The sequence below is a fragment of the Micromonospora sp. NPDC002717 genome (assembly GCF_040295705.1).
GTDB lineage: Bacteria > Actinomycetota > Actinomycetes > Mycobacteriales > Micromonosporaceae > Micromonospora.
In genome coordinates, this window is record NZ_JBEOVW010000009.1 from 1 (window position 1) to 110,814 (window position 110,814).

The window sequence follows — 110,814 nt, forward strand, 5'->3', positions numbered from 1 at the left end:
ACCGACGTGCGCAAGGCCGTCGACGACGGCCGCGCCGTGGTCGCCAACATCGCCGGCACCGCCACCGACACCGACGGCGGCGTCCACTCCTTCGAGGGCGGCCACTACATCAGCGTCGTCGGCTACCGCGACAACGGCCAGACGGTGAAGATCGCCGACTCCGCCAACCCCGCCCAGGCCTCCTACTGGATCACCACCGAGGCCCTCGCCGACTGGATCGCCACCCGCGGCTACGCCGCCTGATCCACACACCACCAACGACAAGGGCCGGCCCCGAACGGGGCCGGCCCTTTCGTCATGCCGGGAGGCGCACGACGGGGACCGGTGGGCCGTCGCCGACGAGGCGGAACGACGACTCGCCCACCGGCTCCACGAGGCCGTCCCGCACCAGCCCGGTGAGCGCGCGGGCCCGCTGCACGTCGTCGGCCCACACCTGGTCGAGACGCTGGTGCGGCACCGGGCCGGTCGCCTCCCGGAGCACGCCGAGCAGCAGCCCGCGCACCTGGCGGTCCGTGCCGGCGTACCGCTGGGGGCGTCGGCTCGGGCCGGCGGGGGCCTCCTGGCCGGACGCCCGCCAGGCGCAGACCGCCTCGACGGGGCAGCTTCCGCAGCGGGGCGAGCGGGCGGTGCAGATCACCGCGCCCAGCTCCATGAAGGCCGCGCTGGCCAGCGCGGCGGCGGCGGGCTCGACGGGAAGCAGTTCCTCGGTGGCTACCAGATCGGCCGGGCGGGTGGCCGGGCCGGCGTCCGGCTCGCCGGCGATCGCCCGGCAGACCACCCGCCGTACGTTGGTGTCGACCACCGGGTGCCGCTGACCGTACGCGAACGCGGCCACCGCCCGGGCCGTGTACGTCCCGACGCCCGGCAGGGCCAGCAACTGGTCCAGCCGGTCCGGGACCTGACCGCCGTGCCGCTCGACGATCGCGACGGCACACTCCCGCAGCCGTACCGCCCGGCGGGGGTAGCCGAGCCGTCCCCACATCCGGATCGCCTCCGCCGGGCTGTCCGCCGCGAGCGCGGCCGGGTCGGGCCAGCGGTCCAGCCACGCCGCCCAGGCGGGCAGCACCCGTACGACGGGCGTCTGCTGGAGCATGACCTCGCTGACCAGGATCGCCCACGGGGTGACGTCGGGCTTCCGCCACGGCAGGTCGCGGGCGTTCTCCTCGTACCACCGGCTGACCAGGGTGGCGAAAGTGGGCTCAGACATCGCGCCGCCGATGATGTCACGCGGCGCGCCCCCGACGTGGCGCGGGCGGCGGGCTCGCGGCTCGGCCGTGCCGTCCCGCTGGCTGGGCGACCTGGGCGGGGCGCTGCGGCGGTGCCCGGCGGATCGGGCAGAATGCCCGGATGAACGAGCTCGCGATCACCGTCATCGGCCGGGACCGGCCGGGCATCGTGGCCGACGTCGCCGAGGTGCTCGCCCGGCTCGGCGCGAACCTCACCGACAGCACGATGACCCGGCTGCGGGGGCACTTCGCGATGACCCTGGTCTGCGTGGGCCCGGCCGCCGCCGACGTCGAGGCCGCGCTCGCGCCGCTCTCCGCCGACGGCCAGCTGCTGGCGACCGTACGCGAGGTCACCCCCGACGGCGAGACGGCTCCGGCCGGCGAGCCGTACGTGATGGCGGTGCACGGCGCGGACCGGATGGGCATCGTCGCGGCGATGACCCGCGTGCTCGCCGACGCCGGCGGCAACGTCACCGACCTGAGCACCCGGCTGACCGGGTCGCTCTACGTGGTGGTCGCCGAGGTGGACCTGCCGCCCGGCACGGCCGACGAGGTGGCCGGCCGGCTCGCGTCGACCGCCGCCGACCTGGGTGTCGGGGTGACCCTCCGCCCGGCCGACCCGGATCTGCTGTGACCGGCGACGAGCGCGCCCCGGAGAGCGAGGCGTACGCCGGCCTCGGCGACTGGACCCCGGAGTCCCTGGACGCGCCGGGGGAGGTGCGGCCGGTGGTGTCCGCCCCCGACCAGGTGCTCAGCCGGCATGGCGGCGAGGTCGACCCGACGGCCGAGGAGACCGTACGCCTGGCGGCCGACCTGGTGGCCACGATGCGGGTGTCGCCGGGCTGCGTCGGGCTGGCCGCCCCGCAGATCGGCGTGGGCGCGCAGGTCTTCGCGGTCGACGTGACCGGCCATCCGAAGGCGGTCACCGTGCACGGCACCTTCGTGCTGTGCAACGCCCGGGTCGTCGAGGCGAGCCGGTGGAAGGTGGCCCGGGAGGGGTGCATGTCGGTGCCCGACCTCACCGGCGACGTCAAGCGGGCCAGCCGGCTGGTGGTGGAGGGCGTGCTGCCCGGCAGCGGCAGGTCCGTACGGCTGGTGACCGACGGGTTCGAGGCGCGGGCCCTGCAGCACGAGATCGACCACTGCGCGGGGCTGCTCTTCCTGGACCGGGTCGCCGGCGCCCACGCCATCTACCAGCGCAAGGTGTATCTCTGACCCGCGACCCTGTGTCGCCGGCGGAACACCGTCGGCAGGCATGATCGTCGCATGTGGAGGGCGGGAACGGTGAGCTGCGGACACCTCGGCGCGTCGCGCCGGACTGCCGAGCCCCGCGCCGCTACGGTGGGGGCATCATGCGTCTGACGGTCGGCCCCCTGCCACCCGCCGTTTACTGGCGGCGTCGCGCCGTCGTGCTCGGAGCGGGGCTTCTCTTCCTGATTGTCCTGCTCTATTCGTGCACCGGTTCGGACCGGAAGGCCGACGACAGCGGCGACGCGCGCCCCGCGTCGGGCACGACGTCGCCCGGTTCGACACCGGGACCCACCGGCCCGGTGCTGAGCCCGCAGACCGGCGGGCCCTCGCCGGGCGCGTCGGGCGACCCGGGCGCCGCCGACCCGTCGGGCGGCCCGACCACCACCGACACGCCGCCGGCGGCGCCGGTCGTGCCGGCCGCCGACGACGGTGTCTGCACGGACGCCGAGATCACCGTGACGCCGGTGGCCCTGCCCGCGTCGGTGGTCCGCGGGGCCGTGGTGGACCTCCAGCTGAAGGTGAAGAACCGGTCCGAGCGGACGTGCAGCCGCGACGTCGGCGCCGACGAGCAGGAGTTGTTCATCAAGTCGGGGGCCGAGAAGATCTGGTCGTCCGACACCTGCGGCACCGGCAAGGGCTCCGACCCGCAGTCCTTCACGCCGGGCTTCGAGCGCTCCTACCAGGTGGGCTGGAACGGCCGCGACAGCAGCAAGTGCGCCAACGGGGTGGCGGCGGGCCCGCACCCGCCGGCCGGGACGTACCAGGTCTTCGCCCGGGTGGGCACCAAGCTCAGCGAGCCGGTGAAGCTCACCGTCACCGACGGCTGAGCGGACCCGAGCCGCCCGAGCCGGCCGGGATCAGACGTAGCGCTCCAGGATGGACGCCTCGGCGAGCCGGGACAGCCCCTCCCGGACGCCGCGGGCGCGGGCGTCGCCGACCCCCTCCACGGCCTGGAGATCCTCCACCGTGGCGCCGAGCAGGCGCTGGAGGCTGCCGAAGTGCACGACGAGGCGGTCGACCACGGCCACCGGCAGCCGGGGCACCTTGGCGAGCAGCCGGAAGCCGCGCGGGCTGACCGCCGCGTCCAGCGCGTCGGAGGCGGCCGGGTAGCCGATCGCCTTGGCGACGGAGACCAGGTCGATCAGCTCGGTCGCGCCGAGCAGGTCCAGCTCGACCAGCGCCTCGTCGAGGGTGCGGGACTTCCGGCCGGCCGGGAGGTAGTCCCGGATGACCAGGGTGCGGTCGGCGTCGACGCCGGCCATCAGCTCGTCGAGTTGGAGGGCCAGCAGGCGGCCGTCGGTGCCCAGCTCCACCACGTAGCCCGCGATCTCGTCGGCGATCCGGCGGACCATCTCCAGCCGCTGCACCACCGCGACCGCGTCCCGTACGGTGACCAGGTCCTCGATCTCCAGCGCGGAGAGGGTGCCGGAGACCTCGTCCAGCCGGAGCTTGTAGCGCTCCAGCGTGGCGAGCGCCTGGTTGGCGCGGGACAGGATCGCCGCCGAGTCGTCCAGCACGTGCCGCTGGCCGTTCACGTAGAGGCTGATGATCCGCATGGACTGGCTCACCGAGATCACCGGGTAGCCGGTCTGCCGGGCGACCCGCTCGGCGGTGCGGTGCCGGGTGCCGGACTCCTCGGTGGGGATGCTCGGGTCGGGCATCAGGTGCACGGCCGCCCGGACGATGCGGGTGCCGTCGCTGGAGAGCACGACCGCGCCGTCCATCTTGCACAGCTCGCGGACGCGGGTGGCGGAGAACTCGACGTCGAGCGGGAACCCGCCGGTGCAGAGCCCCTCGACGACCTTGTCGTAGCCGAGGACGATCAGCGCGCCCGTGCGGCCGCGCAGGATCCGCTCGAGGCCGTCGCGCAGCGCGGTGCCCGGGGCCATCAGTGCCAGGTTGGCCCGCAGCGGGTCGCCGGCACCCCCGGCGCCGCCGGTCACGCTCACGCTGATCGGGCGGGCGGGCGAGCCCACGGCGCCGGTGCGGGCGTGGGGCGTCGCGCCGGCAGGCTTGGTGGTATCGCGGTCGATCGGCACGGGCACAGTCTACGGACTGCCCTGCGGTGGGTGCTGTCGTGGTTACTGTGATGTGTCGCGATGCCCCACGTCGCGCGGGCCGGGAGCCGCCGGCCCGGCTGTCCGGTATCGCCCCGGCGGTCCCGTCGCCCGGCCATCGCCGCTCACTCCGCCGACGCGCGGGCGACGGCCTGGAGCGCCGAGCGCACGTCGGTGACCTCGATCACGCGCATGCCCCCGGGGGTCACGCCGGTGCTCTCGGGCCCGCACCCGGTCGGCACCAGCGCGAGCCGGAACCCGAGCCGCGCCGCCTCGGCCAGCCGGCGCGGCACCGCGCCGACCCGGCGCACCTCGCCGGTCAGCCCGACCTCGCCGATCGCCACCAGGTGGGGCGCGATGGCGAGGTTGAGCCCGCCCGAGGCGACGGCCAGGGCGACCGCCAGGTCGGCCGCCGGCTCCACCACCCGGATGCCGCCGACGGTGGCCGCGAAGACCTCCCGGTCGTGCAGGGTCAGCCGCTCGGTGCGGCGCTGGAGCACGGCCAGCACCATCGCGAGCCGGGCCGAGTCGAGCCCGGAGACGGTGCGCCGGGGCGACCCGGCCACCGTCGCGCCGATCAGGGCCTGCACCTCGGTGACCAGCGCCCGGCGGCCCTCCATCGCCACCGTGACGCAGGTGCCCGGGACCGGCTCCGCGTAGCGGGTCAGGAACAGCCCGGACGGGTCGGCCAGGCTGCTGATGCCGCCCTCGTGCATCTCGAAGCAGCCCACCTCGTCGGCGGCGCCGAAGCGGTTCTTCACGCCGCGCACCATGCGCAGGGAGGAGTGCTTGTCGCCCTCGAAGTGCAGCACCACGTCGACCAGGTGCTCCAGCACCCGGGGGCCGGCGACCTGGCCGTCCTTGGTGACGTGGCCGACCAGCACGGTGGCGATGCCGCGCTCCTTGGCGACCGCGACCAGCGCGGCGGTGACCGCCCGCACCTGGGTCACCCCGCCCGACACCCCCTCGGCGCCGGTGGTGGAGATGGTCTGCACCGAGTCGAGCACCAGCAGGCCCGGCTTGACCGCGTCGAGGTGGCCGAGCACCGCGGCGAGGTCGCTCTCGGCGGCGAGGTAGAGCTGGTCGTGCAGGGTGCCCATCCGCTCGGCGCGCAGCCGGACCTGGCTGACCGACTCCTCGCCGCTGACCACCAGCGACGGGCTGCCGGCCCCGGCGGCCCACTGCTGGGCCACGTCGAGCAGCAGGGTGGACTTGCCGACGCCCGGCTCGCCGGCGAGCAGCACCACCGCGCCGGGGACCAGTCCGCCGCCGAGCACCCGGTCGAGCTCGCTGACCCCGGTGGGCCGGGCCCGCGCCGGGGCGGCGCTGATGGTGGCGATCGGCCGGGCCGGCTCGGCCGGCATCCGCGAGCTGACCACCTTGCCGGAGACGGTCGGGCCGGTGACGGTGCACTCGACCACCGAGCCCCACTCGCCGCACTCGGGGCAGCGCCCGACCCACTTGGGCGGCTGGTGCCCGCAGGCGTCGCACTCGTAGGCCGGTCGGGGCTCGCGGCTGGACGCCCGGCCGCGCCCGCCGGCGGCGCGCGGGGACGTCGATCGGGAGGTGGTCACATGGGGACGTTAGTCCCCAGGTACGACGAAGACACCGCCGGCGTGGCGGTCACCACGCCGACGGTGTCGTCGGAAACAGCGGGCGGAGGGTCAGTGGCCGCCGCCCTCGTTCTCGTCGTAGCCGCCCAGGCGCTCGACGATCTGCGACGGGGGCGCGGCCGGGGTGAGCGGCACGGCGACCGGCGCCGGGCCGGTGACCGTGTCGCCGTTGCCGAAGTCGAAGGTCAGGATGACGTTCTGCCCGGAGCGCAGCGCCTCGTTCAGGCCGATGAGCTGGAGGACGCGGTCGGCCTCGGTGTTGAGCTGCACGTAGCTCAGCGGCGGGATCTCGATCCGGGCCGGCTCGCCGGCGGGCGCGGCCGGACTCGCCGGGGCCGACGGGCTCTCCGGGGCGCCGGGGCTGACCGACTCCGACGGGCTCTCCGAGGCGCCCGGGCTGGCCGACTCCGACTGCGACGGGGCGGGCGACGGGGACTCGGACGGCGACGCCGACGGGCTGGCTGCGGCCCCCTTGCCGGTGATCACGACCTCGCGGGCGCTGTCGGTGGTCACGGTCACGGTGACCGGTTTCTTCGTGTCGTTGTAGATCACGGCGTTGAGGACGGCGTTGGCGCCCGCCTTGTAGCCCTCGACGCCCGGGAACTCGACCAGCAGGCCACGGACCGCGTAGGAACCTTCGCCGGCCGGCAGGGTGACATTCAGGTTGACGCCCTGGACCGACGGCTCCTTGTTGGCGGTCTCGGCGATCTGGCCGGCGCCGCAGCCGGACAGCAGCAGCCCGGTCGCCGCGGCCAGCCCGGACAGCAGCAGGGCCGCCCGCCGGGAACCCCTGATCGAGCGCGTCACGTCGGTCCTCCTCGTCACGATCCCACCCGGTGCTCACGCCGGGCACGGTGGCCATGCCCGCGCAGACCGCGCTCCAGGGTAGTTGGGCCTGATCCGCCCCCGCACGCCGACCCGGGAATGCCACTGCCCGGGGCGGACCTCAGACCAGCCGGCCGCTCGTGACCAGCAGGACGACGTCGATGAGGGCGATCAGCATGACGGCCCGGAACGCGGCCACGGGCCGGCCTCCGGCCCGGGCGGCGCCGCGCCCGCCGTACCAGCTCAGGGGCGGCACCACGACGGCGGCGGCGACCGCGGCGACGCCGACGCCCGACGGCCGTCCGGGCGGCCCGACGACCAGGGTGGCGGTCGCCGCGAGCAGCAGGCCGGCGGCGGCGGCGCGGCTGCCCGCCGGGCCGAGCCGGTGCGGCAGCCCGCGGACCCCCGTCCGGGCGTCGTCGGCCAGGTCGGGCAGGACGTTGGCGAAGTGCGCCCCGGCGCCCAGGCAGGCCGCGGCGGCGACCAGCCAGGCCGGCGGGGCCGGCGCCCCGGGCAGCGCCAGCACGACGAAGGCGGGCAGCGACCCGAACGACACCGCGTAGGGCAGCACCGACACCGGGGTCGACTTCAGCGGCCAGTCGTAGAGCAGCGCGGAGACCAGCCCGACGGTGGCACAGAGCGCGGCGGCCGGGCCCGTGGCCAGCGCCAGCGCCGGGGTGGCGAGCGCGGCCACCGCCGCGGCCACGGCCGTGGCGCGCCGGCCCACCGCGCCGGTGGCGACCGGTTTGTCGGTACGCCCCACCGTGGCGTCCCGGTCCGCGTCGAGCGCGTCGTTGGCCCAGCCGACGGCGAGCTGGCTGGCCGCCACGGTGAGCGCCACGGCCAGTACGCCGGCGGGCCGGTGCCCGGCGCCCCAGGCGAGCAGCCCGGCCACCGTGGTGACCGCGGCGGCCGGCTCCGGGTGGCTCGCCCTGACCAGCCCTAGCACCGTTGACGACATGAGGAAAGTCTGGTCGTTACCGGGCAGTCGTGCCACGCTCGGTCCATGCGAGACGCGGGCCGCACCCTGCCGCGCAACGATCCGCGCCAGTACGACGACCTGGCCGGGGAGTGGTGGCGTCCGGACGGCGCGTTCGCGATGCTGCACTGGTTGGCCGAGGCGCGCGCCGCGCTCGTGCCGCCGGCGTCCCGCCCCGGCGCCCTCCTGGTCGACCTCGGCTGCGGCGCCGGGCTGCTCGCCCCGCACCTGGCCGGCAAGGGCTACCGGCACATCGGCGTCGACCTCACCCGGTCGGCCCTGGCGCAGGCCGCCGCGCACGGGGTGACCGCCGTCAACGGCGACGTCACCGCCGTCCCGCTGGTCGACGGCTGCGCCGACGTGGTCGCCGCGGGCGAGATCCTGGAGCACGTGCCGGACTGGCGGCGCGCGGTGGCCGAGGCGTGCCGGCTGCTCCGCCCCGGTGGCCTGCTCGTGCTGGACACGCTGAACGACACGGCGCTGAGTCGGCTGCTGGCCGTCCGGATCGCCGAGCGGCTGCCGACCGTGCCGAGGGGCATCCACGACCCACGGTTGTTCGTGGACGCCCGGGCGCTCGTCGCCGAGTGCGCCCGGCACGGCGTCCGGCTACGGCTGCGGGGGATCCGGCCGGGCGTGCCCGGGCTGCTCGGCTGGCTGGCCCGCCGGGTCCGGGCCACCGGTCGTGCCCACCGCGCCGACGCCGACCGTCCGGGCACGACCGTCGCCGACCGGCCTGCCGCCCCCGCCGCCGTCCACCCGGGCGGGACTGTGGTCGGTCGTCCGGGCGCGCCGGTTCCCGGCCGTCCGCGGCCGACGGTGGCCGGTGCGGCGCCCCGGATCGTGCCGACCTGGTCGACCGCCGTGCTCTACCAGGGGCGGGGCACGCGGAGCGGATAGCGGAACGGGTCCCTGGGTAGGACAGGGCCGAGGAGGGGGCTGTATGACGCTGCACGCGCTGGAGGCGGCTCGCCGCCTGGCACCGAGGCTGGCCGCCCGGGCGGCCGAGCACGACCGCGACGGCTCGTTCCCGGTCGAGGACTTCCGGGATCTGCGCGAGGCCGGGCTGTTCGGCCTGATGGTCCCCACCGAGCTGGGCGGGGCGGGCGCCACCTTCGCCGAGTACGCGGCGGTCGCCACCGAGCTGGCCCGGGGCAACGGGGCGACCGCCCTGGTGTTCAACATGCACGCCTCGGTCACCGGCGCCCTCGGCGCGGTGACCGAGGAACTGGCCGAGGCGCTCGGCGTGCCGGCCGAGGCGCTGGCCGCCCGGGACCGGCTCCTCACCGCCGCCGCCCAGGGCTCCTGGTACGCGGTGGCGATGAGCGAGCGCGGCGCCGGCGCGCGGCTGTCCCAGCTCAGCACCGGCTACGAGCCGGTCGACGGCGGATACCACCTCAAGGGCAGCAAGACGTTCTGCTCGGGGGCGGGGCACGCCGACGGCTACCTGGTGGCCGCCCGTAGCGCCGCCGACCAGTCGGTGGTCTCCCAGTTCCTGGTGCCGGCCGGCGACGGGCTGACCATCGAGCCCACCTGGGACTCGCTCGGCATGCGGGCGACCTCCTCGCACGACCTGCACCTGGACGTGACCGTGCCCGCCGACCGGCTGCTCGGCGGCGTGGAGGGGCTGGCCCTGGTGGTCGCCCAGCTCATGCCCCACTGGCTGGTGGCCAGCTACGCCGCCGTCTACGTCGGGGTGGCCCGGGCGGCGGTCGACGCGGCGGCCGAGCACCTGAACGCCCGCAACCTCGCCGGCCTGCCGGCCGTCCGGTCCCGCCTCGGCCGGGCCGATGCCGCCGTGGCGGCCGCCCACCTGGTGGTCGCGGAGGCCGCCCGGCGGGTGGCCGAGGCGCCGGGGGACGCGGAGACCAACCGCTGGGTGTGGCGGGCCAAGCTGCTCGCCGGCACGACCGCCGCCGACGTGGCGGCGTCGATGCTGGAGGCGGCCGGCACCTCCGCCACCCGGCGGGGGCATCCGCTGGAGCGGCTCTACCGGGATGCCCGCTGCGGCTCGTTGCACCCGGCCACCTCGGACGTCTGCGCCGACTGGCTGGGCATCGCCGCACTCGGCGGCGACCCGGACCGCGACGTATCGGTCCCTCGTTGGTGAGCGTGGGAGGTCCGTCGGGGCGGCGGACGGCACGGGGGACGGCGGCGGGGCGGGCCGCCCGGCGCGTAGGGCCGGACGAGAGGTGGGCATCGTGGCCGTACCGGTGATCGCGGGGCTGGGGACGGCACACCCGCCGTCGGCGGCGCAGGACGAGTTGTGGGATGGCTTCTTCTCGAAGCACTTCTCCGGCAGCACGCGCGCGCTGGCGCAGCGGATCTTCGCCCACTCGGGGGTCACCCGCCGCCAGGCCGCGGTCAACCCGCTGCTGGAGGACGTCTCCGACTGGCCGACGGAACGGCGGATGCGCCGCTACCAGGTCGAGGCGCTGCCGTTGGGCAAGGAGGCGGTGGGTCGGGCGCTGACGGCCGCCGGCCTCGCCGCGGGGGACGTCGGGCTCTTCGTGGTCTGCTCGTGCACCGGGTACGCCACCCCGGGGCTGGACATCCTGCTCGCCCGGGACCTGGGCATGGCCCCGGACACGCAGCGCATGTTCGTCGGCCACATGGGCTGCTACGCGGCCCTGCCCGGGCTGGGCGCGGCGAGCGACTTCGTGACCGCCCGCGGCCGGCCGGCCCTGCTGCTCTGCGCGGAGCTGACCAGCCTGCACATCCAGCCGTCCAGCGCCCGGGTGGACACCCAGCAGATCGTCTCCCACGCGCTCTTCTCGGACGCCGCGGTCGCCACCGTGGTCGTCCCCGGCGGCCGGGGGTACGCCCTGCGCGAGGTCACCTCCGTCACGGACACCTCCACCGCCGACCACATGACCTGGGACGTCACCGACACCGGCTTCCGGATGGGGCTGTCGCCGAAGGTGCCGCAGGTGCTCTCCCGGCACGTCCGGGGCCTGGTCGACGGCCTGCTGGCCCGGCACGGCGCGACGCTGTCCGGGGTGGACGGATGGGCCGTGCACCCGGGCGGCCCGCGCATCCTCAACGTCGTCGAGCGGGAGCTGGCCCTGCCGCCGGAGGGGCTGGCGGCATCCCGGGCGACGCTGGCCGAGCACGGCAACTGCTCGTCGCCGACGGTGCTGCTGATCCTCGACCGGCTGCGCCGGGCCGCGTCGCCGCCGCGGCGGGTGGTGATGCTGGCGTTCGGGCCGGGCCTGACCCTCTACGCCGCGCTTCTCGAACGGCAGGACTGACAGCGGTGCCGCGGGCGCGCCGAGGTTACCCTCTGGTAATGGACGCGGAGGTGGCAGACCGGCCGTGGACGGAGGCGGACGGCCCGCACGCCGGGGCGGTCCGGGGACCCGTGGCGGCCGGCGGCCGGCTGCGCGCGGCGGTGCTGGCCGGGTCGGCCCTGACGGCCCTGGTCGGCGGCGGCTGGTGGTGGCAGACCAGCGCGCCGGCCACCGGCCCGGCGGCCGGCGCGCCGGCCCCGTCCGCGCAGAGCCGGTCCGGGTACGCGCCCGGCAACGGTGACGCCGTCGTCTCCTCGAGGGTGACCGTCGGCGGTGAGGGGGTCGGCTCCGTCTGGGCCCTGCCCGGCGACCGCGACGGCGGAGTCACCTTCCAGGTCGACCCGCGCACCGGTGCCGCGTTCCAGGTCGACCCGCGCACCGGTGCCGCGTTCCAGGTCGACCCGCGCACCGGTGCCGCGTTCCAGGTCGACCCGCGCACCGGTGCCGCGTTCCGGCTCGACTCCGGGAGGCGGGCCGGCGTCCGGGTCGATCCCGAGGCGCGTCGGCTCGGCCGTCTTCCGAACACGATCTGGCGGGAGCGGGCGACGCTCGGCCGGGAGAACGGCCGGATGGTCAAACAGGCGAGCGGTGAGGTCACCACCCGCTTCCTGCTCCAGTACCGCTGCACGGGGCCGGGTGAGCTGCTGGTCGTGCTCGAGCGGATCAGGGCCACCGTGCCCGTCCCGACGGTCGGGTGCGACGGGTCGGTGGTGTCGATCGAGCTGACCGCCGTGGGCGGGCCGTTCCGGGTCTCGCTGTCGACCGCCGACGCCGAACCGCTCCGCGTGGACGCGCAGCTGGTCGGCCTGCCCTGACGCGCCGGTGCCCCGCGCGGGGCCGCCGGATCGCCGGGCTGCCGGGCGACGCCCGGCGCCGGGTCAGGCGGCGAGGCCGGCCAGGTCGGCGCGGTAGTCCTCGCCGGAGCGCACCTCGGGCACCACCTTGACCAGCATCCCGGCCCGGTCGACCAGCAGCGCGGCGGCGACCCCGGGGCGGGGCGGCAGGTGCAGGAACGCGCGCAGCCCGCCCGCCGGGTCGGCCAGCGGTCGTACGGTCGCCCCGGCGGGCGGCGGCGAGACGCGTACGGGCCGGTCCTCGGCGACGGTGACGACCGTGACCCCGGCGGGTGCCAGGGCGGCGGCGGTGGCCACGTCGTCCGGGCAGGCGCACCCGTCGACCAGGATGATCATCGCGGGCAGCAGCCCGCGCAACGGCACCGGTGACTGCCCCGCGTCGACCAGGTCCAGCGCCGGCAGTGGCCGTCCGGTCATCCCGGTCGGCGGGGCGTACGGCGCGGGGGTGGGCCCCGGGGCGGTCCGGCCGGAGCGGGGCCAGGTGACCGTCATCAGGCCGGCGACCGTGGCCAGCACCGCCACCAGCAGGACCAGCAGGGGCAGGGCGAGCGGGGACCGGGCGACCCGGCGGGGGCCGCCCTGACCGGCCCGCGCGCGCAGCTCGCGGCGGACCTGTTCGGCCTCGGCCGCCAGGGCGGAGGCGTCGTCCGGCACGACCACCCGGCCCCACTCCGGCGGCAGGTCGGGCAGTTCGGGGCCGTCTGCGTCGGGCTTGCCCATCGGACCCCCAGGACGTCTCGGTGAGCGGACAGCGGCTCGACCTCCAGCGTCCCGCACGGGCCCTCGTACCGCTACACCTGGGCGCATACGCGGCCGGCGGGATACCATAGGAGGAGCGCATAGCCCTTGATCTCGACGTTCGCGTCACTCGTACCGGCCCGTCATCCACAGGTTACGGAGAGTGTTTGAATCATCGGTTTGATGGTCTGTCAAGCCGAAGAAATACCTCTCACAGGGCCCCTGAGCTGCGCCAACGGTCAGGACAGCGGTGAGACATCGGTGCCTGAGCGTGTTACCCTAGACACAGCGAAAGGGGTTTCGAACCTATGGTTTTCAGTGTCGGCGAGACCGTTGTTTACCCCCACCACGGGGCCGCACTCATCGAGGCAATCGAGACTCGGGTCATCAAGGGCGAGCCTAAGCAATACCTCGTCCTGAGGGTCGCGCAGGGTGACCTGACGGTCCGGGTGCCCGCCGAGAACGCCGAGATCGTGGGTGTGCGCGAGGTGGTCGGCGAAGAGGGCCTCGGCAAGGTCTTCGACGTGCTCCGTGCACCGCACACCGAGGAGCCGACCAACTGGTCGCGGCGTTACAAGGCGAATCTGGAGAAGCTGGCCTCGGGCAACCCGCTGAAGGTCGCCGAGGTCGTCCGCGACCTGTGGCGCCGGGAGCGGGAGCGGGGCCTTTCCGCGGGTGAGAAGCGCATGCTCGCCAAGGCCCGCGACATTCTCGTCGGCGAGGTCGCGCTGGCCGAGAAGAGCACCAAGGACGAGGCGGAGACGCTGCTCGACAAGGTGCTCACCGAGGCCTAGTCCCCACAGCATCGTCGTACCCGATTCGTAGCGAAGAAACCACCGAGGACCGCGACGTGACCGCGCAGCTCAATCCGTGCGGTGACGTCGCGGTCCTCGTGCCTGCGGCCGGTGCCGGCGTACGCCTCGGGCCCGGCCGGCCCAAAGCCCTGCGCCTGCTGGCGGGGGAGCCGCTGCTGGTGCACGCCGTCCGCCGGCTCGCCGCCGCGCCCTCGGTGCACACCATCGTCGTGGCCGCTCCGGCCGCCGAGGTGACGGCCGTCCGCGACCTGCTCGGCCCGGTCGCCCCGGTGACCGTGGTGCCCGGCGGCGCCGAGCGGCAGGCCTCCGTGGCCGCCGCCCTCGCGGCCGTGCCGGCCGGCCCGGAGATCGTCCTCGTGCACGACGCCGCCCGGGCGCTGACCCCGCCCGACCTGGTGGAGTCCGTCGCGGCGGCCGTCCGCGCCGGGCACGACGCGGTGATCCCCGTGCTCCCCGTGGTCGACACGATCAAGGAGGTCGGAGCCGGCGAGGTCGTCCTCGGCACCGTCGACCGTTCCGCCCTGCGGGCCGTGCAGACCCCGCAGGGCTTCCGCCGGGCGGTGCTGGCCGCCGCGCACGCCGCCGCCGGCGACCCGCTCACCGACGACGCCGGCCTGGTCGAGAAGCAGGGCGTCCCGGTGCTCTGCGTCCCCGGCTCGGAGTACGCGCTGAAAGTCACCCGCCCGTTCGACCTGGTGCTGACCGAGCACCTGCTGGCCGCCGGCGCCTGACGCGTACCCTCGTCGCATGATCGTTCCCCGGGTGGCCATCGGCACCGACGTGCACGCCTTCGAGGCGGGGCGACCGTGCTGGGTGGCCGGTCTGCTCTGGCCCGACCAGGACGGCCTGGCCGGGCACTCGGACGCGGACGTGGCCGCGCACGCCGCCTGCAACGCGCTGCTCTCCGCGGCCGGCCTCGGCGACCTGGGCGCCAACTTCGGGGTGGGCCAGCCCGAGTGGGCCGGCGCGTCGGGCGTCGCGCTGCTGGCCGAGAGCGCCCGCCGGGTGCGGGCCGCCGGCTTCGCGATCGGCAACGTGTCGGTGCAGGTGATCGGCAACCGGCCCAAGATCGGTCCGCGCCGCGAGGAGGCCCAGCGGGTGCTCTCCGAGGCGGTGGGAGCGCCGGTCACCGTCTCCGCGGCCACCACCGACGGCCTCGGCTTCCCCGGGCGCGGCGAGGGCCTCACCGGCATCGCGGTGGCCCTGGTGTACGACGCCCCGGCCGCCTAGGCTCGCCGCGATGTCCAGCGACGCCACCTCCGACCGGTCCGCCGCCGACGGCTACCTCCAGCGCGCCCAACTCCTCGCCGAGCTGGGCCGCTACGACGAGGCCGCCGCCGAGGTCTCCTACGCGGTCGCCCTGGACCCGGCGAACGCCGAGGCCCTGACCATGCTGTCCCGGGTCCACCTCGCGGCCGACCGGCCCAAGGAGGCGCTGACCGCCGCCGACGCCGCGGTCGCCGCCGCCCCGGACAGCGTCCCGGCGCTGGTCGCCCGGGGACTGGCCCTCGGCGACCTGGAGGAGTACGCGGAGTCGGCCCGTACCGCCGACCGGATCCTGGCGCTGGGTCCCGACGACGCGTACGCCCAGCGCAGCGCCGCGGCGATCCTGGCCGGCTCGCGCAACGGGCAGCCGGCGCTGAACGCGGCCTGGCGCGGGGTGGAGCTGGCCCCCGAGGACCCGCAGGCGCATCTGGTGCTCGGGCTGGTGGCGGCCAACATGCAGCTGTTCGACCTGGCCGAGCGGGCCTACCGCGAGGCGCTGCGGCTGGACCCGCAGCTCGCGGAGGCCCGGCACGACATCGGGGTGCTCCGGCTGGAGCAGCGGCGCTGGAGCGAGGCGCTCGAACACCTCGCCGAGGCCGCCGCGATGAGCCCCGGCCGGGTCGACTCCGGCCGCACCATCTCGGCCGGCCTGCGTCAGCTCGTGGTCTACGGCGCGGGCTGGACGATGATCACCGCCGTGCTGATCGCGTGCATGGCACCGGGCAGCGCCGGGCTGTCCCGGTTCGCGGCGGCGTTCGCGGCGCTCGGCGGGGCCCTCGTGGTCTGGCGCTTCGCCGCCAGGCTGCCCGGCCTGACCCGGACCATCCTGCCCGGCCTGCTGCGCTCCGACCGCACGCTGGCCCTGGCCGTCTACGCGGCGGCCGCCGCGCCCACGCTGATCCTGCTCTACGCCCTGGTCGGCACCCCGTGGCCGCTGGTCCTCGCCATCGCCACGGCCACCGCCGCCGAGCTCGCCGTCCTGTCGCGTACGACGGTCTAGGGGCGGCGCGCCCAGGTCCAGGCGTAGCCGTCGTCCTCGCAGGACCCGGCGGCGTCGCACAGGTCGAGCGGGCGGAAGGTGTCGACCATGACGGCCAGCTCGTCGAAGAAGTCTGCGCCGATCGAGCGCTCGGCGGCGCCCGGCTGGGGGCCGTGGGTGAAGCCGGACGGGTGCAGCGAGATCGAGCCCTGCTCGATGCCGGAGCCGCGCCGGGCCTCGTAGTTGCCGCCGGTGTAGAAGAGCATCTCGTCGGAGTCGACGTTGTGGTGGTTGTACGGCACCGGGATGGCGTCCGGGTGGTAGTCCACCTTGCGCGGCACGAACGAGCAGATCACGAAGTTCGGGCCCTGGAACGTCTGGTGTACGGGCGGCGGCTGGTGGATCCGGCCGGTGATCGGCTCGAAGTCGTGGATGGAGAAGGCCCACGGGTACATGTGGCCGTCCCAGCCGACCACGTCGAACGGGTGGTGGGCGTAGACGTAGCGGGTCCAGCCGCGGCGGTGCCGGACCAGCACCTCCACGTCGGTCTCGTCCACCAGCAGCGGCGCGTCCGGCCCGCGTACGTCCCGCTCGCAGTACGGCGAGTGCTCCAGGAACTGGCCCCGGACGGAGAGGTAGCGCTTGGGCGGGCCGATGTGGCCGGCCGCCTCGACGGCGAGCAGCCGGACCGGCTCGTCGCCGGTGGGCACCAGCCGGTGGATGGTCGAGGTGGGGATGACCACGTAGTCGCCGGCCACCGCGTCGAGCACGCCGAACGTCGACTCGACCCGTAGGGTGCCCGACTCGACGTACAGGCAGTGGTCGCCGGTCGCGTCCCGGAACAGTGGCGACGGCCGGTCCGCCAGCACGTACGCGATCCGCACGTCGTCGTTGGCGAGCAGGTACTGCCGGCCGAGCACCGGGTCCGCGCCGGCCCCGTCGAGCTTGTGGGTGCGCAGGTGGCGGGGCTTGAGCGGCAGGTTGGGCACCCGGGTGAACGCCGGCGGGGCGAACTCCTCGGCCGCCACGATCGCGGTCGGCGCGTGCCGGTGGTAGAGCAGGGACGAGTCGGAGGAGAAGCCCTCCTGGCCCATCAGCTCCTCGGCGTAGAGGCTGCCGTCGGGCTGACGGAACTGGGTGTGGCGCTTGCGTGGCACCTCGCCGACGCTGCGGTAGTACGGCATCTCGCCTCCCGGTTCGTCCCGTTCACCGATCCAACGGCGTCCGATAATCGGACGCTGTTGTCCGTTCCTTGTAGCGTCCCGTACATTCTTGTCTCGTGTCAACGCAGGTGCCCGCGCTTATCGACGGCCTCGTCGACGACGCCGCCGTCTTCCCGCCCGGCAGCGCGCCGCTGCCCGACGCCGTCGCCGCGCACCGGCGGCACCGCTCCTCCTGGTACGCCGACCTGGTCGGCCCGCTCCTGGTCCCCGCCTCGCGGCTGCCCGAGCTGGCCGCGCTGCTCGACGAGGGGGAGGAGATCGAGGTCGGCGTCATCGGCGACGTGCCGGTCGCCCGGCTCGACGAGGCGCGGGCCGGGGTCGACCCGCGCATCCGCGTCCGGCAGGCCGAGGCGGCGGTCGCGAAGCGCGGCGAGGACCCGCTGCCGGGCCTGACCGAGCTGGTCGGGCTGGCCCGGCGGGCGAACCGGGCCGACGGTCCCGCCGCCGGCGGGCTCGCCGTCTACGCCGAGCTGCCGCTGACGTTCGGGCTGATGGGGGCTCTGGACGCGCTCGCCGCGGCCCGCGCCGACGGGCTGCCGGTCGCGGCGAAGTTCCGCACCGGCGGGCTGGCCGCCGAACTCTTCCCGACCCCGGCCGAGCTGGCCGCGGTGATCTGCGCCTGCCGGGACCGGGGCCTGCCGTTCAAGCTGACCGCCGGGCTGCACGAGGCGGTCCGGCACCTCGACCCGGAGACCGGCTTCACCCACCACGGCTTCGCCAACGTGCTGGCCGCGACGCTGGCCGCCGCCGAGGGCGCCGGGGTGGAGCGGGTCGCCGAGCTGCTCACCGCGACCGACCCGCGCCCGCTGGTGCAACGCGTCGAGGGCGCGCTGGCCGCCGCGCGCCCGCTGTGGGTCGGCTTCGGCTCGTGCAGCATCCTGGAACCACTGACCGATCTGATCCGGCTGGGGCTGGTGAACGGGGGCTTCGAGGCATGACCTGGGTGACGGGTGCCGACGGATCGTCGTACGGGGTGGCCAACCTGCCGTACGGGGTGTTCCGTCAGGGGGAGCGCGAGCCACGCGTCGGCGTACGGATCGCCGACTTCGTGCTCGACCTGGCCGGCGCGGAGGCGGCCGGCCTGGTGCTGGCGGCCGGCACGCTGGGCCGGCCCACCCTCAACGACTTCATGGCCCTCGGTCGCCCACAGTGGACGGCCGTCCGGCAGCGGGTGACCGAGCTGCTCACCGACGCCGCCCACCGGCCGGCGGTGGAGCCGCTGCTGGTGCCGTTGGACGAGGTGCGGATGGTGTTGCCGTTCGACGTGGCCGACTATGTCGACTTCTACTCCTCCGAGCACCACGCGGGCAACGTGGGGCAGATCTTCCGCCCCGGTCAACCGCCCCTGCTGCCGAACTGGAAGCACCTGCCGATCGGCTACCACGGCCGGGCCGGCACGGTGGTCGTCTCCGGCACCCCGGTCGTGCGGCCCAGCGGGCAGCGGGCCACCGCGCAGGGCCCGGTCACCGGCCCGTCCGTACGCCTCGACATCGAGGCCGAGGTCGGCTTCGTGGTCGGCGTGCCCAGCCGGCTGGGCACGCGGGTCCCCGCCGACGACTTCGCCGACCACGTGTTCGGCGTGGTGCTGGTCAACGACTGGTCGGCCCGGGACATCCAGGCCTGGGAGTACCAGCCGCTCGGCCCGTTCCTGGGCAAGTCCTTCGCCACCTCGGTGTCCGCCTGGGTGACCCCGCTGGACGCGCTCGGCGACGCCTTCGTCCCCGCGCCCGACCAGGACCCGCCGGTCGCCGACTACCTGCGCGACGTGCCGCACCTCGGGCTGGACCTGCGCCTCTCGGTGGAGTGGAACGGTGAGCGCGTCAGCGAGCCGCCGTTCGCCACCATGTACTGGACGCCGGCGCAGCAGTTGGCCCACCTGACCGTCAACGGCGCCTCGCTGCGCACCGGCGACCTCTACGCCTCGGGCACCGTCTCCGGGCCGGAGCGGGGGCAGGTCGGCTCGTTCCTGGAGCTGACGTGGGGTGGGGCCGAGCCGGTGAAGTTCGCCGGGGGCGAGACCCGCACCTTCCTGGAGGACGGCGACACGGTGAGCATCACGGCCACCGCGCCCGGCCCGGACGGCACCACCATCGCCCTGGGCGAGGTGACCGGGACGGTCGTCGCCGCGCGCTGACCTTCCGCCGACGGGCCGGGCGGAGCCGCGCGAACGGCCGGCGTCACCTCCGCCAGCCCGTCCCCGACACCTCCGCGCACGACGGACCCCGGTCGCACAGATGGTGCGACCGGGGTCCGTCTTTCCGCCGTTGAGCGTCGCGGATTCCGTCGCCATGCCGCGCCGGGCCGGGCCGGACGCTCCCTTTCCGGTCCCGGTCCCGGTCGCCGGCGGGCGTCCCGACGACAGGAACAAGGTGACGACGATGAACGATCTCCTGGGCGCGGTCTGGCGTACCAGTAGCCGCTCTAACGACCAGGGCCTCTGCGTGGAGGTGGCGGACAACCTGGTCGACGTCCTCGGTGTGGTGGGCGTACGCGACTCCAAGGACCAGGCCGGCCCCACGCTGGCGGTCAGCCCGCCGGGGTGGACGGCCTTCGTGGGCGCGATCCGGACCGGTCAGTTCGGCCGCTGACAGGGCCCCGGCCCGGGATCGGGGCCTCCGACGGGGAAATTCCGTTCCCGGGGGCCCCGATCCGCGCTCACTCGGCGTACCGTCGACGCCACGGGAGGTGGCATGTCGACGGTGGCGGTCACGGAGTTCGTGGAGGCGCACGACGCCGACCTCTGGCGACTGCTGACCGACCTGACCACCCGCACCCGGCGCTTCACCGGCCCGGTGGAGGTGCTCACCCCCGGCGCGTTCGGCCCGGGCACCGCCTGGCGAGAGACCCGTTCCCAGCCCGACGGCACGGCGCTGGTCGAGGAGTTCGTCGTCATCGAGGCCGAGCCGCCCCGGCGGTTGGTGCTCGGCTCGCGGGGCGCCGGGGTGGACTACCGGATCACCTGGACGCTGCGCCCGGTCGAGCGGCGCCGCCGCGGCTGCACCGCCGTCACCGTCGAGCAGGAGGCGGTGCCGACCGCCCCGTACGGCCGGGTGGTCGCGCTGCTGCTCGGCGGGCTGGCCGCCCGGGCGGTCGAGCGCGCACTGCGGCAGGACCTCGCCGACCTGGCCGCGGCGGCGGCCACCGGCACCGCCGAGGCGGCCTGACAGGGCGCGCAGCGACCTGACAGGGCCCTGACCGGCACCGCTGGGTAGGGTGCCGGGCGGAGGTGCGCATGGGGTTCCCGAAGGGCCGGCGACGGATCGTGGTGGCGGTCGCGGCGCTGCTCGCCACCGCCGCCGTCGCGGCGACGGTCCACCGGGTGCTCGCCCCCGCCGAGGTCAGCACGCCCGCCCGGGGCGCGTACCCGCCGGCCGCCGCCGCGGCCGTCGGCGTGGTCGGCCGGCTCCCGGTCGCCCCGCTGATCGTGGACGACCGGCTGAGGGTCTACGCCGCCCACCGCCAGATCTACGCCGACCGGCCGGTCGACGGCCGGCACCGAACCACCCCGTTCTGGTCGTACCGGCGTTGGCCGGCGGAGCTGGACGGGGTGGTGGCGAGCGGGACGACGGTGGTCAGCCGTTGGTCGGACGGGCGGCTCGTGGCGTTGGACGCGCGTACCGGCCGGGTGGCCTGGGAGGCGGCGGGGCCGGCGCCGGTCGGGGAGCGGACGGTTCGGCGCACCGGCGCGGCCACGGTCTGGGATCCCCGCGGTGTCTTCGTCGCCCGTGCCGCCGACGGCCGGCAGGTGGTGGTGGCGACGGGCGTGGGCGCCCGCGGCATCGACCTGGCCGACGGCCGTGAGCTCTGGCGGGCCGACGCGGACCCCGGCTGTCGGGAGGCGGTCGGCACGACGGCGTCGGGGCAGCTGATCACCGTGGACGCGTGCGCGGGTCCGGCCGTGGTGGAGTTCCGCGACGCCGCGACCGGCGTGGTCGGCGTCCGTTGGCGGCCGCCCGGGGCCGGCGACGAGCTGGTGGCGACGCCGGTGGGCTGCGGGACCGGTCGGGTCGGGTGCGCCGCCCTGCGGACCTCCGCGCCTGGGGAGGACGCGGGCCGGGGGTGGCTGGTCGGTGACGGGGAGCCGGTCCCCGCCCCCGCCCTGGACCGGCCGGACGCCGAACTCGTCGACGGGACGGCGGTGGCGGTGGTCGACGGGGTGCCGGTCGCCCGTTCGGCCAGTACCGGCGCGGAGCTGTGGCGCCGTCCCGACCTGCCGGCGGCGCGGCTGATCGCCGTCCAGCCCCGCCGGGTGCACCTGCTGACCGAGACGAACGACCTGGTGACGCTGGACCCGGTGACGGGGGCACAGCGGTCCTGGTTCGCGTTGAACGCGGGCTCGGACGGGATCGGCTGGGCGCCCGGCGCGGCGTACGCGGCGGGCGGCTTCGTGGCCGTGGAGCGGCTCCGCGAGCCGGTCGACCCGACGGGGGACGACCAGCGCTACTACCTCACCTCGGAACCGGTGATCCTCGCCGCGACGTGAAGACGACACCCGCCCGGCTATTCGACAAAACGGACATAAGTTACCTATAGTCCCACCTGTGCGTCTCCTGGCTGCCCTGTTGGGCGCGATCCTGATTCTGGTCACCGCGTCGCCCGCCGACGCCGCGCCGTCCGGCCGGACGGTCCGGCTCGCCCGGACCGTCGGGGTGGACATCACGGTCCCTCCCGCCGTGAACCTCGGCGTCGGGTTCATCGGCGGCACCCTGACCGCCCAGTTGGGCGTCGTGGAGGTGCGCGACTCGCGCGGGCCGGTGAACCCCAACAACTGGGTCGCCACGGTGTCCGCCACCGTCTTCATCATCGGCGGCGGCGGCCCGGGGCGAACCATTGCCAACGGCCGGGTCTCCTACTGGTCGGGCCCCGCCACGCGGAGCGCCGGCGGCGGCACCCTCATGCCGGGGCAGCCCACCTCGGCGCAGGCGGTGACCCTGGACGTGACCCGCGAGGCGTTCCGCAAGACCGCCGGCAACGGCAACAACACCGTTGCCTGGGCGCCGACCGTGCGGGTCGCCATTCCGACCGGCATCATGGCCGGCGGCTACCGGGGAACTATTACCCACTCTGTGGCCTAATGGGTGATTTGTCGGAAATGTTCGACGCCGTGCCTATTGCCTGCCTACCGTGAGCCGCATGAAGAAGCCACTTCTTGCCCTGACTGCCGCCGCAGCTGCCGTGGTGGCCCTGGCGACGCCCGCCTCCGCAGCGCCGACCGGCGACACGATCGTCACCTTCACCGTCGCCACCGCCGACCTGAACGTCACCGTTCCCCCGTCGGTCAACGTCGGTTCCGTCTTCGCCGGCTCCAGCATCACCGGGGAACTCGGCACCGTGACGGTCAACGACGAGCGGGCGGCGCTCAACGCGACCTGGACCGCGACGGTCAGCAGCAGCGCCTTCACCACCGGGGGCGGCACCGCAGCCGAGACGATCCCGCCCGCCCTGGTGGAGTACTGGTCCGGTGCGGCCACCTCCGTCACGGGAACCGGCGCGCTCGTCCCCGGTCAGCCGACCCAGAACGACGCGGTGACGCTGAGCGTGCCCCGTACGGCCTTCTCGAAGACGTCGGGCGCCGGTGACAACAGCGCCAGTTGGGCTCCGGACATCCGGATCGCCATCCCGGCCAGCGCCGTGGGCGGCACGTACCGGGGGGTGATCACCCATTCGGTGGCATGACCTGCCCCTCGCCCCCGCCCTGGCCGTGACCGTGCTGGTCACGGCCGGGGCATCGGCGTTGGTCGCGGCGCCCGCGCCGGCCGCCGCGCCGCGGTCACCGGTGCTGACCGAGCCCGCGCCGCCGCGGGCGGACGGCACGCCGAAGCCGACGCCAGGCGCCGGCGGACCGGCGACCGGGGTCGGGATCCGCCTGCTCGACGCCCCGGTGAACCGGCGCGACGACACCCGGGCGCACAAGTACATCGTCGACCACGTGAAGCCCGGCACCACGATCAAGCGCCGCGTCGTGGTGGCGAACGCCTCGGAGATCCACCGGAAGGTCGTTCTCTACGCCGCGGCCGCCGAGGTCACCCAGGCGGGCTTCGGGTTCGCCCCGGACCGGACCGCGAACGAGCTGAGCAGCTGGATCGCGGTCGAGCCGGGCGAGGAGGCGCTGGCCGCAGACCAGGAGACCGAGGCCCTGGTGACCATCAGGGTGCCGCGGAACGCCGAGGCCGGCGAACGGTACGCGGTCGTGTGGGCCGAGGTCGCCGGTGTCGACGGACAGACCGTGCGCAACGTCGGCCGGGTCGGGATCCGGGTCTACCTCTCGGTCGGGCCGGGCGGCGAGCCGCCCTCCGGCTTCGAGATCGCCCCGCTGACCGGCGGGCGGGAGGCCGACGGGACGCCCTACGTCACCGCCGAGGTGCGCAACACCGGCCGGCGGGCGCTGGACCTGGCCGGCGAACTGTGGCTCACGGCCGGGCCGGGCGGGCTCTCGGCCGGGCCGGTGAGGGCGGAGGCGGGCACGCTCGCGCTGGGCGGCACGACCACCGTCCGGGTCGTCCTGGACCGCCGCCTGCCCGACGGTCCCTGGTCGGCGAAGCTGGCCCTGGCCAGCGGCTGGACCAAGCGGACCGCCACGGGAACGGTCAGCTTCGGCGCGGTCCCCGCCGCGGCCAGCGCCGTCGACGGCTCCGACGAGGTGCTCACCGGGGGACTGGTCACCTCGGCGCTGGTGGTGGCGCTCTTCGCGGTCTACGCGTACCGCCGGCGGGCCCGGTTCCGGCCGCCGGTGCCGGCCGCCTGAGACGTCCGGGTCGGTCCGCGGGGGGATGGCGGACCGGCCCGGTCACCGCCGGGCGCCCGACCCGGCCGGCCGCGGGACGCCCGTCGGCCGGCCGGATCGGGGCGACCCGGCTCAGGCCAGCGCCGCCTCGGCGGCGGTGAGGAAGGCGTCGTTCTCGGCCGGGGTGCCGATGGTGACCCGGACCCCGTCGCCGGGGAACGGCCGGACGATCACGCCCCGGGCCTCGCACGCCTTGCCGAAGTCCACCGCCCGGTCGCCCAGCGGCAGCCAGACGAAGTTCGCCTGGCTGCCCGGCACGTCCGGGACGAGCTTGCGCAGCGCCTCGGTCACCCGGTCGCGCTCCGCTACGACGAGGTCGCACCGCCGCTGGACCTCGTCGGCCTGGCCGAGCGCGGCGAGCGCGCCCGCCTGCGCCGCCATGCTGGTGGAGAACGGCGTGACGACCTTGCGTACGGCCGCCGCCACCGCCGGCTGGGCGACCAGGAAGCCGATCCGCAGGCCGGCCAGGCCCCAGGCCTTGGAGAGCGTCCGCAGCACGACCACGTTCGGCCGGTCGAGGTAGGTGAGACCGTCCGGCACCTCGGGGTCAGTGACGAACTCCCGGTACGCCTCGTCGATGACCACGAGCACGTCCTCGCCGACCGCGTCGAGGAACCGGTCCAGCTCGGCCCGGCGGACGGACGTCCCGGTCGGGTTGTTCGGGTTGCAGACCAGGATCATCCGGGTGCGGTCGGTCACCGCCGCCGCCATCGCGGCCAGGTCGTGCCCGTGCCCGGCGTCGTTGGGCACCCGCACGCTGGTCGCGCCGCTGGTCGCCGCGATGATCGGGTACGCCTCGAAGGAGCGCCACGAGTAGAGCAGCTCGTCCCCGGGCAGGCAGGTGGCCCGGACGAGGTGCTCGGCCAGCGCCACCGAGCCGCAGCCGGTGGCGATCCGGTCGGCGTCCACGCCGTACCGCTCGGCCAGCGCCCCGCGCAGCGCGACCACGCCCATGTCCGGGTAGCGGTGCGCCCCGGCGACGGCCTCGGCGACGGCCTCCACCACGCCGGGCAGCGGCCCGTACGGGACCTCGTTGCTGGCCAGCTTGATCGCCTCGGGGAGCCCGAGCTCGCGGGCCAGGTCGGCCGGGCTGCGGCCGGGCACGTAGTTGGGCAGCGCGTCCAGGTCGGCGCGGGTCAGCCGCAGCGCCGGCTGGTGGCGTCCGGTGTCGGTCATGGGGTGTCTCCCGAGGGGTCGGTTCGGTCGTCCGGGGTGGTCCGGCGGGTGCGGGGAAGCTGGACCACCACGGTCTGCGCCCGCTTGTCGTGCAGGGCCTGGCGCAGCGGGTGGTCGAAGAGTGGGGAGATCGCGTCGACGAGCTGGAGCAGCAGGCCGAGGCCGCAGCAGTACCACAGCAGGGTGGGCAGGCCGAGGGTGTTCCACCGGCGCAGCGCCCGGCCGAAGCCGAGCGGCTCGTCGGCGGCCACCGGGAGCACCTTGATGCCCACCACCCGCTTGCCGAAGGTCTGCCCGCCGGCGGCCGTCGTCGGCACCTCGTACGCGAGCCAGAGCGCGGTGGCGATCAGCAGGATGACGACCTGGAGGCCGCCGGCCTGCTCGCTGGGCTGCGGCAGCCCCTCGGTGGAGGTGTCCCCGGCCAACGCCCGCCGGAACACCTCCCGCCAGTACGGGGTGACCTCCTCGACCAGCCGCCACACGAACCAGCCGTTCACCACGGCGTTCAGGGCGAACACGATCGCGAAGTCGATCATCCGGGCGATCAGCCGGGCGCCGAACCCGGCCAGCGGGAGCCCGTGCGGGCGGGGCTCCGGCGGCCGTCCCGGCCAGGTCCCCGGCGACCAGCCGGGCGGCGGCCCCTGCGGGTGACCGTGGCCTCGCGGCGGCTGCCAGGGATAGGGCTGCCCGGGGTACGGCTGCCCGGGGTGGGGTCGCCGGCCCGCGGGCGCGCCCGGCGCGGAGACCGGTGCCGCGGGCGGCGTCGGGGCGGGCGCGGGCGGCGGCTCGGGCGGCGGTGGTCCCTCGGGCGGGGTGGCGTCGACGGGGATCGGCGCGCCGATCCAGCCCTCGCCGTCCCACCAGCGTCGGGTGTCCGGATCGGCCGGGTCGACGTACCAGCCCGGTTCGACGCTCACGGCCTGGCCTCGCTGCGCTCGCTCACGCAGACACCTTAACGACGACGGTGCCGGCGAACTTGTCGTGGAGGCACTGCTGCCAGGGCTTGTCCCACAGTTGCCAGAGCCCGTCGAGGTAGCTGAGGCCGGGGAGGAACATCGCGGCGACGTGCTGCACGGCGTACCGCTTGCCGGCCATCCGCCGGTCCAGCGTGGCGGCCGGGTCGAGCGGCACGACCCGCAGCTTCATCACCCGCTTGCCGAAGGTCTGCCCCGTGCGCTTCATGTACTCCACGTGGTAGAGCCAGTAGAGCCCGAGCATCAGCACCATCAGGCCCACCTCGAGCAGGAGTATCGGCAGCATGAAGTCGGTCATGAAGGACCCGGGGTCCGGCTCGACGAGGGTGCCGTCCGGGTTCGTCCGGGTCAGCTCGGTCATCATGTTCCACCAGAGCAGCAGGAACGCCGGCAGGAAGAGGACCATCGCCACCAGCGTGCTCAGCCCGATGTCGATCAGCGCGGCCAGGAACCGGTCGCCGAAGCTGGCGAGCGGCTGGCCGCCGGGGCCGAGCGGCGGCGGCGCGGGGTGCGGGGACCAGCCGGGTGGCGGGGCCCAGTCCGGCGGGACGTGCCCGGGTGGGGCGTACTGCGGCGGCACCGCGTACGCCTGGCTGGTCGGGCCGGAGGGCGGCGCGAAGCCGCCGGCGGCGGGCGTGGGCCCACCGGCCGGCGGCGTCGGGTACGACGGAGGCTGCGTCACGCTCGACAGTGTTACAGGTTGCCGCGCTTCTCCTGCTCGCGCTCGATGGCCTCGAAGAGCGCCTTGAAGTTGCCCTTGCCGAAGCCGAGCGAGCCGTGCCGCTCGATCAGCTCGAAGAAGACGGTCGGGCGGTCCTGCACCGGCTTGGTGAAGATCTGCAGCAGGTAGCCGTCCTCGTCCCGGTCCACCAGGATCTTGCGGGCCTTCAGCTCCTCGATCGGCACCCGCACCTGGCCGATCCGGGCGCGCAGCTCCGGGTCGTCGTAGTAGGAGTCCGGGGTGTCCAGGAACTCGACGCCGGCGGCGCGCATCGCGTCGACGCTGGCCAGGATGTCGTTGGTGGCCACGGCGATGTGCTGGGCACCCGGGCCCTGGTAGAACTCCAGGTACTCGTCGATCTGCGACTTCTTGCGGGCGATCGCCGGCTCGTTGAGCGGGAACTTCACCTTGCGGGTGCCGCTGGCGACGACCTTGCTCATCAGCGCCGAGTAGTCGGTGGCGATGTCGTCGCCGACGAACTCGGCCATGTTCGAGAAGCCCATGACGCGCTTGTAGAACTCGACCCACTCGTCCATCCGGCCGAGCTCGACGTTGCCGACCACGTGGTCGACGGCCTGGAAGAAGCGCTTCGGCTGGACGCCGGCGTCGATCATCGGCTGCCGGTCCACGATCGGCTTGCGGGCCACGAAGCCGGGCAGGAACGGACCGGTGTAGCGGGACCGGTCGACCAGCGTGTGCCGGGTGTCGCCGTACGCGGCGATGGCGGCCAGCCGGACGGTGCCGTGCTCGTCGCTGACGTCGTGCGGCTCGACGAGGCCGGTCGCGCCCTGCGCGGTGGCGTGCGTGTACGCGGCGTCGACGTCCGGGACCTCCAGCGCGATGTCGGAGACGCCGTCGCTGTGCTTCGCGACGTGCTCGGCGCCCTCGGCGTCCGGGCGGACCGCGCCGGTCAGCACGAACCGGGCCGAGCCGCTGGTCAGCACGTACTGGGCGTGGTCGCGGTAGCCCTGCTCCGGCCCCCGGTACGCCACACACGTCATCCCGAACGCGGTGGAGTAGTAGTGCGCCGCCTGCTTGGCGTTGCCCACCAGGAAGTGCACGTGGTCGAGGCCCTTGACGGGGAACCGGTCGCGGCTGATGTCGTGGTCGACGGCGCCGACGAGCACGTCGATGTCGACGTCGTCGGTCCCGTGGGGTCGGTCGATCGCCTGGGTCATCGCGGTCTCCCTCAAGTACCGGTCGGCCTCGTGGCCGCCGCCGTGGTCGGTGCGGGTCGTTCTGCTGGTTCTGTGGCGAGGATCGCGGTGACCCGGCGCACTGGGCAACTGTCAGCATGGGAGCTGGTCAGGTTGCGCATTCAGTAGGGTATTCAGCCATGAACGCTGGTCAGGCTGTACAGCTCGACGCCCTCGACGCGCGGTTGATCGAACTGCTCGCCGAGGAGCCGCGGATCGGGGTCCTGGAGTGCTCCCGGCGCCTCGGGGTCGCCCGCGGCACCGTGCAGGCCCGGCTCGACAAGCTGGTCGAGCGGGGGGTCGTCGGCGGGTTCGGTCCGGAGATCTCCCCGGCGGCGATCGGGTTCGGGGTGACCAGCTTCGTCACGCTGGAGATCAGCCAGCGGCACGGGCACGACCGGGTGGCCGCGCACCTGGCCGCGATCCCGGAGGTGCTGGAGGCGCACACCATCACCGGCTCCAGCGACCTGCTCTGCCGGATCGTGGCCCGCTCGAACACCGACCTCCAGCGGGTGATCGACCAGATCGTCTCGTACGAGGGCATCCGCCGCGCCTCGACGATCATCGCGCTGGCCGAGCAGATCCCGTACCGCACCCTCCCCCTGGTCCGCTCCGCCGCCCGGGGGTGAGGAAGGCGCCCTTCCTGCGCGCAGGAGCGATGGCAGCGGGTCCTTCCCTACCGCACCCGCGCCGAGAAAGGGCGGCGACACGGCGGCGGGGGACGGCGGGAGCGCGGCGGTCGTCGCTACGGTGTGCGTGTGGCGAAGGCGGGCGGCCTCGGATGGCGTGGCGGGCTGCTGCTCGCGCTGATCGTGGTCGTCGTGCTCGCCGCGACCGGAGTGTGGAACCCGTTCCCCGGCGTGTGGGACTGGGTCGACCGCAGCGAGCCGATCTCCGAGCCGGACGTGGTCTGGCAGCAGCGGGTCGGCGGCACCCCGCGCAGCGTGACCATCGCGGGCGACACCGTGGTGGTCGAGCAGCGCACCCGGGTGGAGGCGCGCAGCCTCGCCACCGGCGACCAGCTGTGGGAGCGCAAGGCCGACTGGTCCGCGGTGGCCGGCGGCGACCGGGACGCGGTCGTCGTCGTGGGCAAGCTCCTGGTCAAGGGGTACGAGGTGCTCGACCCGACCACCGGCGCCACGCGGCGGCGCGACGGCGACGCGGTGGCCGTCTGGACGTACCGCAACCTGCTGCTCGACGCCCGCTGCGTCGACGCCACCGACTGCACGATCAGCGCCTGGGAGCCGCGCGGCACCGCCCCGGTGTGGACGGCCTTCGTGCCCGGCGTGCGCAGCGGGCTGCTCGGCGACAACCCGGGGCTGCTCGGCACCCGCCGGCTCGACGCCGTCCGGATCGACGAGGAGGTGGCGGGGCCGGAGGCGGTGCCGCCGCTGCTCGGTTTCCCCATCGACGGCCGGGTGCACGTGCTCGACACCGCCACCGGGCGGGTGCTCCAGAACGTCGAGCCCGGCCGGGACGAGCGGCTGTCGGTGGTCGGCGGCCGGCTCCTGCGGATCACCGCCCGATCCCAGGACGGCACCTGCTACTTCGCCATCTCCGGCCGGGACCCGGCGACGGGCCGGGAGACCTGGCAGCGGGCCGGGGTCAACCTGCGCACCGCCGACAACGCCGGCTGCGTGCAGCGGGAGGACCCGCAGGGGGCGCGGAACGTGCTGATCGGCGTCGCCCCGGACGCCCGCGAGGCGGTCCTCGACGGGTACGACGGGCGGCTGCTGCTGGTGGCCGCCGCCGGGGAGCGGCTGCTCGCCGTCGACGACCGCCACGCCCTGGTCCGCCCCGCCGACAAGCGGGCGGTGGTCAGCCACGAGCTGGGCACCGGACGGGTCCGGTGGACCCGTCCCGCCGGGGCGAAGGCGGGTGCCGCGCTCACTCCGTACGCGGCGGTGCTCGCCGACGAGAAGCCGTCCCGGCTGGTGGCGCTCGACCCGCGTACCGGGCGGGAGCTGGCGAGCCTGCGGACCGCGGCGAACGCCCTCGCGGTCGGCCCGAACGGCATGGTCATCGGCGAGGGACGGGAGATCGGGTACGTCCGCTTCGGCGGCGCGGCCGGCGCCCCGGCGGGTCCCGGCGACGGCGGCGTCCCCGGTCCCGGCGGCGTCCCGGGCAGCACGGCGGGGGTTCCCGGGCCGGCGGACAGCTGCGGCCCGAAGCGGGAACTCTGCCCCGGGTGAGAGCGGCGTCCCAGGACCGACCCGGCGGGTGCAACTGATCGACCCTTCTGCCCTAGGCTTTCCGCTCATGAGCAGTGCCGCCGCGTTCTCGTACGCTCCCTTGCTGCCGACCGGTCCGGACCAGACGGAATACCGCCTGGTCACCGACGAGGGCGTCGACGTCGTCAACGGCCCGGGAGGCCGCCGGTTCCTCACCGTGGAGCCGACGGCGCTCACCGCCCTCACCGCGGAGGCGATGCACGACATCGCGCACTTCCTGCGCCCCGCGCACCTGGCCCAGCTGCGGTCGATCATCGACGACCCGGCGGCCTCGCCGAACGACCGGTTCGTCGCGCTCGACCTGCTGCGCAACGCCAACATCGCGGCCGGCGGCGTCCTGCCCATGTGCCAGGACACCGGCACCGCGATCGTGATGGGCAAGCGCGGCCGGCACGTGCTCACCGACGGCAGCGACGCCGAGGCCGTCTCGCGCGGCGTCTACCAGGCCTACACCCGGCTCAACCTGCGCTACTCGCAGCTCGCCCCGCTCACCATGTGGGAGGAGCGCAACACCGGCAGCAACCTGCCGGCGCAGGTGGAGATCTACGCCGAGGACCCGGACGGCCACCCCGACGCGTACAAGTTCCTCTTCATGGCCAAGGGCGGCGGCTCGGCCAACAAGTCGTACCTCTACCAGGAGACCAAGGCGCTGCTGAACCCGACGCGGATGATGCAGTTCCTGGAGGAGAAGCTGCGGCTGATCGGCACCTCGGCCTGCCCGCCCTACCACCTGGCCATCGTCATCGGCGGCACCTCCGCCGAGTACGCGCTGAAGACCGCCAAGTACGCCAGCGCCAAGTACCTCGACGCGCTGCCCACCTCCGGCTCGATGACCGCGCACGGCTTCCGCGACCTGGAGTTGGAGGCCGAGGTGCTGGAGCTGACCCGCAACTTCGGCATCGGGGCGCAGTTCGGCGGGCGCTACTTCTGCCACGACGTGCGGGTGGTCCGGCTGCCCCGGCACGGCGCCTCCTGCCCGGTGGCGATCGCCGTCTCCTGCTCCGCGGACCGGCAGGCGGTCGCCAAGATCACCCCGTCGGGCGTGTGGCTGGAGCGCCTCGAAACCGACCCGGCGCGCTACCTGCCCGACGTCACCGAGGCGCAGCTCGACTCCGCCGAGGTGGTCCGGGTCGACCTGAACCGGCCGATGGACGAGATCCGCGCCGAGCTGTCCAAGTACCCGGTGAAGACCCGGCTGTCCCTGACCGGCCCGCTGGTCGTGGCCCGCGACATCGCGCACGCCAAGATCGCCGAACGGCTGGACGCCGGCGAGCCCATGCCGCAGTACCTGCGCGACCACGCGGTCTACTACGCCGGCCCGGCCAAGACCCCGGAGGGCTACGCGTCCGGCTCGTTCGGCCCGACCACGGCCGGCCGGATGGACGCGTACGTGGAGAAGTTCCAGGCCGCCGGCGGCTCGCAGGTGATGCTCGCCAAGGGCAACCGGTCCGCCCAGGTCACCCGCTCCTGCCAGCAGCACGGCGGCTTCTACCTCGGCTCGATCGGCGGTCCCGCCGCCCGGCTCGCCCAGGACTGCATCAAGCACGTCGAGGTCCTGGAATACCCGGAGCTGGGCATGGAAGCGGTCTGGAAGATCGAGGTGGAGGACTTCCCGGCCTTCATCGTGGTCGACGACAAGGGCAACGACTTCTTCGCCGAGGTCACCAAGCCGGTGCTGACGGTCGGCCGTCGCTGACCCCGACGTACGCGCGAGGGGCGCGGGCAGTTGCCCGGCGCCCCTCGTCGTTTCCGTACGTCAGCTCGCCCGGCTGGCGTAGAAGGTGCCGCTGAAGGTCTCCGACACGATCCCGTCGCCGGTCCGGGTGTACACGGTGATTCGGTGCAGCCCGGCGGTCGTCGGGGTGTAGCTCACCGAAGCCGACCCGTCGGCGCCCGCCGCGACCGTCTGGGCGGGGAGCCCGTCGAACGAGTAGACGAACTCCGTCACCCCGGGCATGCCGGGCTGGAAGACGAACGTCCCCGGCGTGCCGGCGACCGCACCCTGGATCTTGTTGATCGGGTACTCGACGGAGCTGACCGTCGGCTTGGTCGCGAGGTGGAAGCGGTAGGTGCCCTCGCCCGACGGCAGGTCGCCGGCCGTCCGGCTGCGGACGTACACGTCGTTGTAGCCGGGCTTGGTCGGCGTGATCGTGACCGTGGCCGTGCCGTCGGCCGTCGCGGCGACGGCCTGCTCGGGACCGTCGTTGAGCCGGTAGGTGTACTCGACCACGTCCTCCATGCCGGGGGCGAAGGTCAGGGTGCGCGGCTGGCCGTATCCGGCGGTGGGGTTGGCGTCGCTGATCGTCGGGCGGGTGTCACGGACCCGGAACTCGTAGCCCGTCACCACCGACCGGTTGCCTGCCCGGTCGACCGACTCGACGCTGAGCGTCGTCGGCCCGGCCCGGTCCGGCGTGATGGTCACCGTGGCCGTGCCACCTGCCTGGTCGGCGGCCAGGTAGGTGGTCGCGCCGGTCAGGCCGTACCGGAAGCCGACGGTGTCGGTGTCACCGTTGGCGGTGAAGGTGAACTGGCCCGGGATGCCCGGGCCGCCGTACCAGCCGAGATCGTCGGGATAGTCGGTGGAGCTGACCGCCGGGGCTGCGGGCTGCCGCGTGTCGACGGTGAACCGGCACTCCGGTGACCAGGCGGAGGTGTCGCCGACCCCGTCCGTGGCGCGGACGGCGAAGGCGTACGCCCCGTCGACCATCTGGCCGGCCGTGACGTCGTACCGGAAGAGCGACCCGGCGGCCTTGGCCGGGGACGTCCACTCGGTCCGCCTGGTCGGGTCGTTCACCGGCCACCAGGCGAAGGTGGCGGTCACCGGCTCGGCGTTCGGCGGTACCGCGTCCGGGTCGGTGACCTTCGCCGCCAGGTACGGCGTGGTCGTGCCGATGTGCAGCTCGTCGGCGCAGGGGAGCCCGTTGACTCCCAGGTCGGCTGGTACGTCCGGCGGCGTGTTCGCCTCGATGGAGATGCCGAGCTCCCTGATCCAGCGACCGTAGGGCAGCTTCTCCTCGTGGTCTCCGGCGATCCGCGCCATGAAGGTGATCGAGGTCTGTCCGGCCTCGACCGCCTGCCGTACCGCCTCGGTGAGCGGCACTTCCAGTTGTCCCTGGCAAGGAGCGGTCGGCGCGATGTCGGCGATCTTCTCCCGAACCGCGGGTGACGTCTCCCAGGTTGGTGCGCTGGTCGGTACGTCGGTCCGCCACAGCTCGATTTCGCGTGGCTTCGCGCAGTCGTTGACCGCCGTCTCCTCGGTGACCCCGAGTGCGCGGATGATGTGCTTGCCCTGGAACGGAGAGAGGTTGTAGGTGAAGTAGGCCCGCGAGGTGTGTTTGTCGTCGTCGGACTCCCAGGTGCCGACCGGCACGGTGCCGTCGGCCTCGGGAACAGCGGTCGACGGCTGACGGGCGTCGGTCCAACTGCCGCTGGTCGGCAGGATGAACCGGCTCGGCCCGGCGGTTGCCGGCTCGGCGGTCATGACCAGGGCGCTGGTCGTGAGGAGGAGGGCGGCGAACCCTGCGGTCGGGAGGATTCGGCGCGTACGCCGGCCGGCCAAGCTGATGGAATTCTGTGGGGCGTGCAAAATCGAACCTCCGGGATATCAGAAGTTCGACGATTTTAAGTTCTTTGAATTCTTCGGGCGCGCTGTTTTCGGTCGGCCGCCTTCGCCGTCACTGCCGGCCGGCTGGTGCACTCAGCGGATCGCCCGCGGGTCCTGGCGGTGCGCGCGCCCGACCTGCGCGGCCTCCGGCCTGCCGTGAGCGCGGCGGCGGGCAGTCCGGCGAGATGTGACGGAACGGTCAGCGCGATCATCTGCGGGTCGACGGCGAGCGCGGCAGGATGGTACGCGTGACGACTCCAGAGGCGACGGGCTACCGGATCGAACGCGACTCGATGGGCGAGGTGGAGGTGCCCGCCGAGGCGCTGTGGCGGGCGCAGACGCAGCGCGCGGTGCAGAACTTCCCGATCTCGGGCCGGGGCATCGAGCCGGCCCAGATCCGGGCGCTGGCCCAGATCAAGGGGGCGGCGGCCCAGGTCAACGGCGAGCTGGGCGTGATCGACGCGGACGTGGCCGCGGCGATCGCCGCCGCGGCGGCGCACGTGGCCGACGGCGGCTACGACGACCAGTTCCCGATCGACGTGTTCCAGACCGGCTCCGGCACGTCGTCGAACATGAACACCAACGAGGTCATCGCCACCCTGGCCAGCCGGGAGCTGGGCCGGGACGTGCACCCGAACGACGACGTGAACGCCTCGCAGTCCAGCAACGACGTGTTCCCGTCGTCGATCCACCTGGCCGCCACCGAGGCCGTCGCGCGGGACCTGCTGCCCGCGCTGGCCCACCTCGCGGAGGCGCTGGAGGGCAAGGCGGCGGAGTTCGAGACCGTGGTCAAGGCCGGGCGTACCCACCTGATGGACGCCACCCCGGTGACCCTGGGCCAGGAGTTCGGCGGGTACGCCGCCCAGGTGCGCTACGGCATCGAGCGGCTGGAGGGGGCGCTGCCCCGGCTGGCCGAGCTGCCGCTCGGCGGTACGGCGGTGGGCACCGGCATCAACACCCCGCTCGGCTTCGCCGCGAAGGTCATCGAGCGGCTGCGGGGCGCGACCGGCCTGCCGCTGACCGAGGCGCGTAACCACTTCGAGGCGCAGGGCGCCCGGGACGCTCTGGTGGAGACCTCGGGGCAGTTGCGCACGCTCGCCGTCGGCCTCTACAAGATCGCCAACGACATCCGCTGGATGGGCTCGGGGCCCCGGGCCGGCCTGCGCGAGCTGCGCATCCCCGACCTGCAGCCCGGCTCGTCGATCATGCCGGGCAAGGTCAACCCGGTGGTCGCCGAGGCGATGCGGCAGGTCTGCGCCCAGGTGATCGGCAACGACGCCGCCGTCGGCTTCGCCGGTTCGCAGGGCGACTTCGAGCTGAACGTCATGCTCCCGGTCATGGGTCGCAACCTGCTGGAGTCGGCCCGGCTGCTCGCCGCGTCGAGCCGCCTCTTCGCCGACCGCCTGGTGGTCGGCCTGGTCGCGGACGCCGAGGTCTGTCTGGCGTACGCGGCGGGCTCGCCCTCGATCGTCACCCCGCTCAACCGCCACCTCGGGTACGACGAGGCCGCCTCGATCGCCAAGGAGGCGCTGGCCAGGCAGGTCTCGATCCGGGAGGTGGTCATCTCCCGGGGGCACGTCGACTCGGGCAAGCTGAGCGAGACCCAGCTCGACGAGGCGCTCGACCTGCTCCGGATGACCCACCCCTGAGCCTCGCCGCCACCGGTCGGTTCCGCCCCGGTCGGTTCCGGGGGCCGCGTCAGTAGGCCGGGCACTGTCGAGCTGCCCCGTCCACAGGACCGGTCGTTCCGTCCCGCCTGCGGTCGCACAGACGGGGCAGCTCGACAGCGTGCGCCGAGGCGCGCCGGGTGTCGCTTCGCCGGCGAACCGCGATGCTCGACCCGGCCGCTGCAGGGCCCGCTCACGTCCGCTTCAGGGCCGCGTCATGTCCGCCTCCGGCCGCTTCAGGACCGCTTCATGTCCGCTTCAGGGCCGGGGCGGCCCTGGCGGGCCCGGTAGGCGGCGACGGCGGCGCGGTTGCCGCAGCCCGCGTCGCAGAACCGGCGGGAACGGTTCTTCGACAGGTCGACCAGCACGTTCGCGCAGTCGGGGTGGTCGCAGATCCGCAGCCGGCTCAGCTCGCCGTAGCGCACCAGGTCCGCCATCGCCATCGCCGCCTCCACGGCGATCCGGGTCGCCAGCGGCGCGTCGCGCGGCACGGCGTGGAAGTGGTACGGCTCGTCGTCGTGCGTGATGAGCTGCGGTAACGCGTGGTTCTCGCGGAGCAGCCCGTTGAGGATGGCGACGACCTCGTCGGTGTCGGCGTACCAGATGCGGCGCAGCCGGGGGCGCAGGTCGCGTACCGACCGCAGTTCGGCCTCGGTGTGCTCGTGCCGCCCGGTGTAGCCGTGCGAGACGTAGAAGGCGTCCAGGGCGGCGATGTCGGGCAGCCCCTCGCCGTCGGGGCGGTCGGTGTTGACGAGTGCGGCGGCGGCGGTCAGGGAGCAGACCGTGTCATGGGCGAAAGGCAACTTGACTCCTCTCGGGGCGCCGGCCTAGCGTCATGAGCATAGTGGCAGTTTACTCATGACAGCTGGGAGCGGACCGATGCGCCAACCACCCGCCGCCGGGCTCGGTCTCGGCCTCGCCCTGCTCTCCGCCGTCACGTTCGCCACGTCGGGCACGTTCGCCCGCTCCCTGATCGACGCGGGGTGGTCCGCCGAGGCCGCCGTGGCGGCCCGGGTCGGCATCGCCGCGCTGGTCGTGGCGGTCCCCGCGGCGCTGTCCCTGCGCGGGAAGTGGGACGTGCTGCGGCGCAACCTCGCCGCGATCGGCGTGTTCGGGCTGCTCGGGGTCGCCACCGCGCAGGTCTGCTTCTTCAACGCGGTCCGCTACCTGCCGGTCGGCGTCGCGCTGCTGCTGGAGTACCTCGGCATCATCCTGGTCGTGGGCTGGATGTGGCTGGTCCACGGGCACCGCCCCCGCCGGCTGACCGTGGCCGGCTCGGTGGCGGCGATCGCCGGCCTGTTCTTCGTCCTCGACCTGACCGGCGCCACCGGGCTCGACCCGGTGGGTGTGCTGTGGGGTCTGGGGGCGGCCGTCGGCCTCGCCGGCTACTTCGTGCTCGCGGGCCGGGTCGACGCGGGCCTGCCCTCGGTGGCCATGGCCAGCGGCGGCATGGCCGTCGGCGCGGCCGTCCTGTTGCTGCTCGGGGCGGTCGGGGCACTGCCGCTGCGGGCCACCTTCGGCGAGGTCACCTTCGCGGGGCAGCGCACCAGCTGGCTGCTCCCGATCGTCGGCCTGTCGCTGGTCGCCGCCGTGGTCGCGTACCTCGCCGGGATCGCCGGGACCCGCATCCTGGGGGCCCGCCTGTCGTCGTTCGTCGGGCTGACCGAGGTGATGTTCGCCGTCCTCATCGCCTGGCTTGTGCTGGGCGAACTGCCGACCGTCGTGCAGCTCTTCGGCGGCGCCCTGATCGTCGCCGGCGTCGCGCTGGTGCGTGTCGACGAGCTGCGCGCGCCCCGGCCGGAGGGGCGCCCGGAGCCACGCCCCACGGAGCCCTCCCTCTCCTGAGTGCGGGCTCGCGGGCGAGCCCGCCTTCGAGCTGTGCGCGCACGAGAAACGGCCTGCCGGGGAAGCCGGACGCCGAAGCGTCCACGGTGGCGGAACTGCCCGCCCGGTTGGCCGATCTCCGGGGATGACACGTCCGGTCAGGGCCGCCAGCCCCGGGCGGCGAGCGCGGCGCGCACCTCGCGCAGGACGCCCGGGAAGTCGTGGCGCAGCCGCCGACCCGTCAGGTGCACCACGAGCCAGCCCGCGCCGACGAGCCGGGCGAGCCGGTCCAGGTGCCCACGATCGGCCCCGGCCTGCCGCGACTCGTCGAACGCGACGGCGACGCGGAGCGCCGGCCACGCCAGGTCGAGATGCCAGCCGAGCCCGGACGCGAGCCGGACCGGGTGCCGGGCGACGGGGCGCGGCAGCCCGGCGAGCACCAGCCGCACCCGCAGCTCAGACTCGGCCGGCGACCGGGCGCCCGGATCCGCCAGGCCGAACACCCAGCGCGCCCGCCGACCGCCGGGCCGGGCGGCGTGGCGGCGGGCGAGGTCGGCGAGCGCGGCGCGGCTGGTGAGCCCCTCGGCGAGCAGCGCGTCGACGATGCCGACCGCGCGGAACGGCTCCAACCAGACCGCCGTCTCCCACGCCGCCGCGGTGGGATCCGTCCTCGGGGGTGGGCCGGCGGTCCTGAGGGCCGCCTCCGGTGCGGGCGGCGGCGACGCGACCGGGCCCACGGAGTGCACGCGCAGGCCGCGCTGCGGGCCGAGTCGCGTCGTCCTCGGGACGAGCACGTGCACGTCGTCGGTGAAGGCCGCGGCGTGCCCGACGCCGTGCAGGCAGGCCGCCGAGGGGCCGGCGACGACCGCGTCCGGCGGGAGCCGCAGCATGGCGGCCCGGCAGGCCAGGGCGTGGTCCCGGGGCAGGCGGGCGTCGGCGTAGACGTCGTGCCGCAGGCGCAGCCAGGCCGAACTGCGCAACTGGTGCTCGGTGAGCAGCCCCTGGCGGACCGCGTCCGAGCCGCGGAAGACCTGCCAGGCCAGGGCCCTGGGTCGATGGGGTGCGGGTGGCATACGCACCAGCCTGCGCGCCGCCCGCCCCGCTCCGGCACCCCTGTGGACGACCGCCGCCGCGCCATGGAACGTCCCCTGTGGACAACCGCCCGCGTGGCCGTCGGATGTGGTAAGGGCCTGTCGGAACGGGGAACGTCGCCCGCCGCTGGTCCGGCGCGTACCCGCCGGACCCGGCTCGCCCGGTAACGACCCGGCCGCCGCGATGCGTACGCCGAACCGTCGTCGCCGGCACGGACGCGCCGGGCCGGTCCGGGCCGGGCCGGGAGGGTGCTGCCGGTCAGGACAGGGCGGTGGCGATGGCGGTGGCGGCGGCGAGGACCTGGGCGCCGACCGCCTCGGTGTCCAGCGGCGCCAGCGCCACCACACCGACGCTCGCCTCCAGCCCCGGCACGCCGAGCACCGGAGCGGCCACCCCGTACGCCCCGGACTGGAGCTCCCCGGCGGTGCTCACCGGGCCGGCGGCGCCCGTGCGGCCGGCGAGGATGGCCCGCCCGGCCGCCCCGCGCTCCAGCGGGTGCCGCGCCCCCGTCCGGTACGCGACGTGGAACGCCGTCCAGGTCGGCTCCACCACGGCGAGCGCGACCCCCTCCCCGCCCTCGACCACGGTCAGGTGGGCGGTCGCGCCGGCCTGCTCCGCGAGGCGGCGCAGCGCGGGCAGCGCCCCCTCGGCCAGCAGCGGCTGGGCCCGCCGGGCCAGGTGCAGCACCCCGACGCCGAGGCGCAGCCGGCCCTCGCCGTCGCGGCGCAGCATCCCGTGCGCGGTCAGCGCGCCCACCAGCCGGTAGACCGCCGCCCGGCCGATGCCCAGCCGGTTCGCCGCCTCGGTGACGGTCAGCCCGCCCGGCGCGTCGGCGACCAGGTGCAGCAGCCGCAGCCCCCGGTCCAGCGTCTGCGCCGTCTCCCCGCCCCGCGCCGTCGTGTCCACGCCCAGCAGCGTACGACCCGGCTCCGGACAACCCGGGAAAGCGTGGACGGCTACCCTTGTACGGTGACGCTACGCCTGTATGACACCGCCACCCGATCGGTGCGGGACTTCGTCCCGCGGGAAGCCGGCAAGGTGGGGGTCTACCTGTGTGGTCTCACCCTCCAGGCCCCGCCGCACATCGGTCACCTTCGCTCCGGTGTCAACTACGACGTGCTGCGCCGCTGGCTGCTCGCCGCCGGCTACGAGGTCACCTTCATCCGCAACCTGACCGACATCGACGACAAGATCCTGGTCAAGGCGGTGGAGCGGAGGCGGCCGTTCTGGTCGATCGCGTACGCCAACGAGCTGATCCTCACCGAGTCCTACCGGGCGCTCAACGTGCTGCCCCCGACCTACGAGCCGCGGGCCACCGGGCACATCCCGGAGATGCACGAGCTGATCGCCAAGCTGATCGTCGACGGGCACGCCTACCCGGCCACCGACGGCTCCGGCGACGTCTACTTCGACGTCTGCTCCTGGCCGGCGTACGGGTCGCTGTCCAACCAGTCACCCGCCGACATGCAGTCGGCTGGGGACGCCCCCGAACGGGGCAAGCGGGACCCGCGCGACTTCGCGCTCTGGAAGGGCGCCAAGCCCGACGAGCCGGCGGACGCCTACTGGCCGTCGCCGTGGGGGCGGGGCCGGCCGGGCTGGCACATCGAGTGCTCGGCGATGTGCTGGCGCTACCTCGGCGCCGAGTTCGACATCCATGGCGGCGGGCTGGACCTCACCTTCCCGCACCACGAGAACGAGATCGCCCAGTCGCAGGCGGCCGGGCTGCCGTTCGCCCGCTACTGGGTGCACCACGGGCTGCTCAGCATCGCCGGCGCCAAGATGGGCAAGTCGCTCGGCAACGCCCTCGACCTGGCGTACGTCGACTCGCTCGGGGTGCGCCCGGTGGAGCTGCGCTACTACTACGCCGCCGCGCACTACCGCTCCCGCATCGACTACTCGGAGGACGCGCTGCGCGAGGCGGCCGTCGCGTACCGCCGGATCGAGGGCTTCGTGCAGCGGGCCGCCGAGCGCGTCGGCGCCGGCCAGCTCGGCGAGCTGCCGGGTGCCTTCGCGGCGGCGATGGACGACGACCTGAACACCTCCGCCGCGCTCGCCGTCCTGCACGAGGTGGTCCGCGACGGCAACACCGCGCTGACCGGCGGCGACGATGTGACCGTCCGCACGACGCTGGCCGCCGCCCGCGCCATGCTGGATATCCTCGGGGTCGACCCCCTCGACCCGGCGTGGACCGGTGGCGGCCGCACGGACGACCTGCGTGGCGTGGTGGACTCCCTGATCGCGCTGGCCCTGGAGCAGCGCGCGCAGGCCCGCGGTCGCAAGGACTGGGCCGCCGCCGACGCGGTACGCGACCAGCTCAAGCAGGCCGGCGTGGTGGTCGAGGACACCCCCCAGGGCCCCCGTTGGACTATTGGAGAGCAGGACTGATGGCCGGCAACTCGCAGCGCCGTGGCCGGCGACTGACGCCGAAGGCGGGAGCCCCGAAGGGCTCCGGCGGCAAGAACAAGGACGCCCTCGCCGGGCGGGGCAAAACCCTGCCCGCCGACGAGCGGCCCTGGCACAAGGCCTACTCGGGCACCGAGAAGCTGCCCCAGCGCACCGCCTGGAAGCAGGACAAGGAGCGCCGGGCGGCGGCCGAGGAGGGGCGCGCCCCCAAGGTCGGCCAGCCCGGCACCAAGGACACCACCTGGGGCAAGGGTGGCGGTCGTGGCACGCCGGGCGGTGGCGGGCGCGGCCCCGTCGGCCGGGGCGCTCGTCCCGCCGGCCGTGGCGGCCCCCGGGTGGCCCCGGGCCGCAAGTCCAACCCGGCCAAGGACGCCCCGGAGCTGCTGGTCGGGCGGAACCCGGTGCTGGAGTCGCTGCGTGCCCAGGTGCCGGCGACCGCGCTCTACACCGCGCAGGGCATCGACATGGACGACCGGGTCAACGAGATCGTCCGGACGGCCGCCGACCGGGGCATCGCCATCCTGGAGATCAGCCGCGCCGAGCTGGACCGGATGACCGGCGGGGTGCTGCACCAGGGCGTCGGGCTCCAGGTGCCGCCGTTCGCGTACGAGCCCTTCGAGGACCTCGTCGCGGCGGCGCTGGAGCAGACCGCCCCGCTGCTGGTGGCGCTGGACGGCGTGACCGACCCGCGCAACCTCGGCGCGGTGATCCGGTCCGCCGCCGCCTTCGGCGCGCAGGGTGTCTTCGTACCGGAGCGGCGGGCGGCCGGGATCACCGCGACCGCCTGGCGGACCAGCGCCGGCGCGGCAGCGCGGGTGCCCGTCGCCCAGGTCACCAACCTGACCCGGTCGCTGAAGGCCTGCCAGGACGCCGGCTTCGTGGTGGTCGGCCTGGACGCCGACGGCGAGACCGACCTCTACGACCTGGAGGCCGCGGTCGGCCCACTGGTGGTCGTGGTCGGCTCCGAGGGCCGGGGGCTGTCCCGGCTGGTCGGCGAGACCTGCGACCTCACGGTGAGCATCCCGATGGTCTCCGACGTCGAGTCGCTCAACGCCAGCGTCGCCGCCGCGGTCACCCTCGCCGAGGTGGCCCGCCGCCGGGCCGCCGAGGGCTGAGCCCGCAGACACGAAACGGGCGGCCCGCCGATGGCGGGCCGCCCGTTTTCGCTCACGTCAGCTCGACGCCGTACGTCAGATGCGGTTGCCGGTGGCCGCGTTGAACACGTGGCTGCGGCCCTCGCGCGGCTTGACGAACACGGTGTCGCCCATGTTCGGCATGGTGCGCCGGTCGGTACGGACCACGAAGCGCTCGTTGTTGCCCTCCAGCGCGGCGTGGCCGTAGACGTTGGCGTCCGAGCCGAGGTCCTCGACCAGCTCGACGACGACCGGCATGCCGCCCTCGGTCGGGCTGACCAGGTCGCAGTCCTCCGGCCGGAAGCCGACGGTCACCTTGCTCTCGCCGCCGTCGGCGCGGGCCGCCTCGACCTGCTCACGGGTGAGCGGGATGGTCAGGTCGGCGAACGAGGCGCCCCGCTCGCTCAGCGGCACGGTCTTGATGTTCATGGCGGGGGAGCCCATGAAGCCGGCGACGAAGACGTTGGCCGGGGTGTCGTAGAGCGCCCGCGGGGTGTCCACCTGCTGCAGGACGCCGTCGAGCATGACCGCCACCCGGTGGCCCATGGTCATGGCCTCGACCTGGTCGTGGGTGACGTAGACGGTGGTGACACCCAGCTTGGCCTGCAGCGACGCGATCTGGGTACGGGTCTGCACACGCAGCTTCGCGTCGAGGTTCGACAGCGGCTCGTCCATGAGGAAGACCTGCGGCTCGCGGACGATCGCCCGACCCATGGCCACCCGCTGGCGCTGACCGCCGGAGAGGGCCTTCGGCTTGCGGCCCAGGAACTCCTCGAGCTGGAGCAGCGCCGCCGCCTCCTTGACCCGCCGGTCGATCTCGGCCTTGGAGGTCTTGCGCAGCTTCAGCGCGAACGCCATGTTCTCGTACACCGTCATGTGCGGGTAGAGGGCGTAGTTCTGGAAGACCATCGCGATGTCGCGGGCCTTCGGCGGCAGGTGGGTGACGTCCCGGTCGTCGATGTGGATCGAACCCTGGTCGACGTCCTCCAAGCCGGCGAGCATGCGCAGGCTGGTGGACTTGCCGCAACCGGAGGGGCCGACCAGGACGAGGAACTCGCCGTCGCCGATCTCCAGGTCGAGCTGGTTGACGGCGGGACGCTCGGTGCCCGGGTAGATCCGGGACGCCTTGGCGTAGGTGACCGTAGCCATGGTCAGGTGCTTCCTTTCACCGGCAGGAACGTGCCGGACGATCCGAGTGGAAGGAGCGGCCGGCACGTGCGTGCACCGGCCCACGGGCGACGCGTCGATGATCGAGGTGTCATCCGTGTCACTGCACGGTAAACGGCTTTCCCCGACCTGCCAAGGCGGCGAGCATCGGATGGGACGGATGGCATACACATACCGGGCACTCGGGCACGGGCGGACATCAATCGCCCCCGGTCTTTCGGGTGTCGGGCCGACGCGTGGACGTTTCCGGTGCTCGCAGGGCCTGCCGAGCGGGAAATCCGGACGTCAGTCGCTATGCTGACGTCGACACCACGCGCCCCTGTAGCTCAGCTGGCCAGAGCACTCGCCTTGTAAGCGAGATGTCGCCGGTTCGATCCCGGCCGGGGGCTCCAATTTCCATCGGCCGTCCCGCGCCCGGCGCGGGCGCGAGTCGTGCCCGCCGCGGAGGTGCGACCCCGACCGGTCGCCCACCCCGCGTCGCCGGGCGCCTTGCGGCGACGGTCGTCAGCTCCACCTCAGCCTGGCGAGTTCCCGCTCGAACTCGGCGAGGGTGAAGGAGGCACCTTCGGCGGGGGCCAGCCGTAGGGAGTAGGTCGCGTCCCCGGCCTCCCACCACACCGTCCACGAGCGTCCCGGGGCGCCGGTGACGACGCCTCGATGCGGGCCGACGCGGACGGTCGCCACCGGCGCAGGGCGTGCCACGTCGGTGGTGTGGTGCGCGGCCACGAGCAGCGTCGCACCGCCGGGGCCGTTGTAGCCCTGACACCAGCCCTCGTCGCAGCGCGTCGAGAAGGGGCTCCACCGCTTGTCCGAGGGCAGGTCCGGCACATGGCGCTCGAAGTAGGTCGGCGGCGGCAGCGGGCCGGCCGCGTCGCGGAGCACCCGGTCGCCGAGCGGCTCCGCCAGGGACACGACGAGCGGAACCCGGGCGTCGCTGGTGGTGCAGTCGGCGGCGGGCACGATCCGGGCCTCGACCGCGACGACCACCTGGGCGTCGTCCCACGCGGTGATCGTCGCCCGCGGCTGCACGAGCTCCCTGCACCGGGCGTCGCCGGGGCCGACGTGGACGGTGACCGTGGTGTCGTCGCGGCCGACCACCGCCGCCGACCACGGCACCCGGGACGACCCGTCGGGCGACGCCGCCGCCTCGGCCGTGGGCCCGGGTGCTGCCTCGCCGGTGGCGCGGTGCCGGAGGAGGAGACCGCCGACGAGCGCCAGTGCGATGACGGCTGTCGCCGCCGTGAGGGTGATCCGTCGGGTGCGCTCGTCGCGCCCGTCCCTGGTCGTCATGGCCGCCCTCGTCGTCCGGTGGGAGAGCGGATCGTACGCCGACACCGTCGCTCCCGCCGTCCCGTCGTGCGGGCGCGCTCGGGCGGCGGGCCTGTCTCCGTGCCGTGGCTCCCTCCGCGACGGCCCCCGCTCCACGTCCGTCGATTCCGCGCCCGCCGCGGGCGCCGTCCGCCGGGCCGGCACGGTCGGGCCACCCGGTGACCAGCGCCTATGCTGGGCCGGTGAGCAGGGCGGCGGAGGAGTCGAACCGGGCCATGCTGCGCGCCCGGGACGCCATGGACCGCGCGTACGACCAGCCGCTGGACATCCCGGCGCTGGCCCGCATCGCGTACGTCTCCGAGGCGCACTTCATCCGCACCTTCCGGGCCACCTTCGGCGAGACCCCGCACCGGTACCTCCAGCGGCGGCGGGTGGAGCGGGCGATGTACCTGCTCCTGCACTCCGACCGGGACGTCACCGACATCTGCTACGCGGTCGGCTTCTCCAGCCTGGGCACGTTCAGCCGCACGTTCCGCCAGATCGTCGGGGAACCGCCGTCGGAGTACCGCAGGCGCAGGGCCCCGGTCGCCGCGGTCGTGCCGAGCTGCTTCACCAAGGCGTGGACCCGACCCAGCAGTTTTGGATAAGCAGCAGGTCAGGGCCACCCCGTAGCGTTCCCGGCATGACGATGAACGCGATCAGCCGCTCCCAGATCTACGTCCTCGACCAGGACGAGGCCCTCGACTTCTATGTCGGCAAGCTCGGCATGGAGGTCAACACCGACGCCGACCTCGGCTTCATGCGTTGGCTGACGGTCAACATCCCCGGCGACCCGGAGCGCGAGATCCTGCTGGAGAAGCCCGGCCCGCCGGCCCTCGACCCGGCCACCGCCGAGCAGGTCCGCGAGCTGCTCACCAAGGGTGCGCTGGGCGGGACCCTCTTCATGACCACCGACGACGCCCACAAGACGTACGAGGACCTGGTCGCCAAGGGGGTCGACATCACCGACGAGCCGATGGAACGTTCGTACGGGATCGACTTCGGCATCCGCGACCCGTTCGGCAACAAGATCCGCATCGGCCAGATGTTCCCTCGGGGCTGACTGGCGACAGGCGACGTTGCTCGGTGAGCGGCTGCGCGGCGTGCCGCTCGACGCGATCCACCACGGCCCGCTGCGGCGCGCCGCCGAGGCCGCCGGACTGGTCGCGGCGGCGCTGCCCGGGATCCCGGTGCGCGCCGCCGAGGAGGTCGGCGACCACCTGCCGCACGACACCGACCCGGCCGGTCTGCCGGCCGCATACGCCCGACTGCTGGCCGGCTTCTCCCCGGCCGAGCGGGCCGACGGGCCGCGGCTGACGGCGGCGGCCGTGCGGCGGTCCGCCACCGCGCCGGCGGACCTGCCACCCCGCGCGGACGGTCGCCGGGCTCCCGCCGTTATGGTCGCCGCACCGGCGCCGCCGACCAGGGCGGCCGGCGTCGCGGCGAGCCGGCGGCACGGCCGGGGCGAAGGGGTGGTGACGGTGGCGGACGCGGAACTCCTCGTCGAGGTGACCGGGGCGGTGGCCACGGTGGTGATCCACAACCCGGCGCGGCGCAACGCGATGACGGCCGGGATGTGGCGGCGGCTGCCGGGGCTGCTCGACGAGTTGGAGGCCGACGCGGGCGTCCGGGTCCTGGTACTCACCGGCGCCGAGGGCACCTTCTGCGCGGGCGCGGACCTGGCCGAGCTGGACGACCTGCTCGACGACGGCGACCTCGACACGGTGGTGGCCGCCGAGGAACGGCTGGCCGCCTTCGCCAAGCCGACCGTCGCCGCCGTCCGGGGCGCCTGCGTGGGCGGCGGCTGCCAGCTCGCGGTCGCCTGCGACCTGCGGATCGCCGCCACCGACGCGCGGTTCGGCGTGCCACCGGCGCGGCTGGGCCTGGTGTACCCGGCGCCCACCACCCGCCGGCTGGCCCGGCTGGTCGGCCCGGCCGCGGCCAAGCACCTGCTCTTCACCGCCGAGCTGATCGACGCCGAGCGCGCGCTGCGGATCGGGCTGGTTGACGAGGTGCTGCCGGTCGACCGGCTCGCCGCCCGGGTGGACGAGGTCACCGCCGCCGTGGTCGCCCGGTCGCAGCTCACCGTGGCGGCTGCCAAGGAGATCATCGACGGCCGGGCGGACGAGGACCGGGTCGCCTGGTGGCACGGGCAGGTGCGGGCCAGTGGCGAGGCCCGCGAGGGCGTCGCGGCCGTCCACGAGCGCCGCCCGCCCCGCTTCGGCTGGACGCCGCCGGCCCGGCACTGACCGCCGCCGACCCCGCCCGACCGGGCCGCGCGCCGGACACGGTCCGCACATGGGTGGTGCCGGGCGGTGCGGTGGGGCAGGCTGTCCGCTGTGCAGCGTGATCAGTTGCTCGCGGGCCGCTACCGGCTGGGCGGGCGTCTCGGCAGGGGCGGCATGTCCGAGGTCTACCGGGCGCACGACGAGGTGCTGGAACGCGACGTCGCGGTGAAGGTGCTCGTGGCGGCGGACCCGTCGGCCCGACGGCGGATCCAGGCCGAGGCGAAGGCGGCGGCCAGGCTCTCGCACCCGAACGTCACCGCCGTCCACGACTACGGCGAGTCCCTCCTCTTCGACCGGTACGCGCCCTTCGTGGTCATGGAACTGCTCTCCGGCCGTACGCTCGCGCAGCGGCTCGCCGCCGGGCCACTGCCGCCCCGGGACGCCCTGCGGGTCTGCGCGGAGGTCGCCGCCGCTCTCGGCGCCGCCCACGCCGAGGGGCTGGTGCACCGCGACGTCAAGCCCGAGAACGTCGTGCTGACCCCGACGGGGGCGAAGGTGGTCGACTTCGGGATCGCCGCCGTCGCCGGCACGCCCGAGATCGACTTCGAGGGACGGCTGCTCGGCACCCCGGCCTACCTGGCCCCCGAGCGGCTCGCCGCCGGCGAGGTGCTGCCCGCCTCCGACGTCTACGCGCTCGGCCTGCTCGTGCACCAGGCGCTCGCCGGCCGGCTGCCGTGGCACAGCGAGACGCAGACCGGGATGCTGCGCGCCCACGCGTACGCCGAGCCGGGCCCGCTGCCGGAGGTCGACGGCGTGCCCCCGGAGGTCGGCCGGCTGTACCGGCGGTGCCTGGCCAAGGACCCGGGCGACCGACCCTCGGCCGTCGAGGCGGCGCGCGTCCTCGCCGGGGCGCTCGCCCGGATGCCGCTTTCGGAGGCGGGGCACGCGGAGGTGCCGGCGGGCCGCCGCGACGTGCCGACGGGGCACGCGGACGTGCGGGTGGGACGCGCGGAGGTGCCGGCGGCGCACCGGGGCGTGCCGGTGGAATACCGGGGCGTGCCGGCGGGGCCGATAGCAGCGCCGGCGGTGGGGCTTGGCGGCGGGCGTGACCCCGCCGAGGCGGCGCCAGCCGGGACCGCGCCCGTCGCCGGGGGCGGCGTCGGCCCGGGGCGCCGGGGCTGGCGGTCGAGGCGGGGCTCGTGGGTGCTGGTGGCGGTGGGCGCGGTGGTGGTCGGTGTGGTGGTGGCCGGGGCGCTCGGCGACCCCTCCGTCCAGTGGTCCGGCCCGCCCGACGAGCCCCGCACCGGCATCGGCACCGGCACGCGGGGCTCCACCGGGGTCGCCCTGCCGGTCACCGCCGACGCGCCGAAGCGGACGGGCGCCCCCGACGCGGGGCCGCCAGCCGGGTCGGCGACCGCCGGGCGGTCCAGTCCCGGACCGGTCGCACCCACCGGAGCCAGCCCGACCGCCCCGGCGCCGACCGGCGGCGTCGAGCCGTCCCCCACGCCTGGCCGGCCGTCCGGGGTGGACGTGAACTCGCGCGGCGGGGTGGTGAGAGTCCGCTGCGACGGAAAGCTGGTCGAGGTGGTCGACGTGATCCCGGCCGCCGGCCACCACCCCGAGGAGTACGCGCCGGGCCCGGCGCGGGAGGTGCGGGTCGAGCTGGTCGCCGCCGACCGCCGTAGTGTGATCACCGTGCGCTGCGCCAACGGCCGCCCGGTGCCCCGGGTCAAGGAGTCCCGGGTCAAGGAGTCCCGGGTCAGGGAGTCCCGGGTCAGGGAGTCCGGGGTCAGGGAGCCCGGGGTCAGGGAGTCCCGGGCCAGGGGATCCGGGGTCAGGGGATTCGGGGCCAGGGAGTCCTGGGCCAGAGAGTCCCGGGTCAGGGAGTTCCGGTAGCCGGGGCGGCGGGGCCGCGCCCCGGGGACCGGCCGGCGGGCGCCGCGCCAGGGGTCGTACCCCCGACGCGGCCCCCCGTTCCCGCCGGCCGGTCCGTCACCGCCCGGCCAGCGCCGCCCAGCTCGGGGTCGCCGGCTCGCGCCGCAGCGGCATGCCCGCCTCGGCCGGCGTCCGGTCGCCCTTGCGCTGGTTGCAGTCGTAGCAGGCGGCGGTCGTGTTCCGCCACGTGTTCCGGCCGCCGCGCGAGCGGGGCAGGATGTGGTCGATGGTGCCGGCCGACCCGCCGCAGTACGCGCAGCACCGCCCGTCCCGGCGCAGCACCCCGGCCCGCGACCACGCCGGCCCGGCGCTGAACCGCCAGCGGGTCACCACGTAGCGGACGAGGCGGACCACCCGGGGGACCGGGAAGACCCCGATCACCCGGTCCGGTTCGGCCTCGTGGATCTCGGCGACCCGACGACAGAGCATCCGGATCGCGTGCTGGACGGTGACCCGGTGCAGCGGGCCGAGGTCGGCGTTGACGACGAGGACGGCGTCCACCGGTGTCTCCCTTCGTGGCGGTGACGATCTGGACGGGCCGGACAGCGAAAGAGCCGCCCGGTCCGGGGTGCGGACGGGCGGCTCGACGGCGTGCGGGCACGCGTCAGTCGGGCCGGCCGCCCTCGGGGCCTTCGGCTCGGCAACCGCCGCCGCTCGCCGACGACGCCTGGCGCGCCGGGCCGGGCAGCCACGACGGCACACAGGTGACGTGCGACATCGACATGGACGGCTCCCGCGGCGGTGGTTGACCTTGCGGGATCACGGTAGGTCGGCGGGCGAGAGACGGGCAACGGATTTCGATCGAGCGGCCGTCTCGTCGGGGCGGCGCTGCCGGCGGGCCCGGCCGGCGGCCCGCGCGGCGGCCAGCGGCCGGTCGATCCGCAGCGCCATCCGTACCGTCAGCTCGCTCTCCAGCAGCGGCCGGTTGACCTCCCCGGCGACCGCGAGCGCCGGCCCGGAGACCGTGCGCCAGATCGCGGCCGTCCCCGCGCCCAGCCCGAGCAGGGCCACGGCGGCCCGGGTCGCCGGCGAGCCGGCCGCCGCGAGCGCGCTCACCCCCACCACGGCGAACAGCACCACGAGCAGCGGTACGAGCACCGGCCAGAAGATCCCCCGGGCGGCCTGCAGCACCAGCCGCCGGTCCCGGATGATCAGGTTCCGGGCGACGACCGCGTAGTCCTCCTCGTCCAGCAGGTCCCTCGGGTGCAGGCCGCCGGTGAGCACGCCCCGCCACAGGTCGCCCTGGTTGCGCAGCTCGCGGGCCAGGTCCGGCAGCCCCGCCTCGGTCGGGTCGCCGACGCCCGCCCGGGTGACCGCCGACGCCCACGCCGACAGTGACCGGCGGACCACCGCGGCCGAGTACGGCGGCAGCACGGTGGCCAGCTCGTCCAGCCAGCGGCTGAGCTGGATCTGCCGGCCACCGAAGCGCCCTGCCACCTGGTCGGCGTCGCCGTGCCGCACCGTGTCGGCGAGTGAGCGTCCCAGCCGGTACGCCAGCCCGACCCGGTGGTTGGTGGCCATCGTCCAGCGCAGCACGTCCACGTTGAGGTCGTCGAGGGCGAGCAGCAGGTCCTCCCCGGCCCCGCCCGTCATCCGGTCCCTCGCCCCGGCCGTGGACGGGGCGGGGGCGTCGCGCCGGGTCAGCTCGGCGATCTGGCCGAGCGCCACCTCCACCCCGTCCAGGTACATCTGCATGCGTCGCCGCCCCGACATCTCGGTCAGGTTGGACAGCTTCGCCGGCGCGCCCGCCGGGCGGTCGTCGGCGTCGAGCAGCTCGACGGTCTGGGCGTGGTGGTACGCGTCCGCCATCCACCACCCGAGCCGCAGGGCGGTCACGATGCAGGCCCGCTCGTCCCGGATCAGCGGGTACGCGTCGTCCCGCGGTACGTCGGCGACGAGCGGGCCGTCGTCCCCGCGCGGCGGCATTCCCGCTGACCTCCCGGCTCACCCCAGACGATCAGCCTAGGCGAGGCGAGCGACCTGTTTGCCCGTTTTCGTCACCCTCGCCGCCCGCCGCCCGCGTGCCCGCCACCCGGTACCCGCCACCCGTGGCCGTCGCCGTGGTCGTCACCGTCTCCGGGCGAGCAGGCCCCGGGGCCGGATCGAGCGGACCGGCTCGGCCGCGCCGCCCTCGGCCCGCAGGACGTGGTTGGCCGCCACGATCCCCGTCGCCGCCGCGCGTTCCATCAGCGCGCTCGGGAAGTCGGTCCGGATGCCGTCGCCGGCCAGGTAGAGCCCGTCGGCGTCGGTGCGCACCCCCGGCCGCCACGCGTGGCTGCCCGGGGTGAACGCCGGCGCCTGCGCCGCCACCCGGGCGCGCACCTCCCGGACCCGCAGCCCGGCCACCTCCGGCCAGAGCGCGGTCAGCTCGGCCCGCATCCGCTCGGCCAGCTCCGTCGCGGGCACGCCCGGCTCGCAGGCGTACGCGTGCAGCTCCAGCACCGAGCCGCCGGTGCGGGCCGCCCAGCGGCGGGGTTCGTCCTCCAGCCGGTGGTAGAGGGTCACCGAGTCCAGGGTCGGCTGCCGGGACACCCCGCTGAACACCGCCCGCCCGGCGGCCACGTCCCCGTCGCACCAGTAGCGCGCCACCGCGTACGGCGGACCGGGCCGGCCGAACGCGGGCATCCGCTCCACCAGCGTGGGCGCGTGGTCGACCAGGCCGGGCGAGGCGGCGACCAGCGCGGCCAGGGCGGGCGGGTCGACGGCGAGCACCACGTGCCGGGCGGTGTACGACGCGCCGTCGGCGGTGGCCACCCGCCACCCGGGGCCGTCGCGGGTCAGCGCGGTGGCGGGGGTCCCGGTGCGCACCCGGCCGCCGTGCCTCTCCACGTGCCGGGCCAGCGGCTCCCAGATCGCCGTCGCGTAGTCCTCGTCGGGGCAGTCGAACGCCAGCCCCTCGGGATTGCCCAGCAGGTAGAAGTGGAACTGCGCGATCATCTCCGCCGCCGACATCTCCGCCTCGTGGTTGAAGAACGAGTGGGAGAAGACCTCGAAGAGCATCGCGCGGGCCCGGTCCGGCAGCCGCAGCGAGCTGAGCAGCTCGTCGGCCGTGGTGTCGTCGAACTCGGCGTAGGTGCGCACCGGGTCGTAGGTGAGCAGCGGCAGCGCCGCGTCCCGGTCCATGCCGCGCAGGTCGCCCAGGCGCAGGCTCGGGCTGCGCAGCAGCAGGGCCAGCAGGTTCGCCGGAGGAGCGGGCGGCAACCGGCCGAACTCCTCGGCCGGCCAGCGGGCGCTCAGGACCGGGTAGCCGGGGACCGGCCGGAGGAAGCCGAGCCCCGGGTCGGCGCGGCGCAGGATCGACCGCCAGTTGTAGTACTGCCGGAAGAACGCGTGGAAGCCGTGCTCGTTGGTCTGTCGCGTGCCGTCGGCCAGCGTCTCCCGCCAGGCCCCGAGCCGGCCGCCGAGGGTCGGCGCGGCCTCCAGCACGGTCACCGCCACGCCGCGTTCGGCCAGCACCACCGCCGCCGACATGCCGGCGACCCCGCCGCCGACCACCACCACCTCGACCGGGCGCGGCACGCGGGGGGCGCCACCGCCGCCCGGGTCCACCTCGTGCCGGCGTACGCCGAGGAGCCGACCGACCACTTGCGACAGCGCCATGTGCACCCTCCCGCCCCGGGGGACCCTCCAGTCTGCCCCGTTCGGGCGGGGGGAACGGTCCCTTTCCTGCTCCGCGGGCGTCTGACGAGGTGCCCTTCCCTTCGCCCGTGGCGGGAGACAGCGCCTCACTGCGGCGGGAGGCAGCGCCGTTCGCGGTCGGAGGCCGGCCAGACGTACTCCAGGTCGGGCGGGACGTCGTCGCCGAAGATCGGGCCGTAGTGCCCGGGGTCCTTGCGCAGCAGCGACGAGCGGTGGCTCAGGTGCAGGTCGTCGCGGCCCAGCCAAGGCGGCAGCTCGCCGGCCTCGGCCAGCTCCGCCTGGGTACGGACGCGGGTCAGCCCGCAGGCGGCGGCGAGGTCGGTGGTCATCGTGGTCGCGCAGGTGTCGGCCCGGCCCGGCTCGCACCAGACCGCGCACACGTCCAGCCCGTACCGGGTGAGGGCCTCCTCGTATCCGGCCCACATCTTCACCGCCGGGTGGTTGCGCCAGCCGTACGTGGGGCGGGTCAGCCCGCGCAGCACCTGGATGGTCTCCACGCGCTGCTTGCCCAGCCGCTTCTGGTCCAGCGTCCGGGCGCTGGCCAGGAAGTCCGGGTACGGCAGGAACGTCTGCATGCCGCTGGTCTACCCGCCGAGGGGCTGCGGAATCTGTCCGACGCGGCGGGACATGCCCGACGACCAGCATTCATGATCGCGGGGCTGCGCGGGGCGCGACCGGCTGACTACGATGCGGCGCATGGCGGAGCCCCTGCTGGATCGTGCGCGGCGGGCGGGGCGTCGGCTCCGGGTCAACGGGGACGCGCGGGCGCACTACGTGGTCTGCGGGCGGGACGCCCTCGCCTACTGGGTGGTGCGCGCGCTGCTCGCGACCGAGTTGCAGGCGACGGGCCGCGTCCGGATCACCCTGGTGGTGCCGGAACGACCGCGCTCCGACGAGCCGGACGGGCGGGACCTCCAGGGCGTCGAGGTGGTCCGGGCCGACCGGCTGGACGAGGTCACCTTCCAGCGGGCCGGGCTGGCCGGCGCCGACGGGCTGGCCCTGCTGCACCAGGACGACGTCGGCAACATGCACGCCGCGCTCTGCGCCCAGGAGGTCGAGCCCCGGCTGCGGCTGGTGGTGCGAATGTTCAACACCGGGCTCGCCAACGGGGTGCGGCAGATCTTCCCCGACTCCGCGGTGCTCTCCGACGCGTCGATGGCCGCCCCCGCCTTCGTGGCCGCCGCGCTCGGCGAGGTCGCCCCGACCCACTTCCGGCACGGCGGGCGCACCCTCTACGTGGCCCGCCGCGACGACGTACGCCCGGGCGACGTGGTCTGCGGGGTGGCCGACACCCACGACCCGCAGCAGGTCCGGGTGCTGCCCGCCGAGGAGTCCGCCGCGGACGTGGTGCTCGCCGAGGCGACCGGGGCGCCGCCCGGCACCGAGCTGGCCGCGCGCCGGCTGGTGCGGGCCCGGCGGCGTCGCCGCCCGCTGACCGTGCTGCTCCGCGCGGTACGCAGCTTCGCCACCCGCAAGATCGGCATCGCGGTGATCACGCTGCTGGCGGTGATCGGCGTGCTCGGCTGGCTCAACGGCAGCGCCACGCACGCCAACTGGGCCGACTCGCTCTACCTCACGCTCGTGACGGCCCTGAGCGGGCAGGACCCGGATCCGAACAAGCCGGTCGCCCAGCAGGTCATGCAGGTGGTGCTCAACCTCGCCGGGCTGGCGCTGATCCCGCTGATCACCGCCGTGGTGGTGGACGGGATCGTCAACGCCCGGCTGGCGTTGCACTCCGGCCGGATCCAGCCGGAGCGGTCCCGGCACGTGGTCGTGGTCGGGCTGGGCAACGTCGGCACCCGGGTGATGGCCCAGCTCTGCGACTTCGGCGTCGAGGTGGTGGCGATCGACAAGGTGCCCCTTCCACGCGGTGCGGCGCTGGCCCGCCGGCTCGGCGTGCCGCTGATCGTGGGCGACGCCGCGCTGGAGGAGACCCTCCAGGCGGCGTCCGTGGGCACCTGCCAGGCGCTGGTGGTGGTCTCCACCGACGACGAGACGAACCTCCAGGCGGCGCTGAACGGCCGGGCGGTCAACCCCGAACTCCAGGTGGTGCTGCGCCTCTTCGACGGCCACTTCGCCGAGCGCGTCCAGCAGGCGTTCGGCATCGGCGTCTCGCGCAGCGTGTCGTACCTCGCCGCGCCGTCGTTCGCCGCCGCGCTGCTGGACCGCGCGGTGATCGCCACCATCCCCGTCGGCCGGCACGCGCTGCTGGTCACCGAGGTCTCCGTCGCCGCCGGATCGTCGCTGGACGGGCGGCCCCTCGCCGCGGTCGGGCGGGCCGAGAGCGTACGCCTGCTCGCGCACGCCCGGGCCGGTCAGCGCCTCGACTGGGCGCCCGACCCGCGCCTGGTGATCGTCGCGGGGGACCGGCTGACGGTGGTGGCCCGCCGGGCCGGCCTGAACGCCCTGCTCCGCGAGGCGGCGCCACCCCCGCCGGAGGATCCCGCCGCGCCGGCGCCCCGGCAGCCGGAGGAGTGACCGTCCGTTCCGACGGTCCGGCGTTCCGGGGCTCGGCGGGTCAGGCTCGGCGGGGGCGCAGGGCGTACCAGGCGGCGCCGACGGCGAGCACGGCGAAGCCGGCGAGGACGCTGGACAGCGGCAGGTTGACGGCGAGCAGCAGGCAGCCGGCCAGCCCCAGTACGGCGAGCGCCCGCACCGGGAGCCGCCGCCCCGGGTCGCGGCCCAGGGTCAGCGCGGTCGCGTTGGTGATCGCGTAGTAGACCAGCACGGTGCAACTGGAGAAGCCGATGGCGTCCCGGACGTCGCCGAGCGCCACGACCAGCACCACCACGGCGGCGACGGCCAGTTCGGCGCGGTGCGGCACCCGGTGTACCGGGTGGACGGCGGCGAGGACCCCGGGCAGGTCGCGGCGGCGGGCCATCGCCAGCGCGGTGCGCCCGACCCCGGCGAGGAGGGAGAGCAGCACCCCGGTCACCGCCACGGTCGCCCCGGCCCGGACCAGCCAGGCGAGGCCGGGCAGCCCGGCGGCCGTCACCACGTCGGCCAGGGGCGCGGCGGACGCGGCCAGCCGATCGGCCCCGAGCACGCCGACGGCGACCACCGCCAGCACCAGGTAGATCGCCAGCACCACGCCCAGCGCCAGCGGCACCGCCCGGGGGATGGTCCGCTCCGGGTCGCGTACCTCCTCGCCGAGGGTGGCGACCCGCGCGTACCCGGCGAAGGCGAAGAAGAGCAGCCCGGCGGCGGTGAGCACGCCCCGCCCGGAAGTGTCGAGGTCGCCGAGCCGGGCCAGCGAGACGTCGCCGCCGACCGCCCCGGCCACCGCGACCAGGGCCAACACCGCCAGCACCACGCCGGCCAGCACCTTCGTCGCGGTCGCGGTCTTGCCGATGCCGCGCAGGTTCACGGCGGTCACCGCCAGCACCGCGCCGACGGCGACGAGCCGGGCCTGCCCCGGCCAGAGGTACGCCCCGATGGTCAGCGCCATCGCCGCGCAGCTCGCCGTCTTGCCGACCACGAAGCCCCAGCCGGCCAGGAAACCCGCGAACGGGCCGAGCCGTTCCCGGCCGTACACGTAGGTGCCGCCGGACTCGGGGTGGCGGGCCGCGAGCCGGGCCGAGCTGGTCGCGTTGCAGAAGGCGACGAAGCCGGCCAGCACCAGCGCCGCCAGCAGGCCCGCCCCGCCGGCCGCCGCCGCGGCGGGCGCGAAGACCACGAAGACGCCCGCGCCGAGCATCGAGCCCAGGCCGATGACCACCGCATCGGGTACGCCCAGCCGGCGCGCCAGTTGATCCACAGCGGGCACCCTAGGGGGTCGAGATGAACGGCCGGTCCCAGTCGCGCGGCGCTCCGGGCAACGGCAGGTCGTCCCAGGGCACCCGGTGCAGCACCCGGTCGAGGACGAGCCCGAGCAGCAGCCCGGCCACCGAGTCGGTCAGCCAGTGCCAGCCCAGGTAGGTGGTGGTGCACAGCACCACGACCGGCGGCACCACCCGGACCACGGTGACCAGCCGGGGCGGCACCGCCCGGCCGTAGGTGCGCAGCAGCGGGGCGAGCAGCAGCGCGATGACGCCGTACCAGAGGATCGCGTTCGCGACGTGGCCGGAGGGGTAGGACTGGGCGAACCGCAGCGGCAGTTCGTCCTGGAACAGCGGGAGGGTCTGCTCGGGCGGAAGGAATGGATCCTTGACGCTCGCGCTGGGGGCGGGCCGGGCGGTCCACACCTTGAGCGGGCCGATCGTGAGATAGCTGAGGACGAAGGCGAGCACCGGCGGCAGCACCGGGCGCAACGATCTCAGCCGGACCGCGAGGAGCACCCCGAGACCGAGTGCGATCAGCGTCAACGGGGTGCCCTGACCGAGGTAGTTGAGGACCACCGCCGTCACGCGGGCGGCGGTGGGCCGGTGCGCCTCCGACCAGTCGGCGACCGCGCGGTCGATCCCGAAGAACCGTTCGGCGGTGAGCGCCACGGTCAGCCCGACCAGGGCGGCGAGCAGGAGCGCGTCGAACCACCAGCCGGCCGGCCGGACCGGCCTCAGCCGTGCTCTGGGCCGTACCGTCGTGGTCTCCCGCACCCGGACCACGCTACCGGCCCGGCGCGGACGGCCGGCCGGCGCGGGCCGGGGGCGGCTGTGTGCCGAGCCACGAAGGGAGGCGCTCGGCCCGGGCGACCGTCAGACTTGTGGCCGTGCGGATCACCTCGGCCCTCGTCGACCCGGCGCTGCTCGACCTCCCTTGGTCGACTCCGCTGGAGCAGTGGCCTGCGCAGCACCTGGTGGCGCTGCCCCAGGGCATCTCCCGGCACATCGTCCGGTTCGTCCGGCTCGGCGGCTACGTCTACGCCGTCAAGGAGACCGGCGAGCGGGTCGCCGAGCGCGAGTACGACCTGCTGCGCGCCCTGGAGCGGATCGACTTCCCGTCGGTGGAGGCGGTCGCGATCGTCGCCGACCGGCAGACCGACGACGGCGAGCCGCTCGACCCGGTGCTGATCACCCGGCACCTGCAGTTCTCGCTGCCCTACCGGGCGCTCTTCTCGCACACCCTGCGCCCGGAGACGATGGGGCGGCTGCTCGACGCGCTGGCGGCCCTGATCGTGCGGATGCACCTCACCGGCTTCTTCTGGGGCGACTGCTCGCTGTCGAACACCCTGTTCCGCCGGGACGCCGGCGCGTTCGCCGCCTACCTGGTGGACGCGGAGACCGGGGCGCTGCACCACTCGCTCTCCAACGGCCAGCGCGGCGAGGACCTGGAGATCGCCCGGGTCAACATCTTCGGCGAGGCGCTCGACCTCCAGGCCGCCGGGCTGCTGCACGAATCGATCGACCCCGAGGTGGTCTGCGAGGAGGTCGTGCAGCGCTACGAGCGGCTGTGGCACGAGATCACCTACGAGCAGCAGGTCGAGCGGGAGGCCCGGCACGACATCGAGGGGCGGATCCGCCGCCTCAACGAGCTGGGCTTCGACGTCGCCGAGGTGGCCATGTCGACCATCGACAACGGGCGCTACCTGGTCCGGCCGAAGGTGGTCGACGCCGGGTACCACACCCGGCGGCTGCTCCGCCTGACCGGCCTGGACGCCGAGGAGAACCAGGCCCGGCGGCTGCTCAACGACCTGGACGCCTACCGGGCCGAGAGCGACCTCACCGACGAGCAGCAGGCCGCGCACCGCTGGCTGACCGAGGTCTTCGAGCCGGTGGTCCGGGCGGTCCCGGCGCACCTGCGCCGCAAGCTGGAGCCGCAGGAACTCTTCGCCCAGATCATCGAGCACAAGTGGCTGCTCTCGGAGCAGGCCGGCCGGGACGTCGGCATGGCCCCGGCCGTGCACTCGTACCTCTCCGACGTGCTCGTGCACCGTCCCGACGAGCAGGCCGTGCTCGGCGTCGAGGTCCCCACCGCCGGCTGACCCGCCGGCGGAACCGGACGTGGCCGTCGGGCGCCGGCCGTCACTCCACCCAGGAGCCGCCGCGCATCACCCGGACCACGTTCAGGTCGTCGTCGAGCACCACCAGGTCGGCCCGGAGCCCGACCTGGAGCGCACCCAGCCGGTCGCCGAGCCCGATCGCGCGGGCCGGCGTGGTGGCCGCCATCCGCACGGCGTCCGCGATCGGGATGCCGGCCGCCACCGCGTGCCGCAGCGCCTCGTCCATGGTCAGGGTGCTGCCGGCGATCGCGCCGTCGCGGGCCAGCCGGGCCACCCCGCCCGCCACCGTGACGGCCTGGCCGCCCAGCTCGTAGTCGCCGTCGGGCATGCCGGCGGCGGCCATGGCGTCGGTGATCAGGGCGGCCCGCTCCGGGCCCGCCGTCGAGGTGGCGAAGGTCAGCATCCCGTCGTGCAGGTGGACGCCGTCGGCGACCAGCTCGCAGACCACGTTCGGGGCGTCGAGCAGGGCCACCACCGGGCCGGGCTCGCGGTGGTGCACCGGCCGCATCCCGTTGAACAGGTGGGTGCCGACGCTCGCGCCCGCCGCGACGGCGGCGCGGGTCTCGTCGTACGTGGCGTCGGTGTGGCCGACCGCGGCGACCACCCGGTGCGCGACGAGCAGCTTGACCGCCTCCAGCGCGCCGTCCCGCTCGGGGGCGAGGGTGACCATCCGGACGGCGCCGTCGCCCAGCTCGATCAGCTCGGCCAGCTCGTCCGTGGACGGGTCGCGGAGGAACTCGGGGTTCTGCGCGCCGCAGCGGGCCGAGGAGAGGTACGGCCCCTCGAAGTGGATGCCGGCCAGCACCCCCTCGGCGACCAGCGGCGCGAAGGCCGCGGTGGCCGCGCGCATCAGCTCGAACGGCGAGCTGACCAGGCTGGCCAGCAGGGTCGTCGTGCCGTGCCGCAGGTGGAAGTCGGCGGCCTGCCGGGCCTGCTCGGCGTCGCCGGTGGTGAAGGTGTGCCCGCCGCCGCCGTGCGTGTGCATGTCGACGAAGCCGGGCACGATCCAGTGCCCGTCGCGCACGGACGGGTACTCGGCCACCGCCGTGATCCGGCCCCCGTCCAGCTCCACACAGCCCTGCCGGATCACGCCGGTCGGGGTCACCACCTTGCCGTTCACCCGCGTGGCCATCACTTCTCCAGACTGTCGAGGGCGAGCAGGGCGGCGCCGAGGCAGCCGGCCTCGTCGCCGAGGGCCGCCGCGACCAGGCGCGGCTCCCGGTGGAACGTCATCCGCTCGTGCAGCGCGGCCCGCAGCGGTTCGAGCAGCAGCGCGCCGGCCTGCGCCAGGCCGCCGCCGAGCACGACGGTCTCCACGTCGAAGAGAGCCTGGCCGGTGGCGAGGCCGTCGGCGAGCGCCTCGACGGCCTCCCGCCAGACGTCCGCCGCCAGCGGCTCGCCGGCCGCCGCCCGCTCGGCCACGTCGGCGGCGGTCGCCGGGACGCCGGCCAGGGCCGTGTAGCGCCGGCCGATCGCGGCCGCCGACGCCACCGCCTCCAGGCAGCCGGGACGGCCGCAGCCGCAGGTCGGCCCGCCGGCGCGTACCTGGACGTGGCCGATCTCCCCGGCGGCGCCGTGCGCGCCGGTGACGGCCGTGCCGTCGACCACGTGCGCCGCGGCGATCCCGGTGCCGATCGCGACGAAGAGGACGTGCGCGGAGTCGCGGCCGGCGCCGAGCCGCGCCTCGGCCAGGCCACCGGCGCGCACGTCGTGGCCGAGCGCCGTCGGCAGTCCGAGTCGAGCGCGTGCCAGGTCCCGCAGCGGTACGTCCCGGAAGCCCACGTTCGCGGACCAGACCGCGACCCCGCGCGCCTCGTCGATCACGCCGGGCACGGCGACGCCGAGCGCGACCGGGGTGAGCCCGTCGGCGCGGGCCTTGCCGGCCAGCCCCTCGGCGACCGCCAGGATGGTGTCGACCACGGCGTCCGGGCCGCGCCCGGCGTCGGTGGGGTGCCGCTCGGCGTGCAGCACGGCGCCGTCCGGCCGGACCAGGGCGCACTTCATCCCGGTGCCGCCGACGTCCAGCGCGACGACGACGTCGCCTGCGCTCATGCGAGGACCACGGACCGGCTCAGGTGCCGGGGCGCGTCGGGGTCGAGGCCCCGGCTGGTGGCGAGCGCGACGGCGAAGCGCTGCGCCAGGATCAGGTCGGCCATCGGGTCGACCGGCGTACGGCCGGCGGACCAGCTGCCGAGCACCGTGCGGCAGCCGTGGGTGCGGCTGTGCACGAACGCGGCGCCGGTCGCCGCCACGTCCTCGGGCAGCCCGTCGGGCAGCTCGCCGAACGCCCAGACCAGCCGGCCGGGAGCGGCGATCGAGATCGGGCCGTGCCGGTAGTCCATGGCCGGGTACGCCTCGGCCCAGAAGGTGGCCGCCTCGCGGCACTTCAGCGCCGCCTCCTGGGCCAGCCCGACCGTCCACCCCCGACCGAGGAAGGTGGCCTGCTCGATCCGGGTCGGCTCGATCGGCAGCGGGGCGCGCACCGCCACCTCCGCGTCGGCGGCGAGCGCGGTGATGTTGTCGCCGAGGTGGGCGCGGAGCAGGGCCAGCGCGGTGGTCGCGAAGCGGGTCTGCACCACGGAGCGCTCGTCGGCGAACGGCATCGGCACCGCCGCGTCGGCCAACGAGGCGGCGGGGGAGGCGGGGTCGCCGACCAGGACGGTCGTCGGCACCCGCCCGCGCAGCGCGGCGAGCAGCTCGGTGACCTCGGTGGTGGTGCCGGAGCGGGTGATCGCGACGAGCCGGTCGTAGCGCCGCCCGGCGGGGAACTCGGAGGCCTGGAAGGCGTCGGTCTCGCCCTGGCCGGCCTGCTCGCGGCGGGCGGCGTACGCCATCGCCATGAACCACGAGGTGCCGCAGCCCACGACGGCGACCCGCTCGCCCTGGCGGGGGAGGTGGTCGGCCGCGGTGGCGGCGACCCGCGCCGCCTCCCGCCAGCAGTCGGGCTGGCTCGCGATCTCCGCGTCGACGTACGACATGAGAACTCCTACGCAGGGGAGCGTTGCGCAATACGGCTCGTTAAAGCCGTCTTTCGCGCGTTATTCTGCGCGAACTCGGCTGGCCGTGGCAACCAGCCCCCGTCATCGAGCAGGACATGGTTTTGCGCCCTCGTAGTTTCGCGCACTACTGTGCACGCAATCAATCACCGACCGCGCAGTAACTGGAGGCCTGGGGTGGACCGGTACGCCAGATGGAACGCCCTGCTCGAAATGCTGACCGACAGCGGCCGGGTCAGCGTCGAGGAGGCCGCCGAGCGGCTGGACGTCTCCCAGGCCACCATCCGGCGTGACTTCGATCAGCTCGCCCAGCAGCAGATGATCACCCGGACCCGGGGTGGCGCGGTCGCCAACGGCGTCTCGTACGACCTGCCGCTGCGCTACAAGACCGCCAAGCACTCGGCCGAGAAGCAGCGGATCGGCGCGGCCGCGGCGGCGCTGGTCTCGCCGGGCACCGTGGTGGGCCTCAACGGCGGCACCACCAGCACCGAGGTCGCGCGGGCCCTCGCCGTGCGGCCCGACCTGAACACCAGCGCCGACGGCGCCCAGCTCACCGTGGTCACCAACGCGCTGAACATCGCGAACGAGCTGCTCGTCCGCTCCCGGATGAAGGTCGTGGTGGCCGGCGGCGTGGTCCGCCCCAAGTCGTTCGAGCTGGTCGGCCCGCTCGGCGGGGCGCTGCTGCGCGAGGTCACCCTCGACGTCGCCCTGCTCGGCGTCGACGCGATCGACCCCCAGCTCGGCGCCGCCGCCCACCACGAGGGTGAGGCGGCGATGAACAACCTGATGGTGGCCCGGGCCAAGCGGGTGGTGATCATCGCGGACTCGTCCAAGCTGGGCGGTCACGCCTTCGCCCGGATCTGCCCGGTGGACCGGGTGGAGACGCTGGTCACCGACTCCGGTGCCAACCCGGACGTGGTCGCGGCGTTCCGCGCCGCCGGCGTCACCGTCATCTGCGCCTGAGGGGGTCGGGAAGGGGTGCCTTCCTGACCCCTGTGCACGGAAAGGCCCCTCCTCTTCACCCGATCGGCGTGGCGATGCATACCGGGTATTGCACACCGCTGCATACCGCGTATGGTGTCGCGTGTCATACGCCCATCGGGGGAGGTGCAGCTTGCCAGCTGTCCTGGAGATCGAAGGTCTCCGCAAGACGTACAAGAGTCGTCGGCGCGGCACCCGCAACGCGCTCGACGGCTTCGACATGCGGGTCGAGGTGGGGCAGGTGCACGGCTTCCTCGGCCCCAACGGGTCGGGCAAGACCACCACGCTGCGTACGCTGCTCGGCCTGATCCGGCCCGACGGCGGCCGGATGGCCATCCTCGGCCACGAGGTGCCCGAGGCGCTGCCCGCCGTCGCGGGCCAGGTCGGCGCGATCGTGGAGAGCCCGCAGTTCTTCCCGCACTTCTCCGCGCGGGACACGCTGTCCCTGCTGGCCGGCGCGGGCGACGTGCCGCCGCAACGGATCGACGAGGTGCTGGAGCTGGTCGGGCTGCGTGACCGCGCCAGCGAGCGGGTCAAGACGTACTCGCTGGGCATGAAGCAGCGGCTCGCCGTCGCCTCGGCCCTGCTGAAGAACCCGAAGCTGTTGATCCTCGACGAGCCGGCCAACGGGCTGGACCCGGGCGGCATCCGGGAGATGCGCACGCTGATGCGCACCCTCGCCGAGTCGGGGATGACCGTGGTGCTGTCCAGCCACATCCTCGGCGAGATCCAGCTGATCTGCGACTCGGTCACCATCATCTCGCTGGGCCGGCGGGTGGCCTTCGGCCCGGTCGAGGAGGTGCTCGCCCAGCACTCGTCCGGCGCCGTCCGGGTACGGCTGGAGGCGGTCACCGACCTGCCGATCGCCGCCGAGGCGCTGGCCCGCGCCGGGATCCGGGTCGACGGTCAGCCCGACCACCTGATGCTCGCCGGCGTCGACAAGCCGGCCACCGTGACCCGGCTGCTCGCCGAGCAGGGCCTCTACGTCAGCGAGCTCGCACCGGTCGCCGCCGACCTGGAGAGCGTCTTCCTCGACCTGACCGCCACCGCGCCGGTACCCGGCCAGCACCGGCAGGTCGACCAGTCCACGAAGGTCGGCGGGGCGGGGCAACCCGGCGCCGCCGGAGGAGGGTGGGGCGCGTGAGCCTCTACCGTACGGAGCTGCGCCGGCTGGCCAAGCGGCGCTTCACCCGCTGGATGAGCCTGCTGGGCCTGCTGGTGCTCGTGGCCGTGGTGGTCGGGGTCTTCCTCACCAACGAGAAGATCGACGCCGCGGCGCTGGCGAAGGCCGAGCGCGCCGCCGAGCAGCAGTGGCAGCAGGACGTGGTCCGCAACGAGCAGTACCGCGCCGAGTGCGAGCAGGCGAAGGCCGCCGGGACGAGTCAGGCCGGCGGCTTCCCGGATGACTGCGCGATGATCCAGCCGCCGCCCCGGGAGGCGGTCGAGTCGCGGTGGTTCCTGCCCTCCACCTTCGACTTCCGGGAGAACTTCGGCTTCACGCTGCTGCCGCTCGCGGCGATCCTGGCGCTGGTCGGGTTCGTGGTCGGCGCCTCCTTCGTCGGGGCGGAGTGGAACACCGGCGGCATGATGAACCTGCTGCTGTGGCGGCCGAAGCGGCTGACCGTACTGCTGACCAAGCTGGCGGCGCTGCTCACCGGGCTGCTCGCCCTGGCGGTGCCGACGACGGCGCTCTGGTTCGGCAGCTTCTGGCTGGTCGCCACCTTCCGCGGCAGCACGGAGAAGATGACCTCCGGTGTCTGGCAGTCCTTCGCCCTCACCGGGCTGCGTGGGGTGGTGCTCGCCCTGATCACCGCGACGATCGGCTTCGCGCTCGCCTCGCTGGGACGGCACACCGCCATGGCGCTGGGCGGGGCGATCGGCCTGATGGTCGTCGGGCAGTTCGGCCTCGGCATCCTGCTGCAGATGGCCGGGGTGCAGTTCGCCGAGGCGTGGCTGCTGCCCACCTACGCGGCGGCGTGGATGCAGAAGAAGGTGACGCTGGAGGACTGGAACGCCTGCCAGGCCACCTACTTCGGCGAGTGCAAGCCGGAGACCCTGGACATCACCTGGCAGCACTCCTCGGTGTTGCTGGCGGTCGGGTTGACGGTGATCCTCGGCGCGGCGCTCTGGGCGATGCGCCGGAGGGACATCTCCTGATCCCGGCGGTGCGACCGGCGGCTCTCCCCGGCCCCCGGTCGCACCGCTCCGCGCGGGCCGTGACAAGGCGGGCGTCCGGCGGCCCCCGCCGTGCCTCCCGACGGGCCATCGATCGACCTGGTGACGATCGGCCCGCCGCCGCTGGTGGTGAACGTCGACGGTGAGCAGTCCGATCGCGGTGACGGGGAACGTGCGGTGGCCGGCGGACACGGGGCGAACCGGCCCGGTCACGTTGCGGCACTGTCGTCCGATGCGAACCGGGTCGGCCCTGGTTAGGCTGGGGTCCCCCCCCCCGGTCGGCGTCGTGGTGTGCCGCCGGCCTGCCCCATGAGGAGCGCCATGCAGCCCGCCGACGCCGCCCCGGCCGCCACCGAGCCGTCCACGGCGGACCGGGCGGACGCGACCGGCGAGGCGCGCGAGGCGGGCACCCTCGTCCCCCAGCCCCGGTCGGGCTCCGACCCCGGAGTTCCGGCCGTGCCGCAGCCCCGCACGGCGGCCGGGCCGGGCGCGGGTGCCGCCGGGACGCCGCCCGGCGAGACCGAGGCCCCGGCGGACGACCGGCCGGCCGGCGGGCTCACGGAGCGGGAGCGGGGCATCCTCGCCTTCGAGCAGCAGTGGTGGCGGCACGCCGGCGCCAAGGAACAGGCCATCCGGGACACCTTCGGCCTCTCCGCCACCCGCTACTACCAGTTGCTGAACGCGCTGCTGGACAACCCGGCCGCGCTGGCCGCCGAGCCGGTGCTGGTCGGCCGGCTGCGCCGGCTGCGCTCCTCCCGGGCCCGCAACCGCCGCCGCTGACCCCTGTCCCGCCGCGTGGCCGGTTCCGTCCGGGTCGGGCGTCCGGTCCGGTTTCCCCTCCTGCCCAAACCGGCGGGACGGAATGCCGACGAGCCGCGCGGGTAGGCGGCTGACGAACCCGCCGCGTCCCGCGGCTGGTTCACGTTCCGGGTCGTGACCCTGCGGCCCGGGGCCGACGGAGGGAGCGGGCGATGACGGGAATCAACCCGAGCCGGCCACCGGACGGTGCGACCGGCACCGGGCAGCAGGCCCGGCAGCAGGCATCCCGGGTCGGACACCACGCGGCCCAAGCCGGCGGGCAGGTCGCGCACGCCGCCGCGGAACAGGGCGGACAGGTCGTCTCCGAGGCCCGGCGGCAGGCGCGGAACCTGACCGGTGAGGCCGGTACGCAGTTGCGCGACCAGGCCCAGGCGCAGCAGCGGCGGGCCGCCGACGGGCTGCGCGGCATCGGGCGTGAACTCGGCTCGATGGCGGAGCGGAGCGAGGACTCCGGGATGGCCGCCCAGATGGTCCGCCGCGCGGCGGACGCCGCCCAGCAGGCGGCCGGCTGGCTCGACGAACGCGAGCCCGGGGCGGTGGTCGACGAGGTGCGGTCGTACGCGCGCCGGCACCCGGGGACCTTCCTGGCCGGCGCGGCCGTGGCCGGGGTGCTCGTCGGGCGGCTCACCCGGAACCTCACCGCCTCCGGCGACGGGGCGCGGGGCGCCGGCCAGCCGTCGACGCCGATGCCGGGCGCCGAGCCCGGGACCGGCGGGCCGCAGCCGTACGAGCGGGCGGTCGAGGCGCCGTACACGGCCGAGGAGGCGCACCCGCGTACCGAGGCGTACCCGCGCGAGGAGGCGTACACCGGGATGGCCCGGGTGCGTAACGCCTCGCCACCCGGCCGGCCGGGGCCGGACATCCCGGGCGGGGTGGCGCCGTGAGCGCCCCGGAGAAGGAGCGGACCCAGGCGTCGGTCGGCGACCTGCTCGGCGACGTGACCCGGGACGTCTCCACGCTGGTCCGCAAGGAGATCGAACTGGCCAAGGCCGAGCTGCGCGAGGAGGCGACCCGGGCGGGCAAGGCCGCCGGGATGTTCGGCGGCGCCGCACTGGCCGGCTTCCTGACGGTGCTGTTCGTGTCGTACGCGCTGTGGTGGGGACTGTCGAACCTGATGGACCAGGGGTGGGCCGCGCTCATCGTGGCCGTCATCTGGGCCGCGGTCGCCGGCGGCCTGCTCGCCAACGCGCGGACGAAGATGGCGCAGCTCCGCTCGGTGCTGCCCAGGACGAGACAGACCGCACGGGAGATGCCGAACGCGGTGCGAGGCCGGTGAACCAACCGGGAGGGAGCAGATCATGTCCAACGATCCGGACCGGATCCGGTGGGAGATCGAGAACACCCGGAACGAACTGAGCAGCGACGTCGACGCGCTGGCCGACAAGGTCAACCCGCGACGGGTCGCCGGTGATCGCGTCGGGCAGGCCCGTGGCGCGCTCACCCGGGCCAGGGAGAAGGTGATGGGCGTGCAGTCGGACGGGCACGGCGCCGGTCAGCGCATGTCGCACGCGACCGAGTCGGCGCGGGCGTTCGGGGAGCAGTCCCGCGAGCAGATGTCGCACGCCGCCATCTCGGTGCGGGACGACGCCCGTTCGCTGGGGCAGCAGTCCCGCCAGCAGGCGCAGGGCAACCCCCTCGCCGCCGGCCTGATCGCCTTCGGCGCCGGACTGCTGGTCTCGTCGCTGATTCCGCCCAGCCGGCCCGAACGGCAGTTGGCCGGGCAGGCCAGGGGCAAGGTGACGGAGCACTCCGGGCAGCTGCGCCAGCAGGCGAGCCAGGTCGGCCACCAGATGCGCGACAACCTGCGCGACAACATGCGCGGGCCGGCGCAGCGGGCGGCGCAGTCGGTGGGCTCCACGGCCGTCGGGGGCGTGTCGGCCGTACGGGAGCAGGGCCGGTCGGCCGCCCACCAGGTGCAGGGGCAGGCACATGCGGCCGCCGACGACCTCCGTCGCCGCTGAGGCGACCCGGGTGGTCGGGGCGGCGCGGACGATGCGGGTAAGCTCCGCGTCCGCGCCGCCACCCGGCCGGCCGGTCAACGAGGACCTGGTCTTCCGGTTCGGGCCGCTGGTCGGCGTGCTGGACGGCGCCACCGTGCCGGAGGGCTTCGACACCGGCTGCGTGCACGGGCCGGCCTGGTACGTCCGGCACCTCGCGGCCCGGCTCGGGCTGGCCGAGGCGATCCGCCCGACGGCGACGCTGATGAGCAACCTGGCGGCGGCGATCCTGGCCGTCCGGTCCGACCACGGCGACGAGTGCGACCTGGGCCATCCGGGCACCCCGTCGAGCACGGTCTGCCTACTGCGCGACGGCGGCGACCACCTCGACTACCTGGTGCTCTGCGACAGCCCGCTGGTGCTGGAGGCCGGCGGCCGGGTGAGCGTGGTCACCGACGACCGGCTGGACGCCGCGATGGCGGAGGTGCGGGCCACGGCGGCGGCGGTGCCGGCCGGCCCGGCCGACCGGGCCACCCGGCTCCGGCAGGCGGTCGCCGTGCAGCGGGAGCGGATGAACCGGACCCACGGCTACTGGGTGGCAGCCGCCGACCCGGACGCGGCGTTCCACGCGGTGACCGGGACGCTGCCGCTGCGCGGGCCGGGTGCCGTACGCCGGGCGGCGCTGCTCAGCGACGGCGCGTCGGCCGTGGTGGAGCAGTTCGGTCTCCTCGACTGGGCGGGACTGCTGGACGTGGTGAGCGCCGACGGCCCGGGCGCGCTGCTGGACCGGGTACGCGCGGCGGAGCGCGACCACCCGGACCGGCTGCGCCGGCACAAGCCGGCCGACGACGCCTCCGTGGTGCTCTGCGAGTTCGACACCGACGCCCCGTGACCCGCGGACGGGCGGCCGGGGCGCCGGTGGGCGCCGGCCGACAGCGGAGCGTGAGGCGGAACACGATGCGGTCCGACCGGCCGGTACCTTCCGCCGGACCGCCAGTCGGAGTTCGATGGGGTGGACTTGGGCCGGTGGGGCCGGCAGACTGCGGCACGTGGCGGGAACGGTCCGGTTGGAGCCGGTGGACGAGCGGAACCTGGAGCCGTTGCTCTCCGTAGCGGCTGCCGAGGCGGAGCCCGGCGACGTGATGCCGCCGGTGGAGGCACCGGCGGGCTGGTCGCACGCCCGCCGGGAGGCGTTCCGCGAGTTCCACCGGGCGAGCTTCGCCGGCCTGAGCGGCCCCACCGGGACCCAGATGTACGCGATTTTCGCCGGCGGCGAGGTGGTCGGCATGATCCGGATGAGCTGCCGCGACGAGCCGGGCGCCGTCGAGACCGGGATGTGGCTCGGCCGGTCCGCCCGGGGCCAGGGCATCGGGCCGGCCGCTCTGCGTGAGCTGCTGAACGAGGCGGCGGCGGCCGGAATGCGGCTCGTGGTCGCGGAGACCACCGTCGACAATCACGGGGCGTTGTCGGTGCTCTCCAAGTGCGGGGCGAAATTGCGCGAGAGTGACGGCAAAGTGCACGCCGAGATATGCCTCGATTCGACGCCGCCCGCTTTGTGACGACTATTCGTCAGGTCTTTCCTTTCTGAGGTTCTCGCTGCTCGTAGCGGTCCGGCTGCCCGATTTGCGCGGTTGGCGAGGGCCGTGCCGTGGGCTCCGGAAATGGTTCCGTGAAAAGGCGGAAATGTTTCGCCGATAGGCCATCGGGTACTGCCCGCCGGGTCCGATTGAACGGGACACCTGATTGCGGTCCGGCACGTGCTGATCCCCGGCGGCCATTTTCGACCGCTGCCGTCAGGTGTCTGCCGCTCCGGGGAGCGAAGGAGAACTGATGAACAGCGGAGCACGAATCGGGCTCGCGGTGGGCTTCGGCTATCTGCTCGGCCGCCGGCGCAAGTTGCGTACCGCCCTCACCCTGGCCGCCGCGGTCGCGGCCGGCCGCGCCAGCCGGGAGCCGGGCGGGCTGCTGAAGGCGGGCGGCAACCTGCTGCAGTCGTACCCCCAGCTGACCAACCTCGGCCGCCTCGGCGGCCCGCTCGCCGCCGCCTCCAAGGCGGCCGCGACCGCCGCGGCCGGCAGCGGCATCGACGCGCTCAGCGGCAAGCTGCGTGGCTCGGCCGACGCGCTGCGCCGCAAGGGCGGCGCCGCCGCGCCCGACGACGACCGGCCGGACCGGGACACCGACGCCGACCAGCGGGGGCGGTGACCATGGCGGGCACGACAAATCCCGGCGGCCTCGGCGACAAGGTCCGGGGCCAGCTCGCCGGCGAGGCGCGGAACCTGGCGAGCGCCATCGGCGAACGTGCCGTGCAGGTGGTGACGGAGCGGATCACCGGCGCGACCGGACGCCTCAGCGAGTACGCGAAGCAGGGCGGCGGTCCTGGCCTGATCGCCGCCGCGACGGGTGCGCAGAAGCTCGCCGAGGGCGGGTCGCCGGTGAAGGCGTTGGTCCATGCCGGGCTGGCCGGCGGTAAGGAGAAGGTGATGTCGGCTCTCGGCCGGAGCGGCAAGGGCGGCAAGGGCGGCAAGGGCGGCGGGAAGAAACTCAAGGTCACCAACATCGTGGAGACGATCGAGGTCGGTGTGCCCGTCCGGGTCGCGTACGACCAGTGGACCCAGTTCGGCGACTTCCCGAGCTTCATGAAGAAGGTCGAGAACGTCGACACCGAGGCGGACGAGAAGCTGACCTGGAAGGCGCAGGTCTTCTGGTCGCACCGCACCTGGGAGTCGACCATCGTCCGGCAGATCCCCGACAAGCTGATCCACTGGCGCTCGAAGGGCGAGAAGGGCTCGGTCGACGGCACGGTCAGCTTCCACGAGCTGTCGCCCGACCTGACCCGGATCCTGGTCGTGCTGGAGTACCACCCGCAGGGGCTCTTCGAGCACACCGGCAACCTGTGGCGCGCGCAGGGCCGCCGCGTCCGGCTGGAGCTGAAGCACTTCGTCCGGCACGTGATGACGCAGACCGTCCTCGATCCGGACTCGGTGCAGGGCTGGCGGGGCGAGATCGAGGACGGGCAGGTGGTCACGGACCACGAGACCGCCCTGCGCGAGGAGCAGGAGGAACGCGACCGGCAGGAGCAGCCCGAGCGGGAGGAACGCGGGCGGCGGCGACCGGAGCGCGAGCGAGGCCGGCGCGAGCCCGAACCGGAGCCGGAGGAGGAGGCCGAGGAGGCCGCGGAGGAGCCGCGCGCGGAGCGCCGGCCCGCCGAGCGTGGCCGCCGTCGGCCGCCGCTGCGGCGCCGCCCGGCCGAGGAGGAGTACGAGGACGAGTACGACGAGGGCGACTACGACGAGTACGAGGAGGAGCCCGAGGCGGAGCAGCCGCCGCCGCGTCGCCGCGCCCCGGAGCGGGCCCGCCGCCCGCAGCCGCCCGAGGAGGCCCGGCCCCGCGAGGAGCCCCGGCCGCGACGTGCCCCGGAGGCGCCCCGCCGGCCCGTGGTCCGCCGTCGACGGGAGGAGCGGGAGTGACGATCGCAACGAGTGAGGATCAGGCCGGCGGCGCGCTGGAGCGCGGCGGAGCGGGTTCCAGCCTGGCCGACGTCGTCGAGACGGTGCTGGACAAGGGCGTGGTGATCGACGCGCAGGTGTCGGTCGCCGTGGTCGGCATCCAGTTGCTGGAGATCAACGCCCGGATCGTCATCGCCAGCGTGGAGACGTACCTGCGCTTCGCCGAGGCGGTCGACCGGTTCGACATCACGCCGAAGGGCCAGAAGGGGCTGCCCGACCTGGTCGAGGGTGCTTCCGGGGCGGTCGGCGCCCGCAAGGCGGCGTCCGGGATCGGCAGGACCGTCGGCGCGATCGGCGGTGCGGTCCGGGACGCCGTCGGCGAACTCGGCTCCGACGACCGGGACCGGGATCGCGACCGCGACCTCGACCGGGACCGCGACCGCGACCTCGACCGACCCCGGCGGCGCCGGGACGAGGAGCGTTGAGATGGCCGAGGAGACCGGACTGTTCATCTACGGCATCGTGCCCTCCGACGTGGAGCCGACCCCGGACGCCCCCGGGATCGGCGACCCGCCCGGGGAGGTGGCCGCGATCCGGCACGGCGAGCTGGCCGCGCTGGTCAGCGAGGTGAGCCTGACCGAGCCGATCGGCCGGCCGGCGGACCTGACCGCGTACCAGGAACTCGTGGACGGCACGGCGGCCGTGGCCCCGGTGCTGCCGGTGCGTTTCGGCACGGTCGTCACCGGCCCCGACGCGGTGGCCGACCTGCTGGAGGCGCACCACGAACGGTTCGCCGCGGCCCTCGACGAGTTCGAGGGGCGGATCCAGTACGTCGTGCACGGCCGCTACCACGAGCCGGAGCTGATCGCGGAGATCCTGGCGGACAACCCGGCCGCGGCCGAGCTGGCCGACCAGGTGCGCGGGCAGCCGGAGGCGGCCACCCGGCCGCAGCGGATCCGGCTCGGCGAGATCATCAGCCAGGCGGTGGAGCTGCGCCGCGAGGCGGAGAACCGGCAGCTCGTCGACGCTCTTGGCCCGCTCGTCGTGGCGAGCGCACCGCGACCGCCGAGCAACGAGTTGGACGCGGCGAACGCCGCCTTCCTGGTCGAGCGGGACCGGGAGGACGAGTTCGTCACGGCCGTCGAGGAGTACGCCGAGCGGCGCCGGGATCTGCTCCGTACGCGCCTGCTCGGCCCGCTCGCCCCGTACGACTTCGTCAGCGCCCACCAGTTGGTGGAGTGACCGGTGGACATTCTCTGGACACTGCTGACCCTGCCGTACGCGCCGGTGCGAGGGGTGACCGCCGTGGTCAAGGTGATCGCCCGGGAGGCGGAGTCGCGGCAGCGCAACCCGGTCGACGTCCGGCGCGAGCTGGAGGCGCTGGACGCGGCGGAAGCCGCCGGGGAGATCAGCGCCGCGGAGCGGGACCGGGGGCAGCAGCAGGTGCTGGAGCGGCTGACCGGCGGCGCCCGCCGGCCCGCTCCGCCCCGGGCCGTCGCCCGGCGGGGGGCCGGCGGGCCCCGCCGGGCGGCCGGTGCGGAACGGGCGCGGCGGGTGCCGCGCGACGGCGGCGAGGGAGGTGAGCGACATGGCGGACCGGATCCGCGGCGGCGGCCGGGCGCGTAGGAACGAGCCGGACGACCGGTACGACGACGACCGGTACGACGACGAGGAGGAGTACCTCGAACCGATCTCGGCCGCCGAGGCCGCCCGCGAGGGGATGCGGCAGATCGTCGAGCTGACCGGCCGGGACCCGGTGGGGACCACCTCGCTGAAGTCGGTGCGGGACGGCTGGCTGGTCGGGGTGGAGGTGATCGAGGACCGCCGGATCCCCGCCTCCACCGACCTGCTCGGCCTCTACGAGGTGGAGCTGGACCTGGAGGGCGGCCTGCTCGGCTACCGGCGGGTGCGGCGCTACCAGCGCGGGAAGGGCGAGGTGGGCTGAGATGACCATGCAACCGCCACCGGTGGTGCAGAACTCCGGCCAGGTCCTGCCGGCCGGGCACGAGCCGGCCAACCTCGGCGACATCCTGGAACGGGTGCTCGACCGGGGCATCGTGATCGCCGGCGACATCCGGGTCAGCCTGCTCGACATCGAGCTGCTGACGCTCAAGCTCCGGCTGGTCATCGCCTCCGTCGACACGGCTCGGCAGATCGGCATCGACTGGTGGGAACACGACCCGTGGCTCAGCTCGCGGGCGAGGCCGCCGGTCGAGCCCGGCCCGCGGGAGCCGGAGCAGGTGGAGGCGGAGCGCCGCCCCCGGGTCGCCCGGCGGGCCGCCCGGAGGGAGGAGTGGGATGAGATCGACGGCTGACCTCGCGTCCGCCGGCCCGACGGCGCACCTGGACGCCGGGGTGTGGCTGCACGGCGTGACGCGGGAGGTGGACCCGGCCCTGCTCGCCGTGACCGCCGGGATGGACGGCGCGCCGGTACGCGCGGTGCCGGCCGCCGGGCTGGTCGCGGTGGTCAGCACCGCGCCGCTGACCGAGTTCGGCGAGGAGGCGCTGCGCCGCAACCTGGAGGACCTGGCCTGGCTGGAGCGCGCCGCCCGGGCGCACCACGCGGTGGTGGCCGCGCTGTCCCGGGCCGGCGCGGTGGTGCCCGCCCGGCTGGCCACCGTGCACCACGACGACGCCCGGGTGGCGGGCCAGCTCGCCGCCCGCCGGACCGAGCTGACCGCCCTGCTCGACCGGCTCGCCGGCCGGGACGAGTGGGGCGTCAAGGGCTACGTCGTGCCCGGCGCCACGCCCCGGGCGGCGGAGGAGCCCGGGGGGTCGGGCGGGGCCGGGGCGGCGTACCTGCGGCGGCGCCGGGCCCAGCTCACCGCCCGGGAGGAGGGGCAGCGGATCGCCGCCGACGCCGCCGCCGCCGTGCACGCGGCCCTCGCCGGGCACGCGGTGGCCGCCCGGCGGCACCCGCCGCAGGACCGCCGGCTCTCCGGCGCGCCCACCGCCATGGTGCTCAACGGGGCGTACCTCGTCGGGCAGGAGACGCTCGCCGCTTTCAGCCGGCTGGTCGACACGCTCGCCGGGCGGCACCCGGAGATCCGGTTGGAGCTGACCGGCCCGTGGCCGCCGTACTCCTTCGCCGAGGAGCGACCGCCCGAGCCGGCGCTCACCGTGCGGGAGCCGGCGTGCTGACCGCCCGCCGCGCCGGCGCGCAGACCGCCCGGGGGCCGGCGTGGTGACCACCTCGCTCGCGCCGAGCAGCGCCGACGACCCGCTGGCCTACCGGCCGGTGGCGCTGGTGGACCTGCTGGACCGGGTCCTCGCCACCGGCGTGGTGATCAGCGGCGACATCACCATCGCCATCGCCGACGTCGACCTGGTCCGGATCTCCCTGCGCGCTCTGGTCGCCTCCGTCGGCGCGCTCGCCCCGCCAGAACTGCGGGACGCCGCTGTGGAGGGAACGGCCGGGTCGCCGGGGGCACCGGCATGACCGCCCCGGACGGCGGCCCGAACGCCCCGCGCGGCGCGGGGAACACCCGGGGCGGCGGCATCACCGCCTCAGGTGCCGGGACCCGCCGGGACGAGGCCGCCGAACTGGCCGCCGCGCTCGGCGACACCCGGTGGCAGCCGCCCCGGGTGACCCCGCTGGACCGCCGGCTCGCGGTAGACCGGGACTCGGTCGAGCGGGGGCTGGCCAGCCTCGTGCTCACCGTGATCGAGCTGCTGCGGCAGCTCATGGAGCGGCAGGCGCTGCGCCGCGTCGACCTCGGCGACCTCACCGAGGAGCAGGTCGAGCGGATCGGCACGACGCTGATGGCGCTGGAGGAGCAGATGACGGGCCTGCGCGAGTACTTCGGCCTGGCCCCCGAGGACCTCAACCTCGACCTGGGCCCGCTCGGCCCCCTGCTGCCCGACGACTGACACAGCGCGGCGTTTGTGACCGCCGCCCCGCGACCACGGCGGATGATCGCTATCCTCCTGCGGTGATCCGTACCCTCGCCGCCATTTCTCTGCTGGTGGTTTCTGGCTGCGCGCCCACCGGCACGCCTTCTTCCGCTCCGGCCAGTCCCACCGAGCCATCCGACCGGTACGCCTCTTCCGCGTGCACATTGGTGGCCCAAGAGGTCGAAGAGCAGGATCTCCGTTTCGGTGCGGGCACGAGGCCCGCCATGCGTGCCGTCGAGTCGACCGATCCGGGCATCCGAGAGGCCGGCCGGCAGTTGCTGGAGGCCGGCTTGAAGGCCGATGAACTTTTCGTGAAGAACGACCCGAACGTCGACCGGGGACCGACCAACGCCCGCCTGGCCGAGGCGCAACGGCAGTTGCTCTCGGCGTGCACCGACTTCTTCGGCCCACAGCCGTGGCCGTTCGTCAAGCAGGCATCGCCGAGGGTCACTAGCTGAACTGGGCTGCAGTCGGCCTCGACGGGCGTTCGAGTATCCGGATGGCGTACCGAGACGGCTGACCGAACCGTTCGTCGGTCAGCTGGCGCGCTTCTCCGCGTACGCCGCGAGCCAGGCGACCTGGGTCGGGTCCAGGGACGGGCGGACCCGGGAGCGGGCCGTCGCCACGTGCGCGGCGGTGACCGTGGAGGCGGTCAGTGACTCCCGCATGGCCGCCAGCGCCGCCTCCCGTACCAGTGCGGCACAGTCCGCCGCCGAGAAGCCGTCCAGCTCCGCGCCCAGCGCCGCCAGGTCCACCTCCGGCGCCAGCGGCACGTTCCGCGACGCGGCGCGCAGGATCTCCGCCCGCGCCGGCCCGTCCGGCGGCGGCACGTAGACCAGTCGTTCCAGCCGCCCGGGTCGCAGCAGCGCCGGGTCCACCAGGTCGGGCCGGTTCGTCGCGCCGACCACCACCACGTTGCGCAGCGCCTCCACCCCGTCCAGCTCGGTGAGCAGCGCGGCGACCACGCGGTCGGTCGTACCGCCGTCGCTGGCCTGGCCGCGCACCGGCGCGAGCGCGTCCACCTCGTCGAGGAAGACCAGCGTGGGCGCGGCCTCGCGGGCCCGGCGGAACAGCTCGCGGACGGCGCGCTCGCTCTCGCCCACCCACTTCGACAGCAGCTCCGCGCCCTTGACCGAGAGCACGTTCGCCCGGCCCGACCCGGCCAGTGCGGTGACCAGGTAGGTCTTGCCGCAGCCCGGGGGGCCGTAGAGGAGCACCCCGCGTGGCGGCTGCACGCCGAGCCGGGCGAAGGTGTCCGGGTAGGTCAGCGGCCAGAGCACCGACTCGGTCAGCGTCTCCTTGACCTCCGTCAGGTCGCCCACGTCGTCGAGGGTCACCGAGGCCAGCTCCAGGGTGGACGCCGCCATGGTGGTCGGCCGGACCACCTCCAGGGCGGCGGTGAAGTCGGCCATCGCCACCGTCGGCGTCTCGGCCGACTTCTGCCGCAGCGCGGCGCGCACCCCGGCCTCGCGCACCAGCGCGGCCAGGTCGGCGGCGACGAAGCCGGGGGTACGCCCGGCGACCTCGTCGAGCCGCACGTCCTCGGCGAGCGGGACCTGCCGGGTCAGCACGGTCAACTGGTCCCGGCGCAGCGCCGGGTCCGGCAGCGGGATGCCGATCCGCAGCGAGAGCAGGTCCGGGGCGCGCAGCGCCGGGTCGACGGCCTCGGGTCGGCCGGTGGTGCAGACCACCGCCGCGCCGGCCCGGACGGTCTCGGCGACCACCTGGCGGAACACGGTGGCGACCGGTCCCGGCCCGTCGGCCGGGGCGAGCGCCTCCACGTCGGTGACCAGCAGCACCGCCGGCCCGCCGGCCTGCGTCTCGGCCGCCGCCGCGCGCAGCCGGTCGGCGGCGGCCTGGTTGGTCAGCGCGGCCAGCTCGGGCGCCCAGAGCGGGCAGACCCGGGCCCCGACCCGGGCGGCCACGGCGCGCACCAGCGCCGCCTTGCCGGAGCCGGCCGGCCCGGCGACCAGTACGCCCAGCGAGACGGTGGTGCCCAGCCGGCCGAGCACCTCGCGGTGGTGGAAGCCGAGGTCGAGCAGCTCGGTCAGCTCCTCGGCCTGGGACCGCAGCCCGGGCAACTCGTCCACCGACGGCACGGCCTCCTCGTCCGCCTTCGTGGCGCCGTCGCCCGCGCCGGCCCGGCTCGTGACGTCCGCGGTCGCCGGTTCACGCCGGGCGGCGGGGCCGCCGGTGCCCAGGTCGGCCGCGCCGACGTGCGCCGGCCCGCCCCCCGGGGCGCTGCCGGGCCCGGCGGCCCGCCCGGGGCCTGCCGCGCCGGCGGCCTGACCGGCCCCGCCCGCCGCGCCGGCGGCCCGGGCGACCGGCGAGCCGGCCGTGCCGGCGGAGCCGTGGGTCGCCGGGCCGTGTTCCCAGCCGACCACGGTGTCCATGGTGACCAGGGAGCCGGTGCCGGGCTCGGCGGCGACCACCGTGAGCAGGGTGCTGGTCCAGGCGTAGCCGACGCTGTTGGAGAGGCTGCGCCGGGCGGCCTCCACCAGGCTGCGTACCGAGGCGTCGGGCAGGACGTCCTGCGGCAGCAGCGACACGTCGTCCCCGGTCGTCACCACCTTGCCGAGCAGGGCCAGCCGGAGCATCTCGGGGGAGACCACGGCGGCGACCGGCGCCGGCCCGGCGAGGACCACACGGCGGGCGGCGGTGACCGGGAGGGGGCTCACCGTCACCTGGTCGCCGTCGCGGACGCCGAGGTTGCCCAGCATCAGGTCGTCGGCGTGGAGCAGGGCGGTGCTCGCGGTCGGATCGGCGGCGACGATCCCGGCGGTCACCCGCCGGCCGGCCAGGCGCACCGGGTCGCCCGGGCGCAACGCCAGCGCGGTGAGCACCTCCGGGTGCAGCCGGACGATGCCCCGTCGGGCGTCCAGCGCGGCCGGCCGCAGGCTCGCGGTCAGGGTCAGGTCGGGTTCCGCCACCGCCCGACCCTAGCTCCCGATGTCATCCGGCACCCGTCGCGCTCCGCGGCAGGCAGCCCTGCGCCGTGCTCCCGCACGACGCGCTGTCTAACCGCCGGAACCGTCGTCGAGCAGGGACGGGTCGTTGCGGAGCAGCTCGGTCAGCCGCGCCGTCGGGTCGGCGCCCAGCCCCTCCCGGCCGGGCGTCCAGGCCGGCGGCGTCCTGCCCGACGCCGGCCCCGACGCCGGCCCCGACGCCGGCCCCGCCGCCGGCGGCGGTACGGCAGGCTTCTCCGCGCCGACCGTCACGCCCGTGCCGGTCCAGGCGATCCGCAGCGGGTACGCCTTCCGGTCGTGCTCGACCCGAATGGTGACGGCCATGCCGGGGTGGCCCACCACCACCCGGCGGACGGCGTCGGCGACCTCCGCCACCGGGTCGCGGGGCTCGCCGGCCCGCCGGGCGTCGCCCCAGCCGGGCCCGGCGTTGCGGGCCTCGCCCCGGCCCTCGGCGAGCTGCTCCGGGTGCGGCGTGCGGACCCGGGCGCGGGCCCGGGCCACCCCGTCCGGCGCTGCCGGCGGTGCGGCGGCCTCCCCGTCCGCCGCACCGCCCTGGTCGGCGGCCCGCCGGCGCAGCGCCTCCTCGCGCCGGGCCAACCGGGCCAGTGTCTCGTCCAGTCCACCTCTCATCACGACCGCCCCCTTCGGGTGAAACGGGTCGAACCGCCGGCCAACCCAGGTCTTCCTCGCCGGGTGGCCCGGTCGGTGTCGACCGTGGAGTCCCGTGCACCGGACCGGAAATTAACCGACCAGCGAGGGGCGGTCCGGTCGTCGAACGGTCAGCTTTCCGTCAAGAGGCGCCAGGTGACCGTTCGTCCGTCACCGGCCACGCTGGGTGCCGTCCTGGCGAGTGGCATGGATGGATCGGAGGGGATTTCTCGCCGAAGATCGGAATTCACGTGATCCGAATTCGTCTTGCCGGGAGGGTCGGAGACCTGCGACGGTCGCACCGGTCCGGCCGCCGATCGGACCAACCGGACGGCCGTACGGAGGATCTCAGCCAACGCTCAGGGTTCGGGCCGTACCGTGTGCCGCATGAGATCGCCGTCGTCGGCCGCGTGGATCCGGCGTGCCCTGCCCACCCGCCGGCGCGCGATCGCCGCGGCGGCGGCCGTCGTGCTGCTCGCCGCCGCCGTGACCTGGGCGGTGGTGCCGCGGGAACCGGCCGTGCGCACCGAGGCGGCGATCGTGAACGTCGCCTCCGGGCCGACGGGGGACGAGCACGTCGACCTGGACACCACGCTCTACCTGCCCGAGGACGCCTCGGCGGCCGACAGGGTGCCGGCGGTGCTGCTGGCGCACGGCTTCGGCGGTACCAAGGAGTCCGTCCGCGCCGACGCCGAGGAGTTCGCCGGGCGCGGCTACGCGGTGCTCACCTGGACGGCGCGGGGCTTCGGCCGCAGCGGCGGGCAGATCCACCTGGACCACCCGGACTACGAGGTCCGCGACGCCCAGCGCCTGCTGGACTGGCTCGCCGCCCGCCCCGAGATCCGCACCGACGGCGACGGTGACCCGAGGGTCGGCGTGGTCGGCGGCTCGTACGGCGGCGGCCTGGCGCTCCTGCTCGCGGCACAGGACCAGCGCGTCGACGCGATCGTCCCGATGATCACCTGGCACGACCTGTCCCACTCCTTCCTGCCCGAGAGCACCGGCAAGCAGCCCACCGAGGGCGTCTTCAAGTCCGGCTGGGCCGGCCTCTTCTTCGGCGGCGGCGGCAACGTCGGCTCCGGGCCGGCCGGGCTCTCCGGGGCCGGCGCCACCCAGCCCGAGGGGGCGCCCGCCTCCGCCGGCCCGCCCAGCCCGGGGCCGGGCGCCGGCCCGGGAACCGGTCCGGGGCGGGCGCCGGCCGGGGCCGCCGACCCGTCGTGCGGCCGGTTCGCCGCCGACATCTGCGCCGCGTACCTGCGGATCGCCACCACCGGCCGGGCCGACCAGGCCGCCGTGGACCTGCTGCGCCGGTCCAGCCCGGCCGGCGTGCTGGACCGCATCAAGGCGCCGACCCTGCTGGTCCAGGGCGCGGCCGACACCCTCTTCCCGCTCGGCGAGGCGGACGCCAACGCGCGCGGCATCGCCGCCGCCGGCACGCCAGTCCGGGTGGCCTGGTTCACCGGCGGACACGACGGCGGCGAGGGCCCGCGGACCGACTCGGACCGGGTGAGGTTCCTGACCGTGCAGTGGCTCGACCACTACGTCAAGGGTGAGGGCGAGGCCCCGGGGGACGACTTCACCTGGTCCCGCATCGCCGGCTTCGACGCCCTCGACCGGGGCCTGGTGGCCACCGGCTACCGCACCGCCGACTACCCGGGCGTCGCCGGCACGGCCCGCCGCGACGTCCCGGTGGCCGGCCCGGCCCAGCCGGTCGCCAATCCGCCGGCCGGCAACCCCGCCGCCATCTCCTCGGTGCCCTTCGCCGGCGAGTTGTCGTCCCTGCTCGGCGGCGTCGCCGGGGACATCCCCGGCCAGCACGCCCGGTTCGAGTCGGAGCCGCTGATCGAGGCGGTGGACGTGGTGGGCGCGCCGACCGTGGAGATCCGGGCGGCGTCGCCGACCGGCGAGGCGGTGCTCTTCGTCAAGCTCTACGACGTCGACCCCAACGGCGCGGCCACCCTGCCCAACGGCCTGGTCGCCCCGGTCCGGCTCACCGGCCTGCCGCGCGAGATCGAGGCGGCGCAGCCGGTCACCGTCACGCTCCCGGCGATCGTCCGTCGCGTCGAGGCGGGGCATCGGCTGCGCGTCGTGGTGGCGACCTCCGACCAGGCGTACGCCACCCCGGTCGAGCCCACCGTCCACACCGTCGTGGCCGACGGCGCGGTCGCCCTGCCGACCGTCGCCGGCGAGCCGATCCCCACCGCCGCCACGGTGTGGCGGTGGGTGCTGGTCGGGCTGGTCGCCGCGATCGTGGTCGGGCTCGTCGCGGTCGTGACCGTGGCCCGCCGCCGGCACCGCCGCCAGGACAGCTCCGTCCACCCGGCGTACGCGGGCGTCCCGCTCGCCGTGCGGCAGCTCCGCAAGGAGTACGCGGACGGCTTCGTCGCCGTCTCCAACGTGGACTTCGAGGTGCATCCCGGCCAGGTCGTCGGCCTGCTCGGCCCCAACGGCGCCGGCAAGACCACCACGCTGCGGGTGCTGATGGGGCTGACCCAGCCCACGGCCGGCGAGATCTACGTCTTCGGGCACCGGCTGGTGCCCGGCTCGCCGGTGCTGTCCCGGATCGGCGCGCTGGTCGAGGGGCCGGGCTTCCTGCCGCACCTGTCCGGCCTGGAGAACCTGAGGGCGTACTGGCGGGCCACCGGGCGGCCGGCCGAGGACGCGCACTTCGACGAGGCCCTGGAGATCGCCGGCCTGGGCGACTCCGTGCACCGCAGGATCAAGAACTACAGCCACGGCATGAGGCAGCGCCTCGCCATCGCGCAGGCGATGCTCGGCCTGCCCGAGCTGCTGGTGCTGGACGAGCCGACCGACGGGCTCGACCCGCCGCAGATCGCGGAGATGCGCCGGGTGCTGCAGCGCTACGCCACCGACGGCCGGGCGGTGCTGGTCTCCAGCCACCTGCTGGCCGAGGTGGAGCAGACCTGCACGCACGCGGTGGTGGTGAACAAGGGCCGGATCGTCGCCTCGGGCCCGGTCGAGGAGATCGTCGGGGAGTCGCCGAGCGTGCTCTTCGAGGTGACCGACCCGGCGGCCGCCCGGGCGGTGCTGAACGGCCTGCACGGGGTGCGGGTGCTTCCCGACGGCGAGGGCCAGCTCGTGGTGGACACCAACGGGACCGCCCGCAGCGAGGTGGTCGCCGAGCTGGTCCGGGCCGGCATCGGGGTGGACCGGGTGGTGCCGCGGCGCCGCCTGGAGGACGCGTTCCTCGCCCTGGTCGGTGAGAACTCTCGGGGAAGCGGGGACCGATGATGGCGGGGACGTCACCCACGGTGGGCGCGGCGGCGGGTTACCGGCCGTCGGCCACCCTGCCGTTCGGCGCCGAGTTCCGGCGGCAGGCATCCCGGCGGCGTACGCAGCTCGCGCTCGGGTTCATGGTGCTGCTGCCGCTGATCATCCTGATCGCCTTCCAGTTCGACACGGGCGACGACGACGACAACGGGCGCGGGGAGTTCGGCAGCCTGGTCGAGTTCGCCACCTCGGGCGGGCTGAACTTCACCCTGTTCACCATCTTCGTCTCGGCGTCGTTCCTGCTGGTCGTGGTGGTGGCGCTGTTCTTCGGGGACACGGTGGCCAGCGAGGCGAGCTGGGGCAGCCTGCGCTACCTGCTCGCGGTGCCGGTGCCCCGGGCCCGGCTGCTGACGGTGAAGCTGCTGGTCGCGCTCGTCTACTCGGCGTTGGCGCTGGCGCTGCTCGCCGGCACGGCCCTGCTGATCGGCACGTTGCGCTACGGGTGGGAGCCGCTGCGCAGCACCGTCGCCGCCCAGCTCGAACCGGGGGAGGGGCTGCTGCGGCTGCTGGGCGTGCTCGGCTACCTGGCCGTCGTACTCCTGGTCGTGGCCGGCCTGGCGTTCCTGCTGTCGGTGGTCACGGACGCCGCGCTCGGCGCGGTCGGCGGCGCGGTGCTGCTGTGGATCCTCTCCAGCATCCTCGACCAGATCACCGCGCTCGGCGCGCTGCGCGCGTTCCTGCCGACCCACTACGCCACCGCCTGGCTGGGGCTGCTGTCGACGCCGGTGCAGACCGACGACGTGGTACGCGGCGCCATCTCGGCGATCAGCTACACGACGCTGTTCTGGGGCCTCGCCTTCTGGCGCTTCACCCGCAAGGACGTCACCAGCTGACGTCCGGGCGGCTCAGAGCAGCGGCGGCACCGGGCTGCTCGACTCCGGGCCGCCCGGGTCCGAGGTGTCCGGCAGCGGCCGGGTCGGCGTCGGTGCCGGGTCGGTCGCCTTCTTCCAGGCGCTGACTCCGATCCGGCCCGTGTTGCCGAGATCGATCGGCCCGTCCAGGCCGACGAGCTGCGCGGGCCGGCCGGCGGCGGGTGCGATCTCCAGGCGCTCGCCGTCGGTGGCGACGACGGTCGGGTCGGTGACCAGGTTGCGCCAGAGCACGGCGGCGCCAGCCTGCTCGCCGGGGCGCAGGGTCAGCGGCCGGGGCGGGTCGTCGAAGCCCGACGTGATCTCCTTGGCCCCCTCGACCACCCGGACCGGTATCGGATTGCCGTCGCCGTCGAACAGGCGCAGCACCGGGTAACCGTCGAGCGGGTAGGGCTTCGTGCCGCAGTTGACCAGTCGCAGGCCGAGCGCGCGCAGACCCATCGCGGCGCTGCTGCCCGGCGACGTGATCCGTACGCCGGATGCCGGGCACTCGGTCGGCGTCGTGGTCGGCGCCCCTGTCGGCATGGCCCTTGGTATCGACGGCGGGGCCGGATCGACCGACGACGGTTCGGTCGCGGGGGAGCAGGCGCCGAGCAGGGCGAGGCCGACGATCGCGACCCCAACTGTCCGTGCCGGACCGGGAACTCCACCGGGCGAACGCGGTGCGGATCGGCGCGCGGGGACTGCCATCACCTGATCATCGCACCGGCCGGCGCCCGCCGAGCTCGGACACCCGCCCGCGGAACCCTGTCGCACCGTAAGGGTATGGCGCCTGTGAGTGAGAATCGGGTATGGCCACTCCGCCCGCCGTGCCGCAGCCCGAGCCGCCAGCCGAGCCGTCGTCCACGTCCGCGCCCGCACCGCCAGGCGAGCCGTCGCCCGTGTCTCCGCCCGTGTCGCCGGCCGAGCCGTCGTCCACGTCCCCGCCCGCACCGCCACCGGAGCAGTCGGCTGGGCAGTCGCCCAGGCCGGGAGCCTGGGCCGTGCTGGCGGATCAGCGACTGCCCGGGTTCCGCGGGCTTCCGCCGAAGCAGCGTGCGGTGTACGCGACCGCCGCCGCCGTCATCGTCGTGGTCGGCATGCTGTTCGCCTACCAGGCCAACTTCCTCCTGGACCGGTCGACGGCCACCGAGCGGGCCCGCTCGGACAGGCAGGCGCAGAAGGCGGTGGACCGTGAGCAACCCGCGTTCGTGTCCACCGTCACTCCCCTCGACTACGACCGGGACCTGCCCGAGGCCTTCACCGTGCTGCTCGACCGGTCGCTGACCGAAGGCGAACAGGCCACCCTCACCGCCCTGAACGGCGACGCGTCAGAGGTGTGGGAGTTCATGAAGCCGCTCGGCGGCCGGATGGTCGAGCACGCGTCCTATGTGGCGCCGCTCGAGGACGGCAACGAGAACCGCGGCGTTGCCCAGACGTTCGACCTGAACCTGAACAGCGATCGCGCCGCCGGACTCACGATCAACAACATGACCGCCGTCAAGGACTCGTGCCGCGTACCCACGGCGAAGACCGTCGTCACCGTCCCCCCGGCGGGTGCGGAGTCCCGGCAGGGCCTGCTGTGGGACCTGACCGGTGGGCCGACGGACAAGCCGCACGGCCCGTACGTCCTGGACGACGGCGAGCCGCAGGAGGGTCGGCTGTACTTCCGCCGCAACGTCGTCGAGCTGGGCAACGGTCAGTCGAACATGGCCTTCCGTATCCAGCCCGAGGTGTCCACCCACACCTGCGAGTGGCACATCGTCGCCTCCTACACCGACACGACCGGTTCCCATGAGCAACGCATCCCGAGCGGCACCGGCACGCTCACCACCGAGGCCGTCCCCTCGCAGCCCGTCCAGTACTTCGAGCGCGTCCCGACCTCGGGGTGGGGCTGCCTCGGCGAGGTGAGTCAGCAGGGTTGCCGGGCCACCGGATCCGTACGGCTACCGAGGCCACCGGCCCACCGACCGGTCCCACGCTGAGCCGGATGCTCGTCACGGCCGGAGCCCGCGCCGGCGGATCGGCCGGCTCGGGCTCGGGCTCGGTACGACCACCGGCGGGACGTCAGCGGGAACGGGGCCTGCGCTTGCGGGTGTCGGGGGAGTCCGGCGCGGTGCCGGAGTCGGCGGTGTCCCCGCCGTCGGACGCGTCGGAAACCCGGGCGTCGGTGTGGCTCAGCTCGGCCAGCGTCGTTCCCCTGAGCTGGTAGACGGCGGTACGCCGGATGCTCAGCTCGGCCATCGGGCCGTCCGCGGGCCGGGTCAGGTAGACCACTGTCGCCCTGCCGTCGCGCACGCTGACGCTCTCCACCGGCGTACGGTCGCCGAGGTCGACCTGGGCCTGGTAGTCCGGCTCGCCCTTGACGTTGCGCCAGGCGGCGAGGGTGAAGAAGCGGCCGGTGCCACCGCCGTCGAGCATGACCACGCCGATCGCGTCGCCCGCGCCGTCGCCGTCGAGGTCGCCGATGGCGCACGGCCGCTGCAACTCCACCGTCGTGCCGTCCCGGTCGGACCAGCGGCCGGCGGCGAGGCGGATCGGGGCGGCGTACCCGCGGTAGCGGACCCGGCTGCTGCCGATCCGGGTGTTGCGCAGTTCGGGGCAGGTGAGCTGGTCGCCGGCGTGGCGGGGGGCCGGGGTCGTCCGGGCGGCGTCGACGTCGTCCCGCTTCGCGCCGGTGCCGGCGGGCCGGTCGGCGGACCGGTCCCGCTTCTTCCGGTTGCCCGTGGAGCAGGCGGTGGTCAGCGCCAGCAGGCAGGCCATGGAGAGCGCCACCACCGGGACGAGCTTGCGACGCATTCGCGCGTTCCTTTCCGTCGATGTGCCTGCACCGTAACGGGAGCGCGCCAGGGGCGCGCCGTCGCTTCGTGGGAGCCCGGACGCGTTGCTCCCGCTGCGCGACGGCGGCGAGTTGGCAGGGTGGATCCGTACCGTCGAGGAGCGGCCGCCCCTGCGGCTCGGCGGCGACTGCGGGATCGCTCACATCCTGGGATCTGTCGTCGATCCGGGCGGCGTCGGTGCTTAAACTCGCAGGCACAACTGCATACCTCATCCAGAGGGGCTGAGGGATACGGCCCGACGACGCCCCGGCAACCACCCCGCGCGCTCACCGCAGAGCGACCGGCGGGGCAGGTGCCAATTCCGTCCCCGCCGCAGAGTGCGATGCGGGGAAAGATGAGAGGACTCTCGACATGACGTCGGCGTTCGCCGTCTCCGGCATCGACACCACCGCCAGCCCCGCCCGCGCCCTGGTCTGCCGCGCCTGTTCGGCCCGCTACCCGCTCGCCGCCCAGCACGCCTGCTACGAGTGTTTCGGCCCGCTGGAGGTCGACTACGACGCCGCCGCGCTGGCGGCGGTCACCCGGGAGCAGATCGAGGCCGGCCCGCAGAACATCTGGCGGTACGCCGCGCTGCTGCCCGCCGGCCAGGACCCGGCGACCAGGGTGACCCTCGACCCGGGCTTCACCCCGCTGGTCGCCGCCCCGCACCTCGCGGCCGAGCTGGGCATCACCGCTCCGCTCTGGGTCAAGGACGACAGCGGCAACCCGACCCACTCGTTCAAGGACCGGGTGGTCTCGGTCGCGCTGACCGCCGCCCGGGCGCTCGGCTTCCGCCGCTACGCCTGCGCCTCCACCGGCAACCTGGCCAACTCGGTCGCCGCGCACGCCGCCCGGGCCGGGGCGCCGTCGGTGGTCTTCATCCCCGGCGACCTGGAGCAGGGCAAGGTCGTCACGACCGCCGTCTACGGCGGCGAGCTGGTCGCCGTCGACGGCTCGTACGACGACGTGAACCGGCTCTGCGGCGAGCTGGTGGAGACGGACGAGTTCGAGGACACCGCGTTCGTCAACGTCAACGTCCGCCCCTACTACGCGGAGGGGTCGAAGACGCTCGGCTACGAGGTGGCCGAGCAGCTCGGCTGGCGGATCCCGGCCCAGGTGGTCATCCCGATGGCCTCCGGGGAGCTGCTCACCAAGATCGACAAGGCGTTCGCCGAGCTGGTCGAGATCGGGCTGGTCGAGGCGCCGGCCGGCGGCTGGAAGGTCTTCGGCGCCCAGTCGGCCGGCTGCAACCCGATCGCCGCCGCCCTGCACGCCGACACCGACACGATCACCCCGGTCAAGCCGACGGGCATCGCCAAGTCGCTGAACATCGGCGACCCGGCCGCCGGCCTCTACGCGTTGGAGGCGGTGCGCCGCACCGGGGGCTGGATGGAGTACGTCGACGACGACGAGATCCGCGCCGGCATCCGGCTGCTGGCCCGCACCACCGGCGTGTTCGCCGAGACCGCCGGCGGGGTGACGGTGGCGGTGCTGCGCAAGCTGGTCGAGTCCGGCCGGCTCGACCCGACCGCGGAGACCGTCGTCTTCAACACCGGTGAGGGGCTCAAGACCCTCGACGCGATCGCCGCCCAGGCCGGCCCCACCCACCGGATCAGGCCCTCGCTGCGCGCCGCCCGCGACGCCGGCCTCCTCGGCTGAGCTCCGAGGCCGGTGACCGCTCGCGGCTCAGCCGCCGGCCCGGCCCGCCCCGGCGCCGGTCGCGCGCCTCGCCTCGACGTCGGCCACCCGGTCCGGTCTGCCACCGGCCGGCGTGGACACGCCGTGCAGGTGGCGCGCGACCGTCGCCGCGACCTGACGGAAGGCGAGCACGGCGGCACGGCGGTCGTGCCGTCGGGCAGCCGCGACGAAGGGCACCGGGGCGACCTCGGACAGCTCCACGAAGCGCAGCTCCGCGAGGGGCGAGAGCCCGCGTGCCGTGCGGGGGCCCACGGCCACCACCGACGGGTCCTGGAGGATCAGGTACGCCATCTCCGCCGGCGAGGTGACCGTCACCCCGCGCTGCTGCGGCGGGCAGCCGTCGCGGTAGTCGTTGAGCAGCCAGTAGTCGCGGATCGTCGGCACGTCCTCGATCCGGGGCATGGCCAGCGTGAGCACGTCCGCCAGCGACACCGCCGCCCCGGCGTCGGCCAGGGGATTCCGGGCGCTCAGCGCGAGGACGCGGGGCTCGGCGAACAGCACCGTCCAGTCGTGCCGTTCGGGGTCCAGCGGCAGCCGGGTGAGCGCCACGTCGATCTGGTCCTCCAGCAGGGCGGTGTACAGCCCGCCCACGGTCAGTTCGCGCAGGACCAGCCGTACCTCGGGGGCGGCCCGCTGCCAGGCGGGCAGGATCGACGCGATGAGGTCGCCCGCCCCGCCGGCGCTGAAGCCGACGCGTAGCGTGCCGTCGCCGGTGCCGACGGTGTCCCGGGCCGCCCGTACGCCGTCGGCGACCTCGACCACGGCCCGCCGGGCCGGTTCGAGCAGCGCGGATCCGGCCTCGGTGAGTCGGACGCCCGCCGGCTCCCGGTGGAACAGCGGCGCGCGCACCGCCCGCTCCAGGGCGCGGATCTGCTGGCTCAGCGTCGGCTGACTGACGTGTAGCAGCGCGGCGGCGCGGGTGACGGACCGCTCCTCGGCGACGGCGAGGAAGTACCGGAGTTGACGTAGTTCCACCATGACGATCCCCCTTGCCCGACCCCCGCGGGCATCGACGATCAGAAGATCTACCAGCACTCATAGGTCCGTCCTATGGCCCATCGTTGTCGCGTCTTGGACAGCCCTCCCGACCCGGCCGAAGAATCTGCAGGTGGCGGTACCCGGAACCTCCCGGGGTCCACCGCCGCCTGTCACATAGGCGACGAATTGCGATCGGCCGCGACCACCCGGCCGGCACGAGAGGGGTTCCCATGAACGCAGCACCGGCCCGCGTCACCCGGGCGGCCGTGACCGCCTTCACCATGCTGGCCGCCTCACTCGGTGTGGTGGCCCTCGGCGCCACGCCGGCGGCGGCCGGGACGCTGGACAAGTACACCGTCAGCAAGTCGTCGAGCAGCTTCGACGGCGGCTGCGTGGCGGAGTCGACCGTGAGCTACTGGCCCGGCACCGACACCGCGACGTTCACCACCACGGTCCGCAACCCGTACCTGTTCGCGGCGTGCCGGGTGAACACCCGCCTGTACGTGCAGGGCGCCACCACCCAGTGGACCAGCGCCACGCACTACACGATGGCGTGTGGGATCACCGACACGACGTGCGCGTCCACCCAGACCACGACCGGCACCTACTACGCCGCCACGCCGAGCCTGACGGCGTACGTGGACAGCGTCAACGACGCGCTGGAGGCGATGGGCCTGGAGCGGTCGATGACCCGCAAGAAGGCGGTCGAGTCGATCTCGATCGAGTTCAGCAAGGCGGGCTGACGCGGCGAACGGGGCGGCCGGCAACCCACGGGGCGCCGGCCGCCCCGTTGCCGTCACGGGACGGCCCCCGGTGACGTGTCCGACGGCCACCGTGGGCGCCGCCCGGTCCATCCGGAGTTCCGGGCAGGTCAGGGGTGCGAAGCGCAAGATCGCGTGGGGCGGCCGGGAGGAACGGGGGAGGGGCGACTCACCCGGACGGGGGATCGGGTCGATCCGCCGGGTAACTGGCTTTTCGCTGTGAGTGCGGAAAACGCGCCGACAAGGACTTGACGGCAGGAACCGGGCGGCGCAAGATGCTTCGTGCGGGAGGGCGTCTCGCCGGAGACTTTGAGTTCTTGCGACCCAACGCCGGAGGCGTTGTGCGAGTGTCCCTCCCGACCAACGTCCGATCGGGCCAGCGGTTAAATCGCTGGCCCGATCGTCGTTTCCGGGCCACCCTCGGGGCATGAGCATCACGATCGCGCCGATCGACGCCGCCGATCAGGCCGCGATCGATGCGGCCTACCGGATCGGGGCGGCGGCCAACGACGCCGACCTGCCGGACTTCCCGCCCTTCTGCCGGCGGCGCTTCGAGGCCGCGATCCGGCACCCGATGCCCGGCAACGCCGCGATCTGGGCGCTGGCCCGGCTCGACGGCGTGCCGGCCGGCTACCTCGCGCTGGACCTGCCGCAGCTCGACAACACCGAGAACGCCACCGCCGACCTGATCGTGGACCCGGCCCACCGGCGTCGCGGGGTGGGCCGGGCGCTGCACGAGCACGCCGTACGGCTGCTGCGCGAGCGGGGCCGCAAGCGGGTGCTGGGGATGGCGGTCGGCGCGCTGCCCGGCGGCCCGCCCCGGCCCGAGGCCGGCGCCGCCTTCGCCGCGTCGACCGGCGCGCGGCCGGCGCTGGCCGAGATCCGCAGCCGGCTCGACACCACCCGGCTCGACCACGACGGGCTGGACGCCGCGCTGGCCGACGCCCGCACCCGGGCCGACGGCTACCGCGTCCTCCGCTGGCAGGGGAGCACCCCCGACGAGCACGTCGCCGACATCGCCTACCTCGACGGCCGGCTGATGGCCGACGCGCCCCTCGGCGACGTGGAGTGGGAGCCCGAGCGGATCGACGTCGAACGGGTCCGCGGCATCGAGCGGGCGCTGGAGGCGCGGGGGCGGCGGCGCTACCACACGGCGGTGCGCCACGAGGCGTCCGGCCAGGTGGCCGCCTGGACCCTGCTCGACGTGGGCCCCTCCGCCGACTGGCACGCGTTCCAGCAGATCACCATCGTCGACCCCGCTCACCGGGGGCACCGGCTCGGCCTGCTCGTCAAGATCGAGAACCTGCGGCACCTGCTCGCCCACGAGCCGGCGGTGCGCGCGATCGACACCTTCAACGCGGCCGAGAACAGCTACATGATCACGATCAACGAGCAGCTCGGCTTCCGCCGGGTCGACGGCTGGACCGACTGGCAGCTCACGATCTGAGTTGTGACACGGCCCTACTGATCCTGGGGCTTCCTGTTGCATGATGGCGGGCATGACGGAGACCCCGCACCCCCTGTACGACAGGCACGCCGACACCCTGACCCGTGCGCTGACCGCGATCACGGAGCGCGGGTACTGGTCCGCCTACCCCGAGTCGCCCAGCCCACGGGTCTACGGCGAGACCGCCGCCGCCGACGGCAAGGCCGCCTTCGAGGCGTACCTCGGCGGCGACTTCCCCCTCGACCAGCCGGGCGCCGGCGACCGGGTCGCCACCGAGACCAGCCCGTTCGGCGTCGAGCTGGGCGTCCGCTACCCGCACGCCGGGGCCGACGAGCTGGTCGCCGCCGCCTCCGCCGCCCTGCCGAGCTGGCGTGACGCCGGCCCGCAGACCCGGGTGGGCGTCTGCCTGGAGATCCTCGACCGGCTGCACAAGCACATCTTCGAGCTGGCCAACGCGGTGCAGTTCACCAGCGGCCAGGCGTTCGTGATGGCCTTCCAGGCCGGCGGCGCGCACGCGCTGGACCGCGCGCTGGAGGCGGTCGCCTACGCGTACGCGGAGATGACCCGGCACCCGGGGACGGCGGGCTGGGAGAAGGCCGCCGGCAAGGGCGACCCGCTGCGGATGACCAAGACCTTCCACGTGGTGCCCCGCGGCGTGGCGCTGGTGATCGGCTGCAACACCTTCCCGACCTGGAACTCGTACCCGGGGCTGTTCGCCTCGCTGGTCACCGGCAACCCGGTGGTCGTCAAGCCGCACCCGCGCGCGGTGCTGCCGCTGGCCATCACCGCCCGGTACGCCCGGGAGGTGCTCGCCGAGGCCGGCTTCGACCCGAACCTGGTGCTGCTCGCCCCCGAGGCCCCCGGCGAGAAGCTCGCCTCCACGCTGGCCCTGCACCCGGCGGTGAAGATCGTCGACTTCACGGGTTCCACCGAGTACGGCGACTGGCTGGAGGCCAACGCCCGGCAGGCGGCGGTCTACACCGAGAAGGCCGGCCTGAACACGGTGGTGGTCGACTCCACCGACGACTTCGCCGGGATGTGCCGCAACCTCGGCTTCACGCTGACCCTCTACAGCGGCCAGATGTGCACCACCTCGCAGAACGTCCTCATCCCCGCCGGGGGGATCGCCACCGACCAGGGGCACAAGAGCTTCGACGAGGTGGCCGGCGGGATCGCCGCCGCGATCGGCAAGCTCACCGCCGACCCGGCGCGCGGGGTGGAACTCACCGGCGCGATCGTCAACGACGGGGTGCTGGAGCGCCTCGACGAGGTCACCAAGGTCGGCGAGACGGTGCTGGAGTCGCGTACGGTCGAGCACCCGGCCTTCCCCGGCGCGGTGGTCCGCACCCCGACTCTGGTCAAGCTGGCGGCCGACGACACGGCGACCTACTCGAAGGAGTGGTTCGGGCCGATCTCGTTCGCCATCGCGACCGACTCGACGGCGCACAGCCTGGAGATCCTGCGGTCGACGGTCGGCGAGAAGGGCGCGCTCACCGCGGCGGTCTACTCCACCGACGAGGCGGTCCTCGACGCGGCCGAGGCGGCGGCGATCGAGGTCGGGGTGCACCTGTCCTGCAACCTGACCGGCGGGGTCTTCGTGAACCAGTCGGCGGCCTTCTCCGACTTCCACGGCAGCGGCGCGAACGCGGCGGCCAACTCCGCGCTCACCGACGGCGCCTACGTGGCCAACCGGTTCCGCATCGTGCAGTCCCGTCGGCACGCCTGAGTCGCGGTTGGGGTTTCCGGGGCGGGCTGCCCCGGAAACCCTCCCGTGTCAGGCGGCGCGGCGCATCTGGAGTTCGGTGAGCGCCGGCACGGTGGGGTGCGGCACGCGTACGCCGGTGTCGACGAAGCCCAGCCGCCGGTAGGCGCGGTAGGCCCGGTCGTTGCCGACCACCACCTCCAGCATCAGCTCGGGCCGGCCGCACTTCCGGGACCAGGCGGCCACCGCCTCGACCAGCTCGCCGAGCAGGCCGGTGCCGCGCCAGGACGGGGTGACGTAGACGGCGTAGACGACGGTCAGCCCGGGCTCCTCCGGGGTCACCGTGCCCCCGGCGTGCCCGACCAGCCGGCCGCCGGGGTCCGCGACGAACTGCGCGGTGTCCGCGCCGGCCGACACGTACGCGATCCGGGCCGCGTAGTCGGCGTGCGGCCGGGCCGCCGCGTTGGCGAGGGTCTCCAGGAAGGCCAGCGGCGCGTCGGCGAGCATCTCCAGCCGCAGCGCCCGCATCCGGGCGGCGTCCTCGGGCCGGACCCGCCGGATCTCCGCGCGCCGGGTGCCCGCCGACCCCCGCCCCGGCCCGTCCGGCGTCCTCGTCATGCCGAATGCCTACCACAGCGACGGATGACGATGCCCCTCGATCGGAATATGCCCGATTTGGGGTCGTGCGCCGTCGTCACGCCTCGTGTAGCGTGCGATTTCGGTCACCGATTTCAGCGGCCTCCCCGACCGCGGTTCGGTGGTCCTCCGGTGCCGGTCCGCCGGTCTCCGGGTTGTGGAACGCCGTGCAGAGTGAGGAAGTGGACCGTGGCACAGGGCACCGTTAAGTGGTTCAACGCCGAAAAGGGCTACGGCTTCATCGCCGTCGACGGCGGGCAGGACGTCTTCGTCCACTTCTCCGCGATCGAGATGGACGGCTACAAGGCGCTGGACGACGGCCAGCGGGTGGAGTTCGAGATCGCCCAGGGCCAGAAGGGGCCCCAGGCCGAGCGCGTACGCGTCATCGCCTGACCCCGTCCGCCACAGACCGGGCCCTTCCGCCGCCGACCGCCCCGCGCGGCGGCTCCAACGACATCCGTCGATCTGTGTGCTCGGCGCGCCTGCGGGCCGCTCCGGCGGGTGAGCCGGTCGGGTGACCCGCTTCGACACCTGGGTTCGGCGGGCGGGATGGTGGCGTGTGGTGGGCGCTGTCGAGCTGCCCCGTCTGTAGGACCACCCCGTCTCTGTAGGAGCATGCCTCGCATCCGGCTCGGCCGCCTGCGAGGCATGGCGTGCCCCATCTGTGAGGGCAGCTCGACAGGGGCCGGGCAGCGGCACCGGTGGGGCCGGTTCCGGGGTGTGACCCGCGGCATCGTTGGGCGGAACCCTGGCCGGGGCGGGCCGTGGTCGTGGTTCGTGGGCCTGGTTCGTGGTCGTGGTTCGTGGTTCGTGGCGTGGCACCCCGGACTGCGGTTACGGTCGCCAGGCAGGGAAGATCGTGAGCCGGTTCAGCCGTCGCTGAGGAGGGTTCATGTCCGACCAGCCACCCCAGGCCACGCCTCCGTCGGGGGATCCGGACCCCGCCACGGCCGGCGGTGCGAGCGCGCCGCAGCCGCAGGGGTGGGTCTTCCCGCCCACCGGCGGGTTCCCGGCCGGCTCCGGCCCGTACGGCGGGCAGCCGTGGTATCCGGGCGCGCCGGTCGTGTACCCGGGGCAGCCGGTCCACGGGTGGTACCCGCCCGGCCACGGCCTCGACCCGGCCGACCCGCTGGTCACCCCGCCGGGCGGAGGCGTGAGCGGCTGGTTCGACCGGTGCGTCGGCGCGGTGCGCCGGGGCTGGAAGCCGCTGCTGCCGATCCTGCTGCTCACCCAGGTGCTGCCGGCCGTGGTGCTGTCGGTGCTCGCGCTGGTGGTCGACCCGTCGGCCCGGTGGAACGAGTCGATGGCCGACGACCCGGCCGCGCTGCCCGACACCTTCCTGGCCGACCTGGGCACCATGATGGCCGTGCTGATCGGCGGGGCCCTGCTCTTCGGCCTGGTGCAGAGCCTCGGCTGGGCCGCCGGCACCTGGGTGGTCGCCCGGCAGGCGGCCGGCCAGCCGGTGACCGTCGGCGCCGCGCTGGGCTACGGCCTGCGCCGGGCGCCGGGCCTCTGGGGCTGGACCCTGCTGATGAGCGTGATCATCGGGCTCGGGGTGTGCTTCTGCGTCATCCCCGGCATCTACTTCGCCTTCGCGCTGAGCATGGCCGGCCCGGTCTACCTCTTCGAGCGGCAGCACCCGATCGGCCGCTCGTACCGGATGTTCCACGACCGGCTGGGCCTGCTGCTCGGCCGGGTGGCGCTCGTCGCGGCGGCGGTGATCGTCGGGGGCGGGGCGGCCGGCCTGGTGGAGGGTATCGGCTCGCTGCCGTTCGGCGTCACCCCGCTGGAGTCGCCGGGCACGGCGGTGGGCGCGATCGCGGTGGCGGTGCTCGGCGGCGTGCTGGGCCTGCCCGCCCACCTCGCCCAGCTGGTCGGCCTGGTCGCCACGTACGCCGAGCAGCGCGCCCACGAGGGGCCGGTGGACAGCACACGGCTGGCCGGTGAACTCGGCTGAGCGGGGCGGGTGTGCTTGCACTCGGCAGGGGAGAGTGCTAAACAAGTCATTGGCACTCGCATACCGTGAGTGCCAATGGTCGGGGCGGTAGGGCCACGGCCGCACGGGCGTCCACACGCCGGTGCGGCACATGGCCGGTCGTCGCGGGCTATCCGGCCCGGCCGAGGAGACGTCGTCGTCGCCAGGTGGCGACGTCCCCAAGGTGCGTACACCAGGCGGCCCATCCGGGACACAACCTCCGGGTGGCCCGTGAGTGTCCAGGAGGACAACGCCGTATGGCCAAGATGATCGCGTTCGACGAAGAGGCGCGCCGGGGCCTCGAGCGGGGCATGAACCAGCTCGCCGACGCCGTGAAGGTGACCCTCGGCCCCAAGGGCCGCAACGTCGTGCTCGAGAAGAAGTGGGGTGCCCCCACCATCACCAACGATGGTGTGAGCATCGCCAAGGAGATCGAGCTCGAGGACCCCTACGAGAAGATCGGCGCCGAGCTGGTCAAGGAGGTCGCCAAGAAGACCGACGACGTGGCCGGTGACGGCACGACGACGGCGACCGTCCTGGCCCAGGCCCTCGTCCGCGAGGGTCTGCGCAACGTGGCCGCCGGTGCCAACCCGATGGCCCTGAAGCGGGGCATCGAGGCTGCCGTGGCCAGCGTCTCGGAGGAGCTGTCCAAGCTCGCCAAGGACGTCGAGACCAAGGAGCAGATCGCCTCCACCGCCTCCATCTCCGCCGGTGACAGCACCGTCGGCGAGATCATCGCCGAGGCGATGGACAAGGTCGGCAAGGAAGGCGTCATCACCGTCGAGGAGAGCAACACCTTCGGCCTGGAGCTGGAGCTCACCGAGGGTATGCGCTTCGACAAGGGCTACATCTCGGCCTACTTCATGACCGACCCGGAGCGCATGGAGGCCGTCTTCGACGACCCCTACCTCCTGATCGTCAACAGCAAGATCTCGTCGGTCAAGGACCTGCTCCCGATCCTCGAGAAGGTCATGCAGTCGGGCAAGCCGCTGCTGATCATCGCCGAGGACATCGAGGGCGAGGCCCTGGCCACCCTGGTCGTCAACAAGGTCCGGGGCACCTTCAAGTCGGTCGCCGTCAAGGCGCCGGGCTTCGGTGACCGCCGCAAGGCCATGCTGGCCGACATCGCCATCCTCACCGGTGGCCAGGTCATCAGCGAGGAGGTCGGCCTCAAGCTGGACGCCGTCGGCCTCGACATGCTGGGCCGCGCCCGCAAGGTCGTGGTGACCAAGGACGAGACCACCATCGTCGACGGTGCCGGCGACGCCGAGCAGATCCAGGGCCGGGTCAACCAGATCCGGGCCGAGATCGACAAGAGCGACTCCGACTACGACCGCGAGAAGCTGCAGGAGCGGCTGGCCAAGCTGGCCGGCGGCGTCGCGGTGATCAAGGTCGGCGCGGCCACCGAGGTCGAGCTGAAGGAGCGCAAGCACCGTATCGAGGACGCCGTCCGCAACGCGAAGGCCGCCGTCGAGGAGGGCATCGTCCCGGGTGGTGGCGTCGCGCTGGTGCAGGCCGGCAAGACCGCCTTCGACAAGCTGGACCTGACCGGCGACGAGGCGACCGGCGCGCAGATCGTCAAGATCGCGCTGGACGCCCCGCTGCGGCAGATCGCCGTCAACGCCGGCCTCGAGGGCGGCGTGGTCGTCGAGCACGTCCGCAACATCGAGCCGGGTCACGGCCTCAACGCCGCCAACGGCGAGTACGTCGACCTGCTGGCCGCGGGCATCATCGACCCGGCCAAGGTGACCCGTTCGGCGCTGCAGAACGCCTCGTCGATCGCGGCGCTCTTCCTCACCACCGAGGCCGTCGTGGCGGACAAGCCGGAGAAGGCCCCGGCCGCCCCGGCTGGTCCGGGTGGCGGGGACATGGACTTCTGAGTCCAGCTCCACGTACGCCGGAAGGGGCGGGCCGCGTCAGCGGTCCGCCCCTTCCGCCGTCAGGTCGGCAGTGGCCGTTGGTTGCGTCTCTTCTGCGCCCGGCCGTACGGCTGCGGGATCTGGACCGGCTCGTCGACCAGCGTCACCGGCTCGTCGGTCGGCTCGTCGGCGCCGCTCATCTCCGCCTGCTGCTCGGCGTCGCCGTAGTCGAGCCGGTCGAACGGCAACGGGCCGGGGCGTTCGTCGTCCGTGGTCATGGCTGCCTCCTCTACCGAAACGGTAGGGGGCGTCGATCAAAGATGGGGGCGAATGGGGTTATCGACGTCTATATCCCCTTCGCCCCCATCTGTCACTCCCCGAGCGTCCTGCGGTACAGGAAGAAGACCCGCTCGATCCGGGCGCCCGCGCTGCCCGAATAGAACGGCACCGGCCCCACCCAGCCGATCTGCGCCGCCGTCACGCCCGCCGCCCGCTGGTCGCGCAGGCAGCGGCGCAGCAGCACCCCGCCGATCCCCGAGCCCTCCGCCGCCGGGGCGGTGCCCATCGGCCCGAACCAGCTCGGCCGGGACGACCCGTACGCGGCGAAGCCGAGCACCTCGCCGTCGCGCTCGGCCAGGTGGCAGCCCGCCCCCTCCCGGCCCACCGAGCCGGCCAGCTCCGCGTCCCAGGCGCCGCCGAACGTGGCGCGGGCGAACTCCGCCAGCGCCGGCAGGTCGGCCGGCTCGGCGCGGCGGACCGAGACGCCCCGGCCGGCCAGCCGTGCCTCCGCCGCCGCCGTGGAGCGCAACGCGGGGGAGTCGTCGTACGACAGGTCGGCGGTCATGTTCCACGCCGTCCGGTCCTGCCGGTAGCCGAGCGCCAGCGCGGCGCAGACCGCCGGGGTGTAGCGCACGTCGATCCCGGGCCAGGCGTAGTACGGCGGGTTGCCCGCCAGCAGCACCTCGGCCGCGCCGAGACCGGCCAGGGTCCGCTCGGCGGACGACAGCAGCGCCCGCCCGACGCCCCGGCGCCGGTGGTCGGGGTGCACCGCCACGAGGTCCACGTGCCCGAGCCCGGCGTCCCGCCCCGACAGGGAGCAGACCAGCGCCCCGACCAGCTCCGCCCCCCGGTACGCGCCCAGCGCGACGACCGGCCGGTCGGTGGCCGCCCGGGCCCAGAGCGCGGCCACGAGGGCCGGCGCCTCGGCGGCGTCCTCGGGCAGGTCCAGCGCCCGGCGGCACAGCTCCACCACGGCGGGCGCCCGGTCGGCGGTCAGCTCGACGATCTCCGCATCCATGGTCGCCGACCCTAGAGCACGGGGTGCGGGGGAGGGCAAGGGCCGCTCACCCGCGGGCCGCCCGCACCGCCGCGTACGCGTCGACCAGGCCGGCGCCGGTGATGTTCGCGTCGCCGCCGCAGGTCTCCGTCCGGGAGGCGTACGTCGCCGGGGTCGCCGTGTCCCGCAGGATCTGCCGGGTGCGCGGCAGGTCGCCCACCAGCGCCGGGTTGGCCGACCACATCAGCGCCACGACGCCGGCCACCTGCGGGGTCGCCATCGAGGTGCCGCTCATGGTGGCGTACCCGCCGCCGGGCATCGCCGACAGCACCTCCTTGCCGGGGGCGACCAGGTCCGGCTTCGCCGCCCCCGGCACCGGTCCGCGGGACGAGAAGTCGGTGACCCGGCGCCGCTGGTCCACCGCGCCGACGGTCAGCACGTCCGCGTACGGCGCGGGCGGGTCGTCGATCGAGCCGCAGTACGGGCCGGTGTTGCCGGCGGCGGCGACGACCAGGATGCCGGCGGCCTCCAGGGCGGCGGTGGCCGGCCGGAGTGCGCGCGGGTCGCAGCCCTCGATCGGCGGGCAGCCCCACGAGTTGGTGAGGATCTCCGGGGCGCGCGCCGGGCGCCCGTCCGTGAACGGGTTCCCGCCGGGCGGGAAGGGCGCCAGCATGAACTGGAGGCAGTCCAGGTAGTACCCGGGATTGCCCAGGTTGCGGTCCAGGTTGACGCAGCCCACCCACTGTGCGCCCGGGGCCACCCCGATCCCCCCTCGGCCCACCGCGCTGCCCACGGTGTGCGTGCCGTGCCCGCCCTGGTCGATCGGGGAGCGGGTGCCGTCCCACGGGTCGTACCAGGAGTCGTCGCCGCCCCGGAAGCCGGCGGCCAGCGCCGGGTGCCCGCCGTCCACCCCGGAGTCGGAGCTGCCCACCACGATCCCGGTGCCGTCCACCCCGAGCTGCGACCAGACGCGGTCCGCGCCGAGCATCCGGACGTTCCACTCCGGGCCGGCCGGCGCGGGCGCGGTGCCCCGACTGCGGCCGGCCGGCGCGGGCAGCGGCCGCACCCGCTGGCTGACCAGCACCCGGGCCACCTCCGGCCGGCGGGACAGCCAGGCCCGCACCGCCGGCCCGCCGTCCACCTCGACCGCGTTGACCAGGTAGTAGGGGGTGTGGTCCAGCCGCAGCCGGCGCAGGTCCCGGCGCAGGTCGGCCTGGGTCCGCTCGGCGGTGTCGACCAGCCGCCGGTAGACCTCGCCGGCCCGCGCGTCCCGGCCGGCCCGCCCGGCCGTCGCCGGCACCCCGTCCAGGTCGGCCTGCTCGCGCAGCACCACGAACAGCCGCTCGCCGTGCAGGCCGGGCTGGCCCGCGCCGACGGCCACCGCGCCGACCGCGACCAGCAGGGCCGCGGCGGTCACCCCGGCCACCCGCCGGCTCGGCCGCCGGTTGCGGGGCCGGGCCAGCAGCACGCCGTACGCCACGGCGAGCACGGCCGCGACGGCGAGCCCGGCGCCGGCGGCGGCCGCCACCCAGAACGGCACGTCTCGGGTGGTGGTCAGGACGAGGGTGATCTCCTCGGGATCGGTGAAGGCCAGCGGGCCGAACACGGCGAGACCGACCAGCCAGCGGGTGGCGGCGCGGACCCCGGCCGCGCCGGCCCGCCCGCCCGGCCCGTCCCCGGCGGCGCCCGACGGGTCGGCGGGGGCGGTGTCCGGCGGGCCGGCCGGCACCGTGCCCGGCGGCGCGGCCGGGGTGGCGGCGGCCGGGCGGCGGGCCGCCGCGTGCAGGGCGGCCAGCGCGAAGCCGGCCGGCGGCAGGGTCAGCAGCAGGGGCAGTTGGGCCCCGGACTGCCCGACCCCGGCGGCGAGGACGAGCAGCGCGACCCCGGCGACCAGCCCGCCGACCAGCACCAGCCGGGCCGGCCGGGGCGGCTCGCCGACGGCGAAGCGGGACCAGAAGGCGTCGTCCAGCAGCGCCCCGGCCAGCGCGCCCAGGGCGGCGGCGGCGAGCCCGGCGAGCACCGTCTCCAGTAGCCCGCCGAGCGCCCCCAGCCAGACCCACGGCAGCAGCAGCGCCAGCCCGCCGGCCACCCCGAGCAGGGTGGCGGTCGGGGCGGAGGGCCGGCGCGGGGCGGCGGCGCGCCGGGCGAGCGCCCGCAGGACGAGGGCGGCCAGGGCGGCCGTGGCGGCGAGCGCCGCGAGGTACGCCTCGTGGTGCACCGGCGGGAGCGCCCGGAGCAGCCCCAGCGCGCCGAGCCCGAGTGCCGCGGCCAGCCAGGCCCGGCCGGTGGCGCGGACCGCCGCCGAGCGGGGCAGCAGGGCGAGCGACAGCGCGGGCGCGCCGACCAGCAGCACGGTGAACAGCACCGTCGCCGGCCAGAGCCACACCACGCGGTCCAGCCCGGAGGCCAGCATGATCTGGTCGGCCAGCCACCCGCCGAGCTGGCCGACCACCACGAACCCGACCGTCCAGCAGCCGGCGACCACCGCCGCCACCACCGGCCACGGACTCGACCGGGCGGGCGCGGCCGGCGGGAGCGGGGCGGGCTGACCAGCGGGGAACGGGGGGCCGATCTCCATTCCTCAGACAGTACGGCGCGGACGGTGTGTGCCGCCGGTGTGGCCGTGACGGTTACCGTGGACGGGTGCGCGACCCCAACGTCTCCCGAACCGAGGCCAGCCAGCTCTCCCCGGAGCGCCGGGCCACCGACCTGCGCCGCCTGCGGGCCGAGCGCTTCGACGTGCTGGTCATCGGCGGTGGGGTGACCGGGGCGGGCGCCGCCCTCGACGCGGCCTCGCGCGGGCTGAAGGTGGCCCTGGTGGAGGCGCGCGACTACGCCGCCGGCACCTCCAGCCGTTCCAGCAAGCTGATCCACGGCGGCCTGCGCTACCTGGAGCAACTGGAGTTCCACCTGGTGCACGAGGCGCTCACCGAACGCGGCCTGCTCGCCACCCGGCTCGCCCCGCACCTGGTGCGGCCGGTGCCCATCCTGGTCCCGCTGCCCGGCGGGCGCGGCGCGCGCGACCTGCCCGGCCGGCTGTTCCGCCGCTCCTACTACGGCGCCGGAGTGGCGGCGTACGACGCCTTCGCCGGGATCTTCGGCGGCGGCCGGGGCATGCCGCTGCACCGCCACCTGACCCGCGAGGGTGCCCGCCGGGTCTTCCCCAGCCTGCGGCCCGACGCGCTGGCCGGCGCGATCCGCTACTACGACGGGCAGGTCGACGACGCCCGGCTGGTGGTGACCCTGGCCCGCACCGCGGCCAGCCTCGGCGCGACCGTGGTGCCCAGCGCCCGGGCGGTCGGGCTGATCCGGCAGGCCCGCGAGGTCACCGGCGTCCGGGTCCGCGACCTGGAGGCGCCGGCCGGCTCCCCGGACGCCGAGTTCGAGGTGCGCGCCCGCACCGTCATCGCCGCCACCGGCGTGTGGAGCGACGACATGTCCCGGATGCTGAACGACGTCGGGCTGCGCCCCGGCATCCGCGTCCGGGCCTCCAAGGGCGTGCACCTGGTGGTGCCCCGCTCGGCGATCACCGGCGAGGCGGGGCTGATCCTGCGTACGGCGACCAGCGTGCTCTTCGTCATCCCGTGGGGCGGGCACTGGATCATCGGCACCACCGACACCGACTGGCGGCTCGACCGGTCCCACCCGGCCGCCTCCGCCCGGGACATCGAATACCTGCTGGAGCAGGTCAACACCGTGCTGGACCGGCCGCTCACCACGGCCGACATCGAGGGCGTCTACGCCGGGCTGCGGCCGCTGCTGGCCGGCGAGGCCGACTCCACCTCGAAACTGTCCCGCGAGCACGCCGTCTTCGAGCCGATGCTCGGGCTGCTGCTGGTCGCCGGCGGCAAGTACACGACGTACCGGGTGATGGCCTCGGACGTGGTCGACCGGGCCGCCCACCGGCTCGGCGCCGTACGCCCCTCGCGTACCGCCGACCTGCCGCTGCTGGGCGCGGACGGCTACCCGGCGATGTGGCGGGGCCGGGCGGACCTGGCCCGCCGGCACGGGATGCCGGTCGGGGTGGTCGAGCACCTGCTGGAGCGCTACGGCACCCTCACCCTGGACCTGCTCGCGCTGGTCGACGCCGACCCGCTGCTCGCCTCCCCGCTGGCCGGTGCCCCGGAATACCTCGCGGCCGAGGTGACGTACGCGGCCCGGGCGGAGGGGGCGCTGCACCTGGAGGACGTGCTCACCCGGCGGACCCGGATCTCCTTCGAGACCGCGCACCGCGGCCTGGAGTCGGCCGGGCACGCCGCCGAACTGATGGGCGCGGTGCTCGGTTGGGACGAGGCCACCCGGGCCCGCGAGGTGGAGCACTACCGGGCCAGGGTGGAGGCGGAACGCCAGTCCCAGCTGATGCCCGACGACGCCACGGCGGACGCCGCCCGGCTCGGCGCGCCCGACGTCCGGGGCTTCGCGGCCGACCGTGGCTCGGACGACGATCCCGTCGAGCTACCGTCGTCGTCCCGCTGACCGATCCCCCACCGCTACCTTCGACGGCCGACCGCCGACTGACCCCGCGCCGCCCCGCTCCGCCGCGCCTGCGGTGTCCCGCCGCCCCGCGCGGCGCCCCGCCACCCCTGCGGGGCTCCCGCCGCGCGTCGCCCCGTCGGCGCCCCCGGCCGGGGCCGGTCAGAGGACCTTGCCGGGGTTGAGCAGGCCGGTCGGGTCGAGCGCGGCCTTGATCGCCTGATGCACGGCGACGCCCACCGGGCCGATCTCGCGGGCCAGCCAGTCCCGCTTGAGCAGGCCCACGCCGTGCTCGCCGGTGCAGGTGCCGCCCAGCTCCAGGCCGAGTCGCATGATCTCGTCGAAGGCGCGCCGGCCGCGTTCCAGGCTCGCCGGGTCGGCCCGGTCCACCACGATGTTCGGGTGCATGTTGCCGTCGCCGGCGTGACCGACGACGCCGATCGGCACGTCGCACTCCGCCGCGATCCGGGCCACCCCGTCCAGCAGCGCCGCCAGCGCGCCCCGGGGCACCGCCACGTCGTCGATGACCAGGCCGCCGTTGCCGCCCGGGTAGGCGTCCGCGGCGAACTTCTCCATGGCCGGGTGCGCGAGCCGGCGGGCCTGCAACAGGGCGGCCGCCTCCACGGCGTCGGTGGCCGCGTAGACCTCGTCGGCGCCGGCCGCCTCGCAGACCGCGGCCAGCCCGGCCAGGTCGTCGGCCGCCCGGGCGCCGGTGTCGGCGGCGGCCAGCAGCAGCGCCTGCGCGTCCGTCCGCAGACCCATCGGCCGGTACGCCTCGATCGCCCGCAGGTGGGTCTGGTCCAGCAGCTCCAGCAGGCTGGGGGAGAGGCCCCGGGCGGCGATCTCGGCGACGGCCGCGCCGGCCGCGGCGGTGGACGGGAAGACCGCCACCATGGTCAGCGACTCCGCCGGGGCGGGACGCAGCGCGACGGTCACCTCGGTGATCACGCCCAGGGTGCCCTCGGAGCCGACGAAGAGCCGGGTGAGGTCGTACCCGGCGACGCCCTTGGCCGTGCGCCGGCCGGTGCGCAGCACCTCGCCGGAGGCGAGCACCACCTCCAGGCCGAGGACGTACTCGGTGGTGACGCCGTACTTGACGCAGCACATGCCGCCCGCGTTGGTGGCGACGTTGCCGCCGATGGTGGAGGACTCCCACGAGCCGGGGTCGGGCGGGTACCACAGCCCCTGCTTCGCCACCGCGGCGGCGAGCGTCGCGTTGACCACGCCGGGCTGCACCACGGCGATCCGGCTCACCGGGTCGATCTCCAGGATGGCGTCCATCGCGACCGTGCTGAGCACCACCGCGCCGTCGACCGCGTTGGCCGCGCCGGCCAGCCCGGTCCGCGCCCCCTGCGGCACCACCGGCACGCCGTGCCGGGCGGCCGCCCGCAGCACGGCGGAGACCTGGGCGGTGTCGCGGGGACGGACGACCACCAGGGGCGTGCCGGCGGCGCAGAGGTCCGCCTCGTCCCGCTCGTGCATCCGGAGCAGGTCCGGGTCGGTCAGCACGGCGTCGTCGCCGAGCGCCGCCCGCAGGTCGTCGAGGAGAGGGGGTCCGGCCATGCCGCCGAGGCTACGGTCGGCCGCGCGCGACCGACAACCGGCCCTCGCACCGGGTACCTTGGCCGGCATGCTCTACCTGGACCGGCCCGCCTGGCCGTCGCGGGGGCGGCTCTGGTCCCACCTGATCAGCGACGTCTCCCACGCCGAGGTGCACGCCTTCGCCGAGGCGCTGGGGGTGCCCCGCCGGGGTTTCGACCGGGACCACTACGACATTCCCGCCGAGCGGTTCGCCGCGGCGGTCTGGCTGGGCGCCCGGGTGGTGCCGAGCCGGGAACTCGTGCGCCTGCTCCGGCAGGCCGGCCTGCGCCGACCGAAGCACCTGGCCCGCCCCCGCACCCCCGCCGCCCGCCCCTCCGGCGATCTTGCCGTTCCGGCCCTCCCCACGCGGTGACTCACGGCTTCCGCCAGGGCCGAACCGGCAAGATCGCGGAAGCCGGGGCGGGGGGCGGGAGTCAGTGGAGGGTGGCCAGTTCGCGGGTGAGGTTGGCGCGGGCCCGGGCTTCCCAGCGGGTGGCCAGCGGCGGCAGCCGGAACAGGGCCGGCAGGGCGAGCAGCCCGGCGAGCACCCGGGCGCGGCCGGCCCGGAAGGCCGGGTCGGGCACGTGCACGTACTCCCGGCGGATCGCGGCGGCGTAGTGGTCGTACGCCTCGGGCGGCGCGGCCAGGACGGCGAGGTCGGCGTCGCAGAGCAGCGCGCCGTCGGCGTCGGCCGGGTCGACGGCGTGCCCGGCGGTGAGCAGGACCAGCCGGCGGACCTCGGCCACGGCGTCGGCCGGCAGCCCCGACCGGGTGAGCAGGGCGTCGGCGAGCGCCGCGCTGTCCCGCTCGTTGGCGTCGCCCTCGGCGCGCGGGTCGTAGACCGCGTCGTGGCACCAGGCCGCGAGGCGCACCAGGTCCGGCCGCACGGCGGACGACGCGTGCGCGTCGACCACGTCGAGGACGACGGTCAGATGGGCGACCGTGTGGTGGTGCCGGTGCGGTTCCCGCCAGCGCCCCAGCAGCTCCGCCCCGGCACGGTCCCGCTGCGCCGGGTCGGTCGCCCCGGCGCCCCGGGCCGCCGCCCGCCACCGGTCGAGAAGGTCGGCCATGTGGCCGAGTCTGCCGCACCGCCGCCGACCCGGAGGATTCACCCGCCCCGGTACGGGTAGTCCCCGCCATGGCCGTGGCCCGGGACCGTCGACTCTCGCTGGTGCGGCGCGCCGTCCGCCGCGACGGCGGAACGGACATCGACGCGGCCCGCATCGCCGACGCGATGGAGAAGCTGCGGCACCACGGCAGGGCGACCCTGCACGACCGGCTGCACCGGGTGCGGATGGCGTGGGGCCTGGCCGTGCAGGCCGGCCTCGCCGCCGGCCTGTCCTGGTGGGCGGCGCACAATCTGCTGGGCAACCCGGAGCCGGTGTTCGCGCCGATCTCCGCGGTCGGCACCCTCGCCGCCTCGGTCGGGCAGCGGCTCCGCCGCACGGTGGAGCTGATCGTAGGGGTGGCGATCGGGGTCGCCGTGGGCGACTTCCTCATCTACCTGGTCGGCACCGGGGCGTGGCAGCTCGGCCTCGTGGTGACCGGGTCGATCGTGCTGACCATCTTCGCCGGCGCCAGCGTGTCCATCGTCATCCAGGCGGCGGCCACGGCCGTGCTGATCGTCACGCTGAGCCCGAAGACCGCGAACCTGGAGATCCCCCGGTTCGTCGACGCGTTCGTCGGCGGCGGGATCGCGTTGCTGGTCACCTCGGTCCTGCTGCCGCTCAATCCGCTCCGGGTGATCAACCGGGCCGCCCGGCCGGCGCTCGACCTGCTCGCCGCCCAGCTCGACGGCACCGCCGACGCCCTCCGCCAACGGGACCGGGACAAGGCCCAACAAGCCCTGGACCGGCTGCGCAACAACCAGGAGGAGCTGTCCACCTTCACCGAGGCGATCGAGGGGGCGAAGGAGACCGCCGTCCTCTCGCCGGCCCGGTGGCACCGGCGGGACGAACTCACCCACTACGCCGAGGCCGCCGACCCGATCGACCGGGCGATGCGCAACGCCGGCACGCTGATCCGGCGCGCGGTCACCCTGATCGAGGACGAGGAGCCCGTGCCGGAGCCGATGCCGGATGCGGCGGCCCACCTCGCCGAGTCGGTACGCCTGCTCAAGCACGAGTTCGCCGTCGGCGAGGAACCGGAGAAGGCACGGGAGCGGGCGCTGCGCGCGGTCAGCGAGGCCGGCCGGGCGTACGCCGCCGGGGTGGGCTTCTCCGGCAGCGTGGTGATCGCGCAGGTGCGCACCACGGCCAGCGACCTGCTGGTGGCCTCCGGAATCAGCCAGGAGGAGGCGAACCGCCTGGTCCGGGAGTCCTTCGGCGACCAGGAGACCCCGAGCGGCCAGGCCGAGCCGGCCGCCGCCCCGAAGCCGCCCACCGCCCCGCCGGTCGGCTGACCCGTCGGCCCGCGGGTCAGCCGTGCGGCGGCGGTCGTTCAGGCCGCCGCGGCGAGGGCGGCGAGCAGCCGGTCCACGTGTTCCGCCGTGCTGCCCAGGCCGACGCTCGCGCGCAGGGCGGTCGGCGGCAGGTCCCGCCGGCCGCTGCGCGCCGCCGCCTCGGCGAGCAGTCGCCGGGCCAGCGGGTGGGCGCAGAAGAGGCCGTCGCGCACCCCGATGTCGTGGTTGCCGGCCAGATCCGCCGCCACGTCCGCCGAGTCCCGGCCGGCCACCACGAACGACACGATGCCCACCCGCGGCGCGTCCGGCCCGAAGGTGCGCAGCTCCACCACGTGCGGCAGGGCAGCCAGGCCGCGGCGCAGCCGGGCCAGCAGGGCCTGCTCGGCGTCGTGCAGCGCCGCCCGGTCGGCCCCGGCCAGGGCGTCGCAGACCGCCGCGAGGGCGACCGCGCCGAGCAGATTCGGCGTGCCCGCCTCGTGCCGGGCCGGTCCGGTCGCCCACCGTACGTCGTGGGTGGCCGCGCCGACGTGGCCGGTGGCGCCCCCGCCGGCCAGGTACGGCGGCGCGGCGTCCAGCCAGTCCGCCCGCCCGACGAGCACCCCCGCGCCGAACGGCGCGTACAGCTTGTGGCCGGAGACCGCGAGGTAGTCGACGTCGAGGGCGGCGACGTCCACCGGCGCGTGCGGCGCGAGCTGCGCGGCGTCCACGGCGATCCGGGCTCCGTGTCGCCGGGCCACCCGGGCCAGCTCCGCCACCGGCCAGCGCTCGCCGGTCACGTTGCTCGCCCCGGTCACCGCGACGAGCACGGGCGGGCGGTGGTCGGCGCCGGGGCCGCCCCCCGCGCCCGGCCGACGCAGCTCGGCGAGGGCGGCGTCCAGCGCCCGGACCGCCTCGGCCGGGTCCCGCGGCACCGGCAGCCGGACCGATCCGCGCGGCCAGGGCAGCAGGTTCGCGTGGTGCTCCCCGCCGAAGGTCACCACCGTGGTGCCGGCGGGCAGCACCCGGGCCAGCAGGTTCAGCGCATCCGTGGTGTTGCGGGTGAAGAGCACGTGGTCGCCGGCGCGGGCGCCGAAGAAGTCGCCGACGGTCTGCCGGGCACGCTCGTAGGCGAGGGTGCAGCGCCGTGACAGCGCCCCCGCGCCGCGGTGCACGCTGGCGTACCAGGGGAGCAGTTCGGCCACCGCGTCGGCGGCGGCCCGCGCGCACGGCGCGGTGGCCGCGTAGTCCAGGTTGACCTGGCCCGGCACGCCGAGCACGTCGAGCGGCCCGGCGGCCGCGGGCGGCGGCGCGGTCCGCGTCGGGTGCGGCGCGGGCGGGGGTACGAGGGTGACGGTCATCGGCCGACCTCCGGGTCCGGGGACCCCGGGTGGGCACACCGGGCGGGGTCCGCGCTTGCCCGGCACGCGGATCGGGCCGGGCCCGGTCATCACCCGGGGCACCCCACCGCGAACCTCGACGAGGGTTGCCGGCCAGCAAGCCGGGGCTTGACGCTGGCGCTCGTGACCTGCCGGCAGCATAGCGCGCGGATGCGCCCGGTCCAGCCGGCCGGGGGTGACTACGCTGACCGCATGGCCGACACCCCGCCCGGCGCACCCCTGCCGCCGTCGCCGACCGTGCCCGCCGTCCCGCCGTCGGGCGCGGCCGCTCCCCGGATGCCGCTGCGCCGGCTGGGCTGGCGGCGAGCCCTGGTGCTGGCCGGGGTCGTCCTGTTGATCGCCGCCTGCGCGGTGTTCATGGTCTTCACGCTCGGCGAGAGCCTCGGCGTGCAGGCGCTGCTGATCGGCCTGGTCGCGGCGATCCTTCCGGTCCCGGTGCTGGTGGGCTGTTTCCTCTGGCTCGACCGGTACGAACCGGAACCGCTGAAATACCTGATCTTCTGCTTCGCCTGGGGCGCGTTCGTCTCGACGGCCGCCTCGCTGACCGTCAACGAGTTCTCGTCCGGGCTGTTCGACGACTGGGGGCTGCCGACCGCGCTGACGGCGGTGCTGGTCGCGCCGTTCATCGAGGAGCTCACCAAGGCGCTCGGGCCGATCCTGCTGCTGATCTTCCGCCGACGGGAGATCTCCGGGATCACCGACGCCCTGGTCTACTGCGGGCTCTCCGCGATCGGGTTCGCCATGGTGGAGAACATCCTCTACCTGGGCGGCTACGGCTACGCCACCGGCGTCGAGCGGTACGGCCCGGCGACCGGCACGCAGCAGGTCATCGCGATCTTCATCGTCCGGATCCTGCTCTTCGGCTTCGCCCACCCGCTGTTCACCTCGATGACCGGGGTGGGGCTGGGCATCGCCGCCCGCACCGCCGACCGGCGCGTCCGGGTGCTCGCCCCGATCGCCGGCCTGCTGCTGGCGATGATGCTGCACGGCCTGTGGAACCTGCTGCCCACGCTCACCCAGGCCACCGGTGAGGCGCTGATCATGCTGTACGGCTTCATCGGCGTGATGGTGCCGATCTTCTTCGGCATGGTCGGGCTGGCCCTGTGGCTGCGGGCCTGGGAGGGGCGGCTCACCGAGCGCACCCTGCCGGACTACGTCCGGGCCGGCTGGCTGACCCCGCCGGAGGTGGCGGCGCTGAGCAGCCTGGGGCGACGCCACGCGGCCCGGGTGTGGGCCAAGCGGGTGGCCGGGGACGCCGGCGTGCGGGCCATGCGCGGCTACCAGTTCGCGGCGACCCGGCTGGCGCTGCTGCGCGACGGCGCGCTGCGCGGCCTGGACCGCAGGCCGGCGGACCGGGAACGGACGGCGCGGGAGGAACGGGAGCTGCTGGAGGCGATCGCCGCGTACCGGTCGTTCTTCGTGGGGAGGGATCCGCAGGCGCCGGCCGGGATCTGGGACGGGCACCGCTACCACCTGCGGTTCCCGGACGGCTCGCAGCGGACGGTCGAGGCGCCGGACGAGCCGGTGGTGCCGATCCCGGTGGTGCTCGCCCCGCCGCCCCCGGCCTTCCCCGCCGGCTACGGGGCCCCCGGCTACGGCCCGCCCGGCTGGCCCGGCGCGCGACCCGCGGGTCCCTGGCCGCCCGGCCACCACTGACCCGGTCCCCGGCCGGCGGTCACCGCTGGGGCGGCGCCCCGGGTCGCTTCCTGGTGGTCCGGGTCGTCAGGTCATCAGGCTGGTGAGGAAGTCGCCGAGGCCCTGCGCCATCGCCATCAGCCCCGCCCCGATCGCCTTGAACATCTCGGCCGCGCCCTCGGGCCGGAACGCCATGAAGTAGATCAGGAACGCGACGCTTCCCCAGAGCAGCAGCTTCTTCACGAATACCGGCATCGTCCCTCCCCAGGGCCGGTGGTGCGGCTGGCTTCCCGGCCGGGAGCGCCGCAAACGACACCGGCGCCCGCAGCCGCGCGCGGCGGGGCGGGCGGGGAGGGCTCAGAGGTAGAGGCCGGTGGAGTTGTCCTCCACGCGCTCGGCGGCCACGGCGTGCACGTCGCGCTCGCGCAGCAGCACGTACCCGCGGCCGTGCAGCTCGACCTCCGAGCGGTCGTCCGGGTCGAACAGGACCCGGTCGCCCGAGACGATGGCGCGGACGTTCGGCCCCACCCCGACAGCGGTGGCCCAGGCGAGCCGCTTGCCCACGGCGGCGGTCGCCGGGATCACGATGCCGGCGGTGGAGCGGCGCTCACCCTCGCTCCCCTCCATCCGCACCAGCACGCGGTCGTGCAGCAGGCGGATCGGCAGGCCGGAGTCGAGATTCTTGTCGGCGGTCACGCCGGAAACGCTACCGTGTCCCGGTCGGGCGGCCGTGAGCGGTTACGCGCCGGGGGCGGGGGGCACTGGGTGGCGGAACTGCCCTACGGTGGCGTGGTCGGACGTATCCTGTCCGCCCATCGGGTGGGCACGGCCAGGTTCTGAAGCCAGGAGGTGCGCTTGAGCCGCTTCGAGCGGGTACGCGGACGGCTCCGTCGCGCGTACGAGTCGGGCCGGGAATCGGTGCGCCCCCGTCGTACGGACCCGGTCGACGCTTCCGAGCCGGCCGGGGTGGCCTCGCCGGCGTCCCCCGGGCCGGCGGCGCCGCCGTCGGCGGCCGTGGTCGGGGCGGATGCGCCGGCGGCGGTGCACACCTCCACCTCCAGCCGGGACGACGCCGACGTGCCGCACGGGCTGCGGATCGCCGCCGCCTGGTCCTGGCGGCTGATCGTGATCGGCGGCGTCGCCTGGGCGCTGATGAAGATCGTCGGCACCGTCAAGATCGTGGTGATCCCGCTGGCGGTCGCGCTGCTGCTCTCGGCGCTGCTCGCGCCGGCCGTCGGCTGGCTGCTGCGGGCCCGTTTCCCCCGCTCGCTGGCGACGGCGGTGGTGCTGGTCGGCGGCCTCGCCGCGGTGATCGGCACGCTGACCCTGGTGGTGAACGAGTTCATCCAGGGCGTGCCGGAGCTGAGCAAGAAGTCGTCGGAGGGCGTCCGGCAGATCCAGGACTGGCTCAAGACGGGCCCGCTGCACCTCTCCGACGGCCAGCTCGACCGCTACATCGAAGAGGGCCAGAAGTGGGTCAACGACAACACCGAGAAGCTCACCAGCGGTGCCCTCTCCACGGCCGCGACACTGGCCGAGGTGCTGACCGGCACGCTGCTGGTGCTCTTCGCCACCTTCTTCTTCCTGCGTGACGGCAACAAGATCTGGCGCTTCCTGGTCCGGCTGCTGCCGGTGGCCGCCCGCTGGAAGGTCGACGACGCCGGCCGGGCCTCCTGGTCGACCCTGGTCGCCTACGTACGCGCGACCGTGCTGGTCGCCTTCATCGACGCGGTCGGCATCGGCATCTTCCTGGTCGTCTTCGACATCCCGTTCGCCTTCCCGCTCGCCGCGCTGGTCTTCCTCGGGGCGTTCATCCCGATCGTCGGGGCGACCCTGTCGGGCGTCGTCGCGGTCCTGGTCGCGCTGGTCGACAGCGGCCTGGTGACCGCGTTGATCATCCTCGGCGTGGTGATCGGGGTGCAGCAGGTGGAAGGGCACCTCCTCCAGCCGCTGATCATGGGGCGCGCGGTGGCCATCCACCCGCTCGCGGTGATCATCGGGATCGCGGCCGGCGTGGTCCTCGCCGGGATCACCGGCGCGCTCGTCTCGGTGCCGCTGATCGCCGTGCTGAACACGGCCGTCCGCCGGCTCGCCGCCCGCACCGTTCCGGACACCCCGCC

At 74.9% G+C, this 110,814-nt stretch carries 108 protein-coding genes, 1 tRNA gene, 1 pseudogene and 2 riboswitches (1 of these 112 only partly in view); of the genes and pseudogenes, 70 read left to right on the forward strand and 40 right to left on the reverse strand.

What is annotated here, in order from left to right; all coding sequences use genetic code 11:
• On the forward strand, positions 1–243 hold a 243-nt coding region (locus ABT006_RS15255; RefSeq protein ID WP_350706715.1), incomplete at its 5' end, for a C39 family peptidase.
• Between the two features lie 52 nt (positions 244–295).
• Here the strand turns inward: ABT006_RS15255 and ABT006_RS15260 are convergent.
• On the reverse strand, positions 296–1,207 hold the full coding sequence (locus ABT006_RS15260; RefSeq protein ID WP_350706717.1) for an iron-sulfur binding domain-containing protein: 912 nt from the start codon (positions 1,205–1,207) through the stop codon (positions 296–298).
• 140 nt (positions 1,208–1,347) lie between these two features.
• Between ABT006_RS15260 and ABT006_RS15265 the strand changes: the two genes are divergently transcribed.
• From ABT006_RS15265 to ABT006_RS15275, 3 genes are all read left to right on the forward strand, one after another.
• Positions 1,348–1,860, forward strand: coding sequence for a glycine cleavage system transcriptional repressor (locus tag ABT006_RS15265; protein ID WP_350686636.1), 513 nt, complete (start codon positions 1,348–1,350; stop codon positions 1,858–1,860).
• Positions 1,857–2,441 carry a peptide deformylase gene (locus ABT006_RS15270; protein WP_350706719.1) on the forward strand — a complete coding sequence of 195 codons (585 nt, stop codon included), beginning with the start codon at positions 1,857–1,859 and terminating at the stop codon, positions 2,439–2,441. Before ABT006_RS15265 ends, ABT006_RS15270 begins: the two co-directional genes overlap by 4 nt.
• A gap of 137 nt (positions 2,442–2,578) precedes the next feature.
• Positions 2,579–3,304 (forward strand): hypothetical protein, encoded by a 726-nt coding sequence (locus ABT006_RS15275; RefSeq protein WP_350706721.1) that lies wholly within the window; start codon positions 2,579–2,581, stop codon positions 3,302–3,304.
• Between the two features lie 30 nt (positions 3,305–3,334).
• On the opposite strand, the gene disA is transcribed toward ABT006_RS15275, so the two are convergent.
• From disA to ABT006_RS15295, 4 genes are all read right to left on the reverse strand, one after another.
• A complete protein-coding gene (gene disA / locus ABT006_RS15280; RefSeq protein WP_350706723.1) occupies positions 3,335–4,516 on the reverse strand; it encodes a DNA integrity scanning diadenylate cyclase DisA in 1,182 nt (393 codons plus the stop codon).
• Positions 4,517–4,659: 143 nt separating this feature from the next.
• Positions 4,660–6,108 carry a DNA repair protein RadA gene (gene radA, locus ABT006_RS15285; protein ID WP_350706725.1) on the reverse strand — a complete coding sequence of 483 codons (1,449 nt, stop codon included), beginning with the start codon at positions 6,106–6,108 and terminating at the stop codon, positions 4,660–4,662.
• Positions 6,109–6,198: 90 nt separating this feature from the next.
• Positions 6,199–6,954, reverse strand: a complete 756-nt coding sequence (locus ABT006_RS15290) for a hypothetical protein (protein WP_350706727.1) — start codon at positions 6,952–6,954, stop codon at positions 6,199–6,201.
• 139 nt (positions 6,955–7,093) lie between these two features.
• Positions 7,094–7,933, reverse strand: a complete 840-nt coding sequence (locus ABT006_RS15295) for a UbiA family prenyltransferase (protein WP_350706729.1) — start codon at positions 7,931–7,933, stop codon at positions 7,094–7,096.
• 45 nt (positions 7,934–7,978) lie between these two features.
• Here ABT006_RS15295 and ABT006_RS15300 point away from each other — a divergent pair, with 45 nt between their 5' ends.
• From ABT006_RS15300 to ABT006_RS15315, 4 genes are all read left to right on the forward strand, one after another.
• The gene (locus tag ABT006_RS15300; protein ID WP_350706731.1) at positions 7,979–8,848 is read left to right on the forward strand and encodes a methyltransferase domain-containing protein; all 870 of its coding nucleotides are present in this window, start codon (positions 7,979–7,981) and stop codon (positions 8,846–8,848) included.
• Between the two features lie 43 nt (positions 8,849–8,891).
• Positions 8,892–10,058, forward strand: a complete 1,167-nt coding sequence (locus ABT006_RS15305; protein WP_350706733.1) for an acyl-CoA dehydrogenase family protein — start codon at positions 8,892–8,894, stop codon at positions 10,056–10,058.
• Positions 10,059–10,140: 82 nt separating this feature from the next.
• Positions 10,141–11,199 (forward strand): type III polyketide synthase, encoded by a 1,059-nt coding sequence (locus tag ABT006_RS15310; RefSeq protein WP_350706735.1) that lies wholly within the window; start codon positions 10,141–10,143, stop codon positions 11,197–11,199.
• Between the two features lie 38 nt (positions 11,200–11,237).
• On the forward strand, positions 11,238–12,053 hold the full coding sequence (locus tag ABT006_RS15315; RefSeq protein WP_350706736.1) for a hypothetical protein: 816 nt from the start codon (positions 11,238–11,240) through the stop codon (positions 12,051–12,053).
• A 63-nt stretch (positions 12,054–12,116) separates the two neighbouring features.
• Here ABT006_RS15315 and ABT006_RS15320 read toward each other — a convergent pair whose 3' ends face one another.
• Positions 12,117–12,812 carry a hypothetical protein gene (locus tag ABT006_RS15320; RefSeq protein ID WP_350706738.1) on the reverse strand — a complete coding sequence of 232 codons (696 nt, stop codon included), beginning with the start codon at positions 12,810–12,812 and terminating at the stop codon, positions 12,117–12,119.
• Positions 12,813–13,138: 326 nt separating this feature from the next.
• Here ABT006_RS15320 and ABT006_RS15325 point away from each other — a divergent pair, with 326 nt between their 5' ends.
• Genes ABT006_RS15325 through ABT006_RS15340 form a run of 4 tightly spaced genes read left to right on the forward strand, consistent with a single transcriptional unit; the run spans position 13,139 to position 15,911 of the window.
• A complete protein-coding gene (locus ABT006_RS15325) occupies positions 13,139–13,624 on the forward strand; it encodes a CarD family transcriptional regulator (protein WP_007073334.1) in 486 nt (161 codons plus the stop codon).
• Positions 13,625–13,680: 56 nt separating this feature from the next.
• Positions 13,681–14,376 (forward strand): 2-C-methyl-D-erythritol 4-phosphate cytidylyltransferase, encoded by a 696-nt coding sequence (gene ispD / locus ABT006_RS15330; protein WP_350706740.1) that lies wholly within the window; start codon positions 13,681–13,683, stop codon positions 14,374–14,376.
• Between the two features lie 16 nt (positions 14,377–14,392).
• The gene (ispF, locus tag ABT006_RS15335) at positions 14,393–14,875 is read left to right on the forward strand and encodes a 2-C-methyl-D-erythritol 2,4-cyclodiphosphate synthase (RefSeq protein ID WP_350706742.1); all 483 of its coding nucleotides are present in this window, start codon (positions 14,393–14,395) and stop codon (positions 14,873–14,875) included.
• A gap of 10 nt (positions 14,876–14,885) precedes the next feature.
• Entirely contained in the window at positions 14,886–15,911 is a 1,026-nt protein-coding gene (locus ABT006_RS15340) for a tetratricopeptide repeat protein (protein ID WP_350706744.1), read from the forward strand.
• Here ABT006_RS15340 and ABT006_RS15345 read toward each other — a convergent pair.
• Positions 15,908–17,074, reverse strand: a complete 1,167-nt coding sequence (locus ABT006_RS15345; protein WP_350706746.1) for a homogentisate 1,2-dioxygenase — start codon at positions 17,072–17,074, stop codon at positions 15,908–15,910. The genes ABT006_RS15340 and ABT006_RS15345 overlap by 4 nt on opposite strands.
• Positions 17,075–17,169: 95 nt before the next feature.
• Between ABT006_RS15345 and ABT006_RS15350 the strand changes: the two genes are divergently transcribed.
• From ABT006_RS15350 to ABT006_RS15385, 8 genes are all read left to right on the forward strand, one after another.
• Entirely contained in the window at positions 17,170–18,051 is an 882-nt protein-coding gene (locus tag ABT006_RS15350) for a hypothetical protein (protein WP_350706748.1), read from the forward strand.
• Complete coding sequence (gene fahA / locus ABT006_RS15355) at positions 18,048–19,247, forward strand: fumarylacetoacetase (protein ID WP_350706749.1); 1,200 nt, start codon at positions 18,048–18,050, stop codon at positions 19,245–19,247. Before ABT006_RS15350 ends, fahA begins: the two co-directional genes overlap by 4 nt.
• Positions 19,248–19,491: 244 nt before the next feature.
• Complete coding sequence (locus tag ABT006_RS15360; protein ID WP_350706751.1) at positions 19,492–19,701, forward strand: DUF397 domain-containing protein; 210 nt, start codon at positions 19,492–19,494, stop codon at positions 19,699–19,701.
• 102 nt (positions 19,702–19,803) lie between these two features.
• On the forward strand, positions 19,804–20,277 hold the full coding sequence (locus ABT006_RS15365) for an SRPBCC family protein (protein WP_350706752.1): 474 nt from the start codon (positions 19,804–19,806) through the stop codon (positions 20,275–20,277).
• A gap of 68 nt (positions 20,278–20,345) precedes the next feature.
• On the forward strand, positions 20,346–21,596 hold the full coding sequence (locus ABT006_RS15370; protein ID WP_350706754.1) for an outer membrane protein assembly factor BamB family protein: 1,251 nt from the start codon (positions 20,346–20,348) through the stop codon (positions 21,594–21,596).
• A gap of 58 nt (positions 21,597–21,654) precedes the next feature.
• Positions 21,655–22,188: a hypothetical protein gene (locus ABT006_RS15375; RefSeq protein WP_350706756.1), complete on the forward strand. Its 534-nt coding sequence runs from the start codon at positions 21,655–21,657 to the stop codon at positions 22,186–22,188.
• A gap of 58 nt (positions 22,189–22,246) precedes the next feature.
• Entirely contained in the window at positions 22,247–22,789 is a 543-nt protein-coding gene (locus ABT006_RS15380) for a hypothetical protein (RefSeq protein WP_350706758.1), read from the forward strand.
• 25 nt (positions 22,790–22,814) lie between these two features.
• Positions 22,815–23,858 carry a hypothetical protein gene (locus ABT006_RS15385; RefSeq protein ID WP_350706760.1) on the forward strand — a complete coding sequence of 348 codons (1,044 nt, stop codon included), beginning with the start codon at positions 22,815–22,817 and terminating at the stop codon, positions 23,856–23,858.
• Between the two features lie 111 nt (positions 23,859–23,969).
• Here the strand turns inward: ABT006_RS15385 and hisC are convergent, their stop codons facing one another.
• From hisC to hppD, 4 genes are read right to left on the reverse strand one after another with little or no spacing between them, the layout of a single operon-like run.
• A complete protein-coding gene (gene hisC, locus ABT006_RS15390; RefSeq protein WP_350706762.1) occupies positions 23,970–25,073 on the reverse strand; it encodes a histidinol-phosphate transaminase in 1,104 nt (367 codons plus the stop codon).
• Entirely contained in the window at positions 25,070–25,990 is a 921-nt protein-coding gene (locus ABT006_RS15395) for an RDD family protein (RefSeq protein WP_350706763.1), read from the reverse strand. Before ABT006_RS15395 ends, hisC begins: the two co-directional genes overlap by 4 nt.
• 22 nt (positions 25,991–26,012) lie before the next feature.
• Positions 26,013–26,729 (reverse strand): RDD family protein, encoded by a 717-nt coding sequence (locus ABT006_RS15400; protein ID WP_350706765.1) that lies wholly within the window; start codon positions 26,727–26,729, stop codon positions 26,013–26,015.
• A gap of 11 nt (positions 26,730–26,740) precedes the next feature.
• Positions 26,741–27,946, reverse strand: a complete 1,206-nt coding sequence (hppD, locus tag ABT006_RS15405) for a 4-hydroxyphenylpyruvate dioxygenase (protein WP_350706767.1) — start codon at positions 27,944–27,946, stop codon at positions 26,741–26,743.
• A gap of 158 nt (positions 27,947–28,104) precedes the next feature.
• Between hppD and ABT006_RS15410 the strand changes: the two genes are divergently transcribed.
• The 3 genes from ABT006_RS15410 (at position 28,105) to ABT006_RS15420 (ending at position 31,891) form a co-directional block, all read left to right on the forward strand.
• Entirely contained in the window at positions 28,105–28,593 is a 489-nt protein-coding gene (locus tag ABT006_RS15410; RefSeq protein ID WP_350706769.1) for an Lrp/AsnC family transcriptional regulator, read from the forward strand.
• Positions 28,594–28,722: 129 nt separating this feature from the next.
• Positions 28,723–30,156: an outer membrane protein assembly factor BamB family protein gene (locus ABT006_RS15415; protein ID WP_350706771.1), complete on the forward strand. Its 1,434-nt coding sequence runs from the start codon at positions 28,723–28,725 to the stop codon at positions 30,154–30,156.
• 67 nt (positions 30,157–30,223) lie between these two features.
• Positions 30,224–31,891: a fumarate hydratase gene (locus ABT006_RS15420; RefSeq protein WP_350706773.1), complete on the forward strand. Its 1,668-nt coding sequence runs from the start codon at positions 30,224–30,226 to the stop codon at positions 31,889–31,891.
• Between the two features lie 60 nt (positions 31,892–31,951).
• On the opposite strand, the gene ABT006_RS15425 is transcribed toward ABT006_RS15420, so the two are convergent.
• Complete coding sequence (locus ABT006_RS15425) at positions 31,952–33,676, reverse strand: hypothetical protein (protein WP_350706775.1); 1,725 nt, start codon at positions 33,674–33,676, stop codon at positions 31,952–31,954.
• Between the two features lie 362 nt (positions 33,677–34,038).
• Here ABT006_RS15425 and ABT006_RS15430 point away from each other — a divergent pair, with 362 nt between their 5' ends.
• Entirely contained in the window at positions 34,039–35,448 is a 1,410-nt protein-coding gene (locus ABT006_RS15430; RefSeq protein ID WP_350706777.1) for a class II fumarate hydratase, read from the forward strand.
• 254 nt (positions 35,449–35,702) lie between these two features.
• On the opposite strand, the gene ABT006_RS15435 is transcribed toward ABT006_RS15430, so the two are convergent.
• Positions 35,703–36,269 (reverse strand): CGNR zinc finger domain-containing protein, encoded by a 567-nt coding sequence (locus ABT006_RS15435; protein ID WP_350706779.1) that lies wholly within the window; start codon positions 36,267–36,269, stop codon positions 35,703–35,705.
• A 76-nt stretch (positions 36,270–36,345) separates the two neighbouring features.
• Between ABT006_RS15435 and ABT006_RS15440 the strand changes: the two genes are divergently transcribed.
• Positions 36,346–37,311, forward strand: coding sequence for an EamA family transporter (locus tag ABT006_RS15440; protein ID WP_350706780.1), 966 nt, complete (start codon positions 36,346–36,348; stop codon positions 37,309–37,311).
• A 137-nt stretch (positions 37,312–37,448) separates the two neighbouring features.
• Here the strand turns inward: ABT006_RS15440 and ABT006_RS15445 are convergent, their stop codons facing one another.
• Positions 37,449–38,363, reverse strand: coding sequence for a hypothetical protein (locus ABT006_RS15445; RefSeq protein ID WP_350706782.1), 915 nt, complete (start codon positions 38,361–38,363; stop codon positions 37,449–37,451).
• A gap of 277 nt (positions 38,364–38,640) precedes the next feature.
• Positions 38,641–39,288 (reverse strand): IclR family transcriptional regulator, encoded by a 648-nt coding sequence (locus ABT006_RS15450; protein WP_350706784.1) that lies wholly within the window; start codon positions 39,286–39,288, stop codon positions 38,641–38,643.
• 63 nt (positions 39,289–39,351) lie between these two features.
• Between ABT006_RS15450 and cysS the strand changes: the two genes are divergently transcribed.
• Both cysS and rlmB read left to right on the forward strand, forming a co-directional pair.
• Complete coding sequence (cysS, locus tag ABT006_RS15455) at positions 39,352–40,767, forward strand: cysteine--tRNA ligase (protein ID WP_350706786.1); 1,416 nt, start codon at positions 39,352–39,354, stop codon at positions 40,765–40,767.
• The gene (gene rlmB, locus ABT006_RS15460; RefSeq protein WP_350706788.1) at positions 40,767–41,900 is read left to right on the forward strand and encodes a 23S rRNA (guanosine(2251)-2'-O)-methyltransferase RlmB; all 1,134 of its coding nucleotides are present in this window, start codon (positions 40,767–40,769) and stop codon (positions 41,898–41,900) included. Before cysS ends, rlmB begins: the two co-directional genes overlap by 1 nt.
• A 75-nt stretch (positions 41,901–41,975) precedes the next feature.
• Here the strand turns inward: rlmB and ABT006_RS15465 are convergent, their stop codons facing one another.
• The gene (locus tag ABT006_RS15465; RefSeq protein ID WP_350706790.1) at positions 41,976–43,067 is read right to left on the reverse strand and encodes an ABC transporter ATP-binding protein; all 1,092 of its coding nucleotides are present in this window, start codon (positions 43,065–43,067) and stop codon (positions 41,976–41,978) included.
• A 333-nt stretch (positions 43,068–43,400) separates the two neighbouring features.
• On the opposite strand from ABT006_RS15465, the gene ABT006_RS15470 reads away from it, so the two are divergent.
• Positions 43,401–43,477, forward strand: a tRNA-Thr gene (locus tag ABT006_RS15470).
• 112 nt (positions 43,478–43,589) lie between these two features.
• On the opposite strand, the gene ABT006_RS15475 is transcribed toward ABT006_RS15470, so the two are convergent.
• Positions 43,590–44,375 carry a hypothetical protein gene (locus ABT006_RS15475; RefSeq protein WP_350706792.1) on the reverse strand — a complete coding sequence of 262 codons (786 nt, stop codon included), beginning with the start codon at positions 44,373–44,375 and terminating at the stop codon, positions 43,590–43,592.
• 221 nt (positions 44,376–44,596) lie between these two features.
• On the opposite strand from ABT006_RS15475, the gene ABT006_RS15480 reads away from it, so the two are divergent.
• The 5 genes and pseudogenes from ABT006_RS15480 (at position 44,597) to ABT006_RS15500 (ending at position 48,517) form a co-directional block, all read left to right on the forward strand.
• On the forward strand, positions 44,597–45,001 hold the full coding sequence (locus tag ABT006_RS15480) for a helix-turn-helix domain-containing protein (protein ID WP_350706794.1): 405 nt from the start codon (positions 44,597–44,599) through the stop codon (positions 44,999–45,001).
• A 35-nt stretch (positions 45,002–45,036) separates the two neighbouring features.
• Positions 45,037–45,456 carry a VOC family protein gene (locus ABT006_RS15485; RefSeq protein WP_350706796.1) on the forward strand — a complete coding sequence of 140 codons (420 nt, stop codon included), beginning with the start codon at positions 45,037–45,039 and terminating at the stop codon, positions 45,454–45,456.
• 16 nt (positions 45,457–45,472) lie between these two features.
• Positions 45,473–45,589 (forward strand): annotated as a pseudogene (locus ABT006_RS35115) (histidine phosphatase family protein); the annotation flags it as partial.
• Positions 45,590–45,790: 201 nt separating this feature from the next.
• Positions 45,791–46,642, forward strand: coding sequence for an enoyl-CoA hydratase/isomerase family protein (locus tag ABT006_RS15495; RefSeq protein ID WP_502890987.1), 852 nt, complete (start codon positions 45,791–45,793; stop codon positions 46,640–46,642).
• A gap of 90 nt (positions 46,643–46,732) precedes the next feature.
• On the forward strand, positions 46,733–48,517 hold the full coding sequence (locus ABT006_RS15500) for a serine/threonine-protein kinase (protein WP_350706798.1): 1,785 nt from the start codon (positions 46,733–46,735) through the stop codon (positions 48,515–48,517).
• 96 nt (positions 48,518–48,613) lie between these two features.
• Here the strand turns inward: ABT006_RS15500 and ABT006_RS15505 are convergent, their stop codons facing one another.
• The 4 genes from ABT006_RS15505 to ABT006_RS15520 all read right to left on the reverse strand — a co-directional run bounded on the left by ABT006_RS15505 (position 48,614) and on the right by ABT006_RS15520 (position 52,770).
• On the reverse strand, positions 48,614–49,057 hold the full coding sequence (locus tag ABT006_RS15505; protein ID WP_350706799.1) for an HNH endonuclease: 444 nt from the start codon (positions 49,055–49,057) through the stop codon (positions 48,614–48,616).
• Between the two features lie 258 nt (positions 49,058–49,315).
• Entirely contained in the window at positions 49,316–50,482 is a 1,167-nt protein-coding gene (locus ABT006_RS15510) for a hypothetical protein (RefSeq protein WP_350706801.1), read from the reverse strand.
• Positions 50,483–50,623: 141 nt separating this feature from the next.
• Complete coding sequence (locus tag ABT006_RS15515; RefSeq protein ID WP_350706803.1) at positions 50,624–52,156, reverse strand: FAD-dependent oxidoreductase; 1,533 nt, start codon at positions 52,154–52,156, stop codon at positions 50,624–50,626.
• A gap of 125 nt (positions 52,157–52,281) precedes the next feature.
• A complete protein-coding gene (locus tag ABT006_RS15520) occupies positions 52,282–52,770 on the reverse strand; it encodes an MSMEG_6728 family protein (RefSeq protein WP_350706805.1) in 489 nt (162 codons plus the stop codon).
• Positions 52,771–52,891: 121 nt separating this feature from the next.
• Here ABT006_RS15520 and ABT006_RS15525 point away from each other — a divergent pair, with 121 nt between their 5' ends.
• Positions 52,892–54,673: a potassium channel family protein gene (locus ABT006_RS15525; protein ID WP_502890967.1), complete on the forward strand. Its 1,782-nt coding sequence runs from the start codon at positions 52,892–52,894 to the stop codon at positions 54,671–54,673.
• A 40-nt stretch (positions 54,674–54,713) separates the two neighbouring features.
• Here the strand turns inward: ABT006_RS15525 and ABT006_RS15530 are convergent, their stop codons facing one another.
• Together ABT006_RS15530 and ABT006_RS15535 are read right to left on the reverse strand one after the other, a co-directional pair.
• Positions 54,714–55,952: an APC family permease gene (locus ABT006_RS15530; protein WP_350706809.1), complete on the reverse strand. Its 1,239-nt coding sequence runs from the start codon at positions 55,950–55,952 to the stop codon at positions 54,714–54,716.
• A gap of 10 nt (positions 55,953–55,962) precedes the next feature.
• Positions 55,963–56,730, reverse strand: a complete 768-nt coding sequence (locus ABT006_RS15535) for a phosphatase PAP2 family protein (protein ID WP_350706811.1) — start codon at positions 56,728–56,730, stop codon at positions 55,963–55,965.
• Positions 56,731–56,843: 113 nt separating this feature from the next.
• On the opposite strand from ABT006_RS15535, the gene ABT006_RS15540 reads away from it, so the two are divergent.
• On the forward strand, positions 56,844–58,055 hold the full coding sequence (locus tag ABT006_RS15540) for a DUF4032 domain-containing protein (protein WP_350706813.1): 1,212 nt from the start codon (positions 56,844–56,846) through the stop codon (positions 58,053–58,055).
• A 40-nt stretch (positions 58,056–58,095) separates the two neighbouring features.
• On the opposite strand, the gene nagA is transcribed toward ABT006_RS15540, so the two are convergent.
• The 3 genes from nagA to ABT006_RS15555 are packed head-to-tail and all read right to left on the reverse strand — an operon-like array spanning position 58,096 to position 61,051.
• Positions 58,096–59,205 (reverse strand): N-acetylglucosamine-6-phosphate deacetylase, encoded by a 1,110-nt coding sequence (gene nagA / locus ABT006_RS15545; protein WP_350706815.1) that lies wholly within the window; start codon positions 59,203–59,205, stop codon positions 58,096–58,098.
• On the reverse strand, positions 59,205–60,125 hold the full coding sequence (locus tag ABT006_RS15550; RefSeq protein WP_350706817.1) for an ROK family protein: 921 nt from the start codon (positions 60,123–60,125) through the stop codon (positions 59,205–59,207). The genes nagA and ABT006_RS15550 overlap by 1 nt, the downstream gene beginning before the upstream one ends.
• Positions 60,122–61,051: an SIS domain-containing protein gene (locus ABT006_RS15555; protein ID WP_350706819.1), complete on the reverse strand. Its 930-nt coding sequence runs from the start codon at positions 61,049–61,051 to the stop codon at positions 60,122–60,124. Before ABT006_RS15555 ends, ABT006_RS15550 begins: the two co-directional genes overlap by 4 nt.
• A gap of 195 nt (positions 61,052–61,246) precedes the next feature.
• Here ABT006_RS15555 and ABT006_RS15560 point away from each other — a divergent pair, with 195 nt between their 5' ends.
• The 20 genes from ABT006_RS15560 (at position 61,247) to ABT006_RS15655 (ending at position 74,782) form a co-directional block, all read left to right on the forward strand.
• A complete protein-coding gene (locus ABT006_RS15560; RefSeq protein ID WP_350706821.1) occupies positions 61,247–62,032 on the forward strand; it encodes a DeoR/GlpR family DNA-binding transcription regulator in 786 nt (261 codons plus the stop codon).
• 151 nt (positions 62,033–62,183) lie between these two features.
• Entirely contained in the window at positions 62,184–63,194 is a 1,011-nt protein-coding gene (locus ABT006_RS15565; RefSeq protein ID WP_350706823.1) for an ATP-binding cassette domain-containing protein, read from the forward strand.
• Complete coding sequence (locus ABT006_RS15570) at positions 63,191–64,207, forward strand: ABC transporter permease subunit (protein WP_350706824.1); 1,017 nt, start codon at positions 63,191–63,193, stop codon at positions 64,205–64,207. Before ABT006_RS15565 ends, ABT006_RS15570 begins: the two co-directional genes overlap by 4 nt.
• A gap of 339 nt (positions 64,208–64,546) precedes the next feature.
• Positions 64,547–65,005: a DUF3263 domain-containing protein gene (locus ABT006_RS15575; RefSeq protein ID WP_350706826.1), complete on the forward strand. Its 459-nt coding sequence runs from the start codon at positions 64,547–64,549 to the stop codon at positions 65,003–65,005.
• Positions 65,006–65,196: 191 nt separating this feature from the next.
• Positions 65,197–65,928, forward strand: coding sequence for a hypothetical protein (locus tag ABT006_RS15580; RefSeq protein ID WP_350706828.1), 732 nt, complete (start codon positions 65,197–65,199; stop codon positions 65,926–65,928).
• Complete coding sequence (locus ABT006_RS15585) at positions 65,925–66,320, forward strand: phage holin family protein (protein WP_350706830.1); 396 nt, start codon at positions 65,925–65,927, stop codon at positions 66,318–66,320. Before ABT006_RS15580 ends, ABT006_RS15585 begins: the two co-directional genes overlap by 4 nt.
• A 22-nt stretch (positions 66,321–66,342) precedes the next feature.
• Positions 66,343–67,005: a DUF3618 domain-containing protein gene (locus tag ABT006_RS15590; protein WP_350706832.1), complete on the forward strand. Its 663-nt coding sequence runs from the start codon at positions 66,343–66,345 to the stop codon at positions 67,003–67,005.
• Positions 66,974–67,873, forward strand: a complete 900-nt coding sequence (locus tag ABT006_RS15595) for a hypothetical protein (protein ID WP_350706834.1) — start codon at positions 66,974–66,976, stop codon at positions 67,871–67,873. Before ABT006_RS15590 ends, ABT006_RS15595 begins: the two co-directional genes overlap by 32 nt.
• Before the next feature lie 157 nt (positions 67,874–68,030).
• Entirely contained in the window at positions 68,031–68,540 is a 510-nt protein-coding gene (locus tag ABT006_RS15600; protein ID WP_350706836.1) for a GNAT family N-acetyltransferase, read from the forward strand.
• 271 nt (positions 68,541–68,811) lie between these two features.
• Positions 68,812–69,186, forward strand: a complete 375-nt coding sequence (locus ABT006_RS15605) for a hypothetical protein (protein ID WP_350706838.1) — start codon at positions 68,812–68,814, stop codon at positions 69,184–69,186.
• Between the two features lie 2 nt (positions 69,187–69,188).
• Positions 69,189–70,451, forward strand: coding sequence for an SRPBCC family protein (locus ABT006_RS15610; protein WP_350706840.1), 1,263 nt, complete (start codon positions 69,189–69,191; stop codon positions 70,449–70,451).
• Positions 70,448–70,915 carry a gas vesicle protein GvpJ gene (gvpJ, locus tag ABT006_RS35120; protein WP_502890970.1) on the forward strand — a complete coding sequence of 156 codons (468 nt, stop codon included), beginning with the start codon at positions 70,448–70,450 and terminating at the stop codon, positions 70,913–70,915. The genes ABT006_RS15610 and gvpJ (ABT006_RS35120) overlap by 4 nt, the downstream gene beginning before the upstream one ends.
• A gap of 1 nt (position 70,916) precedes the next feature.
• Positions 70,917–71,672: a GvpL/GvpF family gas vesicle protein gene (locus tag ABT006_RS15620; RefSeq protein ID WP_350706842.1), complete on the forward strand. Its 756-nt coding sequence runs from the start codon at positions 70,917–70,919 to the stop codon at positions 71,670–71,672.
• Between the two features lie 3 nt (positions 71,673–71,675).
• Positions 71,676–72,056, forward strand: a complete 381-nt coding sequence (locus tag ABT006_RS15625) for a gas vesicle protein GvpG (RefSeq protein WP_350706844.1) — start codon at positions 71,676–71,678, stop codon at positions 72,054–72,056.
• On the forward strand, positions 72,019–72,375 hold the full coding sequence (locus ABT006_RS15630; RefSeq protein WP_350706846.1) for a gas vesicle protein GvpO: 357 nt from the start codon (positions 72,019–72,021) through the stop codon (positions 72,373–72,375). The genes ABT006_RS15625 and ABT006_RS15630 overlap by 38 nt, the downstream gene beginning before the upstream one ends.
• A gap of 1 nt (position 72,376) precedes the next feature.
• Entirely contained in the window at positions 72,377–72,745 is a 369-nt protein-coding gene (gene gvpJ / locus ABT006_RS15635; protein ID WP_350706848.1) for a gas vesicle protein GvpJ, read from the forward strand.
• Positions 72,729–73,571 (forward strand): GvpL/GvpF family gas vesicle protein, encoded by an 843-nt coding sequence (locus tag ABT006_RS15640; protein ID WP_350706849.1) that lies wholly within the window; start codon positions 72,729–72,731, stop codon positions 73,569–73,571. Before gvpJ (ABT006_RS15635) ends, ABT006_RS15640 begins: the two co-directional genes overlap by 17 nt.
• A gap of 40 nt (positions 73,572–73,611) precedes the next feature.
• Positions 73,612–73,869: a gas vesicle protein gene (locus ABT006_RS15645; protein WP_350706851.1), complete on the forward strand. Its 258-nt coding sequence runs from the start codon at positions 73,612–73,614 to the stop codon at positions 73,867–73,869.
• Entirely contained in the window at positions 73,866–74,300 is a 435-nt protein-coding gene (locus ABT006_RS15650; protein WP_350706853.1) for a gas vesicle protein K, read from the forward strand. The genes ABT006_RS15645 and ABT006_RS15650 overlap by 4 nt, the downstream gene beginning before the upstream one ends.
• 62 nt (positions 74,301–74,362) lie before the next feature.
• Positions 74,363–74,782, forward strand: coding sequence for a hypothetical protein (locus ABT006_RS15655; protein WP_350706855.1), 420 nt, complete (start codon positions 74,363–74,365; stop codon positions 74,780–74,782).
• A gap of 78 nt (positions 74,783–74,860) precedes the next feature.
• Here the strand turns inward: ABT006_RS15655 and ABT006_RS15660 are convergent, their stop codons facing one another.
• Both ABT006_RS15660 and ABT006_RS15665 read right to left on the reverse strand, forming a co-directional pair.
• Positions 74,861–77,254, reverse strand: coding sequence for an AAA family ATPase (locus ABT006_RS15660; protein WP_350706857.1), 2,394 nt, complete (start codon positions 77,252–77,254; stop codon positions 74,861–74,863).
• Positions 77,255–77,341: 87 nt separating this feature from the next.
• Positions 77,342–77,920 carry a hypothetical protein gene (locus ABT006_RS15665; protein WP_350707175.1) on the reverse strand — a complete coding sequence of 193 codons (579 nt, stop codon included), beginning with the start codon at positions 77,918–77,920 and terminating at the stop codon, positions 77,342–77,344.
• Positions 77,921–78,325: 405 nt separating this feature from the next.
• On the opposite strand from ABT006_RS15665, the gene ABT006_RS15670 reads away from it, so the two are divergent.
• Both ABT006_RS15670 and ABT006_RS15675 read left to right on the forward strand, forming a co-directional pair.
• On the forward strand, positions 78,326–81,190 hold the full coding sequence (locus ABT006_RS15670) for an alpha/beta fold hydrolase (RefSeq protein ID WP_350706859.1): 2,865 nt from the start codon (positions 78,326–78,328) through the stop codon (positions 81,188–81,190).
• Positions 81,187–82,062, forward strand: a complete 876-nt coding sequence (locus ABT006_RS15675; protein WP_350706860.1) for an ABC transporter permease — start codon at positions 81,187–81,189, stop codon at positions 82,060–82,062. The genes ABT006_RS15670 and ABT006_RS15675 overlap by 4 nt, the downstream gene beginning before the upstream one ends.
• 12 nt (positions 82,063–82,074) lie before the next feature.
• On the opposite strand, the gene ABT006_RS15680 is transcribed toward ABT006_RS15675, so the two are convergent.
• Positions 82,075–82,623 (reverse strand): DUF4232 domain-containing protein, encoded by a 549-nt coding sequence (locus tag ABT006_RS15680; protein ID WP_350706862.1) that lies wholly within the window; start codon positions 82,621–82,623, stop codon positions 82,075–82,077.
• 515 nt (positions 82,624–83,138) lie between these two features.
• On the opposite strand from ABT006_RS15680, the gene ABT006_RS15685 reads away from it, so the two are divergent.
• Positions 83,139–84,062: a hypothetical protein gene (locus ABT006_RS15685; protein ID WP_350706864.1), complete on the forward strand. Its 924-nt coding sequence runs from the start codon at positions 83,139–83,141 to the stop codon at positions 84,060–84,062.
• Positions 84,063–84,144: 82 nt separating this feature from the next.
• Here the strand turns inward: ABT006_RS15685 and ABT006_RS15690 are convergent, their stop codons facing one another.
• Positions 84,145–84,876 (reverse strand): hypothetical protein, encoded by a 732-nt coding sequence (locus ABT006_RS15690; protein ID WP_350706866.1) that lies wholly within the window; start codon positions 84,874–84,876, stop codon positions 84,145–84,147.
• Positions 84,877–85,122: 246 nt separating this feature from the next.
• Positions 85,123–85,258: riboswitch (SAM riboswitch) on the forward strand.
• Positions 85,259–85,268: 10 nt separating this feature from the next.
• Between ABT006_RS15690 and thrC the strand changes: the two genes are divergently transcribed.
• Positions 85,269–86,555: a threonine synthase gene (gene thrC, locus ABT006_RS15695; RefSeq protein ID WP_350706868.1), complete on the forward strand. Its 1,287-nt coding sequence runs from the start codon at positions 85,269–85,271 to the stop codon at positions 86,553–86,555.
• 27 nt (positions 86,556–86,582) lie between these two features.
• Here thrC and ABT006_RS15700 read toward each other — a convergent pair whose 3' ends face one another.
• A complete protein-coding gene (locus ABT006_RS15700) occupies positions 86,583–87,572 on the reverse strand; it encodes a LysR family transcriptional regulator (RefSeq protein ID WP_350706870.1) in 990 nt (329 codons plus the stop codon).
• Between the two features lie 230 nt (positions 87,573–87,802).
• Here ABT006_RS15700 and ABT006_RS15705 point away from each other — a divergent pair, with 230 nt between their 5' ends.
• The 3 genes from ABT006_RS15705 to paaN all read left to right on the forward strand — a co-directional run bounded on the left by ABT006_RS15705 (position 87,803) and on the right by paaN (position 91,506).
• Positions 87,803–88,315: a hypothetical protein gene (locus tag ABT006_RS15705; RefSeq protein WP_350706872.1), complete on the forward strand. Its 513-nt coding sequence runs from the start codon at positions 87,803–87,805 to the stop codon at positions 88,313–88,315.
• A gap of 445 nt (positions 88,316–88,760) precedes the next feature.
• Positions 88,761–89,780, forward strand: coding sequence for a GNAT family N-acetyltransferase (locus ABT006_RS15710; RefSeq protein ID WP_350706874.1), 1,020 nt, complete (start codon positions 88,761–88,763; stop codon positions 89,778–89,780).
• Between the two features lie 52 nt (positions 89,781–89,832).
• The gene (paaN, locus tag ABT006_RS15715) at positions 89,833–91,506 is read left to right on the forward strand and encodes a phenylacetic acid degradation protein PaaN (RefSeq protein WP_350706876.1); all 1,674 of its coding nucleotides are present in this window, start codon (positions 89,833–89,835) and stop codon (positions 91,504–91,506) included.
• Positions 91,507–91,554: 48 nt separating this feature from the next.
• Here the strand turns inward: paaN and ABT006_RS15720 are convergent, their stop codons facing one another.
• On the reverse strand, positions 91,555–92,100 hold the full coding sequence (locus tag ABT006_RS15720) for a GNAT family N-acetyltransferase (protein WP_350706878.1): 546 nt from the start codon (positions 92,098–92,100) through the stop codon (positions 91,555–91,557).
• Between the two features lie 207 nt (positions 92,101–92,307).
• On the opposite strand from ABT006_RS15720, the gene ABT006_RS15725 reads away from it, so the two are divergent.
• The 3 genes from ABT006_RS15725 to groL all read left to right on the forward strand — a co-directional run bounded on the left by ABT006_RS15725 (position 92,308) and on the right by groL (position 95,973).
• The gene (locus tag ABT006_RS15725; RefSeq protein WP_013288855.1) at positions 92,308–92,511 is read left to right on the forward strand and encodes a cold-shock protein; all 204 of its coding nucleotides are present in this window, start codon (positions 92,308–92,310) and stop codon (positions 92,509–92,511) included.
• Between the two features lie 499 nt (positions 92,512–93,010).
• A complete protein-coding gene (locus ABT006_RS15730; protein ID WP_350706880.1) occupies positions 93,011–94,075 on the forward strand; it encodes a hypothetical protein in 1,065 nt (354 codons plus the stop codon).
• Between the two features lie 275 nt (positions 94,076–94,350).
• Positions 94,351–95,973 (forward strand): chaperonin GroEL, encoded by a 1,623-nt coding sequence (gene groL, locus ABT006_RS15735; protein ID WP_350706882.1) that lies wholly within the window; start codon positions 94,351–94,353, stop codon positions 95,971–95,973.
• A 59-nt stretch (positions 95,974–96,032) separates the two neighbouring features.
• On the opposite strand, the gene ABT006_RS15740 is transcribed toward groL, so the two are convergent.
• From ABT006_RS15740 to ABT006_RS15750, 3 genes are all read right to left on the reverse strand, one after another.
• Positions 96,033–96,230 carry a hypothetical protein gene (locus ABT006_RS15740; RefSeq protein ID WP_350706884.1) on the reverse strand — a complete coding sequence of 66 codons (198 nt, stop codon included), beginning with the start codon at positions 96,228–96,230 and terminating at the stop codon, positions 96,033–96,035.
• Positions 96,231–96,322: 92 nt separating this feature from the next.
• A complete protein-coding gene (locus ABT006_RS15745) occupies positions 96,323–97,249 on the reverse strand; it encodes a GNAT family N-acetyltransferase (RefSeq protein ID WP_350706886.1) in 927 nt (308 codons plus the stop codon).
• Between the two features lie 46 nt (positions 97,250–97,295).
• Positions 97,296–99,806, reverse strand: a complete 2,511-nt coding sequence (locus ABT006_RS15750; protein ID WP_350706888.1) for a S8 family serine peptidase — start codon at positions 99,804–99,806, stop codon at positions 97,296–97,298.
• Positions 99,807–99,871: 65 nt separating this feature from the next.
• On the opposite strand from ABT006_RS15750, the gene ABT006_RS15755 reads away from it, so the two are divergent.
• Positions 99,872–101,704, forward strand: coding sequence for a glycerol-3-phosphate dehydrogenase/oxidase (locus ABT006_RS15755; protein WP_350706890.1), 1,833 nt, complete (start codon positions 99,872–99,874; stop codon positions 101,702–101,704).
• 159 nt (positions 101,705–101,863) lie between these two features.
• Here the strand turns inward: ABT006_RS15755 and ABT006_RS15760 are convergent, their stop codons facing one another.
• Positions 101,864–103,264: an FAD-binding oxidoreductase gene (locus ABT006_RS15760; protein WP_350706892.1), complete on the reverse strand. Its 1,401-nt coding sequence runs from the start codon at positions 103,262–103,264 to the stop codon at positions 101,864–101,866.
• Between the two features lie 67 nt (positions 103,265–103,331).
• Between ABT006_RS15760 and ABT006_RS15765 the strand changes: the two genes are divergently transcribed.
• The gene (locus ABT006_RS15765) at positions 103,332–103,655 is read left to right on the forward strand and encodes a DUF4031 domain-containing protein (RefSeq protein ID WP_350706894.1); all 324 of its coding nucleotides are present in this window, start codon (positions 103,332–103,334) and stop codon (positions 103,653–103,655) included.
• Between the two features lie 61 nt (positions 103,656–103,716).
• On the opposite strand, the gene ABT006_RS15770 is transcribed toward ABT006_RS15765, so the two are convergent.
• Positions 103,717–104,352, reverse strand: coding sequence for an HD domain-containing protein (locus ABT006_RS15770; RefSeq protein WP_350706896.1), 636 nt, complete (start codon positions 104,350–104,352; stop codon positions 103,717–103,719).
• 74 nt (positions 104,353–104,426) lie between these two features.
• Between ABT006_RS15770 and ABT006_RS15775 the strand changes: the two genes are divergently transcribed.
• Complete coding sequence (locus ABT006_RS15775) at positions 104,427–105,683, forward strand: FUSC family protein (protein WP_350707177.1); 1,257 nt, start codon at positions 104,427–104,429, stop codon at positions 105,681–105,683.
• A 38-nt stretch (positions 105,684–105,721) separates the two neighbouring features.
• Here ABT006_RS15775 and ABT006_RS15780 read toward each other — a convergent pair whose 3' ends face one another.
• Positions 105,722–107,020, reverse strand: coding sequence for an aminotransferase class V-fold PLP-dependent enzyme (locus tag ABT006_RS15780; protein ID WP_350706897.1), 1,299 nt, complete (start codon positions 107,018–107,020; stop codon positions 105,722–105,724).
• A 46-nt stretch (positions 107,021–107,066) separates the two neighbouring features.
• Positions 107,067–107,188: riboswitch (SAM riboswitch) on the reverse strand.
• A 63-nt stretch (positions 107,189–107,251) separates the two neighbouring features.
• Here ABT006_RS15780 and ABT006_RS15785 point away from each other — a divergent pair.
• On the forward strand, positions 107,252–108,715 hold the full coding sequence (locus ABT006_RS15785; protein ID WP_350706899.1) for a PrsW family intramembrane metalloprotease: 1,464 nt from the start codon (positions 107,252–107,254) through the stop codon (positions 108,713–108,715).
• A gap of 66 nt (positions 108,716–108,781) precedes the next feature.
• Here the strand turns inward: ABT006_RS15785 and ABT006_RS15790 are convergent, their stop codons facing one another.
• Positions 108,782–108,949: a hypothetical protein gene (locus ABT006_RS15790; RefSeq protein WP_350706900.1), complete on the reverse strand. Its 168-nt coding sequence runs from the start codon at positions 108,947–108,949 to the stop codon at positions 108,782–108,784.
• 102 nt (positions 108,950–109,051) lie between these two features.
• A complete protein-coding gene (locus ABT006_RS15795; RefSeq protein ID WP_350706902.1) occupies positions 109,052–109,390 on the reverse strand; it encodes a GroES family chaperonin in 339 nt (112 codons plus the stop codon).
• A gap of 153 nt (positions 109,391–109,543) precedes the next feature.
• On the opposite strand from ABT006_RS15795, the gene ABT006_RS15800 reads away from it, so the two are divergent.
• Positions 109,544–110,814, forward strand: partial view of an AI-2E family transporter gene (locus ABT006_RS15800; protein WP_350706904.1) — the 5' portion only. Its footprint extends 34 nt past the window's final position; 1,271 of the gene's 1,305 nt are visible here — the first part of the coding sequence; its start codon is at positions 109,544–109,546; the stop codon falls past the right edge of the window.

What these genes read in the sequence shown, in the direction of transcription:
- ABT006_RS15260 (WP_350706717.1), bottom strand. Translation starts at nt 1,207, where the DNA reads ATGTCTGAGCCCACTTTCGCCACCCTGGTCAGCCGGTGGTACGAGGAG.
- ABT006_RS15265 (WP_350686636.1), top strand. Translation starts at nt 1,348, where the DNA reads ATGAACGAGCTCGCGATCACCGTCATCGGCCGGGACCGGCCGGGCATC.
- ABT006_RS15275 (WP_350706721.1), top strand. Translation starts at nt 2,579, where the DNA reads ATGCGTCTGACGGTCGGCCCCCTGCCACCCGCCGTTTACTGGCGGCGT.
- ABT006_RS15295 (WP_350706729.1), bottom strand. Translation starts at nt 7,933, where the DNA reads ATGTCGTCAACGGTGCTAGGGCTGGTCAGGGCGAGCCACCCGGAGCCG.
- ABT006_RS15300 (WP_350706731.1), top strand. Translation starts at nt 7,979, where the DNA reads ATGCGAGACGCGGGCCGCACCCTGCCGCGCAACGATCCGCGCCAGTAC.
- ABT006_RS15305 (WP_350706733.1), top strand. Translation starts at nt 8,892, where the DNA reads ATGACGCTGCACGCGCTGGAGGCGGCTCGCCGCCTGGCACCGAGGCTG.
- ABT006_RS15315 (WP_350706736.1), top strand. Translation starts at nt 11,238, where the DNA reads ATGGACGCGGAGGTGGCAGACCGGCCGTGGACGGAGGCGGACGGCCCG.
- ABT006_RS15320 (WP_350706738.1), bottom strand. Translation starts at nt 12,812, where the DNA reads ATGGGCAAGCCCGACGCAGACGGCCCCGAACTGCCCGACCTGCCGCCG.
- ABT006_RS15325 (WP_007073334.1), top strand. Translation starts at nt 13,139, where the DNA reads ATGGTTTTCAGTGTCGGCGAGACCGTTGTTTACCCCCACCACGGGGCC.
- ispF (WP_350706742.1), top strand. Translation starts at nt 14,393, where the DNA reads ATGATCGTTCCCCGGGTGGCCATCGGCACCGACGTGCACGCCTTCGAG.
- ABT006_RS15340 (WP_350706744.1), top strand. Translation starts at nt 14,886, where the DNA reads ATGTCCAGCGACGCCACCTCCGACCGGTCCGCCGCCGACGGCTACCTC.
- ABT006_RS15345 (WP_350706746.1), bottom strand. Translation starts at nt 17,074, where the DNA reads ATGCCGTACTACCGCAGCGTCGGCGAGGTGCCACGCAAGCGCCACACC.
- fahA (WP_350706749.1), top strand. Translation starts at nt 18,048, where the DNA reads ATGACCTGGGTGACGGGTGCCGACGGATCGTCGTACGGGGTGGCCAAC.
- ABT006_RS15360 (WP_350706751.1), top strand. Translation starts at nt 19,492, where the DNA reads ATGAACGATCTCCTGGGCGCGGTCTGGCGTACCAGTAGCCGCTCTAAC.
- ABT006_RS15365 (WP_350706752.1), top strand. Translation starts at nt 19,804, where the DNA reads ATGTCGACGGTGGCGGTCACGGAGTTCGTGGAGGCGCACGACGCCGAC.
- ABT006_RS15370 (WP_350706754.1), top strand. Translation starts at nt 20,346, where the DNA reads ATGGGGTTCCCGAAGGGCCGGCGACGGATCGTGGTGGCGGTCGCGGCG.
- ABT006_RS15380 (WP_350706758.1), top strand. Translation starts at nt 22,247, where the DNA reads ATGAAGAAGCCACTTCTTGCCCTGACTGCCGCCGCAGCTGCCGTGGTG.
- hisC (WP_350706762.1), bottom strand. Translation starts at nt 25,073, where the DNA reads ATGACCGACACCGGACGCCACCAGCCGGCGCTGCGGCTGACCCGCGCC.
- hppD (WP_350706767.1), bottom strand. Translation starts at nt 27,946, where the DNA reads ATGACCCAGGCGATCGACCGACCCCACGGGACCGACGACGTCGACATC.
- ABT006_RS15410 (WP_350706769.1), top strand. Translation starts at nt 28,105, where the DNA reads ATGAACGCTGGTCAGGCTGTACAGCTCGACGCCCTCGACGCGCGGTTG.
- ABT006_RS15420 (WP_350706773.1), top strand. Translation starts at nt 30,224, where the DNA reads ATGAGCAGTGCCGCCGCGTTCTCGTACGCTCCCTTGCTGCCGACCGGT.
- ABT006_RS15425 (WP_350706775.1), bottom strand. Translation starts at nt 33,676, where the DNA reads ATGACCGCCGAGCCGGCAACCGCCGGGCCGAGCCGGTTCATCCTGCCG.
- ABT006_RS15430 (WP_350706777.1), top strand. Translation starts at nt 34,039, where the DNA reads ATGGTACGCGTGACGACTCCAGAGGCGACGGGCTACCGGATCGAACGC.
- ABT006_RS15440 (WP_350706780.1), top strand. Translation starts at nt 36,346, where the DNA reads ATGCGCCAACCACCCGCCGCCGGGCTCGGTCTCGGCCTCGCCCTGCTC.
- ABT006_RS15445 (WP_350706782.1), bottom strand. Translation starts at nt 38,363, where the DNA reads ATGCCACCCGCACCCCATCGACCCAGGGCCCTGGCCTGGCAGGTCTTC.
- rlmB (WP_350706788.1), top strand. Translation starts at nt 40,767, where the DNA reads ATGGCCGGCAACTCGCAGCGCCGTGGCCGGCGACTGACGCCGAAGGCG.
- ABT006_RS15465 (WP_350706790.1), bottom strand. Translation starts at nt 43,067, where the DNA reads ATGGCTACGGTCACCTACGCCAAGGCGTCCCGGATCTACCCGGGCACC.
- ABT006_RS15475 (WP_350706792.1), bottom strand. Translation starts at nt 44,375, where the DNA reads ATGACGACCAGGGACGGGCGCGACGAGCGCACCCGACGGATCACCCTC.
- ABT006_RS15485 (WP_350706796.1), top strand. Translation starts at nt 45,037, where the DNA reads ATGACGATGAACGCGATCAGCCGCTCCCAGATCTACGTCCTCGACCAG.
- ABT006_RS15495 (WP_502890987.1), top strand. Translation starts at nt 45,791, where the DNA reads ATGGTCGCCGCACCGGCGCCGCCGACCAGGGCGGCCGGCGTCGCGGCG.
- ABT006_RS15510 (WP_350706801.1), bottom strand. Translation starts at nt 50,482, where the DNA reads ATGCCGCCGCGCGGGGACGACGGCCCGCTCGTCGCCGACGTACCGCGG.
- ABT006_RS15515 (WP_350706803.1), bottom strand. Translation starts at nt 52,156, where the DNA reads ATGGCGCTGTCGCAAGTGGTCGGTCGGCTCCTCGGCGTACGCCGGCAC.
- ABT006_RS15520 (WP_350706805.1), bottom strand. Translation starts at nt 52,770, where the DNA reads ATGCAGACGTTCCTGCCGTACCCGGACTTCCTGGCCAGCGCCCGGACG.
- ABT006_RS15525 (WP_502890967.1), top strand. Translation starts at nt 52,892, where the DNA reads ATGGCGGAGCCCCTGCTGGATCGTGCGCGGCGGGCGGGGCGTCGGCTC.
- nagA (WP_350706815.1), bottom strand. Translation starts at nt 59,205, where the DNA reads ATGGCCACGCGGGTGAACGGCAAGGTGGTGACCCCGACCGGCGTGATC.
- ABT006_RS15550 (WP_350706817.1), bottom strand. Translation starts at nt 60,125, where the DNA reads ATGAGCGCAGGCGACGTCGTCGTCGCGCTGGACGTCGGCGGCACCGGG.
- ABT006_RS15555 (WP_350706819.1), bottom strand. Translation starts at nt 61,051, where the DNA reads ATGTCGTACGTCGACGCGGAGATCGCGAGCCAGCCCGACTGCTGGCGG.
- ABT006_RS15575 (WP_350706826.1), top strand. Translation starts at nt 64,547, where the DNA reads ATGCAGCCCGCCGACGCCGCCCCGGCCGCCACCGAGCCGTCCACGGCG.
- ABT006_RS15580 (WP_350706828.1), top strand. Translation starts at nt 65,197, where the DNA reads ATGACGGGAATCAACCCGAGCCGGCCACCGGACGGTGCGACCGGCACC.
- ABT006_RS15590 (WP_350706832.1), top strand. Translation starts at nt 66,343, where the DNA reads ATGTCCAACGATCCGGACCGGATCCGGTGGGAGATCGAGAACACCCGG.
- ABT006_RS15595 (WP_350706834.1), top strand. Translation starts at nt 66,974, where the DNA reads ATGCGGCCGCCGACGACCTCCGTCGCCGCTGAGGCGACCCGGGTGGTC.
- ABT006_RS15605 (WP_350706838.1), top strand. Translation starts at nt 68,812, where the DNA reads ATGAACAGCGGAGCACGAATCGGGCTCGCGGTGGGCTTCGGCTATCTG.
- ABT006_RS15610 (WP_350706840.1), top strand. Translation starts at nt 69,189, where the DNA reads ATGGCGGGCACGACAAATCCCGGCGGCCTCGGCGACAAGGTCCGGGGC.
- ABT006_RS15620 (WP_350706842.1), top strand. Translation starts at nt 70,917, where the DNA reads ATGGCCGAGGAGACCGGACTGTTCATCTACGGCATCGTGCCCTCCGAC.
- ABT006_RS15630 (WP_350706846.1), top strand. Translation starts at nt 72,019, where the DNA reads ATGGCGGACCGGATCCGCGGCGGCGGCCGGGCGCGTAGGAACGAGCCG.
- gvpJ (WP_350706848.1), top strand. Translation starts at nt 72,377, where the DNA reads ATGACCATGCAACCGCCACCGGTGGTGCAGAACTCCGGCCAGGTCCTG.
- ABT006_RS15640 (WP_350706849.1), top strand. Translation starts at nt 72,729, where the DNA reads ATGAGATCGACGGCTGACCTCGCGTCCGCCGGCCCGACGGCGCACCTG.
- ABT006_RS15650 (WP_350706853.1), top strand. Translation starts at nt 73,866, where the DNA reads ATGACCGCCCCGGACGGCGGCCCGAACGCCCCGCGCGGCGCGGGGAAC.
- ABT006_RS15665 (WP_350707175.1), bottom strand. Translation starts at nt 77,920, where the DNA reads ATGAGAGGTGGACTGGACGAGACACTGGCCCGGTTGGCCCGGCGCGAG.
- ABT006_RS15670 (WP_350706859.1), top strand. Translation starts at nt 78,326, where the DNA reads ATGAGATCGCCGTCGTCGGCCGCGTGGATCCGGCGTGCCCTGCCCACC.
- ABT006_RS15675 (WP_350706860.1), top strand. Translation starts at nt 81,187, where the DNA reads ATGATGGCGGGGACGTCACCCACGGTGGGCGCGGCGGCGGGTTACCGG.
- ABT006_RS15680 (WP_350706862.1), bottom strand. Translation starts at nt 82,623, where the DNA reads ATGCCGACAGGGGCGCCGACCACGACGCCGACCGAGTGCCCGGCATCC.
- ABT006_RS15690 (WP_350706866.1), bottom strand. Translation starts at nt 84,876, where the DNA reads ATGCGTCGCAAGCTCGTCCCGGTGGTGGCGCTCTCCATGGCCTGCCTG.
- thrC (WP_350706868.1), top strand. Translation starts at nt 85,269, where the DNA reads ATGACGTCGGCGTTCGCCGTCTCCGGCATCGACACCACCGCCAGCCCC.
- ABT006_RS15700 (WP_350706870.1), bottom strand. Translation starts at nt 87,572, where the DNA reads ATGGTGGAACTACGTCAACTCCGGTACTTCCTCGCCGTCGCCGAGGAG.
- ABT006_RS15705 (WP_350706872.1), top strand. Translation starts at nt 87,803, where the DNA reads ATGAACGCAGCACCGGCCCGCGTCACCCGGGCGGCCGTGACCGCCTTC.
- ABT006_RS15710 (WP_350706874.1), top strand. Translation starts at nt 88,761, where the DNA reads ATGAGCATCACGATCGCGCCGATCGACGCCGCCGATCAGGCCGCGATC.
- paaN (WP_350706876.1), top strand. Translation starts at nt 89,833, where the DNA reads ATGACGGAGACCCCGCACCCCCTGTACGACAGGCACGCCGACACCCTG.
- ABT006_RS15720 (WP_350706878.1), bottom strand. Translation starts at nt 92,100, where the DNA reads ATGACGAGGACGCCGGACGGGCCGGGGCGGGGGTCGGCGGGCACCCGG.
- ABT006_RS15730 (WP_350706880.1), top strand. Translation starts at nt 93,011, where the DNA reads ATGTCCGACCAGCCACCCCAGGCCACGCCTCCGTCGGGGGATCCGGAC.
- groL (WP_350706882.1), top strand. Translation starts at nt 94,351, where the DNA reads ATGGCCAAGATGATCGCGTTCGACGAAGAGGCGCGCCGGGGCCTCGAG.
- ABT006_RS15740 (WP_350706884.1), bottom strand. Translation starts at nt 96,230, where the DNA reads ATGACCACGGACGACGAACGCCCCGGCCCGTTGCCGTTCGACCGGCTC.
- ABT006_RS15745 (WP_350706886.1), bottom strand. Translation starts at nt 97,249, where the DNA reads ATGGATGCGGAGATCGTCGAGCTGACCGCCGACCGGGCGCCCGCCGTG.
- ABT006_RS15750 (WP_350706888.1), bottom strand. Translation starts at nt 99,806, where the DNA reads ATGGAGATCGGCCCCCCGTTCCCCGCTGGTCAGCCCGCCCCGCTCCCG.
- ABT006_RS15760 (WP_350706892.1), bottom strand. Translation starts at nt 103,264, where the DNA reads ATGGCCGGACCCCCTCTCCTCGACGACCTGCGGGCGGCGCTCGGCGAC.
- ABT006_RS15765 (WP_350706894.1), top strand. Translation starts at nt 103,332, where the DNA reads ATGCTCTACCTGGACCGGCCCGCCTGGCCGTCGCGGGGGCGGCTCTGG.
- ABT006_RS15770 (WP_350706896.1), bottom strand. Translation starts at nt 104,352, where the DNA reads ATGGCCGACCTTCTCGACCGGTGGCGGGCGGCGGCCCGGGGCGCCGGG.
- ABT006_RS15780 (WP_350706897.1), bottom strand. Translation starts at nt 107,020, where the DNA reads ATGACCGTCACCCTCGTACCCCCGCCCGCGCCGCACCCGACGCGGACC.
- ABT006_RS15785 (WP_350706899.1), top strand. Translation starts at nt 107,252, where the DNA reads ATGGCCGACACCCCGCCCGGCGCACCCCTGCCGCCGTCGCCGACCGTG.
- ABT006_RS15790 (WP_350706900.1), bottom strand. Translation starts at nt 108,949, where the DNA reads ATGCCGGTATTCGTGAAGAAGCTGCTGCTCTGGGGAAGCGTCGCGTTC.